Origin of the sequence: Morganella sp. BCCO 40_0007 (assembly GCF_032989665.1) — a bacterium.
Lineage (GTDB): Bacteria > Pseudomonadota > Gammaproteobacteria > Enterobacterales > Enterobacteriaceae > Morganella > Morganella sibonii.
Window position 1 is genome coordinate 1 of sequence record NZ_JAVBIN010000013.1, and the last position, 115,343, is coordinate 115,343.

105 protein-coding genes, 5 tRNA genes and 1 pseudogene (1 of these 111 running past the window's edge) are annotated in these 115,343 nt (G+C 51.6%); 45 read left to right on the top strand and 66 right to left on the bottom strand.

Annotated elements, in window-relative coordinates; genetic code table 11:
* From R5268_RS15695 to gpt, 15 genes are all read right to left on the bottom strand, one after another.
* Positions 1–77, bottom strand: a tRNA-Arg gene (locus R5268_RS15695).
* A gap of 93 nt (positions 78–170) precedes the next feature.
* Positions 171–247, bottom strand: a tRNA-Arg gene (locus tag R5268_RS15700).
* Between the two features lie 8 nt (positions 248–255).
* Positions 256–348 (bottom strand) — tRNA-Ser (locus R5268_RS15705).
* Between the two features lie 352 nt (positions 349–700).
* Positions 701–892, bottom strand: a complete 192-nt coding sequence (csrA, locus tag R5268_RS15710) for a carbon storage regulator CsrA (protein ID WP_004237871.1) — start codon at positions 890–892, stop codon at positions 701–703.
* Positions 893–1,121: 229 nt separating this feature from the next.
* Positions 1,122–3,749, bottom strand: a complete 2,628-nt coding sequence (gene alaS / locus R5268_RS15715) for an alanine--tRNA ligase (RefSeq protein WP_107679617.1) — start codon at positions 3,747–3,749, stop codon at positions 1,122–1,124.
* A gap of 371 nt (positions 3,750–4,120) precedes the next feature.
* A complete protein-coding gene (gene recA / locus R5268_RS15720) occupies positions 4,121–5,191 on the bottom strand; it encodes a recombinase RecA (protein WP_004237869.1) in 1,071 nt (356 codons plus the stop codon).
* 88 nt (positions 5,192–5,279) lie between these two features.
* Positions 5,280–5,801, bottom strand: coding sequence for a nicotinamide-nucleotide amidase (pncC, locus tag R5268_RS15725; protein ID WP_182105970.1), 522 nt, complete (start codon positions 5,799–5,801; stop codon positions 5,280–5,282).
* Between the two features lie 12 nt (positions 5,802–5,813).
* Complete coding sequence (lplT, locus tag R5268_RS15730; protein ID WP_046895209.1) at positions 5,814–7,010, bottom strand: lysophospholipid transporter LplT; 1,197 nt, start codon at positions 7,008–7,010, stop codon at positions 5,814–5,816.
* A complete protein-coding gene (gene aas / locus R5268_RS15735) occupies positions 7,007–9,160 on the bottom strand; it encodes a bifunctional acyl-ACP--phospholipid O-acyltransferase/long-chain-fatty-acid--ACP ligase (RefSeq protein WP_317419728.1) in 2,154 nt (717 codons plus the stop codon). Before aas ends, lplT begins: the two co-directional genes overlap by 4 nt.
* A 153-nt stretch (positions 9,161–9,313) precedes the next feature.
* Positions 9,314–9,847: a shikimate kinase AroL gene (aroL, locus tag R5268_RS15740; RefSeq protein WP_046895207.1), complete on the bottom strand. Its 534-nt coding sequence runs from the start codon at positions 9,845–9,847 to the stop codon at positions 9,314–9,316.
* A 152-nt stretch (positions 9,848–9,999) separates the two neighbouring features.
* On the bottom strand, positions 10,000–11,253 hold the full coding sequence (gene proA / locus R5268_RS15745; RefSeq protein WP_317419729.1) for a glutamate-5-semialdehyde dehydrogenase: 1,254 nt from the start codon (positions 11,251–11,253) through the stop codon (positions 10,000–10,002).
* A gap of 12 nt (positions 11,254–11,265) precedes the next feature.
* A complete protein-coding gene (gene proB, locus R5268_RS15750; RefSeq protein WP_166707173.1) occupies positions 11,266–12,369 on the bottom strand; it encodes a glutamate 5-kinase in 1,104 nt (367 codons plus the stop codon).
* Positions 12,370–12,462: 93 nt separating this feature from the next.
* On the bottom strand, positions 12,463–12,864 hold the full coding sequence (crl, locus tag R5268_RS15755; RefSeq protein ID WP_080948057.1) for a sigma factor-binding protein Crl: 402 nt from the start codon (positions 12,862–12,864) through the stop codon (positions 12,463–12,465).
* A gap of 68 nt (positions 12,865–12,932) precedes the next feature.
* On the bottom strand, positions 12,933–14,180 hold the full coding sequence (frsA, locus tag R5268_RS15760) for an esterase FrsA (RefSeq protein WP_317419730.1): 1,248 nt from the start codon (positions 14,178–14,180) through the stop codon (positions 12,933–12,935).
* 9 nt (positions 14,181–14,189) lie between these two features.
* Positions 14,190–14,648 carry a xanthine phosphoribosyltransferase gene (gene gpt / locus R5268_RS15765; protein ID WP_024472638.1) on the bottom strand — a complete coding sequence of 153 codons (459 nt, stop codon included), beginning with the start codon at positions 14,646–14,648 and terminating at the stop codon, positions 14,190–14,192.
* A 268-nt stretch (positions 14,649–14,916) separates the two neighbouring features.
* Between gpt and pepD the strand changes: the two genes are divergently transcribed.
* A complete protein-coding gene (gene pepD, locus R5268_RS15770) occupies positions 14,917–16,377 on the top strand; it encodes a beta-Ala-His dipeptidase (protein ID WP_317419731.1) in 1,461 nt (486 codons plus the stop codon).
* A gap of 54 nt (positions 16,378–16,431) precedes the next feature.
* Here the strand turns inward: pepD and dinB are convergent, their stop codons facing one another.
* Entirely contained in the window at positions 16,432–17,487 is a 1,056-nt protein-coding gene (dinB, locus tag R5268_RS15775) for a DNA polymerase IV (RefSeq protein WP_317419732.1), read from the bottom strand.
* A gap of 215 nt (positions 17,488–17,702) precedes the next feature.
* Here dinB and R5268_RS15780 point away from each other — a divergent pair, with 215 nt between their 5' ends.
* Both R5268_RS15780 and R5268_RS15785 read left to right on the top strand, forming a co-directional pair.
* On the top strand, positions 17,703–18,554 hold the full coding sequence (locus R5268_RS15780; RefSeq protein ID WP_317419733.1) for a glycerophosphodiester phosphodiesterase family protein: 852 nt from the start codon (positions 17,703–17,705) through the stop codon (positions 18,552–18,554).
* Between the two features lie 295 nt (positions 18,555–18,849).
* Positions 18,850–19,662 (top strand): hypothetical protein, encoded by an 813-nt coding sequence (locus R5268_RS15785; protein WP_317419734.1) that lies wholly within the window; start codon positions 18,850–18,852, stop codon positions 19,660–19,662.
* A 101-nt stretch (positions 19,663–19,763) separates the two neighbouring features.
* Here the strand turns inward: R5268_RS15785 and nqrM are convergent, their stop codons facing one another.
* The 8 genes from nqrM to R5268_RS15825 form a co-directional block, all read right to left on the bottom strand.
* Positions 19,764–19,991: a (Na+)-NQR maturation NqrM gene (gene nqrM, locus R5268_RS15790; protein WP_024472643.1), complete on the bottom strand. Its 228-nt coding sequence runs from the start codon at positions 19,989–19,991 to the stop codon at positions 19,764–19,766.
* An 18-nt stretch (positions 19,992–20,009) separates the two neighbouring features.
* Positions 20,010–21,047 (bottom strand): FAD:protein FMN transferase, encoded by a 1,038-nt coding sequence (locus R5268_RS15795; protein WP_317419735.1) that lies wholly within the window; start codon positions 21,045–21,047, stop codon positions 20,010–20,012.
* Between the two features lie 74 nt (positions 21,048–21,121).
* The gene (gene nqrF, locus R5268_RS15800; RefSeq protein WP_054424757.1) at positions 21,122–22,348 is read right to left on the bottom strand and encodes an NADH:ubiquinone reductase (Na(+)-transporting) subunit F; all 1,227 of its coding nucleotides are present in this window, start codon (positions 22,346–22,348) and stop codon (positions 21,122–21,124) included.
* A gap of 15 nt (positions 22,349–22,363) precedes the next feature.
* Positions 22,364–22,960, bottom strand: coding sequence for an NADH:ubiquinone reductase (Na(+)-transporting) subunit E (nqrE, locus tag R5268_RS15805; RefSeq protein ID WP_046895198.1), 597 nt, complete (start codon positions 22,958–22,960; stop codon positions 22,364–22,366).
* Positions 22,961–22,963: 3 nt separating this feature from the next.
* Positions 22,964–23,593 (bottom strand): NADH:ubiquinone reductase (Na(+)-transporting) subunit D, encoded by a 630-nt coding sequence (locus tag R5268_RS15810; RefSeq protein ID WP_046895197.1) that lies wholly within the window; start codon positions 23,591–23,593, stop codon positions 22,964–22,966.
* Positions 23,586–24,380 carry a Na(+)-translocating NADH-quinone reductase subunit C gene (locus R5268_RS15815; protein WP_166707168.1) on the bottom strand — a complete coding sequence of 265 codons (795 nt, stop codon included), beginning with the start codon at positions 24,378–24,380 and terminating at the stop codon, positions 23,586–23,588. The genes R5268_RS15810 and R5268_RS15815 overlap by 8 nt, the downstream gene beginning before the upstream one ends.
* Complete coding sequence (locus tag R5268_RS15820; RefSeq protein WP_107679628.1) at positions 24,373–25,611, bottom strand: NADH:ubiquinone reductase (Na(+)-transporting) subunit B; 1,239 nt, start codon at positions 25,609–25,611, stop codon at positions 24,373–24,375. Before R5268_RS15820 ends, R5268_RS15815 begins: the two co-directional genes overlap by 8 nt.
* Before the next feature lie 2 nt (positions 25,612–25,613).
* The gene (locus tag R5268_RS15825; protein ID WP_054424764.1) at positions 25,614–26,957 is read right to left on the bottom strand and encodes a Na(+)-translocating NADH-quinone reductase subunit A; all 1,344 of its coding nucleotides are present in this window, start codon (positions 26,955–26,957) and stop codon (positions 25,614–25,616) included.
* A 413-nt stretch (positions 26,958–27,370) separates the two neighbouring features.
* Here R5268_RS15825 and R5268_RS15830 point away from each other — a divergent pair, with 413 nt between their 5' ends.
* On the top strand, positions 27,371–28,117 hold the full coding sequence (locus R5268_RS15830; RefSeq protein WP_107679629.1) for a murein L,D-transpeptidase family protein: 747 nt from the start codon (positions 27,371–27,373) through the stop codon (positions 28,115–28,117).
* Here the strand turns inward: R5268_RS15830 and R5268_RS15835 are convergent.
* Positions 28,087–28,863, bottom strand: a complete 777-nt coding sequence (locus R5268_RS15835; protein ID WP_107679630.1) for a class II glutamine amidotransferase — start codon at positions 28,861–28,863, stop codon at positions 28,087–28,089. The genes R5268_RS15830 and R5268_RS15835 overlap by 31 nt on opposite strands.
* Before the next feature lie 206 nt (positions 28,864–29,069).
* A complete protein-coding gene (gene lpcA, locus R5268_RS15840) occupies positions 29,070–29,648 on the bottom strand; it encodes a D-sedoheptulose 7-phosphate isomerase (RefSeq protein WP_024472650.1) in 579 nt (192 codons plus the stop codon).
* 394 nt (positions 29,649–30,042) lie between these two features.
* Between lpcA and fadE the strand changes: the two genes are divergently transcribed.
* Positions 30,043–32,493, top strand: a complete 2,451-nt coding sequence (gene fadE, locus R5268_RS15845; RefSeq protein WP_317419736.1) for an acyl-CoA dehydrogenase FadE — start codon at positions 30,043–30,045, stop codon at positions 32,491–32,493.
* A gap of 46 nt (positions 32,494–32,539) precedes the next feature.
* On the opposite strand, the gene R5268_RS15850 is transcribed toward fadE, so the two are convergent.
* The 3 genes from R5268_RS15850 to lysA all read right to left on the bottom strand — a co-directional run bounded on the left by R5268_RS15850 (position 32,540) and on the right by lysA (position 36,202).
* Entirely contained in the window at positions 32,540–33,637 is a 1,098-nt protein-coding gene (locus R5268_RS15850; protein ID WP_317419737.1) for an ABC transporter substrate-binding protein, read from the bottom strand.
* Between the two features lie 30 nt (positions 33,638–33,667).
* On the bottom strand, positions 33,668–34,627 hold the full coding sequence (locus tag R5268_RS15855; RefSeq protein WP_317419738.1) for an NADH:flavin oxidoreductase: 960 nt from the start codon (positions 34,625–34,627) through the stop codon (positions 33,668–33,670).
* 324 nt (positions 34,628–34,951) lie between these two features.
* A complete protein-coding gene (lysA, locus tag R5268_RS15860; RefSeq protein WP_317419739.1) occupies positions 34,952–36,202 on the bottom strand; it encodes a diaminopimelate decarboxylase in 1,251 nt (416 codons plus the stop codon).
* Positions 36,203–36,320: 118 nt separating this feature from the next.
* Between lysA and R5268_RS15865 the strand changes: the two genes are divergently transcribed.
* Positions 36,321–37,235: a LysR family transcriptional regulator gene (locus tag R5268_RS15865; RefSeq protein WP_054424773.1), complete on the top strand. Its 915-nt coding sequence runs from the start codon at positions 36,321–36,323 to the stop codon at positions 37,233–37,235.
* Here R5268_RS15865 and R5268_RS15870 read toward each other — a convergent pair.
* Positions 37,225–38,151 (bottom strand): LysR family transcriptional regulator, encoded by a 927-nt coding sequence (locus tag R5268_RS15870; protein WP_046895187.1) that lies wholly within the window; start codon positions 38,149–38,151, stop codon positions 37,225–37,227. The two genes, R5268_RS15865 and R5268_RS15870, sit on opposite strands and share 11 nt — an antisense overlap.
* Before the next feature lie 113 nt (positions 38,152–38,264).
* Between R5268_RS15870 and R5268_RS15875 the strand changes: the two genes are divergently transcribed.
* Together R5268_RS15875 and R5268_RS15880 are read left to right on the top strand one after the other, a co-directional pair.
* A complete protein-coding gene (locus R5268_RS15875; RefSeq protein ID WP_317419740.1) occupies positions 38,265–39,143 on the top strand; it encodes an MBL fold metallo-hydrolase in 879 nt (292 codons plus the stop codon).
* Positions 39,144–39,160: 17 nt separating this feature from the next.
* Positions 39,161–39,775, top strand: a complete 615-nt coding sequence (locus tag R5268_RS15880; protein WP_317419741.1) for a DsbA family protein — start codon at positions 39,161–39,163, stop codon at positions 39,773–39,775.
* Here R5268_RS15880 and R5268_RS15885 read toward each other — a convergent pair.
* Positions 39,755–40,408: an A24 family peptidase gene (locus R5268_RS15885; RefSeq protein WP_317419742.1), complete on the bottom strand. Its 654-nt coding sequence runs from the start codon at positions 40,406–40,408 to the stop codon at positions 39,755–39,757. The two genes, R5268_RS15880 and R5268_RS15885, sit on opposite strands and share 21 nt — an antisense overlap.
* A gap of 241 nt (positions 40,409–40,649) precedes the next feature.
* Between R5268_RS15885 and rsmE the strand changes: the two genes are divergently transcribed.
* The 4 genes from rsmE (at position 40,650) to ruvX (ending at position 43,402) form a co-directional block, all read left to right on the top strand.
* Entirely contained in the window at positions 40,650–41,381 is a 732-nt protein-coding gene (gene rsmE, locus R5268_RS15890) for a 16S rRNA (uracil(1498)-N(3))-methyltransferase (RefSeq protein ID WP_317419743.1), read from the top strand.
* A 9-nt stretch (positions 41,382–41,390) separates the two neighbouring features.
* Positions 41,391–42,341, top strand: a complete 951-nt coding sequence (gene gshB / locus R5268_RS15895; protein ID WP_107679638.1) for a glutathione synthase — start codon at positions 41,391–41,393, stop codon at positions 42,339–42,341.
* Between the two features lie 75 nt (positions 42,342–42,416).
* On the top strand, positions 42,417–42,980 hold the full coding sequence (locus R5268_RS15900; protein WP_317419744.1) for a YqgE/AlgH family protein: 564 nt from the start codon (positions 42,417–42,419) through the stop codon (positions 42,978–42,980).
* Positions 42,980–43,402, top strand: a complete 423-nt coding sequence (gene ruvX, locus R5268_RS15905) for a Holliday junction resolvase RuvX (protein ID WP_004237826.1) — start codon at positions 42,980–42,982, stop codon at positions 43,400–43,402. Before R5268_RS15900 ends, ruvX begins: the two co-directional genes overlap by 1 nt.
* Positions 43,403–43,432: 30 nt before the next feature.
* Here ruvX and R5268_RS15910 read toward each other — a convergent pair whose 3' ends face one another.
* Positions 43,433–44,455 carry a PilT/PilU family type 4a pilus ATPase gene (locus tag R5268_RS15910; protein WP_317419745.1) on the bottom strand — a complete coding sequence of 341 codons (1,023 nt, stop codon included), beginning with the start codon at positions 44,453–44,455 and terminating at the stop codon, positions 43,433–43,435.
* A 21-nt stretch (positions 44,456–44,476) separates the two neighbouring features.
* Here R5268_RS15910 and R5268_RS15915 point away from each other — a divergent pair, with 21 nt between their 5' ends.
* From R5268_RS15915 to hemW, 4 genes are all read left to right on the top strand, one after another.
* Complete coding sequence (locus R5268_RS15915; RefSeq protein WP_166707157.1) at positions 44,477–45,175, top strand: YggS family pyridoxal phosphate-dependent enzyme; 699 nt, start codon at positions 44,477–44,479, stop codon at positions 45,173–45,175.
* Positions 45,176–45,255: 80 nt separating this feature from the next.
* The gene (locus tag R5268_RS15920) at positions 45,256–45,804 is read left to right on the top strand and encodes a YggT family protein (protein WP_046895179.1); all 549 of its coding nucleotides are present in this window, start codon (positions 45,256–45,258) and stop codon (positions 45,802–45,804) included.
* A gap of 12 nt (positions 45,805–45,816) precedes the next feature.
* Positions 45,817–46,413 carry an RdgB/HAM1 family non-canonical purine NTP pyrophosphatase gene (rdgB, locus tag R5268_RS15925; RefSeq protein ID WP_046895178.1) on the top strand — a complete coding sequence of 199 codons (597 nt, stop codon included), beginning with the start codon at positions 45,817–45,819 and terminating at the stop codon, positions 46,411–46,413.
* Positions 46,406–47,536 (top strand): radical SAM family heme chaperone HemW, encoded by a 1,131-nt coding sequence (hemW, locus tag R5268_RS15930; protein WP_317419746.1) that lies wholly within the window; start codon positions 46,406–46,408, stop codon positions 47,534–47,536. Before rdgB ends, hemW begins: the two co-directional genes overlap by 8 nt.
* A gap of 58 nt (positions 47,537–47,594) precedes the next feature.
* Here hemW and R5268_RS15935 read toward each other — a convergent pair whose 3' ends face one another.
* The 5 genes from R5268_RS15935 to trmB all read right to left on the bottom strand — a co-directional run bounded on the left by R5268_RS15935 (position 47,595) and on the right by trmB (position 51,575).
* Positions 47,595–48,551 (bottom strand): siderophore ABC transporter substrate-binding protein, encoded by a 957-nt coding sequence (locus R5268_RS15935; protein WP_317419747.1) that lies wholly within the window; start codon positions 48,549–48,551, stop codon positions 47,595–47,597.
* Between the two features lie 160 nt (positions 48,552–48,711).
* Positions 48,712–49,440, bottom strand: coding sequence for a DUF2884 family protein (locus tag R5268_RS15940; RefSeq protein ID WP_107679644.1), 729 nt, complete (start codon positions 49,438–49,440; stop codon positions 48,712–48,714).
* 44 nt (positions 49,441–49,484) lie between these two features.
* The gene (glsB, locus tag R5268_RS15945) at positions 49,485–50,411 is read right to left on the bottom strand and encodes a glutaminase B (RefSeq protein WP_046895174.1); all 927 of its coding nucleotides are present in this window, start codon (positions 50,409–50,411) and stop codon (positions 49,485–49,487) included.
* A gap of 118 nt (positions 50,412–50,529) precedes the next feature.
* Positions 50,530–50,856, bottom strand: a complete 327-nt coding sequence (locus R5268_RS15950) for a YggL family protein (RefSeq protein ID WP_015422519.1) — start codon at positions 50,854–50,856, stop codon at positions 50,530–50,532.
* Positions 50,856–51,575 carry a tRNA (guanosine(46)-N7)-methyltransferase TrmB gene (gene trmB / locus R5268_RS15955; RefSeq protein ID WP_218455138.1) on the bottom strand — a complete coding sequence of 240 codons (720 nt, stop codon included), beginning with the start codon at positions 51,573–51,575 and terminating at the stop codon, positions 50,856–50,858. The genes R5268_RS15950 and trmB overlap by 1 nt, the downstream gene beginning before the upstream one ends.
* 228 nt (positions 51,576–51,803) lie before the next feature.
* Between trmB and mutY the strand changes: the two genes are divergently transcribed.
* The 4 genes from mutY (at position 51,804) to R5268_RS15975 (ending at position 54,533) form a co-directional block, all read left to right on the top strand.
* Positions 51,804–52,841 carry an A/G-specific adenine glycosylase gene (gene mutY, locus R5268_RS15960; RefSeq protein WP_317419748.1) on the top strand — a complete coding sequence of 346 codons (1,038 nt, stop codon included), beginning with the start codon at positions 51,804–51,806 and terminating at the stop codon, positions 52,839–52,841.
* Between the two features lie 24 nt (positions 52,842–52,865).
* A complete protein-coding gene (locus R5268_RS15965) occupies positions 52,866–53,138 on the top strand; it encodes an oxidative damage protection protein (protein ID WP_046895172.1) in 273 nt (90 codons plus the stop codon).
* Between the two features lie 68 nt (positions 53,139–53,206).
* Positions 53,207–54,283 carry a membrane-bound lytic murein transglycosylase MltC gene (gene mltC / locus R5268_RS15970; protein ID WP_052926428.1) on the top strand — a complete coding sequence of 359 codons (1,077 nt, stop codon included), beginning with the start codon at positions 53,207–53,209 and terminating at the stop codon, positions 54,281–54,283.
* Between the two features lie 174 nt (positions 54,284–54,457).
* Positions 54,458–54,533: transfer RNA gene (locus R5268_RS15975), tRNA-Phe, on the top strand.
* A gap of 155 nt (positions 54,534–54,688) precedes the next feature.
* On the opposite strand, the pseudogene R5268_RS15980 reads toward R5268_RS15975, so the two are convergent.
* The 4 genes and pseudogenes from R5268_RS15980 to R5268_RS15995 all read right to left on the bottom strand — a co-directional run.
* Positions 54,689–54,895: pseudogene (locus R5268_RS15980) on the bottom strand (IS3 family transposase); the annotation flags it as partial.
* Between the two features lie 56 nt (positions 54,896–54,951).
* Complete coding sequence (locus R5268_RS15985) at positions 54,952–55,284, bottom strand: DMT family transporter (RefSeq protein ID WP_072125160.1); 333 nt, start codon at positions 55,282–55,284, stop codon at positions 54,952–54,954.
* Between the two features lie 85 nt (positions 55,285–55,369).
* A complete protein-coding gene (locus tag R5268_RS15990) occupies positions 55,370–56,671 on the bottom strand; it encodes an HdeD family acid-resistance protein (RefSeq protein WP_214095807.1) in 1,302 nt (433 codons plus the stop codon).
* Between the two features lie 27 nt (positions 56,672–56,698).
* Positions 56,699–57,973, bottom strand: coding sequence for an MASE1 domain-containing protein (locus tag R5268_RS15995; RefSeq protein ID WP_317419749.1), 1,275 nt, complete (start codon positions 57,971–57,973; stop codon positions 56,699–56,701).
* 646 nt (positions 57,974–58,619) lie between these two features.
* Here R5268_RS15995 and R5268_RS16000 point away from each other — a divergent pair.
* The 10 genes from R5268_RS16000 (at position 58,620) to R5268_RS16045 (ending at position 69,203) form a co-directional block, all read left to right on the top strand.
* Positions 58,620–59,024 carry a DUF4878 domain-containing protein gene (locus tag R5268_RS16000; protein ID WP_046895168.1) on the top strand — a complete coding sequence of 135 codons (405 nt, stop codon included), beginning with the start codon at positions 58,620–58,622 and terminating at the stop codon, positions 59,022–59,024.
* Complete coding sequence (locus R5268_RS16005) at positions 59,024–59,587, top strand: YiiX/YebB-like N1pC/P60 family cysteine hydrolase (RefSeq protein ID WP_317419750.1); 564 nt, start codon at positions 59,024–59,026, stop codon at positions 59,585–59,587. The genes R5268_RS16000 and R5268_RS16005 overlap by 1 nt, the downstream gene beginning before the upstream one ends.
* A 43-nt stretch (positions 59,588–59,630) precedes the next feature.
* Positions 59,631–60,548, top strand: a complete 918-nt coding sequence (rnz, locus tag R5268_RS16010; RefSeq protein WP_052926424.1) for a ribonuclease Z — start codon at positions 59,631–59,633, stop codon at positions 60,546–60,548.
* Positions 60,549–60,639: 91 nt separating this feature from the next.
* Complete coding sequence (locus tag R5268_RS16015; protein ID WP_046895165.1) at positions 60,640–61,563, top strand: LysR family transcriptional regulator; 924 nt, start codon at positions 60,640–60,642, stop codon at positions 61,561–61,563.
* 324 nt (positions 61,564–61,887) lie between these two features.
* Entirely contained in the window at positions 61,888–63,468 is a 1,581-nt protein-coding gene (locus R5268_RS16020; RefSeq protein WP_218455134.1) for an L-lactate permease, read from the top strand.
* A gap of 46 nt (positions 63,469–63,514) precedes the next feature.
* Positions 63,515–64,657 (top strand): FMN-dependent L-lactate dehydrogenase LldD, encoded by a 1,143-nt coding sequence (gene lldD, locus R5268_RS16025; RefSeq protein ID WP_004238839.1) that lies wholly within the window; start codon positions 63,515–63,517, stop codon positions 64,655–64,657.
* 355 nt (positions 64,658–65,012) lie between these two features.
* Positions 65,013–66,587, top strand: a complete 1,575-nt coding sequence (locus tag R5268_RS16030) for a PTS sugar transporter (RefSeq protein WP_218455132.1) — start codon at positions 65,013–65,015, stop codon at positions 66,585–66,587.
* Between the two features lie 121 nt (positions 66,588–66,708).
* On the top strand, positions 66,709–67,551 hold the full coding sequence (locus tag R5268_RS16035) for a histidine biosynthesis protein (RefSeq protein WP_046895162.1): 843 nt from the start codon (positions 66,709–66,711) through the stop codon (positions 67,549–67,551).
* Between the two features lie 43 nt (positions 67,552–67,594).
* On the top strand, positions 67,595–68,404 hold the full coding sequence (locus R5268_RS16040; protein ID WP_317419751.1) for a Cof-type HAD-IIB family hydrolase: 810 nt from the start codon (positions 67,595–67,597) through the stop codon (positions 68,402–68,404).
* Between the two features lie 43 nt (positions 68,405–68,447).
* Positions 68,448–69,203, top strand: coding sequence for a DeoR/GlpR family DNA-binding transcription regulator (locus R5268_RS16045; RefSeq protein ID WP_317419752.1), 756 nt, complete (start codon positions 68,448–68,450; stop codon positions 69,201–69,203).
* A 2-nt stretch (positions 69,204–69,205) separates the two neighbouring features.
* Here the strand turns inward: R5268_RS16045 and R5268_RS16050 are convergent, their stop codons facing one another.
* Positions 69,206–69,883 carry a DUF421 domain-containing protein gene (locus R5268_RS16050; protein WP_317419753.1) on the bottom strand — a complete coding sequence of 226 codons (678 nt, stop codon included), beginning with the start codon at positions 69,881–69,883 and terminating at the stop codon, positions 69,206–69,208.
* Positions 69,884–70,193: 310 nt separating this feature from the next.
* Between R5268_RS16050 and R5268_RS16055 the strand changes: the two genes are divergently transcribed.
* Positions 70,194–70,703, top strand: coding sequence for a hypothetical protein (locus tag R5268_RS16055; RefSeq protein ID WP_317419754.1), 510 nt, complete (start codon positions 70,194–70,196; stop codon positions 70,701–70,703).
* A gap of 429 nt (positions 70,704–71,132) precedes the next feature.
* Entirely contained in the window at positions 71,133–73,133 is a 2,001-nt protein-coding gene (locus R5268_RS16060) for a BCCT family transporter (protein WP_052926417.1), read from the top strand.
* Positions 73,134–73,177: 44 nt separating this feature from the next.
* Here R5268_RS16060 and hpaR read toward each other — a convergent pair whose 3' ends face one another.
* Positions 73,178–73,615, bottom strand: coding sequence for a homoprotocatechuate degradation operon regulator HpaR (hpaR, locus tag R5268_RS16065; RefSeq protein ID WP_182107322.1), 438 nt, complete (start codon positions 73,613–73,615; stop codon positions 73,178–73,180).
* A gap of 238 nt (positions 73,616–73,853) precedes the next feature.
* Here hpaR and R5268_RS16070 point away from each other — a divergent pair, with 238 nt between their 5' ends.
* From R5268_RS16070 to ggt, 4 genes are all read left to right on the top strand, one after another.
* Positions 73,854–75,326: an NAD-dependent succinate-semialdehyde dehydrogenase gene (locus tag R5268_RS16070; protein WP_317419755.1), complete on the top strand. Its 1,473-nt coding sequence runs from the start codon at positions 73,854–73,856 to the stop codon at positions 75,324–75,326.
* 147 nt (positions 75,327–75,473) lie between these two features.
* Positions 75,474–75,998: a 4-hydroxyphenylacetate 3-monooxygenase, reductase component gene (hpaC, locus tag R5268_RS16075; RefSeq protein WP_052926414.1), complete on the top strand. Its 525-nt coding sequence runs from the start codon at positions 75,474–75,476 to the stop codon at positions 75,996–75,998.
* A gap of 576 nt (positions 75,999–76,574) precedes the next feature.
* Positions 76,575–78,044 carry a dipeptide/tripeptide permease DtpB gene (dtpB, locus tag R5268_RS16080; RefSeq protein WP_166707137.1) on the top strand — a complete coding sequence of 490 codons (1,470 nt, stop codon included), beginning with the start codon at positions 76,575–76,577 and terminating at the stop codon, positions 78,042–78,044.
* A 249-nt stretch (positions 78,045–78,293) separates the two neighbouring features.
* Positions 78,294–80,057 carry a gamma-glutamyltransferase gene (ggt, locus tag R5268_RS16085; RefSeq protein WP_317419756.1) on the top strand — a complete coding sequence of 588 codons (1,764 nt, stop codon included), beginning with the start codon at positions 78,294–78,296 and terminating at the stop codon, positions 80,055–80,057.
* Positions 80,058–80,141: 84 nt separating this feature from the next.
* On the opposite strand, the gene R5268_RS16090 is transcribed toward ggt, so the two are convergent.
* The 6 genes from R5268_RS16090 to R5268_RS16115 all read right to left on the bottom strand — a co-directional run bounded on the left by R5268_RS16090 (position 80,142) and on the right by R5268_RS16115 (position 84,684).
* Positions 80,142–80,717 (bottom strand): TerD family protein, encoded by a 576-nt coding sequence (locus R5268_RS16090; protein ID WP_046895150.1) that lies wholly within the window; start codon positions 80,715–80,717, stop codon positions 80,142–80,144.
* A gap of 63 nt (positions 80,718–80,780) precedes the next feature.
* The gene (locus R5268_RS16095) at positions 80,781–81,359 is read right to left on the bottom strand and encodes a TerD family protein (protein WP_046895149.1); all 579 of its coding nucleotides are present in this window, start codon (positions 81,357–81,359) and stop codon (positions 80,781–80,783) included.
* A 42-nt stretch (positions 81,360–81,401) separates the two neighbouring features.
* On the bottom strand, positions 81,402–82,436 hold the full coding sequence (locus tag R5268_RS16100) for a TerC/Alx family metal homeostasis membrane protein (RefSeq protein ID WP_046895148.1): 1,035 nt from the start codon (positions 82,434–82,436) through the stop codon (positions 81,402–81,404).
* Positions 82,437–82,458: 22 nt separating this feature from the next.
* Entirely contained in the window at positions 82,459–82,914 is a 456-nt protein-coding gene (locus tag R5268_RS16105; protein ID WP_046895147.1) for a tellurite resistance TerB family protein, read from the bottom strand.
* Positions 82,915–82,933: 19 nt separating this feature from the next.
* A complete protein-coding gene (locus R5268_RS16110; RefSeq protein WP_317419757.1) occupies positions 82,934–84,097 on the bottom strand; it encodes a TerD family protein in 1,164 nt (387 codons plus the stop codon).
* Complete coding sequence (locus R5268_RS16115; protein WP_046895145.1) at positions 84,097–84,684, bottom strand: TerD family protein; 588 nt, start codon at positions 84,682–84,684, stop codon at positions 84,097–84,099. The genes R5268_RS16110 and R5268_RS16115 overlap by 1 nt, the downstream gene beginning before the upstream one ends.
* Before the next feature lie 294 nt (positions 84,685–84,978).
* Between R5268_RS16115 and R5268_RS16120 the strand changes: the two genes are divergently transcribed.
* The 6 genes from R5268_RS16120 to R5268_RS16145 all read left to right on the top strand — a co-directional run bounded on the left by R5268_RS16120 (position 84,979) and on the right by R5268_RS16145 (position 90,629).
* On the top strand, positions 84,979–86,037 hold the full coding sequence (locus R5268_RS16120) for an ATP-grasp domain-containing protein (RefSeq protein WP_317419758.1): 1,059 nt from the start codon (positions 84,979–84,981) through the stop codon (positions 86,035–86,037).
* 7 nt (positions 86,038–86,044) lie between these two features.
* Entirely contained in the window at positions 86,045–87,187 is a 1,143-nt protein-coding gene (locus R5268_RS16125) for a phosphoribosyltransferase domain-containing protein (RefSeq protein WP_317419759.1), read from the top strand.
* Positions 87,177–87,962: a hypothetical protein gene (locus tag R5268_RS16130; protein ID WP_317419760.1), complete on the top strand. Its 786-nt coding sequence runs from the start codon at positions 87,177–87,179 to the stop codon at positions 87,960–87,962. The genes R5268_RS16125 and R5268_RS16130 overlap by 11 nt, the downstream gene beginning before the upstream one ends.
* Positions 87,955–89,037: a cysteine protease StiP family protein gene (locus tag R5268_RS16135; protein WP_317419761.1), complete on the top strand. Its 1,083-nt coding sequence runs from the start codon at positions 87,955–87,957 to the stop codon at positions 89,035–89,037. Before R5268_RS16130 ends, R5268_RS16135 begins: the two co-directional genes overlap by 8 nt.
* Entirely contained in the window at positions 89,034–89,981 is a 948-nt protein-coding gene (locus R5268_RS16140; protein WP_317419762.1) for an HpcH/HpaI aldolase/citrate lyase family protein, read from the top strand. The genes R5268_RS16135 and R5268_RS16140 overlap by 4 nt, the downstream gene beginning before the upstream one ends.
* Positions 89,982–90,146: 165 nt before the next feature.
* Positions 90,147–90,629 carry a hypothetical protein gene (locus R5268_RS16145; RefSeq protein WP_046895139.1) on the top strand — a complete coding sequence of 161 codons (483 nt, stop codon included), beginning with the start codon at positions 90,147–90,149 and terminating at the stop codon, positions 90,627–90,629.
* Positions 90,630–90,687: 58 nt separating this feature from the next.
* On the opposite strand, the gene fbaA is transcribed toward R5268_RS16145, so the two are convergent.
* From fbaA to dnaQ, 8 genes are all read right to left on the bottom strand, one after another.
* The gene (gene fbaA / locus R5268_RS16150) at positions 90,688–91,764 is read right to left on the bottom strand and encodes a class II fructose-bisphosphate aldolase (RefSeq protein ID WP_182107346.1); all 1,077 of its coding nucleotides are present in this window, start codon (positions 91,762–91,764) and stop codon (positions 90,688–90,690) included.
* Between the two features lie 79 nt (positions 91,765–91,843).
* Entirely contained in the window at positions 91,844–93,007 is a 1,164-nt protein-coding gene (pgk, locus tag R5268_RS16155) for a phosphoglycerate kinase (protein WP_046895137.1), read from the bottom strand.
* Between the two features lie 69 nt (positions 93,008–93,076).
* Positions 93,077–94,099 (bottom strand): erythrose-4-phosphate dehydrogenase, encoded by a 1,023-nt coding sequence (gene epd, locus R5268_RS16160; RefSeq protein WP_052926407.1) that lies wholly within the window; start codon positions 94,097–94,099, stop codon positions 93,077–93,079.
* A 265-nt stretch (positions 94,100–94,364) separates the two neighbouring features.
* Entirely contained in the window at positions 94,365–96,359 is a 1,995-nt protein-coding gene (gene tkt, locus R5268_RS16165; RefSeq protein ID WP_317419763.1) for a transketolase, read from the bottom strand.
* A gap of 349 nt (positions 96,360–96,708) precedes the next feature.
* Complete coding sequence (locus tag R5268_RS16170) at positions 96,709–98,046, bottom strand: uracil-xanthine permease family protein (protein ID WP_317419764.1); 1,338 nt, start codon at positions 98,044–98,046, stop codon at positions 96,709–96,711.
* A 282-nt stretch (positions 98,047–98,328) separates the two neighbouring features.
* Positions 98,329–98,405, bottom strand: a tRNA-Asp gene (locus R5268_RS16175).
* Positions 98,406–98,570: 165 nt separating this feature from the next.
* Positions 98,571–98,825: a YkgJ family cysteine cluster protein gene (locus tag R5268_RS16180; RefSeq protein ID WP_317419796.1), complete on the bottom strand. Its 255-nt coding sequence runs from the start codon at positions 98,823–98,825 to the stop codon at positions 98,571–98,573.
* Complete coding sequence (dnaQ, locus tag R5268_RS16185) at positions 98,822–99,556, bottom strand: DNA polymerase III subunit epsilon (protein WP_182107353.1); 735 nt, start codon at positions 99,554–99,556, stop codon at positions 98,822–98,824. Before dnaQ ends, R5268_RS16180 begins: the two co-directional genes overlap by 4 nt.
* A gap of 61 nt (positions 99,557–99,617) precedes the next feature.
* Between dnaQ and rnhA the strand changes: the two genes are divergently transcribed.
* Positions 99,618–100,088, top strand: coding sequence for a ribonuclease HI (gene rnhA / locus R5268_RS16190; RefSeq protein WP_046895133.1), 471 nt, complete (start codon positions 99,618–99,620; stop codon positions 100,086–100,088).
* 3 nt (positions 100,089–100,091) lie between these two features.
* Here rnhA and R5268_RS16195 read toward each other — a convergent pair whose 3' ends face one another.
* Positions 100,092–100,823, bottom strand: a complete 732-nt coding sequence (locus R5268_RS16195) for a class I SAM-dependent methyltransferase (RefSeq protein WP_317419765.1) — start codon at positions 100,821–100,823, stop codon at positions 100,092–100,094.
* A 40-nt stretch (positions 100,824–100,863) separates the two neighbouring features.
* On the opposite strand from R5268_RS16195, the gene gloB reads away from it, so the two are divergent.
* A complete protein-coding gene (gene gloB / locus R5268_RS16200) occupies positions 100,864–101,619 on the top strand; it encodes a hydroxyacylglutathione hydrolase (protein ID WP_317419766.1) in 756 nt (251 codons plus the stop codon).
* A gap of 83 nt (positions 101,620–101,702) precedes the next feature.
* On the top strand, positions 101,703–103,100 hold the full coding sequence (gene mltD / locus R5268_RS16205; RefSeq protein WP_317419767.1) for a murein transglycosylase D: 1,398 nt from the start codon (positions 101,703–101,705) through the stop codon (positions 103,098–103,100).
* Positions 103,101–103,351: 251 nt separating this feature from the next.
* Here mltD and R5268_RS16210 read toward each other — a convergent pair whose 3' ends face one another.
* The 8 genes from R5268_RS16210 to dgt form a co-directional block, all read right to left on the bottom strand.
* On the bottom strand, positions 103,352–104,737 hold the full coding sequence (locus R5268_RS16210) for an SLC13 family permease (RefSeq protein ID WP_107679699.1): 1,386 nt from the start codon (positions 104,735–104,737) through the stop codon (positions 103,352–103,354).
* A gap of 333 nt (positions 104,738–105,070) precedes the next feature.
* The gene (gene eno, locus R5268_RS16215) at positions 105,071–106,369 is read right to left on the bottom strand and encodes a phosphopyruvate hydratase (RefSeq protein ID WP_107679681.1); all 1,299 of its coding nucleotides are present in this window, start codon (positions 106,367–106,369) and stop codon (positions 105,071–105,073) included.
* Between the two features lie 73 nt (positions 106,370–106,442).
* Complete coding sequence (pyrG, locus tag R5268_RS16220) at positions 106,443–108,080, bottom strand: glutamine hydrolyzing CTP synthase (RefSeq protein ID WP_317419768.1); 1,638 nt, start codon at positions 108,078–108,080, stop codon at positions 106,443–106,445.
* 223 nt (positions 108,081–108,303) lie between these two features.
* The gene (mazG, locus tag R5268_RS16225) at positions 108,304–109,092 is read right to left on the bottom strand and encodes a nucleoside triphosphate pyrophosphohydrolase (RefSeq protein ID WP_317419769.1); all 789 of its coding nucleotides are present in this window, start codon (positions 109,090–109,092) and stop codon (positions 108,304–108,306) included.
* 86 nt (positions 109,093–109,178) lie between these two features.
* A complete protein-coding gene (gene relA, locus R5268_RS16230; protein ID WP_046895127.1) occupies positions 109,179–111,413 on the bottom strand; it encodes a GTP diphosphokinase in 2,235 nt (744 codons plus the stop codon).
* Between the two features lie 9 nt (positions 111,414–111,422).
* Positions 111,423–112,805, bottom strand: coding sequence for a 23S rRNA (uracil(1939)-C(5))-methyltransferase RlmD (gene rlmD / locus R5268_RS16235; RefSeq protein WP_317419770.1), 1,383 nt, complete (start codon positions 112,803–112,805; stop codon positions 111,423–111,425).
* Positions 112,806–113,151: 346 nt separating this feature from the next.
* A complete protein-coding gene (locus R5268_RS16240) occupies positions 113,152–114,273 on the bottom strand; it encodes a glutamate-cysteine ligase family protein (RefSeq protein WP_218427558.1) in 1,122 nt (373 codons plus the stop codon).
* Between the two features lie 299 nt (positions 114,274–114,572).
* Positions 114,573–115,343, bottom strand: partial view of a dGTPase gene (dgt, locus tag R5268_RS16245; protein ID WP_317419771.1) — the 3' portion only. 741 nt of this gene lie beyond the right edge of the window; only the last 771 of its 1,512 coding nucleotides appear in the window; its start codon lies off the right edge, out of view; the stop codon is at positions 114,573–114,575.

Consider the following 115,343-nt stretch of genomic DNA (forward strand, 5'->3'; position numbering starts at 1 on the left):
TGGTGCACCCGAGAGGATTCGAACCTCTGACCGCCCGGTTCGTAGCCGGGTACTCTATCCAGCTGAGCTACGGGTGCGTACCTTAAAACATCTTTTCAGAACTGATTTTTTTATTTTAGCATTTTCTTTTGCCAAAATAAAAACCCCATGACAGTATCGTGGGGTTTAAATGGTGCACCCGAGAGGATTCGAACCTCTGACCGCCCGGTTCGTAGCCGGGTACTCTATCCAGCTGAGCTACGGGTGCAATCTGAATGGCGGTGAGAGAGGGATTCGAACCCTCGATGCAGCTTTTGACCGCATACTCCCTTAGCAGGGGAGCGCCTTCAGCCTCTCGGCCATCTCACCATTGTTTCAGACCACACAACGATGAATTTCGTTTCCGTCATCTCGTCGTCGTGTGGCGCACATATTACTTTCCCCCACTGAGAAGTCAAACAATTTTTCCCAACTTTTTAAGATCTCACGATCGTTTGCACAATTACCGCGCACTATGTTGATTTTCACAACGATACGTGCGTTTTTCCGGCGGCATGAATCCCGTTTACATTACGCAGCAGTGCAGAAAAAATGTGGCAGCAAAAGAGAAAGTAACAGAATGACGGGCGATTTTTGCAGGAAAAAAAGTGAAGAACCGGGATAATAGCGGCAGGAAGGAAAGAAGAAGGCGCCCGTCGCGGTAACGAGCGCGCCTCACAACTTAATAGTTATTATTATTGGGTTGAGATTTTTCAGCCTGGATCCGCTGGTAAATTTCTTCACGGTGAACAGAAACCTCTTTTGGGGCGTTGACACCAATTCGTACCTGGTTTCCTTTAACACCCAGTACAGTCACTGTTACCTCATCGCCTATCATGAGTGTTTCACCAACTCGACGAGTCAGAATAAGCATTCTTTGCTCCTTGAAATATTAAAAGAGTCGGGCCACTGAGTTTACCCGCCATTATCCATCCAACACCGTGAAAGCGTATAGCAATGATTATTTGTAAACTATATGTAGTTTTATACACATTGCAATATTTAGTGTAGTTAAAAATTGCGACCTAACGTTAGTGATACAAAGACGTTATCACCAATATCAGGAGCACGCCGGAGCGCGCCCCTGTTCAGATATACTCTGATTACAGGTGAGATGCCACCCAGCTTTCAACACTTGCCATCGCAGCAGGTAAAGCAGCGGTATCTGTCCCGCCGGCTTGAGCCATATCCGGACGACCGCCTCCTTTACCACCGATTTGTTCAGCAATAAAGGCAACCAGTTCGCCGGCTTTGACTTTGCCGGTCAGATCTTTTGTTACACCTGCAATGAGACTAACTTTATCATCACTGATAGTTGAAAGCACAATAATTCCAGAGCTTAATTGATTTTTTAGATCATCAACCATCGTCCGCAGCATTTTAGGTTCGGCGTTAGTCAGTTGTTTCACCAGAAGTTTAACACCGTTCACTGAAACGGCATCTTTGGTCATGGAGGAACTTTCCTGCGCAGCCTGCTGTTCTTTGAGTTGCTGTAACTCTTTTTCCAGACTGCGGATTTTATCCAGCGCAGCTTTTACTTTCTCGCTCACACCAGCTTCATCACTTTTCACCAGCTGTGCCACGGAAGTGAGTGCATCAGACTGCTGATTCACGCTTTCCAGTGCACCGGCACCGGTAACCGCTTCAATACGGCGGATACCGGCCGCTGTGGCGGATTCGCTGACAATACGGAACAGACCGATATCACCGGTGCGCGCAGCGTGAGTACCGCCGCACAGCTCGGTTGAGAAGTCGCCCATGCTCAGTACACGGACACGTTCATCGTATTTTTCACCGAACAGTGCCATCGCACCTTTGGCTTTCGCGTCTTCCAGATCCATCAGCTCAGTCACAACCGGCTCATTTTTACGGATTTCAGCGTTGACCAGTGCTTCCACTTCCCGGATTTGTGCCGGTGTCATGGCTTCAAAATGAGAGAAGTCAAAACGCAGGTATTTATCATTTACCAGCGAGCCTTTCTGTGACACATGCTCACCCAGAACCTGACGCAGTGCGGCATGCATCAGGTGCGTTGCCGAGTGGTTCAGACGGATGGCGTTACGGCGCTCTTCATCAATTTTCGCCGTAATTTTGTGGTTCACAGTCAGTTTACCGCTCACCACACGACCGGCATGACCGATCGCCTGGCCGTATTTCTGCGTATCCAGAACGCTGAACTGTGCATCGTTGCCGGACAGCACACCGGTATCACCGACCTGGCCGCCGGATTCCGCGTAAAATGCGGTTTTATCCAGAATCACCAGACCTTCATCACCGGCGTTCAGCTCTGTGACCGGCTGACCTTCTTTGTACAGCGCAACAATCGTTGCTGTCTGTTCATTGTGGTCATAACCGGAAAAATCACTGCGTTTGTCGACTTTGATAAGGCTGTTGTAGTCAGCACCGAAGCCGCTGTTTTCACGGGCACGGCGGCGCTGTTCTTCCATTGCCGCTTCAAAACCGGCTTCGTCCACTTTCAGGTTACGTTCGCGGCAGACGTCTGCGGTCAGATCCAGCGGAAAACCATAGGTGTCATAAAGACGGAATGCGGCTTCACCGCTCAGGGTATCCCCGGTCAGTGAGGCTAATTCGTCATCCAGCAGTTGCAGACCGCGTTCCAGCGTACGGGCAAACTGCTCTTCTTCTGACTTCAGTACTTTCTCAACCATCACACGCTGGCGGGCCAGCTCTTCACCGGCAGACTCCATCACGTCGATCAGCGGAGCAACCAGTTTATAGAAGAAGGTGTCTTTTGCGCCGAGCATGTAACCATGACGGACAGCACGACGGATGATACGGCGCAGCACGTAACCGCGGCCTTCATTGGACGGAATAACACCGTCACAAATCAGGAAGGCACAAGAACGGATATGGTCGGCGATCACCCGCAGTGATTTGCTGGTCAGGTCTTCAGCGCCGGTCACTTTCGCCACATCAGCGATCAGTTTGCGGAACAGGTCGATGTCATAGTTGGAGTTGACGTGCTGGAGAACAGCCGTAATACGCTCCAGGCCCATACCGGTATCAACAGATGGCTTCGGCAGCGGCTCTAATGTACCGTCAGACTGACGGTTGAACTGCATAAAGACGATGTTCCAGATCTCAATGTAACGGTCGCCGTCTTCTTCCGGTGATCCCGGAGGACCGCCCCAGATGTGGTCGCCGTGGTCAAAGAAAATTTCAGTACACGGGCCGCACGGGCCGGTATCGCCCATCTGCCAGAAGTTGTCAGAGGCGTATTGGGCGCCTTTGTTATCACCGATGCGGATAATGCGCTCAGCCGGCACACCGACTTCATCTTTCCAGATGTTGTACGCTTCATCATCGGTGGCATAGACAGTTACCCACAACTTGTCTTTCGGCAGGTTAAACCATTCTTTGCCGGTCAGCAGTTCCCAGGCGAAATTAATGGCATCGTGTTTGAAGTAATCGCCGAAGCTGAAGTTACCCAGCATTTCAAAGAAGGTGTGGTGACGTGCAGTATAGCCGACGTTTTCCAGGTCGTTGTGCTTACCACCGGCACGGACACAGCGCTGCGCTGTGGTGGCACGGGTGTAAGGACGCTTATCCAGACCAAGGAAAACATCTTTGAATTGGTTCATCCCTGCATTAGTAAAAAGCAGCGTTGGGTCGTTGTTTGGAACCAGCGAACTGCTCTGGACAATCTGATGTCCTTTTGTATGGAAAAAGTCGAGAAACGCTTGACGGATCTCAGCGGTGCTTTTGCTCATATTTATCCCGAAATCAAGCTGAAATAATAAGATTTATGAAATGCGAAACAGACTGTGAAGCCGCTCCGATTCAACCTTCGGATCAATCAAGGCGGAGAGAAATTTAAGGGTTTCCCTTGAACATTAATTCCCAGATAAATCCATTCGCTGTACCCATTGTAAAGCGAATAAACTTTTTCTGAAAGTCTGTTCGCACAAACGACGCTCATCCGGCCGGGAGCGCAGTTTCTGTATCAGGAACACATAGCGGGAGACAAAGGCAGGCTGTTATACGCAGACAAAAAGAAAGCCGTACCCGTCACGGATACAGCTTTCGAAATAACTCAATGATTTTATTACTGTAAATTCTTAAATTCGCGTGATTTTACGAATTAAAACTCTTCGTTACCTGCATCTTCAGTTTCGCTTTCTTCATTGAAACTTTCTGCTGCGGTACTGAATTCACCGGAATGGTTCAGTAATAACTCACGTAATTTTTTGTCCAGTTCATCCGCCATTTCCGGATGTTCTTTCAGGTAGATAGTGGCGTTTGCCTTACCCTGACCGATTTTTTCACCGTTGTAGCTGTACCATGCACCGGCTTTCTCAACCAGTTTATGTTTCACACCCAGGTCAATCAGTTCGCCCATGGTGTTGATACCTTCACCGTACATGATCTGGAACTCAGCCTGTTTGAACGGTGCAGCCACTTTGTTTTTCACCACTTTCACGCGGGTTTCGCTGCCGACCACTTCATCGCCGTTTTTCACTGCGCCGATACGGCGGATATCCAGACGAACAGACGCATAGAATTTCAGTGCGTTACCCCCGGTGGTGGTTTCCGGGTTACCGAACATCACACCAATCTTCATACGGATCTGGTTGATGAAAATCAGCAGGGTGTTGGAGTTTTTCAGGTTACCGGCCAGTTTACGCATTGCCTGGCTCATCATACGTGCTGCCAGACCCATGTGAGAATCACCGATTTCACCTTCGATTTCAGCTTTTGGTGTCAGTGCAGCCACGGAGTCAACAATGATGACATCAACCGCACCGGAGCGGGTTAAGGCATCACAGATTTCCAGTGCCTGCTCGCCGGTATCCGGCTGGGAGCACAGCAGGTTATCAATATCCACACCCAGTTTCTTGGCGTAGACCGGGTCCAGTGCGTGTTCCGCATCGATAAACGCACACACACGACCCTGACGCTGTGCAGCCGCGATGACCTGTAACGTCAGCGTGGTTTTACCGGAAGATTCAGGCCCGTAGATTTCAACAATACGACCCAGCGGCAGACCACCTGCACCCAGTGCAACGTCCAGTGCCAGAGAGCCGGTTGAGATGGTTTCCACGTCCATGGAACGGTCTTCGCCCAGACGCATGATTGAACCTTTACCGAACTGCTTCTCGATCTGACCTAAGGCTGCTGCCAGTGCTTTCTGTTTGTTCTCATCAATAGCCATGTAAACTCCCTTCTCAGCCCCTGAGAGCGTGCCCCCGGGTTATTAAAATGGTTTCAACTGAATCTGTTGAAGTGATTATACTGTATAGTCATACAGTATCAAGTGATTTTTTTGTCAGAATTGCAATTAATCCGCCGAGCCCTTTCAGCACCGCCTGACAGCGTACCGCATTGCGATCGCCCGGAAAACACCAGCAGCGGGCTGCGGTTTTTATCTCTGCTTTTTCCCGCCACGCCCAGCCGAACCAGACGGTCCCCACCGGCTTTTCATCGCTGCCGCCATCCGGCCCGGCAATGCCGCTGACCGAGACAGACAGATCCGCACCTGCGGTATCCAGCGCCCCGGCGGCCATTTCCCGCACCACCGCCTCACTGACCGCACCAAAGACAGATAATGATTGTTCTGATACCCCGATCATACTGTGTTTGGCATCATTACTGTAGGTGACAAACCCGCGCTGAAAATACGCCGAACTGCCCGCAATATCCGTGATCACCTTGGCAATCCATCCGCCGGTGCAGGATTCTGCCGCTGTAACACTCAGGCCGGCCTCAAGGAGATAGTGCCCCAGTTCTGTACTGCGCCGGGTCAGAGCCTGTTCATCATGCATCTGTCGCTCCTGTTATGAAATCTGTTTTTTGCGGCGGATATCCCAGAGCCATAACCCGCCGATCGCGAGGGCAAACAGGCTGCCGAACGCCGCGCCGATCACCACTACCGGCACACCGGCTTTGACCGCCAGGGAATACAGCCCCAGCATCAGCAGCATCGCGCCGTTTTCCCCCATATTCTGTACCGCAATGGCGTTACCCGCCCCGACCGTCTCTTTACCGCGCTTTTGCAGCAGCGCATTGAGCGGCACCACAAACAGGCCGCCGAATACACCGAGCAGAATCAACGTGATGTTGGCCGGTATCACTGAAGTCTGAAAGGTGAATATAATCACCATCACGCCGATCAGAATCCCGGCCGGCATACAACGGCGTACCGTTTCCAGGGTAATAAAGCGGGCCGCCAGACCGGCTCCGGCAACAATCCCGACAGCCACCATCGCATTAAGGAGTGTCGGCATGGTCTGACCGGTGATCCCCAGTGCCGCCGGTACCCACAATACCAGCATCAGCCGCAGTGTCACCCCCGCCCCCCAGAACAGACTGGTACCGGTCAGGGAAAAGCGGCTTTCCTGGTTTTTCCACAACGATACCGTGGCACGGAAAAAAGTGCTCATCATCGTGCGCGGGTTACGGCTCAGCCCGGTTTTTGCCGGGGGCAGGCGCGGAATACTGAGATTGGTCAGCGCCGCCAGTCCGTACATCACCGTGCATAAAATCAGCGCCATCATAATATGGTAATCGGACAGGAAACCGCCGGTTACGGATCCCAGCAGGATCGCCACAATGGTCGAGGCTTCAATCAGCCCGTTGGCTTTTACCAGCTGTTCACCGGTCGTCAGTTCACCGAGTATCCCGTATTTTGCCGGGGAATACGCGGCAGCACCCACCCCGATCAGCCCGTATCCCAGGAAAGGATCGGCGCCGAGGCAGATCACCACCGCACCGATCAGCTTACAGCCGTTCGACAGCAGCATCACCCGCCCTTTCGGGAAGCTGTCCGCAATCTGTCCGACAAACGGTGCCAGTACAATAAAGGTCAGCACAAACACCATTTGCAGCATCGGCTGGCTCCACTCCGGATAGTGCCGGGCGCTGAGCTGAGCAAGGATAGCAAACAGAATCGCGTTATCCGCAAACGCAGTAATAAACTGCGAAATCAGTACCGCTTTCATGCCTTTGTTCAGTAACGGGGCAGATGCTGTCATATCTGCGGCTCCTGTAATGCCTGCTGCTTCAGTGTGACAAAGTCCGGTTTACCGCTGCCGAGTACCGGCAGTTGTCTGATATAACGGATATCACGCGGAACAGCCAGTTCCGGCAATCCTTTTGCTTTTGCCTGTGCCATCAGTTGTGCACGATCCAGTTCGCTGTCTGTGGTAAACATCACCAGCGCTTCGCCGCGTTTGGCATCTGGTTTTGTCACCACCGCATGCAGTTTATCCGGCGAGACACTCAGTGCCAGTTGTTCAACGCTCTCCAGTGAAATCATTTCACCGGCCAGTTTGGCAAACCGCTTCACCCGCCCGCGGATGGTAATGAATCCGTCTTTATCCACCGTGACGATATCGCCGGTGTCATACCAGCCGGGCTGCACCTCACCCTGCGCATTTTCTGCTGACGGCGGTTCAGTATGCCCCGGTTTTTCCACCCGCAGATACCCTTTCATGACATTCGGTCCGCGAACCTGCAACAGCCCGCCGTTATCAATCCCGGCGACCGGCAGAAGACGTGATTCCATTCCCGGCACCAGCCGTCCGACCGTGCCGGTGCGGGCCGCCATCGGCACGTTGATGGAAATGACCGGTGCACACTCTGTCACCCCGTAGCCTTCCAGGATGCGCAGGCCAAATTTATCCTGCCAGGCCTGTTTGGTGCCTTCCGCCAGTTTTTCTGCCCCGGCCACCGCATAGCGGACACGGGCAAAATCATACGGATGCGCAAAGCGGGCATAGTTGGCAAGAAAAGTGGAAGTACCGAAAATCACCGTACAGTTCTGATCATAGGTCAGTTCCGGCACCATGCGGTAATGCAGCGGGCTCGGATAAAGGAAGATACGGCTGCCGCACAACAGCGGCGTAAACAGTCCGGCGGTCAGACCGAAAGCGTGAAACAGCGGCAGTGCTGACATAAACCGGTCTTTCGGCGTAAAATCCGCAACGGTTTTAATCTGTTCCACGTTAGCCAGCAGAGAGTCGTGACTGTGTACCACGCCTTTTGGTGTGCCTTCCGAACCGGAGGTAAAGAGAATAACCGCATCATCTTCCGGCTTTTGCGGCAGCAGTGCCGCCTGCGGCGTGATCAGATGGCGCATCACCCACAGTTTATCTTTCAGGGTAACGGATGCTTTTGCCTCTTCCAGATAAACCCAGTTGGCTTCTGTCAGTTGTTCCGGCAGATGTGTCAGTTTGCCCTTTTCCAGAAACTGACGTGAGGTGATGATGGTAGTGATACCGGCCGCTTTCATGGCATTACGCAATCCGGCAACACCCGCCGTGTAGTTGAGCAGTGCCGGAATACGGCGGCGCATGGAGGCACCGAGGATCGCCGCGCCCATCACCGTGGCATTCGGCAGCAGGAAACCGGTACGTTCCCCCTCTTTGGTATAGTGGCTGATAATACAGCTCAGTCCGAGGGATTTTTTCAGCAGCCCCTGATAACTGTCCTCGCTGAAATTAATATCATCAATGATCCGCTGAAAACGCCCGTAGCGTTTTACCGCACCGAGAAACGCCTGCGGCAGCGTCAGTGACGGGCGGCATGCCATGCGTGCGTTCATCATGATATCGCGCAGATGTTCCCCCGCCAGACAGCGGCGCTCTGCGGCACGGGGGGCTTCCGGCATCGGGATCACTTCCGGCGGCAGGACATGAATGGTGATGGCCGGGAAAATGTGGCTTTTGATCACTTTGCGCATCCGGCTGAAAAACGTCAGTTCCGCACCGTCAATGCGTACCGGGATGACTTTTGCCCCTGTTTTGGCGGCAATAAAAGCAGCACCGTCATAGATTTTCATCAGGGAATCCGTGATAGTCACCCGCCCTTCCGGGAAGATCACTATCTGGCGCCCTTTTTCCACTTCACGGATCAAATGCCGCAGTGCCAGCGGATTGCGCGGGTCCACAGGGATAATATCAGCGATAGGTTTTAAACAGCGGATAAAAAATGGTGTGGCATAGTTAGTGTACATCGCGAACACCGGCCGGGTCGGCAGGAATAATCCCAGCAGAACACCATCAATAAAAGAGGCATGGTTCGGGGTGATAACACTTCGCGGTTGATTAAGATTACTCAGGTCACCGGTAACACGAATGCGGAATAATCCGCGGAGCAGTGCACGTAACACATTCATCAACATACTGAATTCCCTGTGTATTTATTATTCCGCCAATCGGTTTGGCGGGCAGACGCATCAATAATAACACAGCGGATTGATTAACCAACTGACAGAACAGTACGGCATTATCTTTATTCGATTCGTGTCACTGTTCACGATAAAACAGCCGCAGAATTATACAGCGGCGTGAAGGCGGGTACAGATATGACTGATAAGTTCCGGTACAGGGCAGGTGGCATCCACCACAATATCCGCGCATTCCAGATACAGCGGTTCGCGTTTGCTCAGGACTTCCGCCATCTCCTCCACAATGCATTTTCCGGTCAGACTCGGGCGCTGATGCGCCTGCGGAGTGTGTGACAGGCGTTCCGCCAGCGTTTCGGCACTGGCCCGCAGATATACCACTTTACCGGCGGATTGCATAAATGCACGGTTTTCCGGCGCCATGACAATACCGCCGCCGGTTGACACCAGATGCAGCGGTTTGCTGACCTGACGCAGCACATCACTTTCCAGTTCACGGAAACGGCGCCAGCCCGATTGTTCCACCAGCTGAGAGATAGACATCCTGCACTGCTCTGTCACACAGGCATCAGTGTCAATAAAATCGTACAATAATGCCTGAGCCAGCGGTTTACCCAGTGTGGTTTTACCTGCTCCGCGAGCGCCGATAAGATAAATAACCGGTTTTTCATCCTGATGATTCATACTATCCGCTTCCCCGCAGGTGTTCAAAATATTTTACATAGGTGTAAATTAAGATAGCCTATCATAGCGTACTCAGATAAAAAGCAAAAGTGCGATCCGCAGAACGGCTGTCATCTGACAAAAAAACGCTCTGCGGATACCTGATGATCCGGTTATGAACGGATGGTATGGTCGCCGGTACCAATCCATTTATACGTGGTCAGCGCCGTCAGCCCCATCGGGCCGCGGGCGTGCAGTTTCTGTGTGCTGACGGCGACTTCCGCCCCCAGTCCGAACTGACCGCCATCGGTGAAACGGGTACTGGCGTTAACATATACCGCTGATGAATCAATATTTAATACGAAATAATCAGCCTGAGACATAGATTGCGTCAGAATCGATTCTGAGTGCTGTGTGCCGTAATGACGGATATGCTCAATCGCACCGTCAATATCAGACACAATCACCACATTCAGGTCGAGAGATAACCATTCATCTGACAACTGCGCATCAGTCACCGGCTCTGCTTTTGCCGGGCCGTTTTTCAGCAGCGCCAGCGCCGCAGGATCGGCATGCAGGGTGACATTGTCCGCAGCCATTTTGTCACTCAGCAGCGGCAGAAATTCCGCCGCGACTTTTTCATGTACCAGCAGTGTTTCCACTGCATTACAGACGCCCGGACGCTGCACTTTGGCATTTGTGATGACCGGCAGTGCTTTATGCAGATCGGCTGTCTCATCAACATAAATATGGCACACACCGATGCCGCCGGTGATCACCGGAATTGTGGACTGCTCGCGGCATAAGCGGTGCAGAGCGGCACCGCCGCGCGGGATAAGAATATCCACATAGCGATCCATCTTCAGTAATTCATTGACCAGCGCACGATCAGGATTATCAATGGCCTGAATCGCGGCCTGCGGCAGCCCGCACTCACTGAGCGCCTGCTGGATCACACTGACAACCGCCACATTCGTATTATGTGTTTCTTTGCCGCCGCGCAGGATCACCGCATTCCCGGTTTTCAGACACAGCGAGGCAACATCCACCGTGACATTCGGACGCGCTTCATAAATCACGCCGACCACGCCCAGCGGGACACGGCGGCGTTCAAGACGCAATCCGCTGTCCAGCACACCGCCGTCGATCACTTCCCCGACCGGATCTGCCAGCTGACACACTTTACGCACATCAGCAGCAATACCTTCCAGACGCGCCTGAGTCAGCAGCAGACGATCAAGCATCGCCTCAGATGTTCCCTGCTCACGGGCTTTGGCAATATCGAGTTCATTGGCAGCAAGGATCGGCGCGCTGTTTTGCTCCAGCAGATCGGCAATACGGGCCAGTGCCCGGTTCTTCTGTTTTCCGGAGAGCTGAGCCAGTACCCGGGAGGCGGCTTTGGCCGCTTTACCTGTTTGTTCTAACATATGCTGATATCCTTAACTGACAATCATATCGTCGCGGTGGACAGCCACTGCGCCGTATTCATAACCTAAAACCGTGCTGATTTCCTGTGACTGCCTTCCGGCAATCAGGCGCAGCGCATCGCTGTTATAACGGCAGACACCGTGTGCCAGATCCCGGCCGTTCAGAGCCCGGATGCGGACAACCTCACCGCGTGAGAAATTACCGTTCACGGTTCTGATACCGCTCGGCAGCAGAGAACTGCCCTTATCTTTCAGCGCTTTCTCCGCGCCGTCATCCACAATAATTTCGCCGGCAGGCGGTGCCCCGAAGATCCACTGCTTACGCGCTTCCATCGGCGCTTTTTTCCCGAAGAACCGGGTGCCGACCGGCACATCATCAATCACATCACAAATCACCCCGGCGCGATCACCGGCGGCAATAATGACATCAATACCTGCGCGGCCTGCAACGGTTGCTGCCTGGAGCTTGGTGGCCATTCCGCCGGTGCCCAGCCCGGATACGCTGTCGCCTGCGACACTGCGCAGTTCATCACTGATATCATGCACTTCGGCAATCAGAGTGGCATCCGGGTTGCTGCGCGGATCCGCGGTATACAGCCCCTCAATATCCGTCAGCAGCAGGAGTTTATCCGCCCCGCCGAGAATAGCGGCCAGTGCGGAGAGGTTATCGTTATCCCCGACTTTGATTTCCGCGGTGGCAACCGCATCATTCTCATTAATGACCGGCACGATACCGTTATCCAGCAGCGCGGTCAGTGTGTCACGGGCATTCAGGAAACGCTCGCGGTCTTCCATATCCGCGCGGGTCAGCAGCATCTGGCCGATGTGAATGCCGTAAATAGAAAACAGACGTTCCCACAACTGGATCAGGCGGCTCTGTCCGACCGCAGCCAGCAGCTGTTTGGACGCAATGGTGGCGGGGAGTTCAGGGTAACCGAGGTGCTCACGTCCGGCAGCAATCGCCCCGGAGGTCACAATAATAATACGATGCCCTTTTTCATACTGCTGCGCACACTGCCGGACCAGTTCAACGATCCGCGCCTGATTTAAATGTCGTGATCCGCCGGTCAGCACACTTGTGCCCAGTTTGACAACCAGCGTTTGGCTGCTATTCATTGCGTTCTACCATTATTTTGCGAGATAAGAAAAGATGACCTGTTTTAACAGGTGATGCGCGCCATGCCAACAGGCACAACGCAAAACCGGACATTAATCCGGCTGCTTTCCGGGGGGCGGTGATTCCGGTGACGGCGTCAGAGACAGATCCAGTTCCTGAAGAACGGCCTGTAAACGGGGATAAAAATCAGTCAGCGTTTTTCTGACTGCATCGCAGGTTTCTTTATCAGACACTGTTTTTTTCTGCCAGAGCCCGTTTTTATCAAATACCCCGGTATGGTATTCAGAGACGAACCCGGTTTCCTGCGGGATCAGTGACAGCCACCAGCCATAAAACTCACGTTTTTCCGGTGCGGCTGATGCATTCACACACACCGCCAGACAATCAAAAAAATAATGCCCTTCCTGACACTGCGGCTCACGGATATACGGACCCAATGCGGTAAAACATCGCAGCAACCTGCCGCGCGTGTAATCTGAAACCAGCGCCATCATCAAGCCTCCTTTCAGTGGAGGCTTAGTTGTAGCAAACAGACAGGAATTATCAATGGTTTTTATGCTGTTCAGGATAAAATTCTGGTGAGCCAGCGGGTCGCTTCAACCAGCGATTTATGAAAGGTGTCAAAAACCGGCGTCTGACCAAATTCCAGCAGTTTACCGTCAGCACTGGAGCGGGTAATCAGTTCCGATTCACTTTTCGGACTGAACACATCCTCTTTCCAGCACATACTCAGTACCGGCAATAAACAGCGGCGGCCGAGCAGTCCCTGATTTTTCAGTGACAGGCAACTGAGCCGGGAGCGGACGGTATCAGGGTCGGTACAGCGCGCTGCCGCACGGCTGGCCAGCACATCCATATACATGGCAGGAACCTGATCCTGCCGCTGCGGACTGACAAAGAGATCATGCACCACCGGCCCGAACAACACAGCGCCCCGCAACTGATGTGCGGATAAATACGCCATGCGCATCGCCACATTGGCACCGAAACGCAGGCCCATCACAGCCACACGGGTGTGATCGACCCACGGCACATTGCGCAGCTGATCCAGCACCTGCTGGTGCATCAGGCTGCTTTCCTGGCCTAATACCTGTTTGGCGGAGTAACCGACTGACGGCATATCCAGCGTCAGCAGGGCAATTCCCTGCGGTGCCAGATAATCACGGAAGTAGCGGCAATAATCACTTTGCAGATTATCCAGACTGCCGCACATCATCACGACCGGAAAAGCACCGGTTTTTCCCGGCGGGAGGTGCAGGAAAGCGCAGACATTGCCGCCGCTCTCCATTTTGAATTCAATTTTTTTCAGTTCATATGCAGCAAACCGGGCGGAATTTTCATACGCCTGATTTGCCAGAACCGTAGCCTGATCCGCCAGCTCATCCCCTTTCAGATGAGGATATCCCGCAATACTGTACAGATTTGCGGCAATCAGCCAGGCTTCACAGGCTTTGTCGCCGGATTCAAATTCCAGCGCTTTACGCTGCCACAACATCGCCTGCTGAGACCATTCATAAGCCCAGTTGCCGCGGCGGTAACCGATTACCGTATCCAGCAGTGTATCATCACTGCGGGGGGCATCGGATGCTGCGATACGGCTGAGAACCTCTTCGGTTTCCAGCGGCGGTATCCCCCGCCAGGCCCACATTAAGCGGTTAATCATGCGATACCAGCCCGGATGCGTACATCCGCTCAGGACGCTGCCCTTGACTTGTTTCATACCGGAACGGGTAAAATTCACCAGCACGGATGTCTCAGGGTGTTTGATTTTCGGCTTAAACAGTTTCTCTGACAGGTTCTGTTGTGTCATGGCATTCGCTTACTGATCGCAGATTGGTTTAACAAAACTGACGGTCATATCCCATGGCTGCTCGATCCAGGTATCCTGCGGGATATCAACCACATAATCGTCAACCAGCGGACGTCCGGCCGGTTTGGCAAAAATAGTGACGAAATGCGCTTTCGGATACATATCGCGGATCATCTGGGCAGTACCACCGGTATCCACCAGATCATCAACGATGATAAATCCTTCACCGTCACCGTCGGCTTTTTTCAGGACTTTCATGTCGCGCTGATGGTCATGATCATAGCTGGAAATGCAGACAGTATCCACATGACGGATACCCAGTTCACGAGCGAGTAAAGCTCCCGGCACCAGACCACCGCGGCTTACGGCAATAATGCCTTTCCATTGTTCGGTTGGCATTAAACGCTGTGCCAGTTTACGGGCGTGCATTTGCAACATATCCCACGTTACGACGTATTTTTCGCTCATATCAGATTGATCCCGGCTTGATGATTTACAGAAAAGAGTCTTTTTTGCGGAAAAAAGGTTGCGCGAGATTATAGTGACTTGAGCCGCCAAAGACCAGAGTATCTGACAAATTCATCATAATTCCCTGTTATGACACACGCACTTTGTGTAAGAATTTGCTATTCTCCGGACATCGGATATTCGCGACCGCTCATTTTAAACAGCGTCACCGGCCGCCTTCAGGTATCCTCCCCCTTATAATGAAAAATGCAGTAACAGGAGATCGAACGTGTCTGAACTATCACAATTATTTCCGCAGCCGCTGTGGGACATTTTTGCCAAAATCTGCTCTATTCCTCACCCGTCCTACCACGAAGAGCAACTGGCCGCACATATCATTGAATGGGCAAAAGAAAAGGAATTCCACGTTGAGCGCGACAGCGTCGGTAATATCCTGATCCGCAAACCGGCCAGCAAAGGCCTGGAAAACCGTAAAGCGGTCGTCCTGCAGGCGCACCTGGATATGGTGCCGCAGAAAAACAATGATACAGCACACGATTTCGAAAAAGATCCGATTCAGCCGTATATCGACGGTGACTGGGTTACCGCGAAAGGCACCACATTAGGTGCGGATAACGGTATCGGTATGGCATCCGCGCTGGCAGTGCTGGCTGATGATTCCGTCAAACATGGTCCGCTGGAAGTTCTGCTGACCATGACCGAAGAAGCCGGGATGGACGGCGCATTCGGTCTTCAGCCGGACTGGTTACAGGCTGATATTCTGATCAACACCGACTCCGAAGAGGAAGGTGAGATTTATATGGGTTGTGCGGGCGGTATTGACGTCACCACCACCCTGGCACTGAGCCGTGAAGCCGTTCCGGCCGGTTACAGCATCTTCACCCTGACCCTGAAAGGTCTCAAAGGCGGCCATTCCGGCGGCGATATTCACCTGGGTCTGGGCAACGCCAACAAATCACTGGCCCGTTTCCTGGCCGGTCACGCCGCAGAACTCGGCGCGCGTCTGGTTGATTTTCAGGGCGGTACACTGCGCAACGCGATTCCGCGTGAAGGCCACATCACCCTGGCAGTACCGGCAGATAAAGCCGCACAGCTGAAATCACTGGCACAGACCTTTGAAGCCCTGCTCAGAGAAGAACTGGCACAGAAAGAGAAAAATCTGGTCGTCACCCTTGAAGCCGCAACTGCTGCTCAGGGTGTGCTGACCGCTGATGTGCAGTCCCGCTTCATCAATATGCTCAACGTAATGCCGAACGGCGTGATCCGCATGAGTGACGTGGTACCGGGCGTGGTCGAAACCTCACTGAACGTCGGTGTGGTGAAAATGAGTGAAGACCGTGTGCAGGTTATCTGCCTGGTGCGTTCCCTGATTGAATCCGGTAAATCCTCTGTGGTCAGTATGCTGACCTCTCTGGCGGCACTGTCCGGTGCGGATATTGTTGCCGAAGGCGGTTATCCGGGCTGGCAGCCGGATGCTGACTCCCCGGTTATGCATCTGGTCAGCGAAACCTATCAGCAGCTGTTTGATAAAACGCCGAACATTATGGTGATCCACGCCGGTCTTGAGTGCGGTTTATTCAAAAAACCGTATCCGGACATGGACATGGTTTCCATCGGGCCGACCATCACCGGTGCTCACTCTCCGGATGAGCAGGTGCATATCAAGAGTGTCGGACAGTACTGGCAGTTACTGACCGCTATCTTAAAAGCGATCCCTGAAAAAGCATAACAGCATCATTCAGTTCAGCGGCGGAACATCTGTTCCGCCGTTTTTATATGTGCTTCAGAATCCCAGCAGCAACTGCCGCTCCAGCTGCGGGTCCAGCAGTGTCACATGCAGCCCCACCAGCCTGACACCACGCCCTTCCCGGCGGCTTTTCCAGGCCAGTTCCGCCGTCTTCAGTAAATCCGCTTTATCCAGCACCGGATGAACATGTTCCTGTGTTGTCTGCTGAAAATCCGCAAACTTGAGTTTGATTCCCTGCCGGGCGATCCGCAGATCCGATGACACCTTTGTCAGACGGCGCTCCAGCTCCGGAAACAGCGCATCAATAATGGTCTGACATTCATCCCACGACACAATATCTTCCGCCAGTGTCCGCTCAACACCGACCGATTTCCGTTCCCTGTCCGGACAAACCGGACGCTCATCTGTGCCGTGACTGCGCTCCCAGATGATCCGGCCGAACTTTCCGAACTGCTTCAGCAGCGATATCTGATCATAATGCTGCACATCCCGGCAAGTCTCCAGCCCAAGATCAGTCAGCCGTTTTGCGGTTACTTTTCCCACGCCGGGAATTTTACGCAGCGGCAGAGACAGAACAAAATCCGCTACCTGCTCCGGTGTGATAATGTACTGCCCGTTTGGTTTATTCAGATCAGAGGCGATTTTGGCGAGAAACTTGACCGGTGCCACCCCGGCTGATGCCGTCAGTCCCAGCTCAGTAAAAATAGTCCGGCGGATCTCTTCTGCCATCAGCGTGGCGGAGCCCCAGCACTGCGGACTGTCCGTCACATCAAGATAGGCCTCATCGAGAGACAGCGGCTCAATCAGTGAGGTATAACGGGCAAAAATAGCATGCAGATGGCGGGAGGTGGTTTTATATAACTCCATCCGTCCCGGGATTACTTTCAGGTGCGGGCATAACAGCAATGCTTTTGCCGTCGACATCGCACTGTGCACCCCGAAACGCCGTGCCGGATAATTCGCGGTTGCAATCACACCGCGCCGGTCGGCACTCCCGCCGATAGCCAGAGGGATATCGCGCAGACGGGGATCGTCACGCATTTCAATCGCCGCATAAAAACAATCCATATCAATATGAATAATTTTACGCATCCGCCTCTCCCGCTCACCAATATTACTGTTTAAATATACAGTTAAACTTAATTCAATTCAAATCGATTAATCCACTCATTATTCACCATATCAATCAGCGGGCTGAAATTTGCAAGTTTGTGTTTTTTTTCTGTGATTACATCCGGTTGTCATGTTGCTTTGGTAAAACAGCTGCGTGACACACACCCGATCACTTTCTTTCTGACGGACGGATTATGAAAAAAATACTTTCTGCCCTTTTTCTGAGTTGTATTGTTATGACAACCCACGCAGCACCGCAAATTATTGCTCACCGCGCCGCCACTGCGGATGCGCCTGAAAACACCCTGTACGCCATCGATAAAGCACTGGGTAACAAAGCGGATGCTATCTGGATCACGCTTCAGTTATCAAAAGACAACCAGGTGGTGTTATACCGCCCGTCTGATCTGAAATCCCTGACCGATAAAACCGGTCCGGTTTCCGGTTACACGGCCGCAGAGCTGGCAAAAATTGATGCAGCCCGTGACTATAATCAAAAAAACAACACCCATATCAACGCCGCGATTCCGTCACTGGACACTGTACTGAGCCGCTATCCGGAGACTTTTTTCTATCTCGATATCAAATCCCCGGATGCAGTACCTGCCATCTTTGCACAGCAGCTGGATACCGTACTGACCCGTCATCAGGCGAAGAACCGGGTTCGTGTCTATTCGACCGGTCAGGATTATCTGGCCGCACTGCCACAGTCAATCCCGGTATTTGAAAGCCGTGATACCACCCGCAATGCACTGGCCGGCAGCCTGATCACTCACACCTGTGACCTGGCAGATAATCCTCAGCCACGCTGGTATGGCTTCGAGCTGCACCGCAAGGTCGATGTGGTTGAAACCTTTACACTGGGTGAAGCCCGCTCTCCGGTTGTGCTGACATGGGATAAAACAGCCATGGACTGCTTCCGTAAAAATAATAAAAACCGGGTTGTGCTGTTCGGTATTAAAACACCGGCAGACTTACAGCTGGCAGCAGAGTTAGGAGCGGATGGTGTGATGGTCGATTCATTACTTAATATGAAAATAAAATAATTAATTTTCGTATTATTACCTATTGATTTTGAGGTACTGAAAAATAAGAGTGACATTTAATAGATTATAAATATCACTCTTATTTAATACGTTACATCCCTTCCCGCAACCGCCCCTGTCACTCCCGCATAATATTTTATAATCTCAGCAACTCTAATTAATTATAGTAATTTATTTATCAGGACAATTTTGTTATAACTATAAGAAACATCCGGGAGGTCATACGGTGATAAGTAACCTATTTATTGATTTCAATTCACCCCAAAAATCCCCTCTTGTTTTTATGGGATTATTTTTGCTGTTATTCAGTCTTTATTCTTACGCGGATTGCCGGCTGTATTCAGATGAAACACGCAGCAGTAACTTTATTATTCTGGGTGCCGGTATGATTAACGGCCCGGTAAAATCCGTCATCACAACAACCCGTGCCCCGGACAGTAAGAACGATAATATTATTATCAACGGGCGATATAACCTGAACCCCTGTGGTGAACTGAGCGACTTTTCGCTGGAAGTAACTGAACGCTATCCCGGTCTGCAAAACCGGATGTATTCCGAAGGTCAGAAAACGGAACAGGGCTATACTTTATTATTTACGTCGCAATTGCTCAACAGCGGAAAAGCGCCGGTAACCCTTATTAAAGCCCGCAGCCATCTTTTTTATAACAATCAAAAGCAAATCATCCGTGCCGAATCAGATTCAAGCAGCGGCGGAAACACACCAAAATTCCGGATGGATACGGATTTTTTTTATAAAGACGGTTTAATCGCACATGCCGTGTTAAAAGGCGGTTCCTCAGATACCGTCGGTGAAATCCGTTACGACTGGCGCAGTGACCGGCAAATAAATTCGATAACGTCACAGGGGAATGGCCTGCCTCCGATGAACTATGAATTTGCGTATAATGATAACGGTCAGGTTATCCGGCAGACACAAACACAGCACACACCGCTGGGCCGGGTAAAAGCAATCTATATTTGTCAGCAGACAGACAGCTACGGGAACTGCGAAAAAGCACTCTGGCAGAGCATGACCGAAGGGAACAACACGAATAATATTATTGTGATAAATACCGCGATTGTGACATCGCGTTATCATTATTACTGATCCGCTATTACTGACCTGCGGTTAATGAACAACAATAAACAAAGGCGCCTGACGGGCGCCTTTGAGATTGCTGACAAAGGCGCCTTTTATATTATTTAATACTATACAATCCTGTTTTTATTCAGTTTCTCTTCACGGGCAGCTTCACGCGCCATCCGCTTTTTCCGGGCATCGCACGGTTCGGGACAGTCACAGACTTTCTCAACACCAATGCTGCTCAGCCCGCCGCAGCTTCCCTGGATGCTCTTGCGCTTAATAATATAGCCAAGAGACATCCCCAGGAATGCGACCAGAAACAGGATAAAGGTTGCGATAAATACTTTTATCATCATATCAGCCACCCTCTTTTATTTTTGCTGCAAATAGGGCTTAAATGCCTCACTGTAGCGTTCTTCAAATCCCTTCTCTGTTTTGACAATCATAAAGACAGGGATATTTTGTGCATTCGCTACTTCAAGACCACGCTCCGGCCCGAGCACATTCAGCCCGGTAGAAAAGCCATCCGCACTCATGCAATTATCCGCAATAACGGTAATCGATACCAGATTGTGGTTAATCGGCCGCGCTGTTTTCGGATCAATGGTATGTGAGTAACGGACATTATTTTCTTCAAAATAATTCCGGTAATCCCCGGATGTCGCCACAGAGGCATTACCCGGCTCAATAACTTCCTGTGCAGACTGGCTCAGCCCCTGCGATGATGGTTTTTCAATCGCAATGCGCCACGGCTTACCTTTACCGTTAATACCCTGAGTCCGGACTTCACCGCCCACATCCACCATATAATTGCGGATATTCTGTGATTCCAGATATTCGGCAACCGCATCCACTCCGTAGCCTTTCGCTATGGAAGACAGATCCACATACAGTTCCGGCACGGTCTTAATCAGATTATTGTCTTCCACCTTCAGTTTATCAATCCCGGTCCACTGGCGGCGGGCTTCGATATCCTGCTCAGTCGGCACATGAGTCACGCGTCCTTCCGGGCCAAATCCCCACAGATTGACCAGCGGGCCGACAGTGACATCCAGTGCGCCGTCTGTCAGCTGATTAATACGGATAGCCTCACGAACCACCTTTGCGGTTGCGGCAGAAACCGGGAACGGTGTATTTACGTCGCGGCTCTGATTAAAGCGGCTGAGTTCAGAATCCGGCCGGTAGGTGGACATCTGATCATTGACCTCTTCCAGCACCACATCAATACCTTTCTGCACAGATTCCGGTGACGGATTTTTCGGATCAGCCACATATTTTACCGCGTAAGAGGTGCCCATCGTTTTGCCGTTCAGGGTTACCTGCTGTGTTTCCGGTGTTTTATCACCACACGCACTCAGTAACAATGCCATCAGTGCCAGCGGCAGAAAGGCCCGTTTTATTTTTACCATACACAATCCAGTCTGATTTCAGATCATCTGCGCCCACAGGAGTGGGCGCAGTTTCGTTATGACAGGGGCGGAAATCAGCCGCCGAAGTCATCCAGCATAATGTTTTCGTCTTCCACACCCAGATCTTTGAGCATCTTGATCACGGCGGCGTTCATCATCGGCGGCCCGCACATGTAGAACTCACAATCTTCCGGTGCCGGATGGTTTTTCAGGTAATGTTCATAGAGAACATTATGAATAAACCCGGTGTATCCGTCCCAGTTATCTTCCGGCAGGGCATCAGACAGCGCCACGTTCCAGGTGAAGTTTTCATTCTCAGCCTGAAGCTGGTCAAAATCTTCTTCATAGAACATTTCACGTTTTGAACGCGCACCATACCAGAAAGACATCTTACGTTTGGAGTGCAGACGCTTAAGCTGATCGAAGATATGCGAACGCATCGGCGCCATCCCCGCACCACCGCCGATAAAGATCATTTCCGCGTCAGTTTCTTTCGCGAAGAATTCCCCGAACGGCCCGGAAATTGTCACTTTATCACCCGGTTTCAGTGACCAGATGTAAGAGGACATAATGCCCGGAGGTGCATCCGGCACACGCGGAGGCGGTGTGGCGATACGCACGTTCAGCAAAATAATCCCGTGCTCTTCCGGATAGTTTGCCATGGAGTATGCGCGGACGGTCGGTTCTTTCACTTCAGACACATAGCGGAATAAATTAAATTTATCCCAGTCTTCCCGGTACTCCTGCGGTACATCAAATTCATCATAACGCACCACATGCGGCGGACATTCAATCTGAATAAAGCCACCGGCACGGAACGGTACAACTTCACCATCAGGAATTTTCAGTTTCAGCTCTTTAATGAACGTCGCTTTGTTATCATTGGAGATAACTTCGCACTCCCATTTTTTCACCCCGAAGATCTCTTCCGGCAGCTCAATTTTCAGATCCTGCTTCACATTCACCTGGCACGCCAGACGGCAGCCTTCACGCGCTTCGCGCTTGTTAATGTGGGACATCTCTGTCGGCAGAATATCACCGCCGCCTTCTTTGATCTTCACGCGGCACTGGCCGCAGGTTCCGCCGCCGCCACAGGCAGAAGAGACAAAAATCCCCTGACCGGACAGCACATTCAGTAATTTATCACCGGCAGGTGCGCTGAAGCTTTTCTCCGCATCGCCGTTGACGTCAATCTTAACGTCCCCTGTGTTCACCAGTTTTGATTTTGCGAACAAAATCAACGCGGTCAGCGCCAGAACAATCAGGGTAAACATTGCCACGCCTAAAATAACGATATCCATAATTGCGTTTCACCCTTATAACTGTACGCCGGAGAAGGACATAAAGCCCAGAGCCATCAGTCCGGTAGTCACGAATGTGATCCCCAGCCCTTTCAGGCCGGACGGGACGTCAGAGTATTTCATCTTCTCGCGGATAGCGGCCATCAGCACAATCGCCAGCAGCCAGCCGATACCGGAAGCAAAACCGTAAACCACAGACTCCGTAAAGTTGTAGTCGCGCTGCGCCATAAAGGACACACCACCAAAAATCGCACAGTTTACGGTGATTAACGGCAGGAAGATGCCCAGCGCGTTATACAGTGCAGGGAAGTAGCGATCCAGAATCATCTCCAGAATCTGTACCAGTGCCGCAATGACCCCGATAAAGGTAATGAAGTTCAGGAAGCTTAAATCCACACCGTCCATCAGTGCGCCGTCGCGCAGCAGCAGGTTATAGACCAGGTTGTTGGCCGGAACAGAAATCCCCAGCACCACGGTAACTGCCACCCCGAGCCCGAACGCCGTTTTGACATTTTTGGACACCGCCAGGAAAGTACACATCCCGAGGAAGAAAGCCAGCGCCATGTTTTCAATGAATACAGCCCGCACAAAGAGACTGATATAATGTTCCATATCTTAATCCTTCTCGACTTGTGACGGTTTCAGGGTGCGAATACCCCAGATGAGCATCCCGATGATGAAGAATGCGCTCGGAGCCAGCAGGAACAGACCGTTCGGCAGATACCAGCCGCCGTTCTGTACCGTTTCCAGCATAGTCACACCAAAAAGTTTACCGGAGCCGATCAGTTCGCGGAAGAAGCCCACCAGCAGCAGGATCACGCCGTAGCCTAATCCGTTACCGATACCATCCATAAAGCTTTCCAGCGGCGGTGCTTTCATCGCATACGCTTCCGCTCGTCCCATTACAATACAGTTGGTAATGATCAGGCCGACAAACACGGAAAGCTGTTTGGAGATGCCGTAGGCGTAAGCCCGCAGAATCTGGTCAACAAGAATAACCAGCGAGGCGATAATCGCCATCTGAACAATAATCCGCACACTGCCCGGAATGAAATTACGGATCATCGAGATAAACATGCTGGAGAATGCTGTTACCAGGGTGACCGCGATGGTCATAACCAGTGCGGTTTCCAGTTTGGTGGTTACCGCCAGCGCCGAACACACCCCCAGAACCTGGAGGGCAATCGGGTTGTTATCTAATAACGGTCCGAGAAGAACGCGTTTAATTTCTTTACTATCAGCCATGATTCAACGCTCCTTCGCGTACTGTTTTCAGGAACGGGCCAAAACCGTTGTCGCCCAGCCAGAAATCAAACATATGCTGGATGCCGTTTGAGGTCAGTGTCGCACCGGATAAACCATCAATCCCGTACGGGCTGTCAGTTGAGCCGCTGCGGACTATTTTAATGGCCGGCATACCTTCTTCATTAAACAGCTTTTTACCAATCCACTGTTTACGCCATTGCGGGTTATCCACTTCACCACCCAGTCCCGGCGTTTCACCGTGCTGGTAATAAGTGATCCCCTCAGAGGTAATACCGTCCACGTCAATCGCGATAAAGGCATACATCACAGACCACAGACCGGAGCCGTAAACCGGCAGAACAATCTTGCTGGTTTCACCCTGCTCATTCTGTACCAGATAGATTTCCGCGCTGTTAGCACGGCGGCGGATTTTCGCCAGATCTTCTTCCGGTGACAGGGCAATACTGGTCTCATCGCTGCGCAGTTCATCGTTGAGATCGTATTTGGCGGTACTGTCAGTCATCTGACCGGTTTTTAAATCCACCATTTTTGCTCTGATGAATTTTTTATAGACCGCGTCGATTTCATTCGCCGGCATGGATGGCGTGAGTAACCCGGCCACATCCAGAATGTTACGCTGCTTATCCAGCATAATCTGTGTCTGCTGCGTGGACTTCAGCCCCACAGCAGAACCGGCCACAACTATCGAACACACAAGGCAAAGGACGAAGACAACGATAAACGTTCTTGCGACACTGTCCTTGTTTTTCGTTTTTTCATTAGCCACGTGCTTTTCTCCGTTTAATGTTTGCCTGAACCACCAGATAATCAAATAACGGGGCGAATAAGTTGGCGAACAGGATAGCCAGCATCATCCCTTCCGGATATGCCGGGTTTGCCACACGGATCAGGACACACATAACCCCGATCAGTATCCCGTAAGCCCATTTACCTTTATCGGTAAACGAGGCTGAAACCGGGTCCGTCGCCATGAAAATCATACCGAAGGCAAAACCGCCAAGAACCAGATGCCAGTACCACGGCATAGCAAACAGCGGGTTGGTGTCAGAGCCAATCATATTAAAGACGGCTGACATCGCGATCATCCCGACCATCACACCGGCCACAATACGCAGGGAAGCGATACGGGCAAACAGAATGACGGCACCACCGATCAGAATCATCAGTGTGGATACTTCACCAATCGAGCCCGGCACGTTACCGATAAAAGCATCCATCCATGAAATCGGCTGATTGGTCATGGTGTTGACCAGCTGATGCTCACCACCGACAGCCCACTGTGACAGCGGAGTTGCGCCGGAGAAGCCGTCAGCGGCAGTCCAGACCGTGTCACCGGAAATCTGAGCCGGATAGGCAAAGAACAGGAAAGCACGACCGGCCAGTGCAGGGTTCAGGAAGTTACGCCCTGTCCCGCCGAAGATTTCCTTCGCGACCACCACACCAAAGGTGACAGCCAGCGCAGCCTGCCATAACGGCAGAGTCGGCGGAACAATCAGTGCCAGCAGAATGGAGGTGATAAAGAAACCTTCGTTGATTTCATGCCCGCGAATCATCGCAAACAGGACTTCCCAGAAACCGCCCACGATAAAAATGACTGCGTAGATCGGCAGGAAATAAACGGCACCGAACAGCATTTTGCTGACCCAGCCCGCATCCTGAGTAAAGGACACGCCGATGAGTTCCGCGAGACGATAATGCCAGTCACCGGCAATCACCTGCTGAAGCTCCGCTCCGCTGTACATATCCAGCAGCACCGGTATTGCCTGGTTACCGACGTTATACATCCCCCAGAACATTGCCGGGAAAACGGATAACCAGACCAGGATCATCAGACGCTTAAGGTCGATGGAATCACGGACATGTGAACGCCCGCGGGTAACGGTCCCCGGGGTATAGAAGATGGTGGCCGCTGCTTCATACAGTGCATACCATCTCTGTAATTTACCGCCCGGTTCAAAATGCGGCTCAATTTTTTCCAGAAATTTTTTCAGACCCATGATTATCCTTCCTGCTCAATCCTGGTCAGTACGTCACGCAGCACCGGGCCGTACTCATATTTACTCTGACAGACATAGGTACACAGCCCCAGATCTTCCTCATCCAGCTCCAGCGCACCCAGCGCCTGTGCGCTGTCAGTATCGCCCGCCAGCAGATCACGCAGGAAATGTGTCGCCATAATGTCGAGCGGCATGACACGTTCATAACTGCCGATTGGCACCATGGAACGTTCGCCGCCATTCATTGATGTAGTAAATGAGAACAGTTTCTTCTTAAAGAAGTGACCCAGAGTGGTGCGGGTAACGGTGTATTTGTCAGTCCCCGGCATGATCCAGCCGAACAGCTCTTTTTCACGGCCTTCTTCCAGAACGGATACCTGATTGGTAAAGCGTCCCAGATAGTGATGCACATCATCACTGGCCACGCCCCACAGGACAGAACCGGAAATAATGCGGTTTTCGCCGGCTTTCAGCTGCCCTTCGGTCAGTTCATACAGATCCGCACCAAGACGGGTTCTCAGCAGACGCGGGTTTTCCACCTGCGGGCCGCCGAGTGCCACAATACGGTCGGTGTACAGAAAACCGGTCGTAAACAGTTTACCGATAGCGATAACATCCTGGTAATTCAGAGACCAGACTGTTTTCGTTGCGCTGACCGGCTCCAGGAAATGGATATGCGTACCGGCAAGACCTGCCGGATGCGGGCCGCTGAACTGTGTATAACTGACACGATTGTTATCGGTAACTTTTACGAAGTCAGCTGTACCGTGGCAGACATGAACCTTCCCTTCCGTCAGACAGCTCAGTACCTGTAAACCGTCGTCAAACGCGATTTGTTCCTGACGGATAATCACCACCGGGTCGGCCGCCAGCGGATTGGTATCCATCGCGGTGACAAAAATGGCGGCAGGCACAGAGCCCGGAGCGGGGGTACGGCTGAACGGACGGGTCCGCAGCGCGGTCCACAATCCGGAGGCCACCAGGTTTTTCTCTGCCTGTTCACGGGTCAGTGACGGCAGATCCCGACGGTCATAACTGTCAAATGTGAATTGCTCGTCTCCCTGTATTTCAATCACCACCGATTGCAATACACGACGTTCGCCACGATTGATGGCTTTTACCTGTCCGCAGGCGGGGCTGGTAAAAATCACACCGGGGTTCTTTTTATCTTCAAAAAGAGCCTGTCCTTTCTTCACTGATTCACCTTCCTGAACCAGCATAGACGGACGCATCCCGATGTATTCTTCACCCAGCAGCGCTACGTGGCGGACTGAGGGGCCATCTTCTGTGACTTGAGCAGGTGATCCTGCGATCGGCAGGTCGAGTCCTTTTTTAATTTTAATCATAAAATTTGCACAAGTTTTCGTTAAACCCACGTCATTACTGCCGCAGCAGCGTATGACAACTCAACAATAAAAACACTCCGGGCCGCTGTTGTCGCCCCGGGCTGTTTTCTCCGATGTATGTCACGATTTTGCTTAAACCAGATCCGCATTATTTTACCACTTCACAACAATTCTGTCCGGTGAAACGAGTGACCTGGCTCAAGCAAATGGGATTATTGTGATCAGAAAAAGCCGGAAAACTCGTCTTTACCGAGCAATTTAATCACCTTTACCGACTGCTGTTTATTTTTTGACCATAATAATGTTTGTAACAAACGATTTTATTCTCACCGGAAACCATTCACAAATTATCTGCATCATGGCAATCTGTTGTTACTTTTTTCACCAACCCATTGCCATCCTGAATACTGAGAATGCGACATATCATTTTTATCATGATCGGCCTGCTGTTTTTTGCGGGGCAATCATCGGCAACAACGGGAAAATCCCCGTCATTATGGCTTACGGCACCGGTAAGTGATGTCCGTAACAGCCGGGTATTTATACAGATATTTAAAGAAGAAAAAGAGCTGGAGTTATACACGCGGGAGAATAACGGACGTTTTAAACTGATAAAACGCTATCCGGTTTGTCAGTTTTCCGGTGGTCTGGGACCCAAACAGCTGACCGGTGATTTAAAAAGCCCAGAAGGTTTTTACCGCATCAGTCTGTCACAGCTCAATCCGAACAGTCGGTTTTACCGAGCTATTAACCTTGGTTTTCCCAATGAATTTGACCGTGCGCACGGCTATACCGGGGATTATCTGATGGTTCACGGTGACTGCAAATCCGTCGGCTGCTACGCCATGACGGATGCCTATATTGATGAGATTTACCGCTATGTGGAAAGCGCCCTGCTGAGCGGACAGACGGATCTGAATATTGCGATTTATCCTTTCCGGATGACACCGGAGAATATGAACCGCCACCGGAATTCCTCACATCTGGCCTTCTGGCAGCAGTTACAACCCGCTTATCAGTACTTTACCGAGAATCAGATCCCGGCGGTGGTTGCTGTTATTAACGGCCGTTATGTCACCGCCGCACACACGGCCGTACCGGGACCGGCAGCAGAAGCCGGCCTGCTGACTCAGAACACGGATTCATCACGCTCGCCGTAGTAAAAAAGAACCGCCTCGCCCGGCCGGATTTTCTGCCACTGCTCATTGCCGGTCAGCGGCTGTGTGGCGATAACCGAGACCACATCATCCGGGCTGGTATGCTGAGAAAAATCGATCTCCACATCACTGTCCACCAGCCGGGCTCTGCCGAACGGGGCGCGGCGGGTGATCCAGTGCAGATTGGTGGAGCAGTACGCCAGCACATAGCTGCCGTCTGACAACAGCATATTAAAGACGCCGAACTGCCGTAGCTCATCCGCCAGCCGCTTCATATCACGGAATACTGCCTGCAGATCCTGCGGCGGCTGCGGGTATTTTTCTTTCAGCTGATTCAGCAGCCAGCAGAATGCATGCTCGCTGTCAGTCTGACCGACCGGGGTAAAAAAACCGGTTGCCAGGTGTTCATAGCCGCTGAGCTGCCCGTTGTGGGCATATGTCCAGTTCCGCCCCCACAACTCACGGGTAAAAGGATGGGTATTTTCCAGCGATACCACCCCTCTGTTTGCCTGGCGGATATGGGCAATCACCGCCTCGGATTTGACGGGATAATCGCGGACAAAACGGGCGACAGGAGAATGACAGCAGGCACGCGCGTCTTTGAAGGTCCGGCACCCCATTCCTTCATAAAACGTAATTCCCCATCCGTCTTTATGCGGCCCGGTTTCCCCTCCGCGCGGGATCAGACCGCTGAGACTGAAATGAATATCAGTCGGGACATTCGCGCTCATCCCCAGCAATTCACACATTGCCTTTCTCCCTTACCCGGTTTCGTGATAACTGAAGACTATTGTTACCCGCAATTCGTTAGTTTCACAATTACGGAAATATCATTTTTTTAGATGATTTGGTTATATATAAGATACTTTATGCTTATCATGAATAAGTCCTGCCTCATGACATAAAAAAAGCACTCAGCCGGATAGCGGAGTGCTTTTTCAGATACCGGGCCGGGTTATTTCACCATTTCTTTTTCGATCAGCATGATCAGAATATGAATAACCTTAATATGGATTTCCTGAATGCGATCCGCATAACCAAAGTGTGGTACACGAATTTCAATATCCGCACTGCCCGCCATTTTACCGCCGTCTTTACCGGTCAGTGTGATCACCTTCATACCTTTGGCGCGTGCCGCTTCAATCGCTTTGATAATATTGCCGGAGTTACCGGATGTGGAGATACCGAGTAACACATCTCCTTCACGGCCGACAGACTCAACAAAGCGGGAGAAAACATATTCATAGCCAAAATCATTACTTACGCAGGATAAGTGGCTGACATCAGAAATAGCAATTGCCGGATATCCCGGACGGTTTTCACGGTAGCGTCCTGTCAGTTCTTCCGCAAAATGCATTGCATCACAGTGTGAACCACCGTTACCGCATGACATCACTTTGCCGCCCGCTTTAAAAGAATCAGCCAGCATGACAGCAGCCCGGCGGATTGCATCAATATTATTCTCATCTTTCAAAAAGTTATCGAGGGTTGCCGCTGCTTCGGTCAGTTCACCGCGGATAAGTTCCTGGTACATAGAGATAGGCTCCTGAAAATGAATCGGATTTGTCTGTTCTGAGTGTAACGGATCTGCCCCGGTGAAAGAAGTCACAATCCGTGGCATCTGCAAATAAGACACATAGAGATTGCTGACAAAGCAGGATAAAACGTGGTTTTTCCTGCTTTGTGTTATCAGCCGAAAATCAATAAATTGATTTTCCTGATTTATTTTTACAACCTCTGGTGGTCGCCGCCAACCCCTGCGGGTTTGTCAACGTCCGGATTTTGTTCTGCTAATTTTGTGAGCTGAGTTGTAAATAAAATGTGAAATCATTGAAGTTATTTTTTGGTTGCGCTAGATCTGAACACAACAGGTCAGACCTCTGATGTCACATTGTACTGACACGAATACCCCTTTACGGAGGTTCATCATGTTACTACTCAGCATAATTTTATTTATCGCCGCCACCGGGCTGCTCGCTTTTCACCGGGTCAGTCTGAAGTACAGTGCAACAGCACTGATACTGTTCAGTCTCATCATGAATGTCTTTCGTTTATGGCCGTTTGCTGTCACCGTTCTTCTGACACTGGTTTTCCTGCCGTTTGTGATCACGTCCATCCGCCGGGCTTTGTTCAGCAGCCGTCTGATGCTGCTGTTCCGTAAAGTGATGCCGCCGATGTCACAGACAGAAAAAGAAGCGATTGATGCGGGCACCACCTGGTGGGAAGGCGATCTGTTCCGCGGACAACCGGACTGGCAGAAGCTGCACAACTACCCCGCTCCGCAACTGACGGCGGAAGAACAGGCGTTTCTTGACGGCCCGGCAGAAGAAGCCTGCCGGATGGCCAATGACTTTGAGATCACCCATGAGCTGGCGGATCTGCCGCCGGAATTATGGCAGTTCCTGCGTGATCATAAATTCTTCGCCATGATTATCCGCAAAGAGTATGGCGGTCTGGCGTTCTCCGCCTATGCCCAGGCGCGGGTGCTGCAAAAACTGGCCGGGGTTTCCGGTATTCTGGCGATAACCGTCGGTGTCCCCAATTCACTGGGGCCGGGCGAGTTGTTACAGCACTACGGAACTGACGAGCAGAAAAAACGCTGGCTGCCGGGACTGGCCTCCGGGGAAGAAATCCCCTGCTTTGCCCTGACCAGCCCGGAAGCCGGTTCTGATGCCGGAGCTATCCCGGATACCGGGATTATCTGTACCGGCGAATGGCAGGGTGAACAGGTGATCGGGATGCGCCTGAACTGGAATAAACGCTACATCACGCTGGCACCGGTTGCCACCGTCCTGGGCCTTGCCTTTAAACTGTATGATCCGGATAAACTGCTCGGTGAGAAAACCTCGCCGGGGATCACCTGCGCACTGATCCCGGTGAATACGCCGGGGGTTGAAACCGGTACCCGTCATTTCCCGCTCAATGTCCCGTTCCAGAACGGCCCGACACGCGGTAAAGATGTCTTTGTACCGCTCGACTATATTATCGGCGGTCCGGCAATGGCCGGACAGGGCTGGCGCATGCTGGTGGAATGCCTGTCTGTCGGGCGTGGAATCACACTACCGTCCAATGCTACCGGCGGACTGAAAAGCGCGGCAATGGCAATTGGTGCTTATTCTTATATCCGCCGTCAGTTCCGGATGCCGATCGGCAAAATGGAAGGGATTGAGGAGCCGCTGGCGCGTATTGCCGGGAATGCCTATCTGATGGATGCCGCCGCCACACTGATCACCACCGGTATTATGCTGGGCGAAAAACCGGCGGTTCTGTCCGCCATTGTGAAATATCACTGCACCCACCGGGGACAGCGCGCCATTATTGACGCGATGGATATTGCAGGCGGCAAAGGTATCTGCCTCGGACCATCCAATTTTCTTGCCCGCAACTATCAGGGGGCGCCTATCGCCATCACTGTTGAAGGTGCCAATATCCTGACCCGCAGTATGATTATCTTTGGTCAGGGAGCCATCCGCTGTCACCCGTATGTACTGACCGAGATGGCCGCTGCGGCGGATAATCAGCTGAATGACTTTGATAACGCGCTGTTTGCCCATATCGGCCATGTATTAACTGCCGCCACCCGCAGTTTCTGGCTGGGGTTATCACGCGGACATTTCAGTCCTTCACCGTTCCGGGATGCCACCCGCCGCTATTATCAGCACCTTAACCGGCTGAGTGCCAACCTTGCGCTGCTGTCAGATATCGCGATGGCGACACTCGGCGGCAGTCTGAAGCGCCGCGAACGGATTTCTGCCAGACTCGGCGATATACTCAGCCAGCTTTATCTCGCATCCGCCACTTTAAAACGGTTTGATGAGGATGGCCGCCCGCAGGCTGACTTACCGCTGGTACACTGGGCAGTACAGGATTGTCTGTATGAAGCCGAAAAAGCAATGGATGAACTGCTGACAAACTTCCCTGACCGGAAAGTCGCCGCCCTGCTGCGTCTGACTATCTTCCCGTCAGGCCGCCATCACTGTCCGCCATCCGATAAACTGGACAGCAAACTCGCCCGTCTGTTACAGGAACCGTCTGACACCCGTGACAGAATCGGACGCGGGCAATATCTGGCACCGGAACCCAATAACCCGCACGGCCTGCTCAATGCCGCACTCAGTGATATTCTGGCCGCCGAACCGCTGGTGGCCCGCCTCAGTCGTATGGCCGAAAAATATATTGATTTTACCCGGCTGGATAAACTGGCGGATACTGCACTGGAGGACGGAAAAGTCACTCCGGAAGAGGCTGATATTCTGCGCAAAGCGGAAGCCAGCCGTCTGCGCTCGATCAATGTGGATGAGTTTGCACCGGAGATTATCGGCCTGAAGTCACACGCCAATTCTCATCGTTACCGTAAAGGGGAAAACCCCAGCGTATAAAATAACATGGCGGAGCCGTTCCCTGCTCCGCCATGACTGCTCTGTCTTACCGGTCAGTGCTGCTGTGGCCGGTCATATTGGCATCCAGACTGAGGATCTCCCGCATTTGGGCTTCTGTCAGATCGGCACCGAAGAATTGCTTAAAGAACTGACGAATATCCTGCTGTATTGCTGCATCATCTGCCGGTTTGCGCATAATGCGGGCTTCAATCCATTTCATCATCAGCGGCGTTTCTATTCCCGGCGCATCCCAGCGGTAAATTCCGATAGGTGCTTTATAGATACGTCTGTTCTTCACGGCAGACATCGTTTCTGCCCCCTGCCAGCCAACCGTATTCCGGTAGACATCTTCCGGTACAAATGAATCAAACTGGCTCAGAATAATAATATCCGGGTCCAGATTAATCACTTGTTCTGCTGACACCGTGATCCAGTTTGGTTTAACCGGCATATCATCTGTCACATTAATACCCCCGGCCCGGTTGATCATCAGACTGTTTACCGAGGTCTTTCCGGCCACCGTCAGGTTTTTATCTCTGACATACAAAATACCCGGTTTTCCGTACGGCATTTCACGAATAGTCACCGGGGTTGAGTCTCTTGTCACCGTGTTCACTGACTGAATCTGATGATCAAAAAAAGCCAGTAAATCTGCGGCACGCTTTTCCTTGCCCAGAATGTCGCCCAGCAGTCTGATCCCGTTTTTGACATCATCCAAATCACCGTATCTGATTGCCACCGCCGGAATACCGAGTTTATCCAGCTTCTGTTTTTCTTCTTTCTGGTAATCCCAGATAATCACCAGATCCGGATTTAATCTGACCAGTTCCTCACCGTTGATGGTGAAATCTTTATTCACAAAGGTGCTGTTGACCTTTTCAATACCGGGTGCCAGTGTTTTCAGGATACTATTGCGGTAAGCCTCTTTCGCTGACGGATGCATCCCGGCAATTTTTGCATCCGAGCCATCCACCACATAAATCATCGACATCCACGGAATAGGTACGACCGCGATCCGCTCTACTGTATCCGGAATAGTGACCCGGTTTCCGGCGAGATCAGTGATTTCTTTTGCCCCGGCACAACTAAAACACAGTAATAAGACACCGGCACTGAAAATACGCTTTAAGGCTGATATTGCCATAACATCTTCCTGTCATTGTATTTACTGTTATCAGCGAAACGCCCGGATATACGGACGGGGAATTAATTTACGATCATGCTTCAGTAAATATTCCAGATACCAGTTAGGATTACGTAATAATCCGCGGCCGACAGCAATTAAATCCGCATACTGATGCTCTAATATATCGTCTGCCAGCTGATGGTCGCGAATACCACCAACAACAATGACAGGTTTTTCACAGCCTTTTTTAACACCTTTGGTATCTTCCAGCTGATAAGCAACACCTTTATTTGTACCATGCATCTGACTGCCGCCATTAGATATGTGAACAATATCAATAAGCGGATTAATATTACGCAGAATTTTTTGTGTAAATAAAATACTGTCCTCTTCGCAATAACGCGTACCGATACGCAGAATAATCGCTTTCTCTTCCGGCCAGGATTGGCGGACAGCGGTCAGTAACTCTGTCAGAAAAATAACCGGATCAGCGTATTTATCAGTACGCTGATTTGTCCGCCGGTCAATAAACTGAGAAATTAAAAACTCATGAGATGCCATAATTTCCAGTGCATCAAACCCGGCTTTATTTGCCCGCGCGGCAGCCTTTGTATAGCAGTCAAACAATGCGGTAATTTCATCTGCTGTTAATACATTAATATCCTGAATAATATTGCCGGATTCCAGCCGTGATTTACTGCCTGCATGGTTCAGCTGAATCGCCACTTTGCTGCCTTCATGTTGCAGCATCGCCACAATCTGAGCCAGCATGGCGACATGCCCGTCCTCATATAAACCCAGTGCACCACTGCCCAGACGTCCGTCAGCCGTAACCGCACACTCTTCCATAATAATCAGCCCGACCTGACCGACAGCAAAAGACATATAATGCGCCAGATGAAAGTAATCAGCGTAACCGTCAGTGGCCCGTTTTATTCTGACAGGCGGATAAACTAATTTATTTTTAAGCGTTAATTTTTCTGATACAAATGGCTGCATTAAATTCATAATACGCACGTCCCCGGAAAAAAGCTGATCGGCACTGTTATATAAAAACTGTACCGGTAATAAATAATAAAATGACTGAAGGGATAATAAAGGGAACAGTGCAGAGACTCTATGACAGGTAATCTGTTTTATAACACCAGTCACACTCTGCCGGAATACAGCCTCCGGATACGATTATTGCGTTAACAATCATCATTCTGTTGTTGTTTTTATGTAATAGAAAAATAACATCAATATACTCCCCGGGAGTATTAATAATAAAATCCCCGGGATGTTATTCCCGGGGATTTTCAATATCAGACAAAAACGATAACGGATAATCTATTATTCAGTGATTTCCAGCGCCATCAGTTCATCAATGGTCTGACGACGGCGGATGAGTTTTGATTTTCCGTCTGTAAACAGAACTTCCGGTAATAATGGCCGGCTGTTGTAATTCGATGACATCGATGCACCGTAAGCGCCGGTATCGTGAAAAACCAGGAAATCATTCACACTGACTTCCGGTAACGCACGCGGCACCACCATTCCGCCTTCCAGCTGAGTAAAAACATCACCGGATTCACATAACGGACCCGCCACAATGGTTTCCCGCAATGTGCTGTTTTGCGGCTCTCCCGCTGCCGGTAATACCGAAATATGGTGATAACTGCCGTACATTGCCGGGCGCATCAGGTCATTAAAACCGCTGTCCACCAGTACATAGTGGCGGCTTCCCATTCCTTTCACTGCCCGTACCTGAGCCAGCAGGATACCGGATTCTGCCACCAGATAACGCCCCGGTTCAATTTCCAGAGTGATATCCCGGCCGAGATGGCAGGCTATACGTGTCCGAGCCGCATCCCAGAGTGAGAAATAATTGTCGATATCAATAATTTCGTCCCCCTCACGATAAGGGGTCGATAAGCCGCCACCGGCAGAAATCGCACGGATATCCAGATTATTGGTGATCACCAGCTCCGCCATCGCATCACAGACCGTCGCAAGGTGCTCATAGTCCACACCGGAACCGATATGCATATGAATGCCGGTCAGCGTCAGCTGATACTGACGGATTTCTGCCAGCGCTTCACCGAGATCGGAAAACCAGATCCCGTGCTTGCTGTTCTCGCCGCCGGTATTGGTTTTCTGGCTGTGTCCGTGACCAAAACCCGGATTGATACGCAGCCACACCGGATGCCCCGGACGGCGGGCGCCAATCTGGCGCAGCATATCCACTGAGCCGGTATTCACCGCGATACCGAGTTCCAGCACGCGATCCAGCGTTTCTTCCGTGATCATATCTGCCGTAAAAACTATCTCATCCGGACGGTAACCGGCTTTCAGCGCCCGTTCAATTTCACCGGCGGATACGGAATCCACTTTCACGCCATGCTCATGCATCAGGCGTAAAATATGAATATTGGAATTGGCTTTCTGCGCAAAACGGATCACATCAAAGCGCTTCAGACGGGCAATACGGCTGATAATCACCTCACTGTCATATAACCAGAGAGGAGTACCGTACTGCTGAGCCAGGCTGCGCAGGGCATCCGGGGTAAACGGGGCGCGGAGTGTTTTGGTTGCGATGGTCATGATGTTGTGCTCTTTTTGATCGTGATCTCATTTTTTTCCATCGTGACAAAAAATCTTCGGGATTTAAAATATCTGATTTGCTAAGGTCTATTCATTACTGATATGGATTTGATGGATAATGGAACACTACTCCTGGCGTCACATTGATATATTCCACGCGGTTATGACAACAAAAAGTCTGACCGATGCCGCACAACTGCTGCACACATCCCAGCCGACTGTCAGCCGGGAGCTTGCCCGTTTCGAAAAAATCCTGGGATTCCGTGTTTTTGACCGTATCAAAGGCCGCCTGCACCCGACTGAACAGGGACTGCGGCTATTTGAGGAAGTGGAGCGATCATATTACGGACTTGAGCGCATCAGCCGTGCTGCGGAGAGTATCCGCCAGTTTCAGCATGCTCAGCTGGCAATCACCTGCCTGCCCGCCTTTGCCCAGTCCTTACTGCCTGCTGTCTGCCGCACGTTTCATACACAATACCCGGACGTGAATTTTGAAATCGCCCCGCAGGAATCCCCGCTGCTTGAAGAGTGGCTCTCCGCCCAGCGTTATGATCTGGGGATCACCGAACATCAGCTGACACCGCCCGGCACACTGCAGGAAACCCTGCTCACACTCAGTGAAGTCTGTGTGCTGCCGGAATCGCATCCGCTGTGCAGCAAAGCGGTTCTGACACCCGCTGATTTTGCACATCAGAATTTTATCAGTCTGTCCGTTGCGGACAGTTACCGGCAGAAAATTGATACATTATTCAGTGAAAAGCGAATTCCGCGGCGGATGATTATGGAAACACACAGTGCCGCTTCAGTCTGTGCCATGGTCAGAGAGGGATTGGGAGTGTCTGTTGTCAATCCGCTGACCGCAATGGATTGCAGCGGGATTTGTGTCCGTCCGTTCAGTGCGGATATTCCGTTCACCGTAAGCCTGATCCGCCCGCAGCACAGGCCGCATTCTGTATTGACGGATATTTTTGTCACACATCTCCGTCAGCATATGCAGGTCATTTTGCAGCAATTAAAACAGGTCAGCGGTTAGTTTTTTCATCCAGCAGATACGGCAGCCAGTCCGGCGAATGCGCAAACCACTCCGCCAGGAAATCCAGCAACAGGCGCAACGGCCGCGCCATATGCTCACGGCTGGTGTAAATGCCGTAGATACCGAGCGCAGGCAGCCGGTATTCCGGAAACAGGCGCACCAGACGCCCGGTTTTCAGATACTCATACACCGAGCAATACGGCTGCAATGCAATGCCTTCCCCGTTCAGCGTCGCTTCCAGCAGAAACGTGGATTCATTGGCACTGAGCGCCCCGCTAACCGGCACAGAAATGACCTCATCATCCCGTTCAAACAGCCACAGGCTGCGGCCGTAGAAATTATAAGTCAGGCAGGTCAGCTCACTGAGTGATTCGGGTGACGGCGGATAACCGTGTTTTTCCAGATAGGCCGGTGATGCACAAACCACTGAATCACAGCGGGAAAGCGGCTTTGCAATCAGGTTCGGCTCAAGATTGTTGGTGATACGGATACCCAGATCAATCCGTTCCTCCACCAGACTGAGCGCCTTATTCGTCACCTGCACATCCACGGCAATGGCCGGATAGCGGGCACGAAACAGCACAAGCGCTTTCGACAGTGCCACCATCGCCAGCGACTGAGCACAGGTTACCCGTACCAGACCGCTCACCGCCTCATCTTCTGTCACCACCGGGCGGGCAATCGCAGTCGCCAGTGACAGCAGCTCCCTGCTTTGTGTCAGCACCGTTTCACCGGCGGAAGTCAGCGTCAGGCTGCGGGTTGTCCGGTTCAGCAACCGCACACCGGCCCAGTTTTCCATTTCGGCCAGATAGCGTGTCACCATCGCACGGGACATACCCAGCATATCTGCGGCTTTGCTCATGCTGCGCTGTTCGGTAATGGCGATAAAAACCTGAGCAGCAGTGATCCTGTCCATTTTATTTGTCCGTTTTATGCAACAATGAAGACCGGATTATGGGGTTTTTCCGGCGGATTATGCAATTTATTATAGCGTCATCTCAACGATTCACCTGCAAAAAGGATAACACCATGACTTCTGCAATCCGTACTTCTCTGGTATTCAGCGCACTGATGAGTGCTTCTTTTATCACTGCTGCCGCACCACTCTCTCTGGAAGTGTATAACCCGGGCGAAAAAAGTATCTTCCCGGTCTCTTCAGAGATCATCAGCGGCAAAAATGAGGTGGTTCTGATTGATGCTCAGTTTCAGAAAGATGATGCTCAGGTACTGGCGGATAAAATCCGTGCGACCGGCAAAACACTGACCACCATTTATATCAGTCACTCTGATCCGGATTTCTATTTCGGACTGGATGAACTGAAAAAAGCTTTCCCGCAGGCTAAAATTGTCGCCACTCCGCAAACTGTCGCACTGATCAAAGAGAGCAAAGACGGTAAACTGGCTTACTGGGGACCGGTACTGAAAGAGAATGCCCCGCAGAGTATCATTGTACCGGAGCCGTTAGAGGGCAACCGCATTATGCTGGAAGGGGAAAGTATCCTGATTGAAGGACTGGACAGCCCGGCACCGGAACGCAGTTATGTGTGGGTACCGTCACTGTCTGCCGTGATGGGCGGCGTGCTGGTGTCAGAAAATATCCATGTCTGGCTGGCAGATACCCAGACCCCGGAATCCCGTCAGTACTGGCAGCAGTCACTGAAAAGTATGCAGGACAAAAAACCGGCCACCGTGGTACCCGGCCATTACACCGGTAACAGCCATTTTTCACCGGCTGCCATTACCTTTACCGCAGATTATCTGACCCGCGCGGAAACCGCTCTGAAAGAGAGCAAGGACTCGCAGCAGATGATCAGCACACTGAAAGCGGCTTACCCGGCTCTGGCAGATGAATCCAGCCTGGAACTGAGCGCCAAAGTACTCAAAGGCGAAATGCGCTGGCCGCAGTAATCTGATTTAAGGAAAACATGATGTCAGTAAAAACGCTGCACTATATTTATGATCCGCTCTGCGGCTGGTGTTATGGTATTGCGCCGTTTATTCAGGCCGCACATAAACAGGGCGTAACCATCGCCCTGCACGGCGGCGGGATGATCACCGGTTCACAACGCCGCCCGGCGGATGACAGTATGCGGGACATGATCCGCAGCCATAATCAGCGCATCACTCAGATGACCGGACAGCCATTTACCGATGCCTTTTACGCCCTGCTGAAAAATCAGGAGTGGGTGATGGATTCTGTTCCGCCGATTGCCGCCATTCTCAGTGCGCAGGCACAGTCAGGTAAAGGCATTGAAATGCTGGATGCCTGCCAGAAAGCGTATTATCAGGACGGGCTGCCGCTTAACCGCGATACCTTACGCAAGCTGGCGGATAATCTGGGGATCAGCGATATTCAGTCTGATAATACTGAGCAGCATATCAGTGAGAGCCGTCAGTTATTTGTCCATAATCCAACCGGCGGCTTCCCGACACTGCTGCTGGAAGAAGACGGCGTATTTCAGCATATTCCGAACCAGGCGGTACTGGGTGCAGAATCACATTGGGAAAAGCTGATCCCGTTACTGAAAACGACTGACTGACATCAGTCCCATCACCATAATCATCCCCGCAATTAAATGCGGCCCGAAGGCAATAATTCCCGGGCTGCATGGCGGGGGATGATTATAGCGGTGACGGAAATAGTGCAGCCCGTACACCACCAGCGCGGATACACATGCCAGCATCAGCAGCAGAGCAAGCTGTTCAGCACCCACCCAGGCCCCCGTTGCTGAAAACAGTTTGATATCCCCGCCGCCCAGCCCGCTTTTTTTACGGCACCATGCATAACCTTCCGCCACAAACCAGAGCAGAAAAAAACCGCCGATCACTCCGTACAGCGCGGAAGAAATCGTCACCAGTTGTACCTCATTCTGAAACAGCAACCCGGCCCACAGTACCGGAAACACCAGCTTGTCCGGCAGATAAAACACCGCATTATCGATATGAAACAGCATCACCAGGCATAAAAACAGCAGTGTCAGAAACAGAACAGATACGCCCTGCCCGTCAGACCAGAATACAATAAAGATGCCGGACAACAGGCAGTTCAGATACACACGACAGCCGGATAACCGTTGCGGATACTGATAATACTGCCGCAGAATATATTCCGTCCCGGCTTTTACCGGCAACGGTAAAACGACTCCCCAGATAATCATAATCAGCCAGTCCATGTGTCCTCCGCCGCGTTCCCTGTTGCAATATCCGCAGCCTGCCTGACCGCCCCGGGAAAGACACGTTTTTTCCCCTGATTACAGTTGAATTACATTTTTTTTCGGGTCATCACGCAATATTGACAGCCCTTACGGGCAGTGTTGATCCCGGCTGATGCTTGCAGTGAGATTCCCCCCTCTATTATCATGGGGCAATATATATAAACCGGCGGCGTGCCGGCAGAACGAAAAGGATATTTTCATGCGGATCCCGCGCATTTATCACCCCGGTACTTTAACCCCCGGCATGGTGACTGAACTGACAGAAGACGGCGCCAACCATGTTGCCCGTGTGCTCCGGATGAAAACCGGTTACTCCCTGATCCTGTTTAACGGCACCAACCGGATTTTTAATGCCGAAATTGCCGGTATCAACAAAAAAAGTGTGACTGTCCGTATCGCTGATGAACAGGACGACAACCGTGAATCCCCGCTGACCATCCACCTCGGACAGGTAATGTCACGCGGTGAAAAAATGGAATTTACCATTCAAAAATCGGTTGAGCTGGGTGTTCAGATTATTACCCCCCTGATCTCTGAGCGCTGTGGTGTTAAACTGGATGGTGAACGGCTGGAGAAAAAACAGCAGCAGTGGCAGAAAATTGCCATCGCCGCCTGCGAGCAGTGCGGACGTAATGTGATTCCGGAGATCCGCCCGGTGCAATCCCTGGAAGCATGGTGTGCGGAAACGGATGATGCACTGAAGATAAATTTACATCCGCGCGCCTCACAAAGTATCAATACACTGCCTGCAGAAACCGCTAAAGTGCGGTTACTGATTGGTCCGGAAGGCGGGCTGTCAGCAGAGGAAATCGCGATGACTGCCGGTCATCAGTTTACCGACATATTATTAGGGCCGCGTGTATTACGCACAGAAACTACCGCGCTCACTGCAATCACCGCATTGCAGGTGCGTTTCGGCGATCTGGGTTAAGGAGAAAAAATGATCAAGCTCGGTATTGTGATGGATCCTATCGATTCCATCAAAATCAAAAAAGACACCAGTTTCGCGATGCTGCTCGAAGCACAGCGCCGTGGTTATGAAATCCATTATATGGAAATGAATGACCTCTACCTGCATCAGGGCGTTGCCCGTGCCCGTACCCGCACACTGACAGTAAAAGAAGATCCGGCAGGCTGGTATCAGTTCGGCAGCGAACAGGATATCGCCCTGGGAACGCTGAATGTTATCCTGATGCGCAAAGATCCGCCGTTTGATACTGAATTCATTTACGCCACTTATATTCTGGAGCGGGCGGAAAGCGCCGGTTCCCTGATCGTCAACAAGCCGCAGAGCCTGCGTGACTGTAACGAAAAACTGTTCACCGCCTGGTTTGCCGATCTGACCCCGGACACCCTGGTTACCCGCAGCGCACAGCGCCTGCGTGAATTCCATCAGAAACACGGTGATGTGATTTTCAAACCACTCGACGGTATGGGCGGTGCCTCTATTTTCCGTCTGAAACAGGATGATCCTAACGTCGGTGTGATTATCGAAACGCTGACCAATCACGGCCATACTTTCTGCATGGCGCAAAACTTCCTGCCTGCTATTAAAGACGGTGACAAACGTATCCTCGTGGTGGACGGTGAGCCGGTTCCTTACTGCCTGGCCCGGATACCGGCCAAAGGCGAAACACGCGGTAACCTCGCTGCCGGTGGTCACGGTGAAGTGCGCCCGCTGAGCGAAAGCGATTGGGCCATTGCCCGCAGCGTGGCACCGGTTCTCAAAGAAAAAGGTCTGATTTTTGTCGGCCTGGATGTGATCGGTGACCGTCTGACTGAAATCAACGTAACCAGCCCGACCTGTGCCCGCGAAATTGAAGCCGCACACCCGGATGTTTCTGTCACCGGCATGCTGATGGATGCCATTGAAAAACGTCTCGGCCGGTAACAGCAGGCGCTGTGTCCGTACACTCACACCCGCAGACGGTATTATCCGCTCTGCGGGCAGACTGAAAAGAAGGTTATGAACTTACAACATCATATTCTCATTGCCATGCCTTCACTGGATGATCCGTATTTTGCGCGTTCAGTTGTGTATCTGTGTGAACACAATGAAAACGGGGCGATGGGACTGGTGATCAACAAACCCATCGAACAGCTTTCCGTCGGTAAAATTCTGCAGAAACTGAAAATATCGCCGGATACCCGTGATGAAAATCAGTCGCTGGAAAAGCCGGTCCTGGTCGGCGGCCCGGTGTCTGAAGAACACGGTTTCGTGCTGCATTCCGGTGATAAAAAATATGCCGCCAGCACCCGTCTGACGGATGATCTGTTTCTGACCACGTCGAAAGACGTGCTGGAAACGCTGGGAACCACAGAGCAGCCGGAGCATTACCTGATGACGCTCGGTTACTCAAGCTGGACAGCCGGTCAGCTGGAGCGGGAAATTATGGAAAACAGCTGGCTGGTGGCTGATGCCAGTCAGCGTCTGCTGTTCCGCACACCGATGCCCGACCGCTGGCGTGAAGCGGCTGCCGGTATCGGCGTCAATATTTACACCATCGCACAACAGGCCGGACACGCATAATGAGCAGCAATACTGTTATTGCCTTTGACTTCGGCACCAAAAGCATTGGTGTGGCCGTCGGTCAGACCATTACCGGTACCGCCCGCCCGCTGGCTGCACTGAAAGCCCGTGAGGGTATTCCCGACTGGGAACTGATAGCGGCGGTGTTCCGTGAATGGCAGCCGGATTATGTGGTTGTCGGTCTGCCGCTCAATATGGACGGCACGCCGCAGCTGGTAACGAATCAGGCGAAAAAGTTTGCCAATCGCCTGCACGGCCGTTTTGGCATCCGCGCGGAACTCCATGATGAGCGCCTCAGTACGGTGGAAGCCCGTGCTAATTTGTTTGCAGACGGCGGTTACCGTGCGCTCGGCAAAGATAAGGTGGACTCCGCCTCTGCCGTGATTATCCTCGAAAGCTGGTTTGAACAGCTTTACGGCTGATTATCCCGCACGTCGGGCGCGCCGTTCCCCTTACCATGCCGGGATCGCGCCCGTTTCCCCTGCAATATCCCCTCTGCTGCGCCGCCATTGCAGGCACTGCTCTTCTGTCATCATCCCGGACTGCGCACCTGACTGCTGATGGGTGGCTATCTGATACGCTTTATTATCACGGATAAGACTCGCCACCGCCGGGGTATTAATCAGCACATCAAACAATGCACAGCGCCCGCCCCCTTGTTTTGCCACCAGATGCTGACTCAGCACCGCCACCAGACTGCCGGCCAGCTGATTGCATACACGGTTTTTCTCTGCACCGCTGAACGCATCCGTCAGCCGCTCAATTGCCGCAATGGCTCCGCGCGTATGAAGTGTGCTCAGCACCAGATGCCCGGTTTCCGCCGCTGTCAGGGCAAGCCGGATCGCCGCTTCATCCCGCAATTCCCCCAGCATAATCACATCCGGGTCCTGGCGCAGCGCGGCGGTCAGTCCCTGCTGATAACTCTCACAGTCACGGCCGATCTCCCGCTGGCGGATCAGCGACTGCCTGTTGCGGTGACGAAACTCCACCGGATCTTCCAGGGTAATCACATGCCGCCGGAAATGCTGATTGATATAGCTGAGCAGCGCCGCCAGCGTGCTCGACTTTCCGCTGCCCGTCGCGCCGGTCACAAGAATCAGCCCGCGTTGTGTCTTTGAAAGCAGTCCGGCAAAAACCGGCGGCGCCAGGATGTCCTCCAGAGAAGGAACTGACGGACTGATCAGCCGCAGAGCAGCGTTCAGTAATCCCCCTGCCATAAAAATATTCGCCCGCAAAGGTTGATCGCGGATAAACAACGCAAGATCGGCCTGCCCTTTTGTCATCAATCTGTGGTAATTTGCCTGGTCGAGGATCGTCTTTACCCAGTCGCGCAGTGCATCTTCCGTCACCGCCGCACAGTGTGTCTGAGAAAAAAGCTCTCCATCCACCCGTAGTACCGGCACCTGACCAACACAAAGGTGCAGATCGGATGCATTATGCTTTACACTAAGGGCGATTAAATTATCCATATTCATTAGGTTATCTCCCGGATCATCATGAAACCAATAAAAGACAATCTGACAGAAATCAGAGAACGTATAACCGCTGCGGCGCAAAAATGCGGCCGCGATCCACACACAGTGACCTTACTTGCCGTCAGTAAAACCAAACCTGTGAGCGCGCTCGAAGAAGCGATAGCCGCCGGACAAAACCGCTTTGGTGAAAATTACGTGCAGGAAGGTGTTGAGAAAATTCAGTATTTCTCCGGTAACACCAGCCTCGAATGGCATTTTATCGGCCCGTTACAATCGAATAAGAGTCGTCTGGTCGCTGAGCACTTTGACTGGTGCCACACTGTCGACCGGCTGAAAATCGCACAACGCCTGAGTGATCAGCGCCCGGCGGACAAAGCGCCGCTGAATGTGCTTATCCAGATCAATATCAGTGATGAAAACAGCAAGTCCGGTATTACCCTTGCAGAGTTACCGGCACTGGCAGAACAGGTTGCAGCCCTGCCGAACGTCTGCCTGCGCGGGCTGATGGCAATCCCGGCACCGGAAACAGACCCTGAGCGCCAGTGCGCGGTTTTCCGTCAGATGGAAACGGCTTTCCGCGAACTGCAGGTTAAATACCCGCAGGCGGATACGTTATCGATGGGTATGACTGACGATATGGACGCTGCCATCACCTGCGGATCGACCATGGTGCGTATCGGTACTGCAATTTTCGGTGCGCGTAACTATTCTGTATCCTGATCATTCTGTATCATAACCTTCCTGTACCTTAGTGCGTTATCACAAACCGGTTAATTTGTTTTCTGTTAAGGATTTCACCGATGCAAACACTGAATTTTGTTGTCACCACGCTCCTGCATGCCTATGCCACGATTTTACTGCTGCGTGTCTGGATGCAATGGGCGCGCGCGGACTTTTATAATCCGTTTGCCCAGTTTGTTGTGAAAGCCACACAGCCGGTTGTCCGTCCGCTGCGCCGTATTATTCCGGCTATCGGCCCGATTGATACGGCCTCGGTGCTGGTGGCCTATGTCGCTGTGCTGCTGAAACTGCTCTTTCCGTGGTTCCTGGCCGGTTTTCAGGGGCAGCTCGGCGGGCTGATGCTGTTAGTTGCTTTCTTCAATCTTCTCTATCTTGCAGGGATGACGGTATTCTGGGTGATCCTCGCCCGCGCGCTGCTCAGCTGGTTCAGCCAGGGCCGCAACCCGGTGGATTATGTACTGATGCAGCTGACTGAGCCGCTGATGTCACCGTTCCGCCGTATCATTCCGCCGATGGGCGGCATTGATTTCTCTGCAATGATTGTTATTTTTATTCTTTATGCGCTGGGCTATCTCTATAACGATATTGTTCAGTGGATATTTTTATAATCAGGTTCAGATATGACCCGAAAAATTGTTTTAGCTACCGGTAATGCCGGAAAAGTCCGTGAAATGGCCTCACTGCTGGCCGATGCCGGTATGGATGTGGTGGCACAGACCGAACTGGGTGTCGGCTCCGTTGAAGAAACCGGCCTGACATTCGTCGAAAATGCCATTATCAAAGCGCGTCACGCGGCGAAAGTCACCGGTTTACCGGCCATTGCGGATGACTCCGGGATTTCCGTCGATTACCTCGGCGGTGCGCCGGGGATCTACTCCGCCCGTTATGCCGGTACTGACGGTAACGACGGTGCCAATATCGTAAAACTGCTGGCTGCCCTTGACGGCGTTCCGGCAGAACAGCGTCAGGCGCACTTCAACTGTGTGCTGGTTTACATGCGTCACGAAAATGATCCGACGCCGATCATCTGCCACGGCCGCTGGGCCGGTGTGATCGCAGAGCAGGCTCAGGGTGACGGTGGTTTCGGTTATGATCCGGTCTTCTGGTTACCTGAACTGAACAAAACCGCCGCACAACTGCGCCCGGAAGAAAAACAGGCCATGTCTCACCGCGGCAAAGCGCTGGCACTGCTGTCGGAAGCCCTGCGTAATGGGTAAGCTTCCCCCGCTCAGTCTGTATATTCATATTCCGTGGTGTGTTCAGAAGTGCCCTTACTGTGATTTCAACTCTCACGCGCTGAAAGGTGAAGTACCGCATGATGATTATGTGGCACATCTGCTGGCTGACCTGGATGCCGATCTGCCGCTGGTGGCCGGGCGGGAAATCCGCACTGTCTTTATCGGCGGCGGCACCCCCAGCCTGCTGAGTGCGGAAGCCATGCAGACACTGATGGACGGTGTGCGTGCCCGTATCCCTGTCGCGGCAGATGCGGAAGTGACCATGGAGGCCAACCCCGGCACCGTGGAAGCCGATCGTTTCAGCGGCTACCAGAAAGCCGGTATCAACCGTATTTCCATTGGTGTGCAGAGCTTCGGCGATGACAAACTGATCCGTCTCGGGCGGATTCACGATGCCGGAGAAGCCAAACGGGCGGCACGGCTGGCGGCCACACTCGGACTGCGCAGCTTTAACCTCGACCTGATGCACGGGTTGCCGGAACAGCATCTCGGTGAAGCACTCAGCGATTTGCGCCAGGCCATTGAACTCGCGCCGCCGCACCTTTCCTGGTATCAGCTGACGATTGAGCCGAACACCAGTTTCGGCTCCCGCCCGCCGGTACTGCCGGATGATGATCTGCTGTGGGATATTTTTTCTCAGGGTCATCAGTTACTGACACAGGCCGGTTACGTGCAATATGAAACCTCCGCGTATGCCAAACCGGAATTTCAGTGTCAGCATAACCTCAACTACTGGCGTTTCGGGGATTATCTCGGGATCGGCTGTGGTGCGCACGGTAAAATTTCATTTGCTGACGGCCGCATTTTGCGGACAGTCAAAACCAAACATCCGCGCGGTTATATGGAAGGGCGCTATCTTGATCAGCAAAATGAGGTAGCAACGGAAGACCGGCCATTTGAGTTCTTTATGAATCGGTTCCGGTTACTGGAAGCCATGCCGCGCTGTGATTTCACCGATTACACCGGGCTGCCGGAATCCGTGGTTCGCCCGCAGATTGAGGCGGCACTTAACGCCGGAGAGATTTCTGAAACTGAAACTCACTGGCAGATAACCGAACACGGTAAGTTATTCCTCAATACCCTGCTGGAACGGTTTTTATAAAACAAAAAACCCGGCCGCTTTCACGCCCGGGTTTTTATTATTCAGATAAATCCGCTGATTACAGCGCGCTTTCCACGGCCTGAACCTGACGATTCAGACTGTCCAGCCCGCCGCCGGAGAGATACCAGAGATCCGGCTGTAACACGATAATTTTGTCATTTTTAAAGGCATTGGTCTTTTTCACGCCATCGGTTTCAAATGCCGCTTTGTCCCACTGCCCTGCGCCGATCGCCGCACTGCGGTCAATGACCAGAATCACGTCCGGATTCAGTTCCGCTACCATTTCCGGCGTTACCAGCGGACGCTTGCCTTTCTCTGCATTCGGGTCAACCGGTACATCAACAGATGCCGCTTTTACGACCTGATAAACAACCGGCTGTTTATTCGGGAATAATTTACCGTCATTGTGCAGCATCACCAGCACTTTTTTACCGGATTTTGCCGCTTTTTCCTGAGCCTGAGCGATGGTTTTATTCAGCGTGGCCAGTTCTTCTGAGGCTTTCTTCTCAATATCATAAAGCTGACCGATCAGAGTAATATTGGCCTCTGCCGCTGCCAGATAATCATCACCGCCGGTGCCGAGGTTGACTGTCGGTGCAATTTTGTTCAGTTCATCAAATGATTTGCCCTGACGACCGGTGATCACAATCAGATCCGGTTTCAGTTCCGCAATTTTTGCCAGATCCGGGGTTTTCATTCCGCCCGCATCCGCGACTTTGCTGTCCACCTGCCCTTTCAGGTATGACGGCAGATTGCTCATCGGCAGTGCGACTACATTACCGGCCAGTCCCAGTTTATTCATGGTGTCGTACACACCGAAATCAAACAGCACCACGCGCGATGGCTTTTGTGCCACTTTTGCGGAGCCGGACTGATGTTCGATGGTCAGTTGCGGGCTTTTATCCGCCGCAACGGCAATATGATTCGGGGTATATTTCGGCGCGGAGTCAGCCAGCGCGGAAGCGGAGGCAAAGCCTAAAAACGGAATTAACACTAACGGAATGATCTTTTTCATGTTCCTGCCTGATTAAATGCGTTTAACGTCGCAGTTCATTCTAGGCAGAAGCGGAAACAAGTCAATCAAATAAGAATCATTATCATAACAATTACTATTTATTTGAACCTGATCGGCTAAAAAAACAGTTACCGGCACATAATGTACCGGTAACCTTATATTACTTAAGGGAATTAACCAGCTGAATACGCTGCTGTTCCAGCGTCGTCACTTTACCGCATACCTGTTTGCTGAACTGTTTAAAGTCATCTTCCTGTTCACGCACAGCCTGCTGTAAGGATTTCTGTAATCCGTCCAGCCCGCTCAGTGCCGCACCGGCAGCGCTTTTATCGCCGGTCAGCCCGGCAAGCAATTGTTTACGGCCGATTTCATTAATCGCATCCTGGAGCATACCACCGAGACGCTGCTGAATTTGCGCACGTCCGTCCTGCTCCACCTGTTTAATCGCCTGATGATGGAATGCGTAACCATCCGGGCGGGTTTCAATAATCCGATCGACCTGTTTATTCAGATCTGCTTCCAGGGTTGTCAGATGGCCGCGCAGTTTGCTGTCCTGCCCCATTTCTTTGATCAGCACCTTGTCCACCGCCTGACGGGATTTACCGATCCGGTTCACCGCCTGCTGTTTAATCCACGGCACATCCTGACGCACACCCGACTGATAGCGTTTTGCATCCGCACTTTGTGCGGCGCTGAGTGTCAGGGATTTACCGTCGCGGGTGATCTGCCCGTCAGGAGTGATTTTCATTTCCCCGCTTTTCCCGATCACCTGCACATAGGCCGGTGTGATAACCAAATCATCCTGCGGGGTAACACTGCACTGATAACCTTCCGCCGATGCCAGCGATGCGGCACCCAGACTCAGAACGGCAATCCATTTACGTAACATAAACACTCCTGATTCTCAGACAGAGGGCGCTGAACCCGGCGGATTCAGAAAATAGAACGCCCGATTTTTGCAGATAACATCTCTAAGGCAGCGCAACCGGCCAAAGAGTTCCCTGAATCATCCAGTTCCGGTGACCAGACCACCACAGAGAACTCATTCGGTACCACACACACAATCCCGCCGCCGACCCCGGATTTGCCGGGCATACCTATCCGGTAAGCAAACTCTCCCGAGCCGTCGTACATACCGCAGGTCAGCATCAGGGCGTTTATCTGCCGTGACTGTAACGGCGTGATCACCGGCTCGCGGCCGCCCAGCGGCACACCGCCGTTGGCCAGATACGCAAAACAGGTTGCCAGTTCAGCACAGTTCATTGAGAGTGCGCAATAGTGAAAATAGTTCTCCAGCACAGTCAGTACATTATTCTCAAAATTGCCGAAGGATTTCATCAGAAAAGCGATAGCCGCATTGCGGCTGCCGTGCTCCAGTTCAGAGCGTGCCACCTGCAAATCATAGGTAATATCATGACTGCCGGTCAGTTTACGGACAAACTCCAGCATCCGCTGGCGCGGCGCACTGAGGCGTGACTGCAGCATGTCCGCGATAATAATCGCCCCTGCATTAATAAAGGGATTGCGCGGAATGCCTTTTTCCATCTCCAGTAAAACCAGCGAGTTAAACGGCAGGCCGGACGGCTCTTTTCCGACCCGCGACCAAATCTCGGATTCTTTATAACGCGTCATCGCGAGTGTCAGACTAAGCACTTTGGAAATGGACTGCACTGAAAAACGCTGATACGCATCGCCGGCGGAAAAAATTTCCCCGTCCACGGTACAGACCGCTATTCCCAGCCGGTCCGGAGAGACTTCTGCCAGCGCCGGAATGTAATCCGCCACTTTACCGGAGCCAATCAGCGGCCGGACACGGTGTAAGATATCGTCCAGCAGTTCATTACTAAAGTGTGTGGTCAACGTTGTTACTCCAAAACGTTACTCCAAAACACGACGCCCGGAACCCCGGATGCCGGAGAGAGATAAGGGCACCTGAACGGGTGCCCTTATTAATAATTAGCGTGGTAAATAATTAATCTCAGTCCCACCAGATGTCGAACAGTTCAGACATCTGAATGTTCTGCATTCCTTTGGCTTTCAGCCAGTCACCCACCAGCTTGCGGTGCTCATCGGTACATTCACCGATTTTCTGTAAGCAGACCATCGCTTCCCAGCTCAGGTAACCGCTGGCATCGAGCGCCAGGCCGTTCGGCTCGATCACTTCCTCAACCAGCTGATCAACCGTGCGGTCAATAGTGTCCACATCAGTGCCTTCCGGGAAATCCCATTTGAAGGAAAAACCGAGTTCGCGGAACTCATCAATACGCATTTTTTTCCGTAAACGACGACTACGTTGTGTTGCCATTATTCCATCCTCTCAAACATCAGATCCCAGACGCCATGGCCTAAGCGATGGCCGCGTTTTTCAAACTTCGTGACCGGCCGGGTATCCGGACGCGGTACATAATTCTGTGTGGCTGACAGATTACGGTAACCCGGTGCCTGAGTCATTACCTCAAGCATGTGTTCCGCATACGGCTGCCAGTCTGTCGCCATATGGAAGATACCGCCCTGCGCCAGTTTTGTCCGTAATTTTTCCGCAAACGGCAGCTGAACAATACGCCGTTTATTGTGACGGGCCTTATGCCACGGATCGGGGAAAAACAGCTGCACCATATGCAGGCTGTTATCCGGGATCATTTTATCCAGCACTTCGATGGCATCATGGCACATGACCCGCAGATTCGTCACCCCGGCCTCCTGTGCATCTGCCAGACAGGCACCGACACCCGGGGCATGAACTTCAATTCCCAGATAATTTTTATCCGGATTCTGTTTTGCCATCTCCACCAGGGAGGTGCCCATACCGAAGCCGATTTCCAGTGTGACCGGCGCATCACGCCCGAACAGCGCGGTAAAATCCAGCAGTTCCGGGATAAAATCCACACCCGCTGACGGCCACAGGTCAGTCAGGGCATCTTCCTGACGTTTGGTCAGCCGTCCCTGACGCCGCACAAAACTGCGGACGCGGCGCATGGCTCTGCCGTCTTCATTAAATTCCGGCGAAATTACATTGTTGATCATAAGGTTTGCTGTCAGTATCCCGGCAAAAATAAATCATAATGTGTCCGGCACAACGGGCTGCGCTGCGCTGACACACGCAAAGTGCGGCAAGTTTAGCAAGAGACAACCGACTTCGCACCGGTTAATCATCCCCTTTCGCACAATTTCAGGTAAAAGTTGGTTTACAGTCGCAAAACAGTGTGCTGGAATTCCCGTCAATTAAAACTATTCAATTATTATTTTATTCTCATGGAAGCACAGCAATTTTCGCAATCCGTTCTGACGTGGTATCACCGTTACGGCAGAAAAAACCTGCCCTGGCAGCAGGAGAAGACCCCTTACCATGTCTGGCTCTCTGAAGTGATGTTGCAGCAGACTCAGGTGGCAACGGTTATTCCTTATTTTAACCGTTTTACTGAACGGTTTCCGGCCGTGACCGATCTGGCCGCCGCGCCGCTGGATGAAGTCCTGCATTTATGGACCGGACTCGGTTATTACGCCCGCGCCCGCAATCTGCACAAAGCAGCGCAGACAATTGCCACTGAATTCAGCGGACAGTTTCCTGTCACGTTTGAGGATGTGGTTGCCCTGCCCGGTGTCGGACGTTCAACCGCAGGCGCAATTCTGTCACTTTCTCAGAATCAGCATTTCCCGATTCTGGACGGTAATGTCAAACGGGTGCTGGCACGCTGTTACGCAATCAGCGGCTGGCCGGGTAAAAAAGAGGTGGAAAACCGCCTCTGGAAAATTGCGGAAGAAGTCACCCCCGCAGACGGTGTACAGTATTTTAATCAGGCGATGATGGATCTGGGGGCGATGGTCTGCACGCGCAGCAAACCCAAGTGTGATTTGTGTCCGCTGCAATCCGGCTGTATTGCGTATGCAGAACACAATCCGTCAGCCTATCCCGGCAAAAAACCGAAACAATCCATTCCGGAAAAAACAGCTTACTTTCTTATCATTCAGCATGATAATGAAATCTGGCTGGAAAAACGGCCGGCGAAAGGGATCTGGGGCGGATTGTACAGTTTTCCGCAGTTTGAAACGGAAGATGCGATGCACAACTGGCTGGCACAGCGCCGTATCAGTCACTCCCCTTTACAGCAGCTGATTGCCTTCCGTCATACATTCAGCCATTTTCATCTGGATATTGTGCCCGTGGCCGCAAACGTCACTGATCGCACAGCAGTCCATGACGACAGCGACGGGATTTGGTATAACAGCCAAAATCCGCCGGCGATCGGCCTGGCCGCCCCGGTGGAAACCTTGCTTAAGCAAATCGGGTAAAGCCCCTATTTTTGAGGATGTTACATGAGCAGAACAATTTTTTGCACCTTTCTTCAGCGTGATGCCGACGGCCAGGATTTCCAGCTTTATCCGGGTGAATTAGGCAAACGTATTTTTAATGAAATTTCCAAAGAAGCCTGGCAGCAGTGGATGTCCAAGCAGACCATGCTGATTAACGAGAAAAAACTCAGCACCATGAACCCGGATGATCGCAAACTGCTCGAACAGGAGATGATTAAATTCCTGTTTGAAGGCCACGATATCCATATTGAAGGCTATACTCCGCCTGAAAAATAATCCTGTCATCAGAGCCTTTTTCCGGCTCTGATGTTGTATCTGCCTCCGGCCGCATCGTATTTATACCCATGAAAAAACTTGCTGCACTGATCATTATTGCGCCGCTGCTGGTTTCCTGCAGCGGTTCACAGAAACAGACGGATTACCGTCTTGAATATGTTAAGGATACTAACGGATTTGATATTCTGATGGGCCAGTTTGCCCATAACATTGAAAATATCTGGGGTATGAAAGAGGTTCTGATCGCCGGTCCGAAAGATTATGTCAAATACACCGATCACTACTACACCCGCTCCCATATCAACTTTGACGCCGGTACCGTTACGATTGAAACTCTGGCGGGTGTTGAACCGGAAGCTCATCTGCGCCAGGCGATTATCAATACCCTGCTGATGGGGGAAGATCCGGGGTCGGTTGACCTCTATTCGGATGCCAACGATGTCACCATCAGTAAAGAGCCGTTCCTGTTCGGTCAGGTACTGGATAATACCGGGCAGCCGATCCGCTGGGAATGGCGCGCCACCAAATTTGCGGATTACCTCGTCACCAACCGCCTGCAGCGCCGCCAGTCCGGCTCACAGATGATTACCTATATCACACTAAAACTGGTGCCGAACCACCTGGATCAGCGCGCTCATAAATACCTGCCGCTTATCCGTCAGGCATCGGCCAAATACGGCGTGGAAGAGTCTCTGATCCTCGCGATTATGCAGACAGAATCCAGCTTTAACCCGTATGCGGTCAGCCGCTCAGATGCACTGGGGCTGATGCAGATTATGCCGAACACGGCCGGGCGGGATGTATTTAAGTCACAGGGCCGTTCCGGTGTGCCAAGCCGCAGCTATCTGTTTGACCCGGCAAGTAATATCGATACCGGAACCGCATACCTGGCGATTCTGCAGAATACGTATCTCGGTGAGATCAGCAACCCGACCTCACGACGCTATGCGGTTATTACGGCCTATAACGGTGGTGCGGGCAGCGTGCTGCGTGTCTTCCACAGTGATAAGAAACAGGCCGCCCGCATTATCAGCGGTATGGAACCGGGTAAGGTATATGAGACCCTGACGACGAAACACCCGTCCGGTGAATCCCGTAACTACCTGCGTAAAGTCAACGACCTGCAAAAAGGCTACCGCCGTTAAGTTTTCCGGCGGACAGTATCTGCAATTGTCCGCCGGTAATTTTACGTGTTATGACGTAAAAACGGATATCACTGATTAAAATTTCAGTAAATTGCAGAAAAAACCGGCACTTGATTAAATTTGAGGGAAATAATATTGACGCCCTGAACGGAATCGGGTTTAATACGCCTCGTTGCCCGGATAGCTCAGTCGGTAGAGCAGGGGATTGAAAATCCCCGTGTCCTTGGTTCGATTCCGAGTCCGGGCACCACTAATTAAAGAAACCAGCCTTCGGGCTGGTTTTTTGCTTTCCGGGGTTCCGGCAGAAGATATCTGATCATTCTGACCACAGATGTTGCTGCTTTACCTCCTGATTCCCCCCTGACATCTGCCTTTAGCGACACCCTGCTCTTCCGGTCACTGTGCCAACCAGTAAATACGGTGGATACTTTTGTGATTCAGCGGATATCCCTGCCGCCGCAGAACCCGGAAAAGTTTCGGAAAACCCTATCGCGGATACCGCTCTGTCATCGCCTGCAACGCAACAATAACAGGTTCATCACACGTAGTATCCGGACGATAATGGTAAACTATTCTGCTCAGATTCAGACTCCTGCAGGCCTGACGGATACTGAAGAGGTCAATATCGGATAATGACAGACAGCCCTGTAATTCAGGGCTACCAGAACTCAATGAGTAATTGATTTAGAGAATAACTGGATAATAATAATGCCCAGTGCAATACATCCCAGACCAATTAATGCCGGAAAATCAAGTTTTTGTTTATAAATAAAAAATGACAGGGCTGAAACAAGAAATATCCCTGCTCCGGCCCATATCGCATAGGCGATACCAATATTCATACTTTTGACAACTTGCGATAAGCCATAAAAAGAAATAGCGTACCCGATTATTACAATAATGCTGGGTACTAACTTTGTGAATCCATGAGACGCCTTCATCATGGTTGTCGCTGTTGTTTCAGCGATAATAGACACCATTAAGATTGCGTATACTTTCAGCATAAAAACCTCTTTAACTTATCCGGCAAATATCTCAGAAAATGACTCTTTCGCTCGTTTCTTTGGATTTTAATTACTATTAAACTCAACGCCTTAGCAAGCGTTTATACCAGGGAACCGGAACCGGATGTACAATAGCACGTAAAGCACGTGCATAATCCATAATTAATCCGGGGGTCCATGCCATCATCAGAGCACGCCGGCGAATTTGAGCAGCAATCCACAACTCCGGCATACAAAGTACATTTAAAACGCCCATAAAATAACTTCTTTTTTGCATGGACAAAACGCCATCTAATGCGGCTTCCAGCGCATATGCAACACTACTGGAACAGTTCTGGTATGTCAGGTTATAAACAGGATGCCGGCGATATTTTTCCCAAAAATTCAGCAAAGAAGCATGATTATAAATATTAAAAACAATCTGTCTGTCAGATTCACACCACTCGGATGCTTCAGTTTGATAATCGGGTAAAAACCTTCCGGGAACATTATTATCAGCAGTTGCTTTTAATAACCTGAAAAACTCTGACGGAGAACGATCAATATCTTCTTCCGGGTATAAACTGATATAGAGATGCGGACGGAGCTCCAGAGATGCATGTCCTGTAGAGATAACCCCTTCGGAATCAACCGCCGCAATATAACGGTTAATAATCGGACGTGGCACAGGACGCTGGTTTGCTGAGCCTTCGGGTGTCCAGATATGAACAGTTAAAACAGCACCTTGCTCTGCTGTTGCATTTAAAGACGGTAATTGTGCCGTATCCGTTATTGGCAGAGCTATCCCTTTCTTCTTAAATGATACCGGTGAAGGCCTCATCAATTCAAATACAGATGTTCCCCGCTGAATATGACGAGCCCGGAATGCTATCTTCAGGCATCCGAAACCACTCCCTGTCATTAAAAATCCGATAAAAAAGGAAATGGTCGCCTGGTGATGGGTAAACAGAAAAAAGGCAAACAGAATTTCTGTTCCCCCCCACAACAGGATTAATTTCCATCCCGGAAAACGAATAATCCAGGCTGATGCAACAACAAATAACCCGGTAACAAAAAAAATAAAACCAAACATTGCCGATAGTAATACATTACTATATGTCTGATTAATTAAGATAACCAATGCACAGAATAAAAACAGACCGCCTTTAAAGAAAAGTATCGTTTTTTGTGTCCCTATACTACCTGAAGCGACACATAATGTAATCAGACTTTCAAGTAATAATAAAAAGCCAAACAAATGTATCGGAAAAAAAAGAATACCATCAAGACCATCAATAAAAATAAATATACCCATCAAACCCCAGAGGAGGCCCAGCCCCCAGAGGTAATGAGCTTTCCCTCTGATAAATTCGGCACCGAAGAGTAATAATGTAATCTGTAGCATTACCTGTCCTTTATTACCATATCAATATCAGGAAATTTCACCTAAAACAAACCAGTTCCCGACAATCATTACCGGATCATTATTACTGAAAATAACACTCCCGCGATCTTCTATATTCCACCAACGGCCTTCCTTATCTTTCAGACCAAAGGTTATCCCCGGAAGCGTGGTATTTGCCTGCTTTTGTTCCCAATGGCGGGCGAGCTTTTCACGATCGTCAGGATGAACAGATGCCATAATCTGCTTTATACCAGAAAGAGCTGTTAAATCAGCTTGTTGAAATAAACTATCTGTATTCCCCCATTCAATAACACCATTATCCAGATTAAGTTGATATACCAGATGCTGCGGTTTATAAACCCCTTGAGTGTTATCAATTCGATGAGTACTTCGGGTCACAACCCGTAAAAAAACCATTAATAACGATATTAATGTCAAATATCCCTGTATCAGCCACAGTGATTCATGACGAAACAAACCATGCAGATAAAAAGGTCCCTGCTTGCTGCGGGTGTAATAGATTGTAATCGTCGCAAGTATTAACAACGCTATTGATCCCCCCCGGTTTCCCCACAGCACAGACAGCATAACAGCAAGTAAAACCGGGATGCAGAGTAACGATAATTTGGCAATATTGCGTTGCTGATGGAAATAGGAATGGTATATCTGTATCGCAGTATCATTGAATATCAATATAGTGCTGGTAATAAGAAGAAACAAAATAGCACTACCCCAAATTATATTAACTTTAAGGGAGGGAGCCATCCATTTGAAACGGGTGTTAATTAACCCCATAATTACCGTTGTTGCAAAGATATTACCGGTAATATCAGCAATAAATCCATCCCAGAATATATCTTTAAGTGATGTATTATCAAACCAATACATATGAACAGAAAATAAAACTGCATCAGCAAAGCTGACAATTATTGTTGCTGATAGCCATAACAATATTATTTGCAGGTCATCTCCCTTCCGGGCATACCTGCGGACAATCCAGGCAATAACAATACAAGAAAGTACAGCCAGAACAGCGTATATAAGTGAAAGGGTAAATTCCTCACTATCAAAGCCATTCAGTACCATGTTTAACACAATGAAGCCAATTAGCAGCAGCAGCCATTGACGTTTGTGCATACATAAAAAAGCAGTTGTTGCGACTCCGGCAGGAAACCAGACAACAGATATATCAGAATTTTCAGGTGTAAGTATTTCAGAGATTTCACCTGTCACGTAATAAAGTAATAACCATCCTATTATTACGACTAATGTGGTTTTGTTTGATAACAAGGATGTTTTCATAGTTTATTTTAGATTGTGCATCATAATGATATGTCTGACCTTATCTTTACATAAGAAGATCAGTATTATTTTCCTGTCCGGAAAATATCAAAATTGTACCTTTAAGTATAGTCATGATACTGAATTTATCTCATTTTCAGTTTTCCGCAGCGGAACATCCCCCCGGTTTCGATATCCCCCGGCCTTTATCATCAGCAGTCTGATCTTGCTATTCAGCACCTCTGCATTACCATTCGGGACCCGGGTTACCAGAAAACACTCTCCTTATTGATAACCCTAAAAGCAGGGGATACAGATTTATTAAATCCCTCTCATGGTTATAATATTCCCATTAAACAACGCGTTTATTTCAGAGAAATACACAACCAAACAGTCTCTGATTTTATATTAAAGATACACAGCAAATCACATTAACATATCTAATGTTACCAACACTCAGTCACGCATTAAATGATGATCTTTCCTGCTCAATTCATTGAATTGTTTCACTAAAAATCAACAAAAACAATATTATGGAAATGCCATTTTTCCCTGAATCCGGTGTCATCGTTATATACAGGATTGCCAAGCCGCCGGATGTCCGTATACTTCCGGTATTCTCATCATAAAATAATAAAAACCACTGTTATCTCTTAAAGGAAAAACTATGTTTAAAAAAATCGCCCTCTCCCTGATGCTGCTGGCCGGCAGTATGATGCTGACAGCCTGCGGCAGTGATTCCCCGGAAGATGTTGTTAAACAGTTCTACAGTGCCGTCGAGAAAAAAGATGCGGATAAAGCCTATGATCTGCTCGCTATCCCGGAAAAAGATAAACAAAAAAATGAGATGGAAATAAAAGGGAAAGTGCAGATGATTGTCGGCGATATGGCGCGCCGTATTGAAGGTAACGGCGGCGTGGAAAGCACCGAAGTGAAATCTGTGGATATTGATGAAAGCAAAAAACGCGCAACCGTAATCCTGACTGTGAATTTCAAAGACGGTAAACAGAAAGATGAGCGTTTCCTGCTGACACAGGAAGAAGGCGGCGACTGGAAAATTATCCTGCGCTGATGAAAGCCACACTCCGCGCCGGGCTGCTGTTTCCGGCGCTGCTGATGGCCGTACTGCCGTTATCTGCGGCAGTACCCCCGCCCGGCATTCAGAGCGGTGACCTGATTTTCCGTGACGGCGGCGAAGCCATCAGTGAGATTGTCAGAAGTATTGACAGCAGTGGTTTCAGCCATGTCGGTGTTGTTGATATCACACCGGAAGGCACCTATGTGATCCATGCCACGCCACAGGAGCACCCCGGTGGTATCAGCGGTGTAAATCGTGACCCGCTTGATTTCTTTATTCAGCATGCCAAAGACGGACAGGTGACCTGGTATGCCGTACAGGCAGACAGTGAAAACCACCGGCGCGCCCGTGATTATGCTCTTGCGCGGCTTGGTACTCCTTTCAGCATCAATCCGCAGGACGGTTTGTACTGTACGCAACTGGCGGCAGACGCCTGGCAGGCAACCGGAATCACTATCATCACCGGAAAAACCCGTCTGAGTTTACCGCTGGCGGAAGAACCGTTAATCTTACCTGAAAATATGACCCGCTCGCCGCAACTTCGCCGTATTCCGTAATACCGGCCTCTGTCCGGCAGCAACTGCTAATACAGGGAACAACATGGAGTTAATTTTTCTGGGCACCGGTGCCGGTGTTCCGTCGAATGACCGTAACGTCAGCAGCCTGGTACTGGATCTCAAATCATTACAGCGCGGTCTGTGGATGTTTGACTGCGGCGAAGGCACTCAGCATCAGATTCTGAAAAGTCCGGTCAAAATTCCGAAACTGGAAAAAATCTTTATCACCCATCTGCACGGTGACCATATTTTCGGCCTGCCCGGTCTGTTATGCAGCCGTTCTATGGGCGGATGTGAGGAACCACTTACTCTCTTTGGCCCGCAAGGGCTGGCGCAGTTTGTTGAAACCGCCCTGACACTCAGCGGCTCATATCTGACCTTTCCGCTGGAGATCATTGAGATAGATGAAGAAGGCGTGATTTATGATGACGGGCAACTGAAAGTCAGCGCTTACTCACTTGAGCACCCGGTAGTCAGCTACGGCTATCGTATTGAAGAATATGATAAACCCGGCGCGCTGGATGCACAGCGTCTGAAAGCCGAAGGCGTCCCCGGCGGTCCCTGGATGCAGACACTGAAACAGGGCGGCGAAGTGACACTGGACGATGGCCGGGTGATCTGCGGGGCAGATTACCTCGGTAAACCGCAGCGCGGACGTCATCTGGTGATTTTCGGGGATACCGCACCGTGCGAAAATGCGCTGAAACTGGCACAAGGTGCTGATGTAATTGTGCTGGAAGCCACGCTTGACGGCACCATGTCTGAGAAAGCCAACAGCCGCGGGCACTCTTCCACCGTGCAGACTGCGACGCTGGCACGGGATGCGGGGGTCGGCACGCTGATCGCCACCCATTTCAGCGGACGCTACAATCAGGAAGATTGTGAGCGTTTACTTCGCGGGTGTCAGGCGATTTTCCCGGCCACCGTGTTTGCCTTTGACCATATGGTGTACCCGCTTTAACGCTTGTGTCTCCGGCGTGATTATCACTGTTACACAGATTTTGATATAGTGGATGCTGTTCATTATTTCATTCACTGCCGGAGGTTTTACTATGCTGCCCGCCCACGAGTACGCCAATGATCTGATTTTATTTGCGCTGATTGTGGATTGCGGCTCCTTCAGTAAAGCAGCAGAAATGGCCGGTGTCACCGGCTCCGTGCTCAGTAAACGGATCGGGCGGCTGGAAAAAGCGCTCGGTGCCCGCCTCCTGTACCGTACCACCCGCAGCCTCTCTGTCACAGAAAACGGTCGTGTGCTGTATCAGCACGCAAAATCCCTCACCGGCCAGGTGCACAGCGCATTACAGGCGGTCAGTGCCAACAGTGATGAGCTGACCGGGCTTATCCGTATGTCAGTACCCACTATCTCCGGAGAGCTTGTTCTCAGTGACAGTGTGGCGGAGTTCTGTGAAAAATACCCGAATGTGAAAGTGGAAATGCACCTGGAAAACCGGTTTGTTGACCTGGTCAACGAGGGGATCGATCTGGCCATCCGTACCGGTATGATGGGGGACTCCAGCCTGATAGCCCGTCCGCTGATTGATTCTCACTGGGTGATCCTCGCCTCCCCGCGTTATCTGGAAAAACACCCCGCCCCGCAGAACCCGGAGGATTTACTGACACACAACTGCCTGACTTACACCTATCAGCAGAGCGGCACTTCAAACTGGCTGATGCGCCGTCCGGATACCGGTGAAATCTATGAATTACAGGTGAGCGGCAATATCGCCTTCAATAACGCCCGCGCCATCCGCAAAGCACTGCTCAGCGGCCACGGTATCGCCATGGTGCCGCGCTGTATGGTGCATGAAGATCTGGAGGCCGGATTGCTGACTGAAGTCCTGCCGGGCTACAGCGGCAAAAAACTCGGCGTATATGCCGTATATCCTTATACCCGTCATCTGCCGGTGAAAATCCGTCTGCTGATCGACCATATTCAGCAATCATATCAGGCAATCCGCCCTTATTTCGGCTGATATATTCAGAATTGTTATCTGTTTATGGCTCCGGATTAGTCGATTTTTGGAATTTCTCTATTGACCGTTGTGGCCTAATTAATGTGACCCTGTCCTTTTATCATACAAATTAACTAATTAATTTGCTGATAAATAAAGTCTTTTTATTTCTTTTTTTCACCTGATTTTCCGCATTTTTCTCATTTCCTGCCCGTTTTCAATTGTTAAAAAAATGCAGCATAGATAATTCCTTTTGGTTGTGATTAAAATAATTCCGTAATGAAAATTTAACGAATCCTGCATGTAACAAGAATTCCTACAACAATAATAATGTCAGAGGGCTTTATGGCTATTTTTTTCAGTCTTGCACCTATCGTGATGTTAATCTGGATGATGACAAAGCGCCGCAGTATCCCTTCCTGGATCGCATTACCTTTCACGGCCGCAGTGGTGTTCTGTATCCAGCTGCTCTGGTTTAAAACGGATATCACACTGCTGAGTGCCAATATTGTCACCGCCTTTATTTCTGTGCTGACACCGATCACCATCATTGCCGGGGCGATTATGCTCAATAAGCTGATGCAGGTGAGCGGCGCGGAAAATGTGGTGCGCAGCTGGCTGGAGAATATCAGCCCTAATCCGGTGGCACAGCTGATGATTATCGGCTGGGCATTCGCCTTTACCATTGAGGGCGCAAGCGGGTTCGGTACCCCGGCCGCTATCGCCGCACCGATTCTGGTCGGTCTGGGCTTCCCGGCAATGCGTGTCGCTCTGCTGACGCTGGTGATGAACTCCGTACCGGTTTCTTTCGGCGCTGTCGGTACCCCGACCTGGTTTGGTTTTGCCAACCTCGGGCTGAGTGAGGAGAGTGTTTATCAGATAAGCCACTACTCCGCACTGATCCACTTTGTGGCAGCATTTGTGATCCCGCTGCTGGCGCTGCGCTTTATCGTCAGCTGGCAGGATATCCGCCGTAATATCGTGTTTATTCTGATCAGCGTTCTCGCCTGTACCGTGCCGTATCTGCTGCTGGCACAGGTCAACTATGAGTTCCCTGCGCTGCTCGGCGGGGCAATCGGTCTGGGTATCTCCGTGGTCACTGCTCGTGCCGGTATCGGCCTGACCCGCACCGAACAAAAAACAGAGAAAAAAGTGATCCCGTTCGGGCAGGTAATCAAAGCGATGACCCCGACCCTGCTGCTGATCGGTATTCTGATTGTCACCCGAATCCACCAGCTCGGCCTGAAAGGGCTGCTCAACAGCACTAACGTGATTTGGGAAGGCACACTGGGTTTCCTCGGACACATTACGCTGAGTGATGCCCTGATTGTCCGCCTGAGCAACGTGTTCGGCACTCCGGCGGCGGCAGATTATAAAACGCTGTATGTCCCGGCGCTGATCCCGTTCTTCCTGGTCGTGCTTATCGGTATTTTCCTGTTCGGCCTGAAACGGACACAGGTAAAAACCATGTTTGTGCAGACCGCACAGCAGACTAACAAACCATTTATTGCCCTGTTTGGCGCGCTGATTATGGTCAATCTGATGATGCAGGGCGGCGAAAATGCGCCGGTTTACATTATCGGCCGCTCTCTGGCGGGGGCCACCGGCGAGAGCTGGATCTACTTCGCCTCTTACCTCGGCGCACTCGGCTCGTTCTTCTCCGGCTCCAATACCGTATCCAACCTGACGTTCGGCGGTATCCAGCAGTCGATTGCGCAAACCACCGGCCTGAATGTCAATTTAACCCTGGCGCTCCAGTCTGTCGGCGGTGCGATGGGGAACATGGTGTGTCTGAATAATATTATCGCTGTCTGCACCATCCTCGGCATTACCAACGCCGAAGGGTCAATTATCAAAAAGACAGTGGTTCCGATGTTTATCTACGGCGTGATTGCCGCCGTGATGGCACTGATACTGACCCTGTAACCGGGCACAGTGCTGAGTTTGTTACATACATATACAGGTATTTAAGATGATTATTTCCGCTTCAACAGACTACCGGGCGGCCGCCGAATCCAGACTGCCACCCTTCCTGTTTCACTATATTGACGGCGGGGCGTATGCCGAGCATACCCTGAAGCGCAATACGGCGGATCTGGCGGATATCGCCCTGCGTCAGCGGGTGCTGCGCGATATGTCTTCTCTCAGTCTGGAAACAGAACTGTTCGGGGAAAAACTGGCGATGCCGGTTGCGCTGGCACCGGTCGGACTGACCGGGATGTACGCCCGGCGCGGTGAAGTTCAGGCGGCAAAAGCAGCGGCGAATAAAGGCGTTCCGTTTACCCTGTCCACGGTATCCGTGTGTCCGATTGAGGAAGTCGCCCCGGCGATTGAGCGCCCGATGTGGTTCCAGCTTTATGTACTGCGCGATCGCGGTTTTATGAAAAATGCCCTTGAGCGCGCCAAAGCCGCCGGGGTCAAAACGCTGGTCTTTACCGTTGATATGCCGGTGCCGGGAGCGCGTTACCGTGATGCTCATTCCGGGATGAGCGGCCCGAATGCTGCCATGCGCCGTGTGTTACAGGCAATGGTTCATCCGCGCTGGGCGCTGGATGTCGGCGTGCTCGGTAAACCGCATGATCTGGGTAATATCTCTGTCTACCGCGGTGCCCCGACCAAACTGGAAGATTATATCGGCTGGCTGGGTGCAAACTTCGATCCGTCCATTTCCTGGAAAGATCTGGAATGGATACGTGAGTTCTGGGAAGGCCCGATGATTATCAAAGGAATTCTGGACCCGGAAGATGCAAAAGACGCGGTACGCTTCGGTGCGGACGGCATTGTGGTGTCAAACCACGGCGGCCGTCAGCTCGACGGCGTGCTCTCTACCGCCCGCGCCCTGCCTGCCATTGCCGATGCGGTAAAATCGGATATCACGATTCTGAGTGATTCAGGTATCCGCAACGGCCTTGATGTGGTACGGATGCTGGCGCTGGGGGCGGATTCCGTCCTGCTGGGCCGTGCCTTTGTTTACGCCCTCGCAGCACAGGGACAGGCAGGGGTCGAAAACCTGCTGGATCTGATTGATAAAGAGATGCGCGTGGCAATGACACTGACCGGCGCAAAAACCATCCGCGATATCACCCGCGATTCGCTGGTGAATCTGCCCGGCTGATCCGCTTTTTTACTTTTCTTCTGAAGCCACTCTCCGGAGTGGCTTTTTTGTTTTGTGTGGTTTCCATGTGTAATCAGTCCAGTTAATTATGATCAAACTCACACAAAACAACACAAAGCAAAATAATTAGCTAATAATTAAATAGCATAAAATAAAATAAAAATCGCAACTTTAAGTCTGTAGTACTAAAAAACTTTCTGATTGACACCATTTCACCTTAATCGAATCCATTCAGCGGTTATTTAATAAACAATGCGTCCTATTTTGATGTGTTGATTTACGTTGTTATACCAAGCAATATCAACAAAAAACAACAATAAGTCGTTACTTACCCTGAACCCCCTGAGGTCCGATTATGAAAAAAATTGTCATACTGGGCAGTAGTGGCGGGAACCTGTACAACCTCGGTGGTGCAGATCCTGAAAAACTTCTGAGCGAGATCTACACGCAATGTCAGTCTGCCGGTGTTTCTGTTGCCGCAGTTCAGTTTATTGCAGCGCAGGCGTCGATGGATGTCGCCAAACCCTCTACCGCCGCCGCGGTGTATACCCTGACCGATTCTGATGCTGTACCGGCAATCACGTTCTCCGGCACACTCGCGGAAGTCAACGATGCAGTGCGCGGCAGTGATGAACAGATTGCCCGGATGATAGAACAGGGCGATATCGACGGCATCATTATTATGAGCGGCGATCCGCACAACGCCAACCGCCTGGCGCTTCAGGCGGCAGCAGAAAAGAAAGTCCCGATCGCCGGGACCGGCGGCACCTCTATGGCCCATATCGCCGCAGCCGGTGCCAATGTGATTGCCACCTCCGGAACCACCGGTACCACCAGCAGAACCCGGGCTATCTCGTTTATCTCCTCGCTGTGCAAACACTGGGGGATTAAATTCCGTCCGGTTCTGGGCAGTGCAGGCAGTGCCGGCGGACCGTCTGATAAGAGCCTGCTTAAGCGGATGAATATCCGCGGCATTATGATCCCCGCCCTGCCCGGCTTTATTGCTATGGCGATTGTGCTGGCGCTGAGTCATATCCCGGGGCTGGAAAGCCTGGATGCCATTTTCCAGCTGCTGCTCAAAGGGTTGCCGGTGATTGTGGCCGTGATTGCGGCCAAACAGGTTTCCGAGCTGGATGAAGTCTCTATTGTTTCCGGGGTCGTCGCCGGGGTGCTCTCTGTCGAGGGCGGGCTGATTGGCGGGATCGCAGGCGGGATCATGGCGGGTATTTTTGTCCGCTATCTGTTTGCACTGTGTATCAGCTGGAAATTCCCGATGACCACCGTCAACATCGTGGCGGGCGGGATTTCCGGTCTGGCCGCCGGTCTTATCATGTTCTACTTCCTCAGCCCGCTGGCACTGCTGGCCGGTAACTACATCAAACTGGCGCTGGAAAGCACCCTCGCGTTCAGCCCGGTACTGGCGGGTCTGCTGGCGGGTCTGGTTATCTGGCCTGCGATCCTCGGCGGTGTGTATCACGCCGTGATCCTGCCGCTGGTGCTGCTTGAGATGGAAAAAACCGGTGTCAGCTTCCTCGGCGCGGTGGATATGGTCGGGCTGGTGATGGTGGCAGCAGGGATTAACCTGGCAAACGTCATTGCCCCGCGTGAACGCAGTGAAGCGGCGGTTGCCGCACCGGGACTGCTGATCAATATGGGATTCGGGACCTTTGTGGAATCGGCATATCCTTTCATGTTTGCCAACAAAATCGTGTTCGGCGGTGCCATTCTTTCCGCCGGGATCGGCGGCATGATGCTCGGTATGTTTAATGTCAAAGGGGTGGCGTATGTACCAGCGTTTGCCTCTCCGTTCTTATCCAGTAATGCACTTTACATGGCGCTGACCATGACCGTGATTCTGGTTTTAACCTGCACCATTACTGTCATCGCCAACCGTTTCAGTGCCGTGACAACTGCGAAAGCAGCAGGCTGATGCAAAGACTACACAGCAAATAGTAAGTGTGAAAAATATCACACGCCAACACCAGGGCTTTATGAAAACGGCACCTCCGGGTGCCGTCACACAAAATATAAAAAAGTAATAAGAGGTTGATATGTTTATAGGTGATATGAATAAAAAACGTGCACAGGCGATGGCGAAAGTCAGAAATGCGATTGCGCTGCACAACGGACAAACGCTGCTCAGCACTGGCATCACCGGTGATGACGCGCGACTGGCGAAAGCTGTGTGTGATGCCGGGGTCAAAATGCTGGAGCCGAACCATCCGGCGCTGGCACTGGCACGCGGGCACAGAGGCGTGAATAACATGCACGCCGCAGAGCAGATCCGTCATGAGATCTCCACCGCACAGATGGCGGAAGCCGTTAACGGTATCCGTAATGTTATCCCGGATGATGTCTTTATTACTGTCGGGATCGCCGGCGGATTCACCGAAACGATCCCCGTCCCGGTGACTGAAGAAGACATTTTACAGATTGCCCGCGCCGGGGCGGACGGCCTGCACACCCATAAATCCACCTTTGAAGATCTGGCGGATATTGTCAATCTTGCACACCGCTTCGGTCTGACCGTGGATGCTTACATTGGTCACCCTGACGATCTGCACACCTTCGGTATTCCGGCAGAAACCCCGGAAGACGTCGCGGAAGTGGCGAAGAAAATGGAAGCCATCGGCGTGGATATGATCGGCCTGATGACAGGGATGAGCTACGAGGGTGTGGCTGCCGGTGAAATTCCTGATCAGATTAAAGCCCGCCTGAAAGCACTGGTGGGAGCGGTCAGTGTCCCGACACTGGCAGAAGGGGGTATTAACGTCGCCAATGCCAAAGCATTTAAAGAAACCGGGGTGAATATTCTGGTGGTCGGCACCGCAATTGATAACGTGGTGTGTCAGGCAGCCGCACAGGTCACTCAATCCTTCATTCATCACGACTGACCGGCATTCCCGGGCGGGGGCTCCGCTCCCGCTGAGGCTTTTTATGACAACACTGGCTATCGATCTCGACGGCACCCTGCTGCACCCGGATAATATGATTTCAGAGGCTAACCGCCGGGCACTGCTGGCGCTGCCGCCGGAAACGGATATTGTGATTTGCTCTGCCCGCCCGCTGCGGGCGATTTTGTCTCTGATGAACAGTGCCGGGCTTCTTCCGGTACTCCGGGCGATCGGAGCCTGCAACGGCGCGGTGATTTATGACTGCCGCACACAATCCGTCCTGAGCCGGACGAGCCTGTCTCCGGCCATGTTATCCCCGCTGCGGAATGTTCTCACCACCGGCTGGCATGCATTCAGTGAAGATGCCCTGCTCTGTCCGCCCGGAGAAATATCAGAATACACAATCCATGAATCTGAGTTATTCGGGCTGCCAATACATACCATGGCCGCTGACGATATTCTCAGCCGGGCAGATATCATCAAAATCACTCTGTGCGGAGAGGCAGAAACACTGCTCTGCCGGGCAGACGCATTACGGCCGCAGTTACCGGCGGACATCAGTGCGTTCTTTACTGATCAGCACTATTTTGAACTGGTTCCGGCGTCGGTCAGCAAAGGAAATATCCTGCATATACTGGCAGCACGCGGTATTCTCCGGCCGGGAACCATTATGGCCATCGGCGATCAGGAAAATGATCTCTCTTTATTTGCCGCAGCAGATATCCGTGTGGCGATGGGCAATGCCGTTCCGGCACTGAAGCAGGCCGCCGGATACATTACCGCTGACTGCCGGGAGGATGGTGTCGCTGCCGCACTTCAGCATTACAGGGCGGCATTCCTCAACGGCGTATAATGCGCTAATATTGTTCATGTTTACGAGTGTGATGAGAACGGTCATGAATCCGATAAAAAGAAAGGAATATATCCTCGATCTGCTGAATCAGAAAGGCGAGGTTAGTGTGCAGGATCTTGCTGATACGCTGAATGTCACCTCTGAGACGATCCGCCGTGATCTCTCCATTCTGGAGAAAGAGGGCGAGATCATCAAAATCCACGGCGGGGCGATGAAGAAAAAGAGTGTCAGCGAAGGCAGCTTTGAGCAGCGGCTGGAACTGAACCGTGAGGAAAAAATGGCGCTCGCACGCTATGCCGCCGGACTGATTTCCGAGCACGATACGCTGTATATCGATTCCTGTTCGACAACACTGTTGTTTTCCGCACAGTTACCGGCCATTGCGTTTACCGTTTTCACCAATTCCGCCCTTATCGCGGATAAAATCACCTCACAAAATCCGCTGGCAAAAGTCTATGTGCTGGGTGGAGAATACAGCCATGAATTCCGCGCCAATCTGGGCGCAAAAACCCTGCATGAGATTGATCATATCTATGCGGACTTCGCCTTTGTCGGCGCGGGCGGTGTACGCGATGAAGGTATTCTGGTCAAAAGTGTTGAGGAAGGAATGATTGCACGGAAAATGCTGGAGAAAAGTAAGCAGAAAATTATTCTGGCCGACTCCAGCAAATTCGGCCAGCAGGGAATTTTAAAAATCGCGGAAATTGCCGTTATCGACAAAATCATCTGTGATAATAAATGGCAGAAAGCACACGAATTCCGCGAAAAATATCCGGAAAAAGTCGTTATCGTGCCGTAATTTTACGGCTGTGACGGTTCACGGTGATGGCCGGTCATCCGCCCGTCTTTCATCACCAGATTGAGGCTGCCGTTATAAAATTCCGCCAGGAAAACGGTCTCAGGATCGTCAATGCCCTGCTGTTTCAGGTGGTCTGCCAGCCACTCCTCATCATAACCGATCTGTTCCAGCTCATGTTTGCGCGGCACGCCGTCTTTCATCACGATGACAGACGGCATTTGTGACTGGTCACAAATCACGGTCAGCTGACCGTCCGGTTCTATCTGCGCATAATATACATCGCGGAATGAATAGATCCCCTGAGAATGCATACGGGAAGTGATATTCAGAATATCGATTTTATTGCGCTTCTCATGAATACTGTCCATGATAAACGCCCCGTTCTTAATAATCGGGATCGGGTTACCGATAGTTACCGCCCGCAGGACATTGATATGCTTACTGACCCAATTGATTATGCTGATAAAACTCACGCCCATCAGCAGAATAATAATATATTGCGTCAGCGGAATCGTATCACTGTAAATAACCCCGCCGATAATGCCGCCCAGTACAAAGTTCCCGATAAAATCAACCGGTGTCATTTGTGATAATTGGGTTTTACCGGAAAGATTCATGTGCGTTAACACAATAACAAAGCCGATGATAAATTTAACGATAACCAGAAGATAATATGTCATGGTATTTCCTTACACTGACAAATGACGCTAACCGACTGAAATAAAACACGTTACCATGTTACGCTTATAAGATTACATTCTGTATTGATATTACCGGATATTTTTATGCAGCGGGATATTATTTTATGACGTTACGGATAAATCATCCTCAGCACTATACAACCGGTGCTTCATTTTCTATGCTGAAAGGGATAATGCTGACAGAAAATTATATCTGTCAGCAGACTGCCTGATTTTATTATATACTCAATGATCACGGACACGATGTTATCCGGTTATTTTACTCAGTATTGCTGAAGAGGAGTTAATCATGAAGAAAGCATTATTAAGTTCACTCATCCTTGCAGGGGTATTCGCGCTGGCCACCGGCTGTGACGATAGCAGCAAAACCGACCCTGCGGCGCAAAAAGCACAGGAAGGCGCTGCGCAGATAAAAGAAGCCGCTGAACAGAAAACAGATGAACTGAAGCAGGATGCCAAAGACGCAGCAGATAAAACAGAGCAGAAAGCCGCAGAACTGAAACAGGACGCCACAGAAGCCGCCGGTGATGCCAAAGAAAAAGCCGGTGCGGTAATGGCTGATGCGAAAGAGAAAGCCGGCGAAATCCGTGATAATGCCGATGCCAAAGCGGATGAACTGAAGAAAGAAGCGGATGCCCTGCTGGCTGACGCCAAAGATAAAAGCGAAGATGCCAAAAAAGCCGCGGAAGAAAAAGCCGCAGAGCTGAAACAAAAAGCGGATGAAGCCAAAGCCGCCGCTGATAAAAAAATTGATGAGCTGAAACAGGATGTCTCAGAAAAAACCGGGGATGCTCAGTAAAGACTGAACACGTAATATCCCGTACCTGTCTGTAAAACAGCCGCCAGCCGGAAACAATCTGTGTTTCCGGCTTTTTTATTGCGTTATTTCAGAGACTTTACAGACTTCCGCAACGAAAATTCACAGATAAAAATACCTCTGTTTTCCGCCGGAAAGCAGGATGACTTGCCGCAGAGTGACATTTTTGGCACTATAATCCTCTTTTTTTCACCATCAGGGGAAATAAAATCTGATATCACCGTTTTTTTCCCGCAGGTTTAGCCTGTATTCATTTCTGTTTTTTCTGATCTCCCGCTGACTATTCTGCCGGGGTTTCTATTTTACCGCTACGCAGCCGCGTACCGTTTTCAGAAGGAAAATCTGACGCTTTGGTGCAGTACACCTCTTTTTACTGCCGGCGTTATCTGCAACTGATAAAAGGAATAATTCATGAGTCATCAGGACACTGAACAATCCGCAAAAAAAATGAAGATTAATCCGCCGGTTTTTTATATTTCGGCCCTGGTTATTCTCCTGATTGTCGGCTTTGCCGCCCTGTTTCCCCAGACGGCGGATATACACCTTAAAGCCCTTCAGACCAGCCTGTTTAAAAATGCCAGCTGGTTCTATATTCTCGCCGTCGCCCTGATTTTACTGAGCGTCACCTTTATGGGGCTGTCCCGTTTCGGTGATATAAAACTCGGCCCTGACCACGCCCGTCCGGCGTACAGTTATATTTCCTGGTTTGCCATGCTTTTCTCCGCCGGTATGGGGATCGGGCTGATGTTCTTTGGTGTCGCCGAACCGGTGATGCACTATCTTTCCCCGCCTGTCGGCACACCGGAAACGGTTGAAGCGGCAAAAGAGGCCATGCGCCTGACCTTCTTCCACTGGGGGTTACACGCCTGGGCTATTTACGCGGTTGTGGCGCTGATCCTTGCGTTTTTCAGCTACCGCCACGGCCTGCCGCTGACACTGCGCTCCGCGCTTTACCCGATTATCGGTGATCGTATTTACGGTGCGGCCGGTCACGCGGTGGATATTTTTGCTGTGGTCGGTACTGTCTTCGGGGTCGCGACCTCCCTCGGTTTCGGCGTGTTACAGGTGAATGCCGGGCTGAATCATCTGTTCGGCCTGCCGCAGACCGAAACCGTTCAGGTGGTGCTGATTGTGGTGATCACCTCACTGGCAACATTGTCAGTGGTGTCCGGTCTGGATAAAGGCATCCGTTTTCTGTCAGAACTGAACCTCGGTCTGGCGGTTCTGCTGCTGATTATGGTTGGTGTGTTAGGCCCGACGGTACTGCTGCTGAAATCCTTTGTTGAGAACACCGGCGGTTATCTGTCTGAAATCGTCAGTAATACCTTTAATCTCTTCGCCTATGAGCCGAAATCCGATGACTGGCTGGGCGGCTGGACGCTGCTTTACTGGGGCTGGTGGCTGTCATGGTCGCCGTTTGTCGGGATGTTTATTGCGCGGATTTCACGCGGGCGCACCATCCGTGAATTTGTCTTCGGTGTGTTATTTGTCCCGGCGGGCTTTACCCTGCTGTGGATGACATTCTTCGGTAACACCGCTATTGATCTGATCAAAAACCAGGGTGCCACCGCCCTCGCCGCGGTGGTGAAAGAGGATGTGTCACTGGCGCTGTTCCAGTTCCTTGAGTATTTCCCGTTCTCCACCGTGCTCTCTTTCTTTGCCATGCTGATGGTGATTGTCTTCTTTGTGACTTCCGCTGACTCCGGCGCGATGGTGGTGGACACCCTCGCCTCCGGCGGGGATACACACACACCGGTCTGGCAGCGGATTTTCTGGGCCGGACTGATGGGTGTGGTAGCCATCACTCTGCTGCTGGCGGGGGGATTATCTGCCCTGCAAACCGTGACTATCGCCAGTGCCCTGCCGTTTGCCGTCGTACTGTTATTCTCAATTTACGGGCTGATAAAAGCACTGCGGATTGATGTGCATAAACGCGACAGCCAGCAGCTGGCGACGATTGCACCGACCGCAAGCCGCAATCCGATCCCGTGGCAGCGCCGCCTGCGTAATATCGGCTATTTCCCGAAGCGTTCGCTGGTTAAGCGCTTTATTGACGAAGTGGTGTCAGAAGCGATGGAGATGGTGTCGCAGGAGCTGGAAAAACAGAGCACCCCGAGCCATATCGACCGCAGCCGTGATGACCGGATCAGCTTTGAGGTCGATCTGGGCGATGATATGAACTTTATCTATGAAACCCGCCTGCGCTATTACAATCAGCCTTCTTTTGCGCTGTCCGGTATGACGGATGAGGAAAAAGATGAGGAGCACCGCTATTACCGCGCTGAAATTCATCTGAAAGAGGGCGGACAGGATTATGACATCATGGGCTGGAACAAGGAGCAGATCATTCATGACATCCTTGACCAGTATGAAAAACATATTCACTTCCTGCATCTGCTCGGCAAGAAATAAATCTGTCACTGAAACCGCGCCGCTCATCTGAGCGGCGCATTTTTTTATTCTTTTTCTTCACCGCCGTCACGCTGCGGCAGTGCAACCAGGTCATCCAGCAGCGCATAGAGCTGACGTACTTTCTCCGGAGTGAACTGTAACTCCAGCGCCTGATAACCGGTCTCCACTTCCGCCTGAACACGGTGATACAGCGCCGTACCCTCGTCAGTCAGGGAGAGATAGAGTTTGCGCTGGTCACTGAGGGGTTTGAGCCGGTGGATAATGCCCGCTTTTTCCATCCGTGTCAGAATGCCGGTCAGGCTGGGGCGCAGAATACAGCTTTTCTGTGCCAGGAGATGAAAATCGAGTGACGGGCTCTTAGCCAGTATGCGGATAATCCGCCACTGCTGCTCTGTCAGCTGGTGTGCTTTCAGTGTCGGGCGAAAGTAGCCGAGGACCACTTCACGGGCCTGCAAAAGGGCGATAAGTAATGATTCATGCATAATGGGTAATTTCTCCGCGATGTGCTCACATCATAAACATCGACGTTATCAAAAAAAGGCGCAATTTTATCGGGAAAATGCGCAATCAGATATCCTCTGTTAGAATAAAAAGTATATCAGCCATAAAGACCCAAAGGACTCTCCTTTTATTAACGCTATATTAACAATAAATCAATGGTCTTCTGCTGATATCTCAGTGCCCTCATCACTTTTTTGAGAAAACGCAACGGAGCTCTCTATGTTCACCTCATCGTTAACCGATCCTTCCTTTTCCCTGCTGCGCACCGGCGGCTATATCAATGGTCAGTGGACCGACGCACAGGATAAGGCCACGTTTGATGTGACCAACCCGGCCACCGGCGGGCTGATTACCCGCGTCAGCGACCTCGGTGCACACGAAACCCGGCTTGCCATTGCCGCCGCCGAAAATGCCCTGCCGGGCTGGCGCGCGCTGACAGCCAAAGCCCGTGCGCAGATCCTGCGCCGCTGGTTTGATCTTGTCATGGAGAATCAGGAGGAACTGGCACAGCTCCTGAGCCTGGAACAGGGCAAACCGCTGGCGGAATCACGCGGGGAAATCGCCTACGGCGCGAGCTTTATCGAATGGTTTGCCGAAGAAGGAAAGCGCGTGTACGGCGAAACCATTCCGGCCACACAGAACGGACAGCGGATCACCACTATCCGCCAGCCGATCGGGGTGGTCGGTGCTATCACACCGTGGAATTTCCCGAATGCGATGATCACCCGCAAAGCCGCCCCGGCGCTGGCAGCAGGTTGTACCATGGTGCTGAAACCGGCAGCGGAAACCCCGCTTTCCGCCCTGGCGCTGGCAGCACTTGCTGAGCAGGCCGGTATTCCGGCCGGGGTGTTTAATGTTGTCACCGGACTTGATGCAGCCGCTATCGGCGGTGAACTGACCGCCAGCCCGGTCGTGCGCAAAATTTCCTTTACCGGCTCCACCCGCGTCGGCAAGCTGCTGATGGCGCAGAGTGCGGAGACGGTGAAAAAACTCTCTCTTGAACTGGGCGGCAACGCACCGTTTATTGTATTTGATGATGCCGATCTGGATGCGGCAGTTGCCGGTGCCATGGCTGCCAAATTCCGCAACAGCGGGCAAACCTGTGTCTGTGCCAACCGCCTTTATGTGCAGGATGGTGTGTATGATGCTTTTGCCGCCAAACTGGCAGAGGCGGTCAGCACGCTGCATGTCGCACCTTACACGGATGAAAACGCACAGCAGGGCCCGCTGATTAATGAAGCGGCAATCCGCAAAGTCAGTGAGCATATCGCAGATGCGATCAGCAAAGGCGCAACGGTTCTCAGCGGCGGTAAACCAGCAGCACAGGGCGGATTATTTTTTGAGCCGACTGTACTGACCGGTGTCACATCGGACATGCTGGTCACCCGCGAGGAAACGTTCGGCCCGCTGGCACCGCTGGTGCGTTTCCGCGATGAGGAAGAAGCCATCAGCGCGGCAAACAACAGTGAGTTCGGTCTGGCGGCTTATTTCTATTCCCGTGATATCGGCCGCGTCTACCGCGTGGCGGAAGCGCTGGAGGCCGGGATGGTCGGTATTAATGAAGGAATTATTTCAACGGAGGTTGCACCATTCGGCGGTATCAAGCAATCCGGCCTCGGCCGTGAGGGCTCCCGTCACGGTATTGATGACTATCTGGAAATCAAATATCTCTGCTTCGGCGGTATCCGTTAATCTCCGCTGACCACCCCATGCGGCTGCCTCTTCCGGCGGCCGCATTTTCTGACTCTCCCTTGTATTTTTCCCCGGCTATCATTAGACTGCGTATCATTCGCAAATAAGCAACAATTGCGTCACATTTTTATCCCACCGGGAGTTGGTATGTCTTTGGATAATTCACAGCGTCTGTTATTCCGCGACGCAATGGCGACACTCTCCGCTGCCGTCAATATTGTCACCACCGACGGCGACGCCGGACGCGGCGGGCTGACCGCCACCGCTGTCTGCTCTGTCACCGATACCCCGCCGACACTGCTGGTGTGCATCAACCGCAGCAGTGCGCTCAGTGAGGTATTCAGAGCCAACGGGCGGCTGTGTGTCAATGTGCTCACCCATGAACATCAGGCACTGGCCTGTGATTTTGCCGGGATGACCGGCCTGAGTATGGATGCGCGTTTTGCCGGTGATCACTGGCAATCCGGAGAACTGGGGCAACCTTGTCTTCACGGTTCTCTCGCCTGTCTGGAGGGTGTGGTGACTCAGGTTCAGGAAATCGGCACGCATAATATCTTTATGGCTGAGATCCGCAATATCGGTGTCCGCGACGAAGGACACGGTCTGATTTATTTCCGCCGGGATTTCCGTACTGTCGAAACCGGTGATATCCCCGCAGCTGCCGTTGCCTGATCCCCTTTTTTATCATTACAGAATTCGTTAACACATCATGTGTTAACGAATGAAATTGCTGACAAAGCAGGATAAAACGTGGTTTTTCCTGCTTTGTGTTATCAGCCGAAAATCAATAAATTGATTTTCCTGGTTTATTTTCACAACCTCTGCCGATCGTCGCCACCCCCTGCGGGTTTGTCAACGGCCTGATTCGTTAACACATATTGTGTTAACGAATCATTATTCATCAGAAAAATAACTGTTACAAATTGTCATATTTAATTCCATCCCGCACCGGACAGCAGAATAAATAACCATCAATCTGCTCAATACGCCATCAACAAAACCATTGCAGAGTAATTATTGATGTCAATCTAATGAATTTTATTTCAATTATGATATTAATTATTGCAGTAAGTGTGATCTGCCTTTGAGATGCTCAGCAGGCAATATATTAGTCTGAGCCCTTTGGCAAATACCCTGACAAATACGCAAACACTCAACCTTACGCAAGAGTTTATCTTTTAGCTTTGCCTCCGCGATGCCGGGAAGGCTTTTGCGTGATGAATAATTATTAATAAGAGGCATTAAACCATGAGTAAACCCGCGCAGGTTGGATTGTTTAACCAACCTAAGCCATTCTTCATGATTTTTATCGTGGAGCTGTGGGAACGCTTCGGCTATTACGGTGTGCAAGGCATCCTGGCCGTCTACTTCGTTCAGAAACTGGGATTCAGTCAGGAACAGGCATTTATCACCTTCGGGGCATTCGCCGCGCTGGTATACGGTCTGATCTCTATCGGTGGTTACGTCGGTGACCATGTCCTCGGGACCAAGCGGACCATCATCTTAGGGGCCATCGTGATGGCTGTCGGTTATTTTATGACCGGCCTGTCTATCATGCACCCGGATCTGATTTTCTACGCACTGGGTACCATTGCTGTCGGTAACGGCTTATTCAAAGCTAACCCGGCCAGCCTGCTGTCAAAATGCTATGCACCGAAAGACCCGCGTCTGGACGGGGCATTCACCCTGTTCTATATGTCGATCAATATCGGCTCCCTGATTTCCCTGTCACTGGCACCGGTTATCGCGGACAAATACAGCTATACCGTCACCTATAATATCTGTGGTATCGGCCTGCTGATCGCCCTGGCGGTCTTCCTGTTCTGCCAGAAAATGGTGAGCAATATCGGTTCCGAGCCGGATCACAAACCAATGAAATTCGGCAGCCTGCTGGTGGTTATCGCCGGTAGTGTGGCAACCGTCTTCCTGTGCGCATGGTTACTGCATAACGTTATCATTGCCAACTATGTGTTACTCGCCGTTACCGCCGTGGTTATCTTTTTCTTCTTCCGCGAAGCGTTCAAACTGAAAGGTGTTGAGCGGAACAAGATGTATGTCGCGTTCGTTCTGATGCTGGAAGCCGTTATCTTCTACGTGCTGTACGCACAGATGCCGACCTCACTGAACTTCTTCGCTATCTATAACGTGCATCACACCATTATGGGTATTGATGTGCATCCGGTCAGTTTCCAGGCGCTGAACCCGTTCTGGATTATCGTACTGAGCCCGGTTCTGGCTTATTTCTACAGTAAAATGGGTGCGCGCGGCAAAGACTTCTCAATGCCGGGTAAATTCACCATCGGTATGTTCTGCTGCTCTGCCGGTTTCCTGACTGCTGCCGCATCCGGTATGTGGTTTGCGGATGCGACCGGTCTGACATCACCGTGGTTTATCGTGCTGGTTTATTTCTTCCAGGCAGTCGGTGAGCTGATGATCAGTGCGCTGGGTCTGGCGATGGTTGCTGCGTTCGTTCCGCAGCACCTGATGGGCTTTATTCTCGGGATGTGGTTCCTGACTCAGGCAATGGCAACACTGCTGGGCGGTTATGTGGCAACCTTTACAGCACCGCCTGAAGGCGTGACTGACCCGCTTCAGACACTCGGTATCTACACCGATGTATTCGGTAAAATCGGTATCGCAACAGCCGTTGCCGGCCTGATTATGTGGGCGATTGTACCGAAACTGAATAAAATCATGAAAGAAGAAAAAACAGCCTGATTGTGTTAACCGGTGCTGTGCAAACAGCACCGGTTACCGTCACGTTTGCGTAATGACAAGCTGTTCTTCAGGACCCGGGCTATCCGGGTTTTTTATTATGTCCCCGTCCTGCTTTTCCGTCCGGTTTCACATTTTTCCGCACATCATTTCTCAAATATTTGTATCCCTGCTATACGTTAATTAACCATTAATTAACAAATAATAAATCAATTCATCATAAAAATACCTGCAAAACCGACGGAGATAATAATGATAACCCCATGGCGAACACCTGTTCTTGTGCTCTCTCTGCTGCTTTCCCCGCAATTATATGCCGCTTCCGAACCTGCCGTTGAGGCCCGTAACGGGATGGTGGTCTCTTCCCAGCATCTGGCATCACAGGCCGGTGCTGATATCCTGAAAGCCGGCGGTAACGCGGTGGATGCGGCAGTCGCTGTCGGCTATGCCCAGGCGGTGGTGAATCCCTGCTGCGGTAATATCGGCGGCGGCGGTTTTATGACACTGCATCTGGCTGACGGTAAAAATATTTTCATTAATTTCCGTGAAACTGCCCCGGCTTCAGCCTCTGCGGATATGTATCTCGATAAAGACGGGAATCTGATTAAAGATGCCAGCCTGTACGGCTACCTTGCCGCCGGGGTTCCCGGAACCGTTAAAGGGCTGGATTACGCCCTGGAGAAATACGGCACCATGAAGCGGGAGCAGGTGATGGCGCCGGCGATTAAGCTGGCCCGTGACGGCTTTATCCTGACCCGCGCAGATACTGATGTGATGGATACCACCACAGCCCGCTTTAAGCAGGACCCGGAAGCAGCACGGATTTTCCTTAAACCTGACGGCTCTGCATTTCAGCCGGGCGACCGCCTGATTCAGACCGATCTTGCCAATACCCTGGAGCGTATCGCCAAAGAGGGTCCGTCCGCCTTTTACGAGGGTGAAATTCCGCAGTTAGTGGAAAAAGCATCTCAGGCCGGGGGCGGTAAGCTGACAGCCAAAGATTTTGCGGATTACACGATTGCAGAGGTCGCACCGGTGACCTGTACTTATCGCGGCTATGAATTTATTTCCGCCCCGCCGCCGAGCTCCGGCGGTGTCACCATCTGCCAGACGCTGAATATTCTGGAAGGTTATGATCTGAAAGCGATGGGCTTTAACTCGGCGGATTATATCCATACGCTGACCGAGGCGATGCGCCACTCTTATATGGATCGTAATACCTTTCTCGGTGACCCGGCGTTTGTGAACAATCCGACCGAAAAACTGACCAGTAAAGCCTATGCGGAAGAACTGCGCAAAGAAATCATTCCGGGCAAAGCCACGCCTTCCGCTCAGGTACAGCCGGGTACCGGTCCGCATGAAAAACCGGAAACCACACACTATTCCGTGGTGGATAACAAAGGTAATGCGGTTTCCACCACCTATACCATCAATGGCCGTTTCGGTGCGGTGGTGATCCCGCCGGGTACCGGTTTCTTCCTCAATGACGAAATGGATGATTTCACCACCAAAATCGGCGAAAAGAATATGTACGGCCTGGTTCAGGGTGAGCGTAACGCGATTGCCCCGGGCAAGCGCCCGCTCTCATCGATGAGCCCGACCATTGTCACCAAAGACGGCGACATATTCCTGGTACTCGGTTCACCGGGCGGTTCACGGATTATCTCCATTACCTTACAAACGGCGCTGAATATTATCGATCACGGTATGGCACCGCAGGAGGCGGTAAACGCACCGCGTATTCACCATCAGTGGCTGCCGGATGAGGTGTATTACGAGCAGCGCGGTGTATCAGAAGACTCACTGAATCTGCTGGATAAAATGGGTTATAAAATGGTTGAGCAAACACCGTGGGGGGCTGCTGAGCTGATCATGGTGGGATTACCGGGTGCCGCCGGGGTCAGTGCAGACTCTTCCGGCAATGATGCCGCCGTATCCGGCAAGGTGCGGGAAGGTTATTTATACGGTGCCAATGATGTGCGCCGTCCGGCCGGGGAGGCAGCAGGAGTCGAATAATCTCCCAGCCGGAATCTGTAAACGCAGTATGCCCTGTCCGTTACGGACAGGGCATTTTTTACTGCAGCCAGCTGATATTAATAATTAAATATTAACACCGTGCTGTGATGCTAATGCTGCCAGACCACCGGCAAAGCCCTGGCCGACGGCTTTGAATTTCCACTCTGCGCCGTGGCGGTATAATTCACCGAAGACCATCGCGGTTTCTGTTGATGCATCTTCAGACAGATCAAAACGGGCAATTTCAGTACCGTTATCATTATTGCAGATACGGATGAAACTGTTGCTGACCATACCGAAGTTCTGTTTACGTCCTTCCGCATCATAAATCGTCACGGAGAAGACCAGTTTTTTCACCTCTGCCGGGAGAGTATTCAGGCTGATTTTCACCTGCTCATCATCACCGTCGCCTTCACCGGTACGGTTATCGCCCTGGTGTTCCACCGCGCCGCACGGGCTGGTTTTGTTATTAAAGAAGATGAAATGACCATCGGATAATACTTTTCCGTCATCACCGACCATAAATACCGATGCGTCGAGGTCAAAATCCTGACCGTCAGTCACACGCGCATCCCAGCCCAGACCAACCATTGCCACGCTCATTGACGGGGCTTCTTTGGTCAGGGAGACGTTACCACCTTTTGTAAGAGAAACTGCCATTTTCGGACTCCTGCTGCGGATTATTATAAAGAGGGCTGATTCTCAGCCCGCTGAAAGAAATTATCAGGACGCGTTAATACCGTATTGCGCACAGACGGATGACAGACCACCGGCATAGCCCTGCCCGACGGCACGGAATTTCCACTCGGTGCCGTGACGGTAGAGTTCACCAAACAGCATAGCGGTTTCGGTAGACGCATCTTCCGTCAGGTCATAACGGGCGATTTCCGTGTTGGTGTCATCATTGACCAGGCGGATAAACGCACCGGACACCTGGCCGAAGCTCTGGCGGCGGGTCTGCGCATCATGAATGGTGACCACGAAGACGATTTTATCGATCTCTGCCGGAATCATATCCAGTTTGATAATCAGGGATTCATCGTCGCCATCGCCCTGGCCGGTACGGTTGTCGCCGGTATGGGTGACAGAGCCGTCAGTCGAACGCAGGTTGTTATAGAAAATAAAGTCTGCATCACCGCGCACTTTACCGGCTGCTGTCAGCAGGAACGCGGAGGCATCAAGGTCAAAATCCTGACCATCTGTGGAACGAACATCCCAGCCTAAGCCTATCAGGACGTTTTTCATTGAAGGGGCTGTTTTACTCAGCGACACATTACCACCTTTAGAAAGAGAAACGCTCATTTCACTTACTCCTTAGTTAAATCAGTGACGGGCAGCGGATAATTACTTATCCGCATTTTCCGTTTTTTCCGGGAACATAAAGCTGGCGATGATACCGAGTGCCAGAACCCCGAGCACGACGAACAGGCTGCTGGTGGCTGAAATATGTAACCCGTGACCCCAGAGGCTGTCTGTTGCATTCAGACCCAGTTTCACCGCGATAAAGAACAGCAGCGCAATAACCGCTTTTTCCAGGTGAACCAGGTACTGCTTCAGTGCTTCGAGGACAAAGTACAGGGTACGCAGGCCGAGAATCGCAAACATCATGGCACTGTAAACAATCAGCGGCTCACGGCTGACGGCGATAATCGCCGGTACAGAGTCAAACGCAAACATCACATCGGACAGTTCCACTACCGCCACACACAGCATCAGCGGCGTGGCATACAGTGCGGCTTTTTGACCGCGGCCGATAGTGACGTCTTTGTTCTCCGGTTTTGCCAGTTCGGCATCCACTTCTTTCTGCGTCAGCAGGAAGGCATGTCCGCTCAGTTTCGGCCAGATAGGGAACAGCTTTTTCACCATCCGGTAAGCAATGTGCTGTGAGTAATCTTCTATCTCATCCTGCTCTTCGCGGTTCCGCAGCATCATGACAGCGGTCCATGCAACGATCAGGGCGAAAATCACTTCCACATACGGCCCCAGGCTCAGCAGACCGGTACCTATCGCCACGAAAATCCCGCGGAAAACGATAGCCCCGATAATCCCCCAGTACAGAACACGGTGGCGGAAACGATCCGGAACCGAGAACCAGGAGAAAATCGCCATCATCACAAACAGGTTGTCGACGGACAGCACTTTCTCAAGCGCATAACCAGTGACGAACAGGCTCGCGACTTCAGAACCGTGGTGGATATACAGAAACCCGGCAAAACCCATTGCCACAGCAACCCAGAAAACAGACCAGATTGCCGCATTTTTCAGTGAAACCGGCTTATCACCCCGGTGCATAAACAAATCAAGAAAAATCGCACCGATAGCGAGGACGACGAAAACGGTGACTGTTTCCATCGGAAAACCGATATGTGTTGATTCCATAATTAACCCTTAGGTATAAAAATCAGAGACCAAATTCTGCCGGGTCAAACCCCAGCGCTGCAGCGATCTCTTTTACTGCTTTCTGCTCATCCTGGTCGAAGTCACCATCACTCTTCGCGACCGCAATCCCGACACGCACCGCTAACTGCGCTGCTTCCGGCTGATCCTTCAGCGCCAGGATATATTTCATGGTTTCACCTTTTCCGATTTCCATGTCGAAATCGAAACTGGTCACCAGTTTGTTGAAAAACGTAATCACTTCTTCAGTTTCAAATACTTTCAGTTCCTCGGAGGACTTCAGAAAACCAATCATTTTCTGTTTCTCTTCCGCGCTTACCCCGTCACTGGAAACCGCAATACGGGCACAGACTGCAATTGTACCTTCCATAAACTTACGGTTTCTGAAACGACTGACCTGTTTTGTCAGTTCTTCGCGGCCTGAATTAAACGCATTTTTGACCCGGTTCAGTATACTCATTGCTGTATCCTCAATTAAATTATTTCGAGCCGGCTTTCCAGCGGAAACCCCACCCGAACGCTTCGTCCATATCGCTTTGATTTTTGAAGAAACGGTTAAGACGCTCAACTTTGATCGCCCCGTTCTCATTGACCAGGCGGGCAATCGCGCACATGGTGCGGCGGTTATCCCCTTCTGTCAGCCGGGTTTCCACCGGCGGCTGCTCCGGTACAAAGACCGTGACCACGCCATCTGTTTTATCCCAGCTCGGTACGCCCTGGTAAATAAAGGCGTAGATAAGGATCTGGCGGATATGTTTCCATTCACCGCCGTTAATATGCAGCCACTCACCTTCAGACACCGAGCCGGTGCGATCATCACCCTGCAACTGAATAAACGGTTCGCGGCGATAATCACCAAATGCATTACCCAGTGCCTGAATCACGGATTTCTGACCATTTTGTAATTCAACAAATGCGCCCAGATCCAGGTCGATACCTTTGTTGCCGCCACCGAATACATTGCTGAGAAAACCACCGGAACTGCTGCTCTGCGCTTCCCGGTGCCAGTTCAGATTAATGCGGATTTCACCGAAGTTATCCCGCTTGCTCAGGCTGATTGACGGCTTCTCTTTACTCAGCGATATCTTGCTTAAACTGATTTTGCTTTCTGCCGGTTTTGATGCCGGAGCAGGTTTTGGCGCCGGTTCAGCGGCCACATCCACCCCGAAATGTTCCGCCAGCGGTTGCAGCCCGCCGTTGAAACCCTGGGCAACAAAGCGGAATTTCCACTCATTATTACGACGGTACAGTTCGCCGAGGATCAGTGCCGCTTCCTGACGACCTGCGGTATCCACATTGCCGCTGAGCAGTTTTTCCTGATCCGCATCAACCTGCACTTCCAGGCTGCGCAGTCCGGCAACAGTCTGTCCGCCGTCGCAGGTGACCACAAATGCCACTTTCTGCACATCCTGACGCAGACGGCTGATATCAACCGTAAAGACGGTATTGTTGCCGTTCTGCTGCCAGCTGATGGTGCTGTCATCATTCTGCGGCTGGCCGTAAAAGACCATGTCCGGGTCACCTTTCACTTTGCCGTCAGCGTACAGGCGGAAAGCAGAAGCATCCGCCGCCGCGCCGGACAGCACCGTAATCCGCAGTGTTTTCAGCGGAACGGGCGCGTTCGCCCCCGGCGTCATGTTCATCAGCGCACCACCGTACTGACGATATCAGAAGACATGTCGTCAATCGTGCGGCCGCGGCACGCAGCACCGTGTGCGGTAAAGTTCCACTCACCGCCGCTGCGGCACAGGGAGGCAATCACGATACCGGTATGTGAGCCCTGCTCATTCAGCTGATAACGCACCAGCTCTTTACCGCTCTGATCCAGTACACGGCAGAAGGCATTTTCCACATCATTAAATGTCTGGCCGCGGAAGCTGTTCACCGTAAAAGCCAGATATTCGGTATTCTGCGGCAGGCGATTCAGATCCACGCGGATCACTTCATCATCACCGTCACCCTCACCGGTCAGGTTATCCCCTTCATGAACCACCGATTTGCAGTCTGATTTCAGTTTGCGGAACCAGATGGTATCGAGAATACGACCGTCTTTATCCAGCAGAATGCAGCTGGCATCCAGATCGATTGAGTCGTTACCGCCGCCGAACAGCGAACCGAGAAAACCTTTCTTTTTCTGAACAGGATCCCAGCCGAGGCCGAAATGCAGCTGATTTAAAGCGGCTGATGCCTTGCTGAGAGATACCGTCTGATTCTTCGTCAGTGAAACCATATTTTCATTCCTTAAACGGGATAGGAACCCCGGTGACAGGTACACGTTATAATGAATTTTGAAAAATCATATCATGACGGAGTTCTTTGGCAAGATATATTTCACCTAAAATTAATAATCAAATAAAAACAAATAGTTAAACAATCAAAAGTAACTTACAAAACTATGTGTAATGTCAAATTTTGTCAGCTTATCATCAATAACAACATAATCATAATATGATTGACATGTTGGTTAATCATAAATAAACTCCCTCCCAATCTATCGGATAAAACAGAACAGGAATAAACAAAAATGGCGCATGCAATCTGGCTGACGGAAGGTCTCTCTTCCCAGCGTGATCTGATCCGGAATATCAGGCTGTTCGCGCAAACATTACAGGTTGATCTCACGATATTTGCCTCTCACCGGCAGCCCCGTCATGAGATCCTGTCAGAAGCAGATTTTTCGCTGACTGAACCGGCTGACGATAATGCCCGGCTGGCGTTTATGCTGTCTGTTACGAAAAAATACGGTATTCAGGCCATCCACGCCGGACGGAATACCCCATGGTTTGAAACGCACAGAGACACTATCACCGCCTCCGGCGCCCGGCTGACAACCGGTGTCGTTTCTCTGTCTGATTACGCCGTGGCGGATGATAAAGCCCGGTTTGCCGCTGAAATGGCATCACACGGTCTGCCGGTCGTGCCTTCGGTACAGATCACGTCCGCTGCACAACTGCGTGATGCACTGACTGACTCCCCGTTTCCGGGACTGCCGCTGTGTATCAAACCGGTACAGGGTATTTATGGCACCGGTTTCTGGCAGTTTGATGACAAAGCATCACCGATGGCGATGTTCAGCCATCCTGAACGGCGGATCACCACACCGGAGCAGTACCTGTCTGCATTCGGCAGTACCGGAAAATGTGCCCCTCAGGTGCTGATGCCCTGCCTGCCCGGCCCGGAGTATTCTGTGGATATTCTGGCTGATCGCGGAGAGGTCCTGGCGGCTGTCGCGCGGCGGAAGGAAGGTTCCCTGCAATACCTTGAACATGAGGGCCCCGCATTTGAGCTGGCCTGCGCCTGTGCACAGGTGATGAACGCTGACGGGCTGGTGAATGTGCAGACCCGCCATGACCATCACGGGCAACCTCTGCTGCTTGAAATCAATATGCGGCCGTCCGGCGGCATCGGTTATACCGCACTGAGCGGCGTGAATCTGCCGGGACTGTTTGCCCTGTATCAGCTTGGCCTGCTCAGTGCGGATGAGGTCAGGAAATATGATCGCTCCGAGTTTTGTCCGACGGTTGTCCGTCCCCTGACCGAAGCCGTCAGCTACCCGTCTTCCCTGAATAATGCAATACACTGAGGTCACTATGCCCGGTTTTTCCCGTCCCGGTCATCACCGGTTCACACTGACTACCGGCACGCTGGAAGTCCGCAGCGATGCCACTCCGGAAACACTGGATACCCTGTTTGGTATCGCGGAGCGGCGTAATCCGAAACGGGCATTTCTGTTTGTCAGCAAAGTGCTTGGTCGTCATATCCCGGCAGAGCCGGAAATCATGCGCGGCGTTTACCGTCGTCTTGCTGAACAGTTTCCGCAGGATCTTCCGCAGCCGGTACTGGTTATCGGTATGGCAGAAACCGCTGTCGGGCTGGGTGTGGGGGTATACAGCGAAATCCGCCGTCAGTATCCGGCGTCCCTGTATCTCTCTTCCACCCGTCATCCGGCAGACGGCGAGTTGCTGTGTGAGTTTAAAGAGAACCACAGCCACGCTACGGATCATCTGCTCTATTTCCCGGATAACCCGCAACTGAAAGCCCGGTTGCAGCAGGCGAAAACCCTGGTGCTGGCAGATGATGAAGCCACCACCGGCAATACTTTTACCAATCTGCTGACCGCATTACATGAAAGCGGACAATTACCTGATTTACAGCAGGTTGTCACTGTCACACTGACAGACTGGCGTGATACGCCGGCCACTTCTCAGCACGGATTACCGTTACAGCATGTCTCGCTGATTAATGGAAGCTGGCGCTGGGAGGCTGATCCTGATGCCACACTGCCGGAGATGCCGGATGTGAATGTCAGTTCAGCAGGCACCGTACCGATTCGCCGTCCGCTGACGCGGGTACGGCTGGGTCTGCATGAACCGCATACTGATTTCGGCCGTGCCGTGACCGCAGTGCCGGGTGAGCGGATTCTGGTGCTGGGTTCCGGTGAATTTGTCTGGGAGCCGTTCCTGCTGGCCGAACGGCTGGCGGACGCCGGGGCGGATGTGAAATTCAGCGCCCTGACCCGCTCCCCGATAGCCCCGGGGGGTGCCATTGAATCGGTAATTTCCTTTACGGATAACTACGGACTGGGGATCGCCAACTACCTCTACAATGTGGCGCATCAGTCATTTGACCGCATTCTGCTGTGCACAGAAACTGACCCGGCTGCATTTGATCCGCAGTTATTACAGGCGCTGTCCGGCTGCGCACCACTGACGGAGATTATTTATGACGACTAAACCAGTGATCCTGACCGATCTGGATGACACCCTGTTCCAGACAAAACGTAAAATGACACAGGAACAGGATCTCACGCCATTCCGCACCGGCGCACTTGACCGCACATTGCAGCCGCGCAGCTTTATGACAGAAGAACAGGCGATGCTGACAGACTGGCTGCTGGCACATACCGATCTCATCCCGGTCACCGCCCGCGGAACGGAAGAACTCCGCCGCGTCACTATCCCGTTCCGTTCGTATGCGATCACCACACACGGTGCGGTGATCCTGCAGCCGGACGGCTCACCGGAGCCGGTCTGGCAGTCTCAGATGCTGGCCGCCCTCGCCCCTTACCGTGAGCGCCTGCTGTCACTTCAGCAGTTTTGTACTGACCTGATGGCGGAGCGCGGCATTGAGGCATGGGCCCGTATTAATTATGAGTACGATGACGTGCCGGTCTATCTGGTGATGAAACACACCGACAGCACCCGTACAGATGAACTGTATGCGGTTGCCGCAGAGATAGAACAACAGTTCCCGTCAGACGGATTTTATATTCACCGCAACAGTAACAATATTGCCTGGCTGCCGGACCCGGTGGAAAAAGGCCTGGCCGTCACCCGGCTGCTGACGTTATTACGGGCAGAGCGCGGCACCTTTCCGGTTATCGGCCTCGGCGACAGTCTGAGCGATTACCGTTTCATGAAGCACTGTACCTGGTTCGGTATGCCATCCCGCAGTCAATTTGCGGATGCTGTCGCCGCCCGGATTTTCAGTGAGGTATCCGATGTATAATTTCCCCCCGTTCTCAGGCAGTTATCTGCCGGATGATGTACAGTTTCTGCTCCGGCCGGTCACCATTGATATGACACCGGTTGATGTGAAAGAGCAGCTGATTCAGTCCGGACAGAAACACTATTCCGATATGCTCAGTCAGGAGCCCGCGCCTACCGCCTGGCATCTTGATCTGTTTAACCGTGCGCTGGAAAAAGGTGCGCCGCGGCTGGCGCTGGATGTGAGTTCCCTCGCCCGTACGCTGGGTGATTATTTTGCTGATCAGCCGGTTGTGCTGGTCAGTCTGGTCCGTGCCGGTGTGCCGTTGGGCGTGATGCTGCATCAGGCCCTGCGTGATTCGGGAAAAACCTCGCACCATTACGGCATCAGCATCATCCGTGACCGCGGTATTGATACCGCTGCACTGGAATGGATCGAACACCATCACGGCACGGCCGGTATTGTGTTTGTGGATGGCTGGACAGGCAAAGGCGCTATCACCGGTGAGCTGATCCGATCGCTGAAAGACAGACCCGGCTACCCGGCCGATCCGCGTCTGGTAGTGCTGGCCGATCCGGCCGGATGCGCCTGGCTTTCTGCTGCTGACGATGACTGGCTGATCCCCTCCGGGATTATGGGAGCACCGGTTTCCGGGCTTATCTCCCGCTCCGTCTGGTCGGATACCGGCCCGCACGGCTGTGTTCATTGTGAGCACTTACAATCTTATGAATGCAGCCGGACACTGACCGGTACTGTTGCTGCATTACGCCGTCAGCAGAATACTGCGGTTTCTGCGGCGGTATTTCCCGATCCTGAGACTAAAGCCGCACTGCGGGCAAAAAGCCTCGCGGTGATCACTGCGCTGGCGGCACGCTGCGATGTGAGCGACCTGAACAGAATCAAACCCGGTATTGCCGAAGCGACCCGCGCCGTCCTGCGCCGGGTGCCGGATCATGTCTTTGTGCGTGACTGTACAGAGCCGGACGTGGAATTACTGCTTTATCTCGCCCGTCAGAAAGGGATCACTATCACGGAAGCCGGCGACGCCCTCGGGCAGTACCGCGCCGTCACTATTATCAGGAAGGTATCACCATGACTCTGCGTCTCTCACCGTGGAATTTAGGGGCTTCACTCTACATGCCCGCCACCCGCACTGATATCACAGATGCTGTTATCAATAATAAAATCAGCGGATTGCGCTCGCTGATTATTTGTCTGGAAGATGCGGTCAGTGAAACGGATCTCCCGCAGGCGCTGAATAATTTACAGGTTATCCTGGCGGCACTGACGGCAGAGAAACAACGTGCCGGTAACCAGAACTGGCCGCTGGTGTTTATCCGTCCGCGTCATCCTGAAATGGGATTATGGCTGCGGGAGCACTGTGATCTCAGAGCCATCGACGGTCTGGTTCTGCCGAAATTCACACAGCAAACGCTGCCGGTCTGGTGGCAGGTGGTACAGGATACCCCGCTGTGCATGATGCCGACCCTGGAAACTGAAGAGGTCTGTGATGTGGTGCAGATGCGGGAACTGGCACAGGTTCTCAAATCCCATCCCTGTCATGACCGGATCATCGCACTGCGTATCGGCGGTAATGACCTGATGAATGTGATTTCACTGCGCCGCCCGCGTCATCTCACACTGTATGACGGCCCGATGGGCTATGTGATTAAAATGCTGGTCGCTGTTTTTGCCCCGTACGACTTTGCCATGACCGCACCGGTGTGCGAGCACATTGATGATCACGATGTCATGACACGGGAGCTGGCACTGGATATTGCTCACGGGCTGGTGGGTAAAACCGCGATTCACCCGAACCAGGTGGCGGTGATTGAACATGCTCTGCGGGTCTCTGCCGATGAACACGCCGATGCGCTGCGGATACTGAACTCCACACAGGCGGTATTCAAATCACAGGGAGCCATGTGCGAACCGGCGACACACCGCCGCTGGGCATCTGCTATTCTGGCCCGGGCCCGGGTATACGGGATCGCACAACGGAAATCTGACGGACAACCGTTTAAAACACAAAACGGGTAATATTGCAGACAAAAATATCATCAGGCAGAATATCCGGTACTATTATATCTGAGTGCCTTGATATATTCTGGCTTGCTGATTAAATAGTACAGTTATCTGCGGCGCAGGCTGTTCCGCGATAATCGTTACTCAGTCTCTTTGTTTTTATACAGGTGTCCCCAGACTATGCAACTAAGCACACGACAGGTTCGTTTATTCACCCTGGCAACCCTGCTCGGCCCCGGAAAACCGGTTCCGTCAGATGAGATCCTGGCGACACTCCGCTGCTCAGAGGCAACACTGACCCGTACATTCAAAGAGTTACGTGATACCTGGTCAGCCGAAATCCGCTACCGGAAAGCGTCACATACCTATGAGATGACGGATGCCGGCACACTGGATCGCAAAACACTGAAGAAACTCAGTGAAGAACTGAACAGCAATGAGAGTCCGAAATCCGTGTATTACCGCGGGAAAGTGTCGCTGGATAAAGAGAAAAAGAAAGCCGTGTCATTATCGCTGACCGGCACAACAGTCAGAAAAATTAACCATCTGTCACTTCTTTCCGGCAAAACCCGCAGTGATGCGGTTGAAATGCTGGTCAATCTTCATATCGATGAGTTAATTGAATCGATAATCCGTCGTAATGAAAGCCAGCAGAAAAAATAATTCATACAAAAAAACCGCCCGGCAAAATACCGGGCGGTCTTTTTATTCACGCAACAAATTACAGAACGTTAACGCAGTTCAGTTCTTTGAATGCTTTTTCCAGACGTTCGATCATTGTCTGCTGACCGGCACGTAACCATGCACGCGGGTCATAGTATTTTTTGTTCGGCTTGTCCCGGCCTTCCGGGTTACCCAGCTGGCCCTGCAGATAACCTTCATTTTTCTGGTAGTAGTGCAGGATACCTTCCCAGGTTGCCCACTGAGTATCGGTATCGATATTCATTTTCACCACACCGTAACCCACTGCTTCTTTGATTTCTTCCGCAGTTGAACCGGAACCGCCGTGGAATACGAAATCCAGGCTGTTGTGCGGCAGGTTATATTTCTCAGAAACATAGTCCTGAGAGTTACGCAGAATTTTTGGTGTTAACTGCACGTTACCCGGCTTGTAAACGCCGTGCACGTTACCGAATGATGCCGCGATAGTGAAACGCGGGCTGATGGCATTCAGTTTTTCATATGCATATGCGACATCTTCCGGCTGGGTATACAGTGCGGAGTTATCGAGGTGGGAGTTATCCACGCCGTCTTCCTCACCACCGGTGCAGCCCAGTTCGATTTCCAGGGTCATACCGATTTTCGCCATACGCGCCAGGTACTTGCTGCAAATTTCAATGTTTTCTTCCAGTGACTCTTCTGACAAGTCGATCATGTGAGAAGAGAACAGTGGTTTACCGGTCGCGGCAAAGTGTTTCTCACCGGCGTCCAGCAGGCCGTCTAACCACGGCAGTAATTTTTTCGCACAGTGGTCAGTATGCAGAATAACCGGCACGCCGTAATATTCTGCCATCTGATGCACATGATGCGCACCGGAGATTGCACCCAGAACAGCAGACTGCTGACCTTCGCCTTTGAAACCTTTACCGGCGATAAATGCGGCACCGCCGTTTGAGAACTGAACAATAACAGGAGCACGGACTTTGGCCGCCGCTTCCAATACGGCGTTGATCGAGTCTGTCCCGACGCAGTTTACCGCTGGCAGTGCAAAATTATTTTCTTTGGCTACCGCAAAGATTTTCTGAACATCATCGCCAGTGACGACACCGGGTTTTACAAAATCAAAAACTTTAGACATGTCAAATTTCCTGTATTGGTCTTTCGGAAGTTGTCACGGGCGGCCTGCACCGCCCGTTGTTGTCATCTGATTATGACTGTTACTGTTTTGCACGCTCTTCCAGCATCACAACGGCAGGCAGTTTTTTGCCTTCGACGAATTCCAGGAATGCACCGCCGCCGGTAGAGATGTAGGAAATTTTATCCGCAATGCCGAATAAATCGATAGCCGCCAGGGTATCACCACCGCCTGCGATAGAGAACGCGTCGCTGTCAGCAATCGCGTTAGCCACGATTTCAGTCCCTTTACGGAAGTTAGGGAACTCAAACACGCCGACCGGACCATTCCACAGAATCGTTTTGGCATTTTTCAGGATTTCAGCCAGGTGGTGTGCGGATTCGTCACCGATATCCAGTACCTGCTCATCATCTTTGATGTCATTGGCTGATTTCAGTACCGCTTCTGCGGTTTCGGAGAACTCAGTCGCCACACGAACATCAACCGGAACCGGGATATCACAGGTGCTGAGTAATTTTTTTGCTTCAGGGATCAGGTCATCTTCATACAGTGAACGGCCGACATTGTGCCCTTCCGCTGCGATAAAGGTGTTGGCGATACCGCCGCCGACGATGATCTGATCCGCGATTTTGGACAGAGAATCCAGAACCGTCAGTTTGGTGGAGACTTTGGAGCCGCCGACAATCGCGACCATCGGACGTGCCGGGTTACCCAGCGCTTTGCCGAGTGCATCCAGCTCCGCCCATAACAGCGGGCCGGCACAGGCGACAGGGGCAAATTTTGCCACGCCGTGAGTCGATGCCTGGGCGCGGTGTGCAGTACCGAAAGCATCCATCACAAAAATATCGCACAGAGCGGCGTACTGTTTAGACAGGGTTTCGTCGTCTTTCTTCTCGCCTTTGTTAAAGCGGACGTTTTCCAGCACCACCAGCTCACCGGCATTCAGTTCCAGGCCGTTGAGGTAATCTTTTTCCAGGCGCACCGGGCAGCTCAGTTTATCTGCCAGATAATCAACAACCGGTTTCAGTGAAAACTCTTCGTTGTATTCCCCTTCAACCGGACGGCCGAGGTGAGAGGTCACCATGACTTTGGCACCCTGTTTCAGTGCGGCTTCGATTGTCGGGAGCGAGGCACGGATACGTGCATCAGAGGTAACTTTGCCATCTTTGACAGGAACGTTCAGGTCAGCACGGATAAAAATACGTTTACCCGCCAGATCCAGATCGGTCATCTTAATTACGGACATGGTGAATCCTCTTGTTGATTCTCTTATCAGTTAAATTGTGTTCAATTTTCTGCCGGGGCACGCCGTCCCTCAGTGAAAACCCGCCTCAGCCATTACCAGAGTGGTATCCAGCATACGGTTCGCAAAGCCCCATTCGTTATCGCACCAGACCAGCATTTTTATCAGATGCTGTCCGCTGACGCGGGTCTGTGTGCCGTCAACGATAGCACTGTGCGGATCATGGTTAAAATCCGCCGAGACTAACGGTAACTCTGTGTAGTCCACTATACCACGAAATGCCCCCGTCGCTGCGTTTTGCAGAAGGCGGTTTACATCCTGCGTGGTGACATTACTTTTGACGGTAACGCTCAAATCAATCGCCGTCACATTAATTGTAGGCACCCGGACTGAAATCGCCTCAAAATGATCTTCAAATTTAGGGAAAATACGCCTGATCCCCGCCGCCAGTTTGGTATCCACCGGAATGATGGAGTGCCCGGCCGCCCGCGTGCGCCGTAAATCACTGTGATAAGCATCAATCACCGGCTGATCATTCATCGCCGCGTGAATAGTGGTCACCGTACCGGATTCGATACCGAATCCCTCATCCAGTAATTTTATCACCGGAATGATGCAGTTGGTGGTACAGGACGCGTTCGATACAATTTTATCCTGTGCAGTCAGTGTATTATGGTTAACACCGTAGACAATGGTCGCATCCAGGTCATTACCGCCGGGATGGGAAAACAGGACTTTTTTCGCGCCGCCCGCAATATGTGCGAGCCCGTCATCACGGGAACCGTACACGCCGCTGCAATCAAGTACCACATCCACACCGAGTTCCGCCCAGGGAAGCTGATGAATATCCGCTTCATGCAGGATGCGGATCGTGTCATCGCCGACTTTCAGTGTATTTTTATCTGTCAGCTTCACCGGTTTAAAAAAGCGTCCGTGGCTTGTGTCATATTGAAGTAAGTGTGCAATACCTTCGGAATCCGCCAGTTCGTTAATAGCAACAACGGTAATCTGCGTATTACGCCCGGTTTCATACAACGCCCGCAGCACACTCCGCCCGATTCGCCCAAACCCGTTGATTGCAATTTTTATTGTCATAGTATCCTCAGAAATAGCCAAATTATCAGCGAACTAAGAATAACGGACTCACGGGTTTTTGTACGGGGTATTTATCATAGAAACCGCAATCTTTTTTATCCCGTGCGGCACAATCTGAATACCCCTGCGACTGAAACGGTTCAGCTTACTAAAGACAGGTTATGCTAAATGAAAAAAGATCGCAAGAAAGTCAGACAGGCAAAGATAAAAAAAGCGCATTCGGTCAAAAAAACCGGAATGCGCTTTCAGAATCTGTATCAGCAGATTATTTCAGCAGGGCTTTCGCCTGAGAAACCACGTTCTCAACAGTGAAACCAAACTCACTGAACAGCTGACCGGCAGGTGCAGATTCACCGAATGAATGCATGCCGACGATGGCACCCTGCATACCGGTGTATTTGAACCAGTAATCCGCAATACCCGCTTCAACAGCAACACGTGCTGTCACCGCTGACGGCAGAACAGATTCACGGTACGCGGCATCCTGTTTATCGAATGCATCAGTGGACGGCATAGATACCACACGCGCTTTACGGCCTTCGGCTGTCAGCTGCTCGTATGCTTTCACGGCCAGTTCCACTTCAGAACCGGTGGCAATCAGGATCACTTCCGGCTGACCTGCGCAATCTTTCAGGATATACGCCCCTTTTTCGATATCAGCCAGCTGCTGCGCGGTACGCGGCTGCTGTGCCAGATTCTGACGGGAGAAGATCAGGGATGTCGGGCCGTTTTTACGCTCAATCGCGTATTTCCACGCCACAGCGGATTCCACCTGGTCACACGGACGCCATGTGCTCATGTTTGGTGTCACACGCAGGCTGGCGATCTGCTCAACCGGCTGGTGAGTCGGGCCGTCTTCACCCAGACCGATAGAGTCATGAGTGTAAACAAAGATGCTGCGGATCTTCATCAGTGCCGCCATACGCACCGCGTTACGGGCATATTCAACGAACATCAGGAAGGTCGCGCCGTAAGGAATGAAACCGCCGTGCAGAGCGATACCGTTCATGATGGCAGACATGCCGAACTCGCGCACGCCGTAATGGATGTAGTTACCCGCTTTGTCTTCATTGATTGGCGCAGAGCCGGACCACATGGTCAGGTTACTCGGTGCCAGGTCAGCGGAACCACCCATAAATTCAGGCAGCACTTTACCGAATGCTTCCAGTGCATTTTGTGATGCTTTGCGGCTGGCAATGCTGGCCGGGTTGTCCTGGAGATTCTGAATAAAGGCGTTTGCATCGGCTTCCCACTGCGCAGGCAGCTCACCGTTTACACGGCGGCGGTATTCGCGGGCCAGTTCAGGGAAAGCTTTTTCGTAGTGAGCGAATTTCACATCCCACTCAGATTCAGCAGCAGCACCGGCTTTCTTCGCATCCCACTCAGTATAGATTTCCTGCGGGATTTCGAATGGCGCATACGGCCAGTTCAGTGCTTCGCGGGTAGCGGCGATTTCCGCATCACCTAACGGAGAACCGTGTGCATCCGCAGTACCGGCTTTCTTCGGCGAACCGAAACCGATAACTGTTTTGCACATCAGCAGGGATGGTTTGTCAGTAACCGCTTTGGCTTCTTCAACCGCCGCTTTGATCTGATCAGGATTGTGACCGTCAATGCCGCGCACGACGTGCCAGCCGTAAGCTTCAAAACGTTTGGCGGTATCATCAGTAAACCAGCCCTGAACGTTACCGTCGATGGAAATGCCGTTGTCATCGTAGAAGGCAACCAGTTTACCCAGTTTCAGGGTACCGGCCAGAGAGCAGGCCTCGTGGGAGATCCCTTCCATCATACAGCCGTCGCCCATAAAGACGTAGGTGTGATGATCAACAATATCGTGACCCGGACGGTTAAACTGCGCCGCCAGTGTCTGTTCTGCCACAGCAAAACCGACTGCGTTTGCGATACCCTGGCCTAACGGGCCGGTAGTGGTTTCCACACCCGGGGTGTAACCGTATTCAGGGTGACCCGGGGTTTTGGAATGCAGCTGACGGAAGGCTTTTAAGTCATCCACAGATACATCATAGCCGGTGAGGTGCAGCAGGCTGTAAATCAGCATTGAGCCGTGGCCGTTTGACAGCACAAAGCGGTCACGATCACTCCAGTGCGGGTTGGTCGGGTTGTGCTTCAGATAGTCGCGCCACAGTACTTCCGCGATATCAGCCATGCCCATTGGTGCGCCGGGGTGTCCGGAATTTGCCTTTTGCACCGCGTCCATGCTCAGGAAACGAATCGCATTAGCAAGAGTTTTACGAGAGGTCATTGTCTACTCCAGGTTCGGATAAAAAGCAGATACAGGCTATTTTCGCAGTGCCGCGCACGGATGGCAATCCTTATCACCGGTCAGAGGCAAAGGGTCGGGGCTGAAAAGACAACAATGAGACGTCAGGCGAGGCGTGTCTGAGAACAGAAACAAGACTTCGCACAGGCGGCATTTTCGCTGACTAAATCGTTTTAGCACCAGGTATTGCGCAACAGCGGAAGTGACCTATTAAACCCGATTACCACAATGAATAGCAAGCGGAAATACTGCATTCTGTGTGCTTATCCGGCGGATGGCAGGCGTTTCCTGCCGGTGACGGAAAAATTCCGCTTACCGGCAGGCAAAGATATTACTGTTTTTCTTTTTTACCGATCACACTGTCAAAATTAAATAAAAGATTCAGCACGATAGCCAGAACAAAGGTCACTATCACGCCCTGGGAAAGAATAATCCGCAACATTTCCGGCAGCTGAGAAAGGGCTTCCCCCTGTCCGTTAAACATCAGTCCGACACTGACTGAAATCCCGACAACCATCATATTGCCCATTTTGGTCATATCGACGGATTTTGTCAGTGTGTCTATCCCGGCAACAGTAATAAAAGCAAAAATCACCAGGGTCGCACCGCCGAAAACAGAAGCGGGGATCATAGTCGCAATCGCAGAGAATTTGGGAATAATACTGAGGATAATCAGGATCACTCCGCTGCACGCCGTCACATAACGGCTGCGCACACCGGAGATAATAATCACCCCCGCATTGTTAATAAAAGAGGTCAGCGGCGTACAGTTAAACAGACCGGAAATGGTCACTGCCACCCCTTCCCCGCGCATCGGAGAGTTCAGGGCATTGCCTTCCATAGAGCGGTTACACAGGCGGCCGACGGTGGAGAAAGTACCGACAGAATCCAGAGTGGCCATAAAGGTACCGAGGAACATCAGAATAATCGCGGTCAGATCAAACTGAATGCCGTAATGGGCGGGACGGACAAACGAAAACCACCCTGCGCTGCTCACCGGGCCGAAATTAACCATATCCATCACCACTGCGACCAAAGTGGCTACGATAAGGCCGATAAGAATCGACATTTCCCGCAACGCGCCTTTACCGAAGCGGTTTAACAGCACAATCACCGCGATAGTCAGCACACCGAGAAAAATACCGGCCGGGTCGCCGTAGGAAGCCTCCCCCGGATAGCCGACAATGCCGGAAAACGAAACCGGCAGCAGGGAAACGCCGAGCATAATAAGATAACAACCGATAACTATCGGTTTAAATAAGAAAGCAATTTTTCCGTACAACGGCGCAAGAAAGAACAGCAGCACCCCGGAAACCAGTGTCCCGCCGAAGACATAAGGCAGTGACTCAATTCCCCCGCCAAACTGCGAGGCGATAATAAAAACCGGCGGCATCGCCACAAACGAAGTGCCGAGGATCAGCGGCAGACTGACGCCGACATATTTGGTGATATTCAGTGACTGGATAAGCGTTCCCACGCCGGAGACAAAAATCGCCGCGGCAATCAGCAGGGTCGTATCTTCCTGCGACAGTTTCAGAACCTGGGAAATCACTATCGGCACGGCAATAGTGCCGGTAAACATGGCAAAAATATGCTGAACAGCATACGGAAACAGTTTCCGCATCGGCATCATTTCATTAACTTCATCACTCCCGGTGTTTGTTTTCATAATACAACCTCTGTGATCTGTTTTATTGTTTTTACCGGAACAGCAGCGCCAACCGCGCAACCGGTTACGGAAAACAAACAGCAAGATATGTGCCAGCACCTGAACATTATTTATTCACATAAAGCATGAGTGCGGTCACAAAGTATTATCAAAATGATAAGAGAGGTAATACCGGGGGATGATAATGATACAACGCGATTATTCAGAAAAAAATTGTACAGTGCAAAATTATACAGCGAGAAACAGAAAAGCCCTGACATTGCTGTCAGGGCTTCTGTAATCTGGCGGAACGGACGGGACTCGAACCCGCGACCCCCTGCGTGACAGGCAGGTATTCTAACCAACTGAACTACCGCTCCGTGTGTTCCTTTCGGGAACGGTGCGAATAATACGATGCCGGTTTCCGTTCGTCAATAGCTGATTTGTGTAAACCCATGCAATTGCACAGTTTTTCGCCTGAGAAACCGGTTTGATACGGAAAAGTGCACACGACATACACTATCACGCCACGCAGTCATCCGTGCTCAGGGAGACGTTTGTTTTTCCAGATCAAGAAGATAAGTCATCGCATCATCACGGCCCTCCCCGCACATTTCCCGCGAGGGCTGTAATCCGGCACAAACAGCCGGGCGCAGCGGTGAGCCGAAAATCAGACACAGATTTTGTGCTGACAACTGCACACAGCGGGTATTGGCCGGTTTCCCCTCCGGCATACCGGGAATGGGGGATGAAATGGATGGCGCAGTGCAACAGGCGCCGCACCCGCTGCGGCAGGTCAGCTCCGCCAGATGCAAGGATTGGCCCCTTTTTTCTCAGCCAGATCCAGACGTGCTTCGTGTTCCGCAATTTCCTCATCCGTGGCATATACCACGCGCAGGCCACTCTGCGGGCGGGCAATCCGCTGAATAGCCTGGACGTTCTCTTCGCCGCCGCTCTCATTATCCGCTGAAAAAGCCAGCGATGTCTGGCCGCCGGTCATCGCCAGATAGACATCCGACAGAATTTCGGCATCGAGTAACGCACCGTGCAGCAGACGTTTTGAGTTATCTATCTGATAGCGGTCGCATAACGCATCGAGGTTATTACGTTTACCCGGGAATAGTTGTCTGGCAAGCGTCAGGCTGTCGGTGATGGTACAGAATTCAGCCGTCGGCGGGATCCCCCGGTTCAGCTTGCGGAATTCATAATCCATAAAGCCGATATCGAAGGGCGCATTATGAATGACCAGCTCTGCGCCACGGATAAATTCAATAAATTCATCCGCGATATCGGCAAAGACCGGCTTATCCATCAGGAATTCATCGCTGATCCCGTGCACACCAAAGGCTTCCGGGTCCACCAGCCGGTCAGGCCGGATATACAGATGGAAATTACGGCCGGTCAGGCGCCGGTTGATCACTTCAACCGCACCGATCTCAATAATATTGTGCCCCTCGTAGTGGGCACCCAGTTTGTTCATACCGGTGGTTTCGGTATCGAGAACAATTTGTCGTGTAATATCAGTGCTCATAATGGCGTTTTGTGTCAGACTCAGGTAATTGCCAATCAATCAGAGGAAGAGTCTACCAGAGATGAGTGACAAGGTAGAAATTTTCACCGACGGCTCCTGCCTCGGAAATCCGGGCCCCGGCGGCTACGGTGCGCTGCTGCGTTATAAAGGCCGTGAGAAAACGCTTAGTGAGGGCTTTTTTCTCACCACCAATAACCGGATGGAACTGCTGGCCGCTATTATGGCGCTGGAAACGCTCAAACGCCCGTGTGATATCGTGCTGACCACGGACAGCCAGTATGTCCGCCAGGGGATCACGCAGTGGATACATAACTGGAAACGGCGCGGCTGGCGTAAAGCGGATAAATCCCCGGTAGTGAATGTCGATTTGTGGCAGCGCCTGGATTCCGCTATCACCCGCCATCAGATTGACTGGCAGTGGGTGAAAGGCCATGCCGGACATCCGGAAAACGAACGCTGTGATGAGCTTGCCCGTGCGGCGGCAGAGTCCCCGTCACAGAACGATACCGGTTATCAGCCCGCCGCTGAATAATCCTCAGCGGCGTTTCAGACAGCGCGGCGGCGTCTGCTCGCGGGCCGCGCCCACCACATTATTCAGTTTCGGCCGCAGCAGGCGCAGCTTCTGCGGTGTGAATGTCAGCGGCACCGTGCGTTTACGCGCCACAATCACTCCCAGACAGCCAAACATACGTGCATAGCGGTTGCCGGCGCTGTCCGGGTTACACCACGGGATCGGAGTGGTAAGCCGGTGATACATAATTTCGTAGTTGAGCAGACTGAGCCAGTCCAGCATGCGGAACTGTGAAAACATCCGGCTGCACTGCGGCTGCTGATTCAGACGCCACGGGATCAGTTTACGCGCCCCCAGCAGGCTTAACGGGTTGAACCCGCTGATAATCAGCCAGCCGTCCTCAATCAGGACACGGTCGGCCTCGCGCAGCAGCCGGTGCGGGTCACTGCTGTACCCCAGATTATGTGCCAGCACACAGACATCCGCGGATTTGTCCAGAAACGGCAATTGCGCCGCCTCCCCGAATACCTGTAAGGTGTTACCCTGCGGTGCCATATTCACCTGATGCGGTATCATGCAGTTGCTGCTGTCAATTTCACAGCTCAGTGCACCGATCTTAATCAGATGGAAGCCAAACATTTTCGGCCACCAGGGTGCCAGTTGTGCTTCCAGCGACTGCCGGAAGCGGCGCCCGCAGGGGATATCGCTCCACGAGTCCGGCATCGTCAGAGTTTTTGTCGCTCGTGCAGAAAACATGGCTTTATCCTTGGTTTACACTCAAAAAGGTGAGGTATCTATGGAGCTTATCAGAATTTCCGCGTTATCAGATAACTACATTTGGCTATTACGGGATAATGCGCACACCTGCGTCATCGTCGATCCCGGCGTCAGTGCGCCGGTGCTGAAGACATTGCGGGAGCAGGGACTGACCCCCTCTGCCATCCTGCTGACACACCACCATGCGGATCACACCGGCGGTACGGCTGAGATTGTCTCACACTACCCCGGCCTGCCGGTTTACGGCCCCGCTGAAACCATGACGAAAGGGGCAAATCACTGCGTACAGGATAATGACACTATCACCTGCGGCGGGCTGACATTTCAGGTTATGGCTGTACCGGGACACACACTCGGTCATGTGGCTTATTACTGTGAACCGTATCTTTTTTGCGGCGATACGCTGTTTTCCGGCGGCTGCGGCCGGATTTTTGAAGGCACACCGGCGCAGATGTTCCGCTCCGTCAGCCGTCTTGCGGCACTGCCGGATGAGACACTGGTCTGCTGTGCGCATGAATATACACAGTCCAATCTTGCCTTTGCTCACGCAGTCTGGCCGGAAAACACCGATATTCAGGCATATCAGCATTATATTGAACAATTACGCCGTAATCATGAAGCCACACTGCCCGTCACACTGAAAACAGAAAGGAAAATTAATGTTTTTCTTAACTGTGATAACATTGATCTGCAACATAATTTATCAGTAAGTAAACATACTGCGACGGCTGAGGAAACTTTTACGTCTTTACGCGCAAAAAAAGATCAATTTTAGCCGTAATCGTTGTCAGGGCGGAATAACACCAGTATGATTGCGAAACCTACAGACTGAAGAATAATAATGCTGATTCCGCCAACATGAAAATCAAAGCCACACTTCTTGCCGCCGCTATTTTGCTGGCGGGGTGTCAGACTGCGCCGCAGAAAACCACTCAGAAACCTCATTATCCTTCCGGTAACGGCTTTTTACTGACTGCTCAGCAGATGGACACGGCAAAAATGTCCTCTGTCAGCCCCGAAGATGACATCTGGGGTTATATCCGCGATGAGATGAAAATGAACATCCCGGACAACGACCGTATCCGGGCTGAAGAAGCCTCTTACCTCGCCAAAAAGAGCTATCTCCACGATGTGACACTGCGCGCAGAACCTTACATGTACTGGATCATCGGCAAAATCGATGAACGTAACATGCCGATGGAACTGGTTCTGCTGCCCATAGTGGAGAGTGCTTTTAATCCGCATGCCACCTCACCGGCTCAGGCTGCCGGGTTATGGCAGATTATCCCGAGCACCGGCAAAGCAAACGGGCTGAATCAGAACCAGTGGGTTGATGACCGCCGTGATGTGGCCGCCTCCACCACTGCCGCTCTGGATTTGCTGGAACGTCTGAATAATATGTTCGGCGGAGACTGGGCACTGACCCTGGCTGCCTATAACAGCGGCGAAGGCCGTGTGCTGCGCGCGATGGAAGCAAACGCCGCAGCCGGAAAACCAACGGATTACTGGTCATTATCCCTGCCGAAAGAGACCATGGATTATGTGCCGCGTATTTTTGCCCTGAGCAATGTTATCCGCAACAGCGACCGCAACGGTGTGAATTTACCGGTACCCAATGCAGAACGCGCCCTGGCACGGGTAAATATCGGCCAGCAGATTTCCCTGGATGTTGCGGCACAGTTGCTGGATATGCCGGTTTCCAGACTGAAAGATTACAACCCGAGCCTGAAACGCGGTGTAACATCTCCGGCCGGTCCTCACTATCTGATGCTGCCGAAAACCAAAGTCGACCAGCTGATGAGCGCGTTATCTGATGATGCAGTGCTTAATGATATCCGCACAGCAGTCGCGAAAAACAATCAGCGTACAGAACAGTTAAGCACACCAGCCGGTCGTGCACAGGCTGCGAAGTATAAAGTGAAAAGCGGTGATTCATTCTATGCCATCGCTAACCGCCATAAGATGACCGTTGCTGAGCTGAAAAAGCTGAACGGACTGAAAAGCGCCGCTGTTCTGCAACCGGGACAAACATTACGGGTGAAAGGCAGTCCGGTGGTGAAACCATCAAAAGCGGCCACCAAAAATGCAATGCGTCTGGCGAAGTATAAAGTCCGTCAGGGTGATTCTTACTACAGCATCGCACAGCGTCATGGCGTGACACTGAAAGAACTGATGTCCTGGAACAGTAAAGTCAAAATGAAGGATTTACATCCGGGCGTTGAATTAACCGTGTATGTTGCGAATAAACGCGGCTGATATCATCTCTCGTATCCGAAGCCCTGCCTGATGCAGGGCTTTTTTATATCTGATAATACCTGTGTCTCTCTCCGACTGATCTTCAGCTCCTCTTCTCTTCTCTTCTCTTCTGCTCTTTCGCGTTTTTGCGGTATCCCGGTATCGATGCATCCGTACCAATATTCTTTGCTGCCGGTATAAAAAAACCCGCTGATAAATCAGCGGGTTTCTTGCGTTGTACTTTGTTTGTATCTTTATCGTCAGAGGGACTGTTATACCCAGAACAACCAGGCAAACGCCGAGATAACAATGATACAGGCGATATTCAGTACACCACCAACCCGTACCATTTCAGACTGTTTGATAAACCCGGTTCCGAAGACTATCGCGTTCGGCGGTGTCGCCACCGGCAACATAAAGGCACAGGATGCACCGATACCGATAATCATGGTCAGCGCCATAACCGGCATTCCCAGACCATCAGCCACACCGGCAAAGATAGGCACCAGAAGCGCGGCACTGGCGGTGTTACTGGTGAACTCGGTCAGCACAATGATAAAGGTGGTGACGGCGATAATAATCACCAGCCAGCTGCTGTTACCAAATGAGGTTTTCATCCAGTCCGCCATCACTTCACTGGCACCGGAATCTTTCAGGATCATACTCAGTGTCAGACCACCACCAAACAGGAACAGAACGCCCCACTCCGTGTTGTTCTGGATCTGTGACCAGCTGGCCACCCCGGTAATACCAATCAGCGCGGCGGCACTCAGGGCGATAATGGTATCGAAGTCCTTAATGTTACCCAGCAGTTCACTCAGTGGTGCGCTGCCGATCCAGCAGATAACCGTCAGACCGAAAATACCGAGTGTCAGCAGACGTTTTGGTGTCCAGTGAACCTGCTCCACTTCAATTTCAAAACGGGCACCCAGCTTCGGACGTAACATCAGATACATAATACCGAACATAATCGGCATCAGGATCAATACCATCGGAATGCCGTATTTCATCCAGGTGAAGAAATCCATACCCAATTGGTTTGCGGCAATGATATTCGGCGGACTGCCGACCATGGTCCCCAGACCACCGATACTGGCACTGTAAGCGACCCCCAGCAGCATAAACACAAACGTGTTACGGTCGTGACGGATGTCCAGGTTGCCCAGAATACCCAGTACCAGCGGTAACATCATCGCGGCTGTCGCGGTATTACTGATCCACATGGAAAGCGCACCGGTGACACTGAACAGCAGAACCACTGCCGCCCATAACCGGCCACGGGCGATCAGCAGAAGACGGTTGGCAATCAGGCGATCCAGCCCCTGAATATGCAGTGCTGTCGCCAGTGCAAAACCGCCGAAGAACAGGAAAATCGTCGGGCTGGCAAATGACTGCAATGCCTTACCCGCGCCCAGTAATCCGAGAAATACAGCCAGAATCGGGATCAGTAACGCGGTCAGCGTGACATGAATTGCTTCTGTCAGCCATAAAACAGCAACGAACACCATCAGCGCCAGCCCGGCATTCTCTTTGTCGCTGTAGGGCAGATATTTCAGCAGCAGTATCAGCAGCACAATATCCAGAGCCAGGATGATGAGTCCTTTTGTATTAAAAGAACTCAGCCCGGTGGATTGGGTGAGCGTTTCTGAAGCGTCCATGATAATTCCCTCAGTAGGATGTAAAGCATTCACGAAACCGGTTGCTGTCATAGTTTAATAACCGGCGTTTTTGCATGAATGCTAAAAATGTTAAACAATTTATCTTCATGTGAAATATAAAAAGTATTAATAACAAAATACATCACAAAACGTCCATTTTGCGATCTGAGGCAACAGAATAAGTAAAAAAACTTGTCATAGCATGGTAAATGACCAGTTTTAGTCATTGAGGGAACGGATAAAAACCGGGGAAATATTCGTAAGATAAGATAACGGAGTCATAAAAAAAGGTGTGTCCGCCGGACACACCTTTTTTAACATTCACAGTAACAATTACTGACCTTTGATCTCTTTGCGGCCGTGGAACGGTGCACGTTCACCCAGCGCTTCTTCGATACGGATCAGCTGGTTGTACTTGGCAACACGGTCAGAGCGGCTCATAGAACCGGTTTTGATCTGGCCTGCTGCGGTACCGACTGCCAGGTCTGCAATGGTGGCATCTTCGGTTTCACCGGAACGGTGAGAGATAACCGCGGTGTAACCGGCATCTTTTGCCATTTTGATAGCAGCCAGTGTTTCGGTCAGTGAACCGATCTGGTTGAATTTAATCAGAATGGAGTTAACGACACCTTTTTCGATACCTTCTTTCAGGATCTTGGTATTGGTCACGAACAGGTCATCACCGACCAGCTGGATTTTGTCGCCCATAACTTTAGTCTGATACGCAAAACCATCCCAGTCAGATTCATCCAGACCATCTTCGATAGAGACGATCGGATATTCTTTGGTCAGTTCTTCCAGGTAATGGGTGAATTCCTGAGATGTGAAGGTACGGCCTTCACCTTTCAGTTCATACATACCGGTTTCTTTGTTGTAGAACTCAGAAGCGGCACAGTCCATCGCCAGGGTAACGTCTTTACCTAATTCGTAGCCTGCTGCTTTAACAGCTTCTTTGATATCAGCCAGCGCTTCAGCGTTAGAACCCAGGTTTGGTGCATAACCACCTTCGTCACCCACTGCGGTGTTCATGCCTTTCGCTTTCAGCACTTTCGCCAGGTGATGGAAGATTTCAGAACCCATACGGACAGCTTCTTTCAGAGAAGGTGCACCGACAGGCTGGATCATGAATTCCTGGATATCCACGTTGTTATCAGCGTGCTCACCACCGTTCAGGATGTTCATCATCGGCAGCGGCATAGAGTATTTGCCCGGCGTGCCGTTCAGTTCTGCGATGTGTGCGTACAGAGGTAAACCTTTTGATGCCGCAGCGGCTTTGGCGTTTGCCAGAGACACAGCCAGAATCGCGTTTGCACCGAAGTTGGATTTGTTTTCAGTACCATCGAGGTCGATCATGATCTGGTCAACTTTAGCCTGATCTTTGGCATCCTGACCCAGCAGCGCCTGTGCAATCGGACCATTTACCGCGCCGACAGCCTTCAGAACCCCTTTACCCAGGAAGCGTGATTTATCACCGTCACGCAGTTCCAGTGCTTCACGGGAACCGGTCGATGCACCTGACGGCGCAGCAGCCATACCCACAAAACCGCCTTCCAGGTGTACTTCAGCTTCTACAGTCGGGTTACCGCGGGAGTCGATGATTTCACGGCCGATCACTTTAACGATTTTGGACATTAGGTTTTCCTCAGTACAAGTTAAATTTTCAGATAAGTAACCGGTACTTACGGCCGGTCACTCACCTCACATCTTATTTTAGCAGACCTTTCTGATTATCAGAGGCCGCTTTGACAAAACCTGCAAACAGCGGATGACCATCACGCGGGGTAGAGGTGAACTCCGGATGGAACTGACAAGCCACAAACCACGGATGATTCGGGTTCTCGATGATTTCCACCAGTTTGTTGTCCACTGAACGGCCGGCAACCAGCAGACCTGCATCTTCAAGACGCTTCAGTAACATGTTGTTCACTTCATAACGATGACGGTGACGTTCAGTAATCGCATCTTTGCCGTACATCCGGCGAACCAGAGAATTGTTCGTCAGGTGGCATAACTGACCGCCGACACGCATTGTACCGCCGAGATCGCTCTCTTCGCTGCGGACTTCAATATTGCCGTCTTCATCACGCCATTCAGTAATCAGCGCAACGACCGGGTACTTACAATCAGCATCAAATTCCGTGGAGTTCGCATCTGCCATACCGGCCAGGTTACGGGCAAAGTCAATCAGTGCCACCTGCATCCCCAGGCAAATGCCCAGATACGGAATGTTGTTCTCGCGGGCATAGCGGGCGGTCATAATCTTACCTTCCACACCACGGGAACCGAAGCCGCCCGGCACCAGAATCGCATCCAGTCCCTGTAACAGTTCTGTACCGCGGGTTTCCACATCCTGAGAATCAATCAGTTTGATGTTCACAGTAACGCGGTTTTTCAGGCCACCGTGTTTCAGTGCTTCGATAACAGATTTATAGGCATCCGGCAGTTCAACATATTTGCCGACCATCCCGATGGTGACTTCACCTGACGGATTGGCTTCCTCATAAATCACCTGCTCCCATTCGGAGAGATCTGCTTCCGGAGCATTAATGCTGAATCGTTTACAGATATAATCATCTAATCCCTGGGATTTCAAGAGGCCGGGGATTTTATAAATGGAATCGACATCTTTCAGACTGATAACCGCTTTTTCAGGAACGTTACAGAAAAGCGCGATTTTCGCACGTTCGTTAGCAGGAATCACTCTGTCTGAACGGCAAATCAGCACATCCGGCTGAATTCCGATGGATAATAATTCTTTTACTGAGTGCTGAGTCGGCTTGGTTTTTACTTCACCGGCTGCGGCCAGATACGGAACCAAAGTCAAATGCAGATATAAGGTGTGCTCACGGCCGACTTCCGCCGCCATCTGACGGATAGCTTCCAGGAACGGCAGTGATTCGATATCACCGACAGTCCCGCCGACTTCCACCAGCACCACGTCATGACCTTCACCGCCACGGATGATACGGTCTTTGATTTCGTTGGTGATGTGCGGGATAACCTGAATGGTGGCACCGAGATAGTCGCCGCGGCGCTCTTTGCGCAGGACTTCAGAGTAAACACGTCCGGTAGTAAAGTTATTACGGCGGGTCATTTTGGTGCGGATGAAGCGCTCGTAGTGACCTAAGTCGAGATCAGTTTCAGCGCCGTCGTTAGTGACGAAAACTTCCCCGTGTTGGGTCGGGCTCATGGTTCCCGGATCGACGTTGATGTACGGATCCAGTTTCATCATGGTGACATTGAGTCCACGGGCTTCGAGTATAGCCGCTAAAGAGGCTGCGGCAATGCCTTTACCCAGAGAGGATACGACCCCGCCGGTCACAAAAATATAATTAGTTTTCATGCTGAACCTGAAAGTTTAGGTGTAATAGATGATGGATATAACAGGACGGGAAAATAGTATACCCTAACCTTATTTTGGCGACAAATAATCTCGTCACCTCTTTTCGGTTATCCGTCGCTCCCGGGGCGGTAAAAACCGCCTTTTTACACTAACTAATCAACGTCTTACATTTTATAAAAAACTTTTCATTCTCCGGTAAAATCATTAGCTGAAAGCATTAAGCTTACCCATCACGGGATTTAACATCCTGCCAACTTTTCTCCATTTCATCAAGTGTTGCTGATTCCATCGTCAGTCCGCGGGCGGCAATATCGTTCTCCACCTGCCGGAAACGATTCTCAAACTTGCGGCAGGCTTTTTGTAACACCATTTCCGGTTTATGTCCCAGATGACGGGAAAAATTAACCACTGCGAACAGTAAATCCCCCAGCTCTTCGGCCACACGCTCATCATTCACCTGCGGCTGATTCACTTCCTCCATCACCTCATCCAGTTCCTCGTACACCTTGCCGAGCACCGGCGGGAGTGTGTCCCAGTCAAATCCGGCGGATGCGCAGCGTTTCTGGATTTTATAAGCACGCATCAGGGCAGGCAGCGTCGCCGGGATATCATCCAGCAGGGAATATTGTGATTTTTCAGCGCGCTCCGCACTTTTGCGCTGTTCCCAGCCGGAAATAGCCGCTTCCGCGCCGATCCCCTGCTCACGGGCAAAAATATGCGGATGGCGGCGGGTCAGTTTATCGCTGACCGCGGCGGCAATATCCTCAAAGTCAAAACGCCCTTCTTCTTTCGCCATCTGTGCATAGAACACCACCTGAAAGAGTAAGTCACCTAACTCACCTTTCAGATCGTCAAAATCAGCCCGCTCAATGGCATCCAGCACCTCATAGGTTTCTTCCAGGGTGTAAGGGGCGATAGTGGCATAAGTTTGCGCTTTGTCCCACGGACAGCCGTTTTCCGGGTCGCGTAACTGCGACATGATCGCCAGCAGGCGTTCAACTGATACAGACATGTGATTAGTTCCTGAATATGATTTCCGCGAGTGATAAAAAAAGCAGACCAGAGTCTGCTTTTCAGTGTAACCGATTTCCGGCCGTTTTACTGAGTGTGACGTTTTGCCTCAATCACATCCGGCAGCTGGTTCAGCTTTGCCAGCACACGGCTGAGAGTCTGGATATTATAGATTTCCATGTCCATATCGATAGTGGCAATCTGCTGTTTCACATCACTGTGGCTGCGTACCCCGAGAACATTCACTTTCTCGTTAGCCAGAATCGTGGTGATATCGCGCAGCAGACCACTGCGGTCATTTGCCACCACCCGCACCACCAGAGAATAGCCGCTGGAGTAACTCGCGCTCCAGACTGCTTCCACCAGACGCTCCGGTGCCTGTTCCTGCAATTCCGCCAGCTGTTCACAATCCGCGCGGTGGATGGAGATCCCCCGGCCTTTGGTGATAAAACCGATAATATCATCCCCCGGAATCGGCTGGCAGCAGCGGGCGATGTGATGCATCAGGTTACCGACCCCCTCAACCACAATGCGGCCGCTGCTCTGGTGAGCTGGTGCCGGTTTGGCCGGCGGCGCTTTTTCAAGGGTTTTCAGGGCTTCACGATCAGCCTCTTCCGCTGTCGGTTTGTTCAGCTTACTTTGCAGGAAGTTCGACAACTGGTTGATGCGGATATCACCCACACCAATACCGGCCAGCACTTCATCCAGCGAATGCACGTTATAGCGGGCGATCAGCAGTTTTTCCGCCTCTTTCAGGCTGATATCCTGCGCGGCCAGTTCGTTGTCCAGCATCTGCCGTCCGGCAATAATATTTTTATCGCGATCCTGTTTGCGGAACCAGTTATGGATTTTTGCCCGCCCGCGGCTGGTGGTGACATACCCCAGGTTCGGGTTCAGCCAGTCACGGCTCGGGTTCGGCTGTTTCTGGGTGATGACTTCAATCTGATCGCCCATCTGTAACTGGTAGCTGAACGGCACGATACGGCCGCCGATTTTCGCGCCGATGCAGCGGTGCCCCACATCACTGTGGATATGGTAGGCAAAATCGAGCGGCGTGGAGCCTGCCGGTAAATCCACCACATCCCCTTTCGGGGTAAAGACGTAAACACGGTCGTCAAACACCTGACTGCGCACCTCATCCAGCATTTCGCCGGAATCGGCCATCTCTTCCTGCCACGCAATCAGTTTACGCAGCCAGGCAATGCGGTTCTCGTAACTGCCGGTTTTTCCGCCGCCTGCGGTTCCTTCTTTGTATTTCCAGTGTGCCGCAACGCCGAGTTCCGCATCTTCATGCATCTGCCGGGTACGGATCTGAATTTCCAGAGTTTTGCCTTTCGGCCCCAGCACCACGGTATGAATGGACTGATAGCCGTTCGGTTTCGGATTCGCCACATAGTCATCAAACTCATCCGGCAGATGACGGAAATGAGTGTGGACAATCCCGAGTGCGGCGTAACAGTCCTGAAGGCGCTCCACCACAATCCGCACGGCGCGGACATCAAACAGTTCATCAAAAGAAAGTGATTTTTTCTGCATCTTGCGCCAGATGCTGTAGATATGCTTCGGCCGTCCGTAGATCTCGGCCTGAATCCCCTCTTCTTTCATGTCTTCACGCAGTGACGTCACAAAATTATCGATATACTCTTCGCGGTCAAGACGGCGCTCATGCAGCAGGCTGGCAATGCGTTTGTAATCATCCGGGTGCAGATAACGGAAGCAGTAATCCTCCAGCTCCCATTTCAGCTGCCCGATCCCGAGGCGGTTCGCCAGCGGGGCATAAATATTGAAACACTCTTTGGCGGCCAGGACGCGTTCGTCTTCACCGGCATCTTTCACTTCGCGCAGATGGGCGATCCGCTCCGCCAGCTTGATAACCACGCAGCGGAAATCTTCCACCATGGAGAGCAGCATGCGGCGGATGTTATCCACCTGCACCGAACTGGTTTCGTCATTATGGGTGGCTTTCAGCTGACGAATAGCATCCATATCCATCACACCTTTGACCAGCAGCCAGATAGCGGAGCCAAAGGCTTCGCTTATCTCTTCCTCACCGAGGATCTCCGCTTCGGCCAGCGGAAAAAGCAACGCTGCACGCAGACTGTCGAGATCCATACTGAGGGTGGATAAAATTTCCACCATCTCAATACCGCGCCCCAACAACAGCGCCGCATCCTGATGACCATCAACCTGCTGATGACAGTAATGCCAGACCTCTTCCAGTTTTTCACCCGTCACCGGGTTATGCAGCCCGAGGCTGTTAATCCAGTGTGCCGGGTCAAACTCACCGGCCGGTGTTAAATGCGCACTTCTTACCGCGACCATACATTCTCCCTACTGACTGACCGGTGGTGTCTTCGTGAAAAGCACCATCGACTCCAAATGGCCGGTTTGCGGAAACATATCCAGCATGCGGACAGCATTCCGGTGATACCCGGCACCATGCAGAACCTGACTATCCCTTGCAAGTGTTGTGGGATTGCAGGAAACATAAACGATGCGCTCAGGGGAAAGCGCAACAATATGCGGCATAATCTCAGCCGCCCCGGCACGCGCCGGGTCCAGTAAAACTTTATTAAACCCGGAAGCCGCCCACGGCTCCCCGGTAATATCCTGCGACAAATCCGCGTGATAAAACGCGGCATTCGCCAGATGATTGAGACGGGCATTCTCCCGGGCCGTGCGGACCAGCGCTTCCACGCCCTCCACCCCGACAACCTCACCGGCGCGTTCCGCCACCGGCAGCGTAAAGTTTCCCATCCCGCAGAAGAGATCTAACACGCGATCGTGTTTTGTCAGCTCCAACCAGTTCAGCGCCTGTGCGACCATCTGCTCATTCAGGTCACCGTTCACCTGGATAAAATCCTGCGGGCTGAACTGTAATTTTAACCCGGCCACCGCGTAATACGGAGGATGCTGCGCACAAACTGACACAGGAGGAGCATCCGCACTGCCCTGTAAATAAAGCGCTGTGCTGTATTCAGAACAAAATGCCGTCAGTACCGACATATCCGCATCACTGAGCGGCGCCAGATGGCGCAGCACCAGCAGAGGACCACTTTCCGTATCCGCCAGTTCCGCATGACCGAGTTTCGGTGCGGCAGCCAGCGAAGAGAGACAGCCCTGTAAGGGTACCAGCAATGCTTCAAGGCGCGGAACCAGTACCGGACACTGTTTTACGGCGACCGTTGATTTGCTCTGCGCCTGACGAAATCCCATTGTCAGCTGTTTTGTTTTCGGGGAATACACCAGAGCCAGCCGCGCCCGGCGGCGGTAGCCGTACTCTTCCCCGCTCAGTACAGGGACATCCCCGCACGCCTCACCCGTTTCGCGGGTCAGCAGGTAAGAAAGGTAAGCGGCTTTGGTTTCCCGCTGCATCGCAACCGGAATGTGCTGCTGCTGACAGCCGCCGCACTGTCCGTAATGACGGCAGGCCGGTTTGCGGCGTGCCGGATTATCGGACAGACGTTTCACCACACTGCCTTTGGCGTAGTGGCGCTTTTCTTCCGTCAGCCTGACCTGTGCGGACTCATCCGGCATCAAATCCGGGATAAAAACAGTTTTGCCCTGAAGGCGGGCAATGCCCTGCCCGAGAGCATCGAGAGAGTCAGCGGTGACAGTGACAGTACGGGACTGCCGCGGGGTCTGACGGGGCTGAGAATAAAATTGCGCCATAATGATAAAAAACGTTGTCTGTGAGGCCGGTGATTTTCCCATAAAGCAGCGTATTGACCAACGGATTATTCGGGTACGCTGCAGGTTACACGCTGTAAACCGGTAAAAATACGAGCTGCTGATGATACCATAATGCCGGATAGCACCTCAGCACTATTTATTAAAATGATAAATAATATTTATCGTTATGCCACCGGGCTGCCGGTTTCATTATTAATGCTGTCAGAGACAGCAGCATTCTGTGAATAATACGCAGGATCAGTCTCTGATAAATATTAAATTTACATGAACTTACCAGTGCTGATTTTTTTACCGCAAAAAAAACCGTTATTAAAAAAATAACGGTTTATTATTGCCGGTAACAAAAATGTATCCTGATATGACGGTGTTACGCATTCAGATCCGGCCACAGCCCGCCGAAATGCATTAACTCACCACTGACCATAAAACGGGTGATCATTTCATCCGCAGGCGTCATTCTGTTTGCCAGGCGTTCACTGAGTAACTGCAACCGGTCTGCTTCATGCAGCAGACCATGTTGTTCCAGCGCCCGGCGGGCGGCGTTCAGCAGCGTTTCCGCCACCGTGGAAACGGTCAGATCCGCAAACGGATCACGGGCAATCGCATTAAAGCGGGAATCCGGCTGCACGCCGTAATTAAAGGAGATGGTATCATCCAGCACCAGCCCGAGAACCCACGCGCAGAATGCACCCAGCAGCGCCGGATCGGGAACGGCATCAAACGCTTTAAACTCAATCCGTCCGTGCTCTCCCTCGTTACGCGCAGGGTAAATAAAGTCATGCGGATACACCGCCGAGTTGGTCAGAAACCCTTTGCAGGCCGGACGATGACAACTGCGCAGTGCGGTACGGCGGGATAAACCGCCCCATAACTGCCCGTTTTCCAGCGGGCCGTTCAGCGAAAGAGCCACCAGATACGGCGCGAAAAAGGTCAGTTTTTCCACTGCCTGGACAACACGGACATCGCTCATTTCCGGTACGGAGATATTGATATCCGGCCCGCAGGTCTGCATCACCAGGTCGGCATGGCGGAATGCGGCATGTTCCTCGCGAAAGTCTTTTTCCCACGCATTCAGCGGCGGATTAAACTGATAGCGCGGCGAAACCGGGTGATAAGCGCTGATCCCCAGTCCCAGCCCGCAGTCCTTCAGGCGCTCACTCAGCTGAATTTCTATCGTTTGCAGGGAATTTAATGCTGCCGTTACTGACTCTGCCGGCGGGGTACGGATTTCTATCCCTTTGATAACCTGTGCAACAAGCTGACCTTCCGGCGAAAAACGCTCATCGCCCTCAACATACCAGTAACCGGCTTTAATGCCCGCATCCCCTTTATGCAGCGAGGCATCATCCATCCCCGGACGGTTATTCAGTGCAGGCTCCAGCTCTGACAAGGTAATATTGTCAAAAGATTTAATACCGGCGGCACTTTTATTCCGGTACAACGTCAGCCAATATTCAAATTCAATCCCGACCCGATACTCTTTTTGCATACGTGATGTAATCCCGGTTAATACATTTGGTGCGACGGTATAGTCCCTGAAATATATTCAGGCTGCGATAATATGATGCACATATAAAAAATAAGAAATAATAACAATATGCTTTATATTCATTAACATTTGCATCGCAAATTGTTTTGATATTTCGTCCTTAAATAACAGATATCCGCCACCGAATACAGTGAATCTATTTCAGCAACAACTGCAGATTAATCGTAGCAACAATTCCGGTAATATTGAACCGGAATTGTCAGGTCATTTGTGAGAAAGTGCTGCCATTAATCAGCAGCTTACTGACAAACAGAGAAACGCCGGTATTCTTCGTAAGCGTAATGGTCGGTCATACCACTGATATAATCCTGAATCAGCCGGGCCCGGTAATAAAATTCCAGAATCGTCCGCTCTTCCGGCGGGTGTTCCGCCAGTGCGGCAACCGCTTCACTGTAAGCCGCCCGCTGCTTGCGTGACAGCTTATGCAACAGCCGGGTTTCGATAAAATAGTATTTGTGGAAATTTTCACGGACCAGATCCGCAAAATCGGCCTGCGGCATCATTAATAATGGCCGGTAGAAATCCAGCAGGCCATTGATAATTCTGAATCCCTGCAATTCCAGCTCTTCCACTTCGTGATGGGTAAACACATACTTAAACGCGACCCGTTTCAGGGTCTTCAGCAGGCGGTGTTCTTCACTTTTATCTTCCAGCAGCGCCTGATTGTAAGTACCCGCAAACACCGCAGGCAGATTATCAATAAAGCGTTGCGCGGTGTACGGCACCAGTTTGTTGGTGATATAGACCCGCAGATACATAAAAAACTGATCCTGCGGGCTGCGGTGATGGCTGCGGGTAAGCGACTGGTAAGCCAGCTCCACCGTATCCCGGAACAGGGCGGAATCCTCTGAGCCTTCCAGCGCCTGCCACTCCTGGCGCAGATACGTCACCAGCGTATCCGGGGTCAGAATGCCTTTCTCCACCGCATCATCCAGATCAGCAATGCAATACGAGATATCATCCGCAGCTTCCATAATATAACTGAGCGGAAAACGGCAGAACTCACCGAG

Coding starts and splice junctions, on each gene's coding strand:
- csrA (WP_004237871.1), bottom strand. CDS start 892: ATGCTTATTCTGACTCGTCGAGTTGGTGAAACACTCATGATAGGCGAT.
- alaS (WP_107679617.1), bottom strand. CDS start 3,749: ATGAGCAAAAGCACCGCTGAGATCCGTCAAGCGTTTCTCGACTTTTTC.
- recA (WP_004237869.1), bottom strand. CDS start 5,191: ATGGCTATTGATGAGAACAAACAGAAAGCACTGGCAGCAGCCTTAGGT.
- pncC (WP_182105970.1), bottom strand. CDS start 5,801: ATGCATGATGAACAGGCTCTGACCCGGCGCAGTACAGAACTGGGGCAC.
- lplT (WP_046895209.1), bottom strand. CDS start 7,010: ATGACAGCATCTGCCCCGTTACTGAACAAAGGCATGAAAGCGGTACTG.
- aas (WP_317419728.1), bottom strand. CDS start 9,160: ATGTTGATGAATGTGTTACGTGCACTGCTCCGCGGATTATTCCGCATT.
- aroL (WP_046895207.1), bottom strand. CDS start 9,847: ATGAATCATCAGGATGAAAAACCGGTTATTTATCTTATCGGCGCTCGC.
- proA (WP_317419729.1), bottom strand. CDS start 11,253: ATGTTAGAACAAACAGGTAAAGCGGCCAAAGCCGCCTCCCGGGTACTG.
- proB (WP_166707173.1), bottom strand. CDS start 12,369: ATGAATAGCAGCCAAACGCTGGTTGTCAAACTGGGCACAAGTGTGCTG.
- crl (WP_080948057.1), bottom strand. CDS start 12,864: ATGATGGCGCTGGTTTCAGATTACACGCGCGGCAGGTTGCTGCGATGT.
- frsA (WP_317419730.1), bottom strand. CDS start 14,180: ATGACACAACAGAACCTGTCAGAGAAACTGTTTAAGCCGAAAATCAAA.
- gpt (WP_024472638.1), bottom strand. CDS start 14,648: ATGAGCGAAAAATACGTCGTAACGTGGGATATGTTGCAAATGCACGCC.
- dinB (WP_317419732.1), bottom strand. CDS start 17,487: ATGCGTAAAATTATTCATATTGATATGGATTGTTTTTATGCGGCGATT.
- R5268_RS15780 (WP_317419733.1), top strand. CDS start 17,703: ATGAAAAAAATACTTTCTGCCCTTTTTCTGAGTTGTATTGTTATGACA.
- nqrM (WP_024472643.1), bottom strand. CDS start 19,991: ATGATAAAAGTATTTATCGCAACCTTTATCCTGTTTCTGGTCGCATTC.
- R5268_RS15795 (WP_317419735.1), bottom strand. CDS start 21,047: ATGGTAAAAATAAAACGGGCCTTTCTGCCGCTGGCACTGATGGCATTG.
- nqrF (WP_054424757.1), bottom strand. CDS start 22,348: ATGGATATCGTTATTTTAGGCGTGGCAATGTTTACCCTGATTGTTCTG.
- nqrE (WP_046895198.1), bottom strand. CDS start 22,960: ATGGAACATTATATCAGTCTCTTTGTGCGGGCTGTATTCATTGAAAAC.
- R5268_RS15810 (WP_046895197.1), bottom strand. CDS start 23,593: ATGGCTGATAGTAAAGAAATTAAACGCGTTCTTCTCGGACCGTTATTA.
- R5268_RS15820 (WP_107679628.1), bottom strand. CDS start 25,611: ATGGGTCTGAAAAAATTTCTGGAAAAAATTGAGCCGCATTTTGAACCG.
- R5268_RS15825 (WP_054424764.1), bottom strand. CDS start 26,957: ATGATTAAAATTAAAAAAGGACTCGACCTGCCGATCGCAGGATCACCT.
- R5268_RS15830 (WP_107679629.1), top strand. CDS start 27,371: ATGCGACATATCATTTTTATCATGATCGGCCTGCTGTTTTTTGCGGGG.
- R5268_RS15835 (WP_107679630.1), bottom strand. CDS start 28,863: ATGTGTGAATTGCTGGGGATGAGCGCGAATGTCCCGACTGATATTCAT.
- lpcA (WP_024472650.1), bottom strand. CDS start 29,648: ATGTACCAGGAACTTATCCGCGGTGAACTGACCGAAGCAGCGGCAACC.
- fadE (WP_317419736.1), top strand. CDS start 30,043: ATGTTACTACTCAGCATAATTTTATTTATCGCCGCCACCGGGCTGCTC.
- R5268_RS15850 (WP_317419737.1), bottom strand. CDS start 33,637: ATGGCAATATCAGCCTTAAAGCGTATTTTCAGTGCCGGTGTCTTATTA.
- R5268_RS15855 (WP_317419738.1), bottom strand. CDS start 34,627: ATGAATTTAATGCAGCCATTTGTATCAGAAAAATTAACGCTTAAAAAT.
- lysA (WP_317419739.1), bottom strand. CDS start 36,202: ATGACCATCGCAACCAAAACACTCCGCGCCCCGTTTACCCCGGATGCC.
- R5268_RS15865 (WP_054424773.1), top strand. CDS start 36,321: ATGGAACACTACTCCTGGCGTCACATTGATATATTCCACGCGGTTATG.
- R5268_RS15870 (WP_046895187.1), bottom strand. CDS start 38,151: ATGGACAGGATCACTGCTGCTCAGGTTTTTATCGCCATTACCGAACAG.
- R5268_RS15875 (WP_317419740.1), top strand. CDS start 38,265: ATGACTTCTGCAATCCGTACTTCTCTGGTATTCAGCGCACTGATGAGT.
- R5268_RS15880 (WP_317419741.1), top strand. CDS start 39,161: ATGATGTCAGTAAAAACGCTGCACTATATTTATGATCCGCTCTGCGGC.
- R5268_RS15885 (WP_317419742.1), bottom strand. CDS start 40,408: ATGGACTGGCTGATTATGATTATCTGGGGAGTCGTTTTACCGTTGCCG.
- rsmE (WP_317419743.1), top strand. CDS start 40,650: ATGCGGATCCCGCGCATTTATCACCCCGGTACTTTAACCCCCGGCATG.
- gshB (WP_107679638.1), top strand. CDS start 41,391: ATGATCAAGCTCGGTATTGTGATGGATCCTATCGATTCCATCAAAATC.
- R5268_RS15900 (WP_317419744.1), top strand. CDS start 42,417: ATGAACTTACAACATCATATTCTCATTGCCATGCCTTCACTGGATGAT.
- ruvX (WP_004237826.1), top strand. CDS start 42,980: ATGAGCAGCAATACTGTTATTGCCTTTGACTTCGGCACCAAAAGCATT.
- R5268_RS15910 (WP_317419745.1), bottom strand. CDS start 44,455: ATGAATATGGATAATTTAATCGCCCTTAGTGTAAAGCATAATGCATCC.
- R5268_RS15915 (WP_166707157.1), top strand. CDS start 44,477: ATGAAACCAATAAAAGACAATCTGACAGAAATCAGAGAACGTATAACC.
- R5268_RS15920 (WP_046895179.1), top strand. CDS start 45,256: ATGCAAACACTGAATTTTGTTGTCACCACGCTCCTGCATGCCTATGCC.
- rdgB (WP_046895178.1), top strand. CDS start 45,817: ATGACCCGAAAAATTGTTTTAGCTACCGGTAATGCCGGAAAAGTCCGT.
- hemW (WP_317419746.1), top strand. CDS start 46,406: ATGGGTAAGCTTCCCCCGCTCAGTCTGTATATTCATATTCCGTGGTGT.
- R5268_RS15935 (WP_317419747.1), bottom strand. CDS start 48,551: ATGAAAAAGATCATTCCGTTAGTGTTAATTCCGTTTTTAGGCTTTGCC.
- R5268_RS15940 (WP_107679644.1), bottom strand. CDS start 49,440: ATGTTACGTAAATGGATTGCCGTTCTGAGTCTGGGTGCCGCATCGCTG.
- R5268_RS15950 (WP_015422519.1), bottom strand. CDS start 50,856: ATGGCAACACAACGTAGTCGTCGTTTACGGAAAAAAATGCGTATTGAT.
- trmB (WP_218455138.1), bottom strand. CDS start 51,575: ATGATCAACAATGTAATTTCGCCGGAATTTAATGAAGACGGCAGAGCC.
- mutY (WP_317419748.1), top strand. CDS start 51,804: ATGGAAGCACAGCAATTTTCGCAATCCGTTCTGACGTGGTATCACCGT.
- R5268_RS15965 (WP_046895172.1), top strand. CDS start 52,866: ATGAGCAGAACAATTTTTTGCACCTTTCTTCAGCGTGATGCCGACGGC.
- mltC (WP_052926428.1), top strand. CDS start 53,207: ATGAAAAAACTTGCTGCACTGATCATTATTGCGCCGCTGCTGGTTTCC.
- R5268_RS15990 (WP_214095807.1), bottom strand. CDS start 56,671: ATGCTACAGATTACATTATTACTCTTCGGTGCCGAATTTATCAGAGGG.
- R5268_RS15995 (WP_317419749.1), bottom strand. CDS start 57,973: ATGAAAACATCCTTGTTATCAAACAAAACCACATTAGTCGTAATAATA.
- R5268_RS16000 (WP_046895168.1), top strand. CDS start 58,620: ATGTTTAAAAAAATCGCCCTCTCCCTGATGCTGCTGGCCGGCAGTATG.
- R5268_RS16005 (WP_317419750.1), top strand. CDS start 59,024: ATGAAAGCCACACTCCGCGCCGGGCTGCTGTTTCCGGCGCTGCTGATG.
- rnz (WP_052926424.1), top strand. CDS start 59,631: ATGGAGTTAATTTTTCTGGGCACCGGTGCCGGTGTTCCGTCGAATGAC.
- R5268_RS16015 (WP_046895165.1), top strand. CDS start 60,640: ATGCTGCCCGCCCACGAGTACGCCAATGATCTGATTTTATTTGCGCTG.
- R5268_RS16020 (WP_218455134.1), top strand. CDS start 61,888: ATGGCTATTTTTTTCAGTCTTGCACCTATCGTGATGTTAATCTGGATG.
- lldD (WP_004238839.1), top strand. CDS start 63,515: ATGATTATTTCCGCTTCAACAGACTACCGGGCGGCCGCCGAATCCAGA.
- R5268_RS16030 (WP_218455132.1), top strand. CDS start 65,013: ATGAAAAAAATTGTCATACTGGGCAGTAGTGGCGGGAACCTGTACAAC.
- R5268_RS16035 (WP_046895162.1), top strand. CDS start 66,709: ATGTTTATAGGTGATATGAATAAAAAACGTGCACAGGCGATGGCGAAA.
- R5268_RS16040 (WP_317419751.1), top strand. CDS start 67,595: ATGACAACACTGGCTATCGATCTCGACGGCACCCTGCTGCACCCGGAT.
- R5268_RS16045 (WP_317419752.1), top strand. CDS start 68,448: ATGAATCCGATAAAAAGAAAGGAATATATCCTCGATCTGCTGAATCAG.
- R5268_RS16050 (WP_317419753.1), bottom strand. CDS start 69,883: ATGACATATTATCTTCTGGTTATCGTTAAATTTATCATCGGCTTTGTT.
- R5268_RS16055 (WP_317419754.1), top strand. CDS start 70,194: ATGAAGAAAGCATTATTAAGTTCACTCATCCTTGCAGGGGTATTCGCG.
- R5268_RS16060 (WP_052926417.1), top strand. CDS start 71,133: ATGAGTCATCAGGACACTGAACAATCCGCAAAAAAAATGAAGATTAAT.
- hpaR (WP_182107322.1), bottom strand. CDS start 73,615: ATGCATGAATCATTACTTATCGCCCTTTTGCAGGCCCGTGAAGTGGTC.
- R5268_RS16070 (WP_317419755.1), top strand. CDS start 73,854: ATGTTCACCTCATCGTTAACCGATCCTTCCTTTTCCCTGCTGCGCACC.
- hpaC (WP_052926414.1), top strand. CDS start 75,474: ATGTCTTTGGATAATTCACAGCGTCTGTTATTCCGCGACGCAATGGCG.
- dtpB (WP_166707137.1), top strand. CDS start 76,575: ATGAGTAAACCCGCGCAGGTTGGATTGTTTAACCAACCTAAGCCATTC.
- ggt (WP_317419756.1), top strand. CDS start 78,294: ATGATAACCCCATGGCGAACACCTGTTCTTGTGCTCTCTCTGCTGCTT.
- R5268_RS16090 (WP_046895150.1), bottom strand. CDS start 80,717: ATGGCAGTTTCTCTTACAAAAGGTGGTAACGTCTCCCTGACCAAAGAA.
- R5268_RS16095 (WP_046895149.1), bottom strand. CDS start 81,359: ATGAGCGTTTCTCTTTCTAAAGGTGGTAATGTGTCGCTGAGTAAAACA.
- R5268_RS16100 (WP_046895148.1), bottom strand. CDS start 82,436: ATGGAATCAACACATATCGGTTTTCCGATGGAAACAGTCACCGTTTTC.
- R5268_RS16105 (WP_046895147.1), bottom strand. CDS start 82,914: ATGAGTATACTGAACCGGGTCAAAAATGCGTTTAATTCAGGCCGCGAA.
- R5268_RS16110 (WP_317419757.1), bottom strand. CDS start 84,097: ATGAACATGACGCCGGGGGCGAACGCGCCCGTTCCGCTGAAAACACTG.
- R5268_RS16115 (WP_046895145.1), bottom strand. CDS start 84,684: ATGGTTTCACTGACGAAGAATCAGACGGTATCTCTCAGCAAGGCATCA.
- R5268_RS16120 (WP_317419758.1), top strand. CDS start 84,979: ATGGCGCATGCAATCTGGCTGACGGAAGGTCTCTCTTCCCAGCGTGAT.
- R5268_RS16125 (WP_317419759.1), top strand. CDS start 86,045: ATGCCCGGTTTTTCCCGTCCCGGTCATCACCGGTTCACACTGACTACC.
- R5268_RS16130 (WP_317419760.1), top strand. CDS start 87,177: ATGACGACTAAACCAGTGATCCTGACCGATCTGGATGACACCCTGTTC.
- R5268_RS16135 (WP_317419761.1), top strand. CDS start 87,955: ATGTATAATTTCCCCCCGTTCTCAGGCAGTTATCTGCCGGATGATGTA.
- R5268_RS16140 (WP_317419762.1), top strand. CDS start 89,034: ATGACTCTGCGTCTCTCACCGTGGAATTTAGGGGCTTCACTCTACATG.
- R5268_RS16145 (WP_046895139.1), top strand. CDS start 90,147: ATGCAACTAAGCACACGACAGGTTCGTTTATTCACCCTGGCAACCCTG.
- fbaA (WP_182107346.1), bottom strand. CDS start 91,764: ATGTCTAAAGTTTTTGATTTTGTAAAACCCGGTGTCGTCACTGGCGAT.
- pgk (WP_046895137.1), bottom strand. CDS start 93,007: ATGTCCGTAATTAAGATGACCGATCTGGATCTGGCGGGTAAACGTATT.
- epd (WP_052926407.1), bottom strand. CDS start 94,099: ATGACAATAAAAATTGCAATCAACGGGTTTGGGCGAATCGGGCGGAGT.
- tkt (WP_317419763.1), bottom strand. CDS start 96,359: ATGACCTCTCGTAAAACTCTTGCTAATGCGATTCGTTTCCTGAGCATG.
- R5268_RS16170 (WP_317419764.1), bottom strand. CDS start 98,046: ATGAAAACAAACACCGGGAGTGATGAAGTTAATGAAATGATGCCGATG.
- dnaQ (WP_182107353.1), bottom strand. CDS start 99,556: ATGAGCACTGATATTACACGACAAATTGTTCTCGATACCGAAACCACC.
- rnhA (WP_046895133.1), top strand. CDS start 99,618: ATGAGTGACAAGGTAGAAATTTTCACCGACGGCTCCTGCCTCGGAAAT.
- R5268_RS16195 (WP_317419765.1), bottom strand. CDS start 100,823: ATGTTTTCTGCACGAGCGACAAAAACTCTGACGATGCCGGACTCGTGG.
- gloB (WP_317419766.1), top strand. CDS start 100,864: ATGGAGCTTATCAGAATTTCCGCGTTATCAGATAACTACATTTGGCTA.
- mltD (WP_317419767.1), top strand. CDS start 101,703: ATGAAAATCAAAGCCACACTTCTTGCCGCCGCTATTTTGCTGGCGGGG.
- R5268_RS16210 (WP_107679699.1), bottom strand. CDS start 104,737: ATGGACGCTTCAGAAACGCTCACCCAATCCACCGGGCTGAGTTCTTTT.
- eno (WP_107679681.1), bottom strand. CDS start 106,369: ATGTCCAAAATCGTTAAAGTGATCGGCCGTGAAATCATCGACTCCCGC.
- pyrG (WP_317419768.1), bottom strand. CDS start 108,080: ATGAAAACTAATTATATTTTTGTGACCGGCGGGGTCGTATCCTCTCTG.
- mazG (WP_317419769.1), bottom strand. CDS start 109,092: ATGTCTGTATCAGTTGAACGCCTGCTGGCGATCATGTCGCAGTTACGC.
- relA (WP_046895127.1), bottom strand. CDS start 111,413: ATGGTCGCGGTAAGAAGTGCGCATTTAACACCGGCCGGTGAGTTTGAC.
- rlmD (WP_317419770.1), bottom strand. CDS start 112,805: ATGGGAAAATCACCGGCCTCACAGACAACGTTTTTTATCATTATGGCG.
- R5268_RS16240 (WP_218427558.1), bottom strand. CDS start 114,273: ATGCAAAAAGAGTATCGGGTCGGGATTGAATTTGAATATTGGCTGACG.